Origin of the sequence: Nonomuraea sp. NPDC049152 (assembly GCF_040648355.1) — a bacterium.
GTDB lineage: Bacteria > Actinomycetota > Actinomycetes > Streptosporangiales > Streptosporangiaceae > Nonomuraea.
In genome coordinates this window covers 1-113,295 of record NZ_JBEZDO010000023.1, presented here as the reverse complement: position 1 = coordinate 113,295, position 113,295 = coordinate 1, and the positions used below count along the sequence as shown (strand labels likewise).

Below are 113,295 nucleotides of genomic sequence, written 5' to 3'. Positions count from 1 at the left end.
GCCTTCGCGGGCCGCCCACCCGAGCAGGTCGTCCAGCGCCTCGGGCAGCGGAGTGCCCGCGACGTGGACCACCGGCTCGGCTCCGGCGGCGCGCAGCACGGCGCGGGCGTTGTCGAGCTCCTGCGACAGCTCACGTTGCCGGTAGCCGGTGACGGCCTCGCGCACCTCGACCAGCGCCTGCCTGGCCACCTTCTCGATGTCGGCGACCTCCTCCTGCACCTTTCCCGAGGCCAGGCGCCCGGCCAGCTCGCTCTTGAGCACGATCAGGGAGAGGCTGTGGCCGAGCAGGTCGTGCAGGTCGCGGGCGATGCGCAGCCGCTCGTCCGCGGCGGCGAGCCTGGCCACCTCGCCCTGCGCCGCGCGCAGGCGCAGGGCCAGCAGCCTGGTCTGGCGCACGCCTATGAACAGCACGCCGAGCGTGACGACCTGCAGGCAGAGGAGGACGATGGCGCCGGTGTCGCTGCCCGACAGCAGGCCGCAGCCGACGACGACGGCCAGCATGCACGCGATGCCGGCCATGGCGCCCTTCGGCGGGAGGATGAAGGAGAAGAGCACGGTGGTGTAGACGGGCAGGCTCAGCCACCCGTCGCCGAAGGCGATCGAACCGGTGATCGCGATCGCGGTGGTGAGCGCGAGCAGCGGATAGGTCCAGGCGTTTCGCTCCTCGAAGGAGCGGGGAGCCAGGGTGGTGGCGAGGTAGGAGGCGACGAAGGCGACGATGGTCACGCCGCCCCACACCGCCGTGGCGCCCGTCACCTCGCCGCTCGCGATCTCCGACACGGGGAAGAACAGATAGATCAGCCCGATCGACATCCCCGCCAGCCGCCTGCGGCGGGAGGGGACGTCGTCGGCCCCGAAGGTCGTCATCGACTGGCCCCAGGTCATCCCCGTACGGTAGCCCGCCGGTAGGACCATGTCGCCACCACGCCCATGGCCACCGCCCAGCCCAGCACGATGAGAACGTCGGACAGTGGCAGGCCCAGGCCCTGGGTGATGCTCCAGCCCATGTCGGCGTAGTGGTAGGCGGGCATGAGGTGGGCGATGGTCCGCATCGTGCCGCCCATGACGTCGGCGGGGAACCACAGGCCGCCGAGGATCGCGAACGCGAACATGCCGATCATGGAGACGGGCTGGGCCACCTCGGCGGGCAGCAGCGATCCGATGGTCAGGCCGAGCGCCACGAACGGGATCGCGCCGAGCCACAGCGACAGGCCCTCCGCTCCCGAAGATGTCCCCAGCCCCAAAGTAGGAATTGATCTTGGCTCCTCCGCTCCCCCAGCCGCCAGGTAACTGCTCTGCATGCTTCGCTCTTGATCCGGCAGTCTCGGCGTGAGCCGCCCCAGGGCGGCACGCCCTCGGTACTGGTGGACCGGATTTTGGCGCCACGCCCATAAGGGGGCTTGCACTCGGTACCTAGGTACAGGTTTACCGTCGAGGTATGACACAAGACATCGCCCTTGACCTGGGATGGGCGCCCTCCGCCTGCACTCTGCCCACTGCCGAGCAGCCGCTACGCGTGGCCGAGTTCGATGCCTTGTTCGCCGACGCGGTGCAGGGCGTGGCGCGGCTGGAGCGTACCCGGCTGCGGCTGGACCTCGTCTTCAGCTCGGACAACGCCGCCCAGGCCGCCGAGCTGGCCGCGAGGGAGAACGGCTGCTGCTCCTTTTTCACCTTCGCCCTCACCATCGCCGATGGCAGCCTGGCGTTGGAGGTGGCGGTCCCGGCCGAGCACGTCGAGGTGCTGGACGCGCTGCAGGCCCGCACGGGCACCGCGACCGTGCTCTGAGCCGGGGAGACGATGGTGATGGACCACATCAGCCGCGAGGACCTACTCGCTCTGCTCGAGACCGGGATCGTGCAACTGGTGGAGGCGCTGCCGGCCGACGCCTTCGCCGCCGAGCACCTGCCCGGTGCCCGCATCGTGCCCGGCCAGGTGTCGGCCGAGCTGGCCGAGCAGGTGGCCCCGATCGGACGGCCACGGTGGTGGTCTACTGCTCAGGCCCGTACTGCAACCGCTCCAAGATCGCCGCCGCCGCGTTCGTGCGGCTCGGCTACGCCGACGTGCGGGTCTACGCCGGAGGCAAGCAGGACTGGGCCGAGGCCGGGCTGGCCTTCGAGGGCGGCCACGCGAGCGCTGGGGTGGGGCGGCCGGCGTGAGACAGGACATCGTGCTGCAGGGGTCGAGTGGGCCGTACCTGCGCAGCGGGCAGGTGGCCGAGCAGGCCGGGGTCAACCTGCAGACCCAGCGCCACAACGAACGCCGCGGGCTGATCGCCGACCCGGCGCGCAGCCCCGGCGGGCACCGCGCCTACCCGCCCGAGACCATCACCCTGCTGACCGTGATCAAAGTCGCGCAGCGGCTCGCGGCTTCACCCTGGATGAGGTCGCCGAGCTGATCGACACCGGCCGGCGCGGGCACCCCACCTCGGACCTGCGCGCCCGCGCCCAGGCCAAGATCGCCGAAGTGGAGGCGAAGATCGCGGACCTGACCACCATCCGCTCCGCGCTGACCGCTGTGGTCTCGGCGGGCTGCGACAGCCTGACCCACTGCACCTGCCCCGACTGCCCGCTGCCGTTTGCCGACCTGGCCACGAGCCGTACCCCGAGGAGAACTGACCGCCGTGAGCGCCCACCATGACCATCGTGCCCCCGCAGGGCCCGTCTCTGTGACCCTGTCGGCTTCCGGCCGGAGGCTGGGAGAGCCGGGCGAGTCCGGTATCGACGGCGGCGGACCACCGCTGCGCAGCAAGGTGGCCTCCGGGGAGGATCGGACCGGATTTTGGGCGCTAGAGAGTCGATCTTGACGACGATTCGGTGACGACGGCTGTTTGCCCTGGTCGAGCGCCCTAGCGTTCCTGCTCATGCCTGTGGATTTCCTCTGATGAGCAAGTAGCCCGCCGCCCCGACCGGCCGGTACCGGCCGGTCGGGGCGGTTGTGCATCTGCTGGCCGATCGTTATCGAGGAGGGCCGGGGCTTGTCCTCGATGAGCGGCGTGCTGGCCGGCGCCGCCTACCGCCTGCTGCTGGCCTGGCGGCGGGCCCTGGCCTGCGGCTAGCGCAGATGCCGGGCGAAGAACCCGGCCGCATCCTCCCCTGCGAACTGCGGGACACCGGTGTGCCCGCCCATGTTGGCGTGCAGCGTTTTCTCCTTGGAGCCGAAGGCGTCGAACAGGTCCAGGGCCGCCTGCCTGTCGTTCCCTTCGTCATCCCACTGCAGCAGGACATGCAGCGGAATGGTGACCTGTCGGGCTTCCTCGAACATGGTGCGAGGCACGAAACTCCCGGCGAAGAAGCCGGCGGCCACGATGCGCGGCTCGACCACCGCAAGCCGGATGCCGATGGAGATCACTCCCCCCGAGTACCCGACCGGGCCGCCGATCTCGGGCAGCGACAGGAGGGCGTCCAAGGTGGCCTGCCATTCCGGGACCGCCTTGTCGACCAGCGGGAGGATGAGGGCGTCGATGATCTCGTCGCCGACCGGCTCGCCGGCCTCCATAGCCCGGCGCAGGTCGGCGCCTGCCTGCTCGGCGCCGGCCAAACGGGGCCGGTCACCGCTCCCGGGGAGCTCGATGGTGGCGGCGGCGAAGCCATCCGCCGCGGCGCGCCGGGCCCGCGCCACCAGCCGGGGGTACATCTTGCGCAGTCCGAGCGGGGGGTGGCCGAGCAGGATCAGCGGGACCGGTGCGGACGCGGATGAGGGCGTCCACAGGATGCCGGGGATCTCACCGAGGGTGAATTCGCGTTCGACGACGCCGTCGTCGAGGCGCTGTTCAGAAGTGAATCGCAAGGTCGTGCCTTTCGGGAGTGCGCTTGAACGGCGCTCCCGGACGACCTATCGCCCGACCGTGACCCCAGAGGGGAGCACCCATGTCGATACTGCGTTCACGGGTACCACCTCCTCGTTCTCTCGCACGGCCTCCAGAAAGGTAGCAGTGGTCGCCATGGTCCGCCAACGGGTTTTCGCGAAGGCTCCGTGGCCGGATACCACGGAGCCACTCGCCTAAGGCAAGGCCGTGTTGCAGTAAAGGGCTTCGCTGTGACGTGATCGCAGCCTGACGAAATCGGAACACTGCGCAGAGCTACTTAGGAGGAGCCGACGAGGCCCCGAGCTGGAATGAGAGCCAGCGGCCTTCAGGGCACTGATCAGTTCGCCGGGAGGAGGGTGATCCAGGCGCCGCGGTCCAGGTACAGACTAAAGGTTGCCACCAGCCCTTCGCCTACGGTCTCGGTCAGCCACTGGTCGTCACCGACTTCGCCGCACCGCTGTAGGTTCCGGATAGACCTGTCGGTGTCCGAGTGTGTTGTCGTGCATAAGGCGATCAGAACACCATCGTGAGCAGGTCGGCGAACAGCTCCTGTTCGTCGATCTCGAGCCCGCGGTTCGTGAACCAGGTGGCCATGTTGTGGCAGTCGCGCATCAGGAAGTCCATGCCCTTCGGGTTGCCGACGATGTCGACGACCTGGGGCAGGTCGATCATCACGATCCGCTCGTCCTGCGCGAGGACGTTGTACGGCGACAGGTCGCCGTGCGCGAGCCCCGCGCGGGCCAGTTCACGCATGCCGTTGCGGAGCTGCTCGAAATACACACCGAGCAGCTCCTTCGACGGCCGGACCTGGGCGAGCCGGGGCGCGGCACCGCCCTCGCCGTCGTCGATGAACTCCATCAGCAGCTCGGTGCCGTCCACCTGCACGGGATACGGCACCGGGACGCCGGCCTTCCACAATCGGTTGAGGGCGTCCCATTCGGCGTAGGCCCACTGACCGGCCGCGACACTGCGGCCGTGCGAGGTCTTCTTCGCCATCGCCCGGCTGTCGCGGCTGTTGCGGGTATGGCGGCCTTCGACGTACGACGTGCTGCGGTGGAAGGACCGGTGTTCCTCGGTGCGGTACCGTTTCGCGGCCAGCAGCGAGGACTTCGCCGGGTTGTCGCCGATGGCTTCGACGGCCCGTTCGAGCAGGAAGACGTCGGCTTCCTTGCCGGTTTTGAGGACGCCGAGCTCGGTGTCGATCGCAGCCTGTTCCGTCACAACCCACGAGGGGCGGGGTTCCGGGCCGCGAGAACCGCGCTCGACCTCCAGCCAGGTGGACCACCGCTGATCTGGGCCCAGCTCCTCGTCGACCGAATGGAACTCGAAGACGAAGGCTGCGGCCGGATCTGGCTGGGACTCGTCACGGGTGAATTCGGACCGGGGGGAGTGGAGGCCGGAGTAGCTATCAGAGGGTTCGTACTCGGAAGACAACGGGTGTGCTCCTGAACAAAGAGGTGGGACTGATGCGGACATGCCGCAGCGCAGTGATGGCCATCCGTCAGCCCTCCTTAGTCCAGGCAGCGCTCTCCGCCGCTCGATCGACCCAGCATGCCCCGCCCGTTTTGGATCCCGCAACGTATTTAGCGGCGCTGGGACCGTGCTCCTGCCATGATCCCGATGCCTACGGTGGGGTGTTCGTCGCCGGATCGCTGGCGTGGGGCATGGTCATCGACGGATTCCGGCCCGATCGCTGGGATGTCATCGGCGCGCTGGTCTGCCTGGCCGGCGTCCTGGTGATCATGTACGCGCCGCGGGGCTGAGCCGCCGGCCGTGACTCACTCGAACCGGAAGGGTGTCGGGATTAGAAGGTTTCCCGACAGGCCGCTCGACCGGCTCCCGACGCCCCGGAAAACAGGACACTACGGGATGAAACCTCGCTCCGGGTGGCTGATTTCGAGCGCTGATTGACGACAGGATTTCCCGACAGGTAGAAGGGGGTTCCGTCCCTTCCCCCGAGGAGTACCGGTGCGGATCGTCTACTCCCGCGCGTCCACCGCGACCCAGTCTCTGCTGCGGCAGCGACACATCCTCACCGAGGCCGGCCTCCTGATCCGCAGCGGGGGCGTCGCCGAGGGGTTTCACCCGGCCGAGGGCGTGCTGCTGTTCGAGGACCTGGCGACCACCTCCAAGATTCCCGCGCTGGAGCGGCCTGCGTTCGCCAAGGTCGCCGCCGCCGCCCACCCCGGTGACACCCTGACGGTGTCGGAGCTGTTTCGACTCTGCCGCGATCTGGTCGACATCCACGCCGTCCGCAGCTGGTGCCAGGCCCGGGGCGTGGTGCTTCGGGTCCTGTCCGGGCCGTTGTCGAACTTCCACGACCTGGCCGCCAACGACGCCACCACTGACCTGATCATCAACGTGATCACCGCTGTGGGACAGTTCCAGCGCGATCTGCAGAACGAGCTGACCGCCGAGGGCGTCTGTGCGGCCGAGGCGCAGGGACGCTACCGCGGTCGGCCGCCAGCGCTGGACGGCGACCGGCGCGAGGTCGTGCGGGCAGCCTTCCAGGATGAGGGCACTTCGATCGCGGCCCTGGCGCGGGCTCATGGGGTGAGCCGGGCGGCCGTGCGAACCGCTCTGGCCGACCTGCTGCCCGGCCGGAGCGTCCTGCCTCGCTCGTCGGCGTGATCGCGGGGTGAGTCAGGCGACGAGGTCGAGGTCGAGGCGGCGGTCCATGTCGATGTCGATCCGGCCGTAGAGGTTGGCGTTGGACCAGAACAGGGGCGAGAGGCCTCGTTTGTCGGCGTCGGTCATCTTCCGCTGCCAGGCGGGATCTTTCAGGACGGACTGAACCAGCAGGGTGTTGATGAACACCAGCGCGGACTGCAGCAAGTGCAGGCTGAGCATGGAGACCTCCTGGTGTTCCTTGTCGCTGCCGGGCAGGGTGCCGGCGCTGCCGTAGAACAAGTCGGTGTTGGCGGAGTTCCAGTTCTCCACGACCTGCAGACCCTCGTGGATCTCCCGGCGCAGCTCCGGGGCGGCGACGTACTCGGCGACGAAGATGCTCTTGACCGCCTTGCCGAGCTCCTCGATGGCCTTGTAGGTGGGGTGCTTGGGGCCGCCGCGCGTGAAGCGTCGCAGCACCTGCTCGGCCTCGGCCGTCCCGAGCCGCAGAGCGGTGGCGTACTTGACCATCTGGTCGTACTGCTGGGCGATGATCTTCCAGTCGATCGGCTTGTCTGCCACCATGCCGGTCAGACTGGACGGGACCTGGTCGTCGGCGTCGGCCTTGACCAGCTTCTGGTGGGCGATCCGCTTCATCCGCGGCAGCAGCTTGAATCCCAGCAGGTAGGAGAACGCGAACCCGACCAGGGACTGGCCATGACTATCGGTGTACTGGCGGTCGATGGTGGCGTCGGTGCAGTGCCGCAGCACGCCCTCCATCATCGCGGCGACCTCGGAGGCGTTACACGTCCGAAGCTGGGAGTAGACGCACACCGATTTCCGGTCCACGTGCCAGTAGATCATGACGCCGGGCCCACCGTAGCGGGCGTGGTACTCGGTCATCAGGTTCGACGACCATGACCCGAACTTCTTCGAGTCCGACGCGCACGCGGTGCCGTTGCCCCACCACAGCGGGTCCCGCATCCTCAGGGTGGCGTTGACCAGGGTGGCGATCGCCTTGCGCAGGTTGTCGCGGTTGACGAACAGGTGGCGGGTCGCGCGCAGGGCCGCCTCGCTCTCGCCGTGCCGGCCGCCGTCGGCGACCCGTTTGATCCCCACGTTCGTGCCCAGTGCGTACAAGACCAGCAGCAGGCGCTTACGGATCACCTCGCGCGGGGTCGCCTCCCTCGTGGCGACCGTGGTGAACGCATCGGTGAAGTCGGTGACGAAGTCCGACTCCTTCAAGAAGTCCAGCAGGTCGATGATCCCCCAGCGGGCGGCGACCTCGGTGTGCAGCGCCCGCAGGGTTTCCGGCACCGCCAGTTTGCCCAGGTCCGGGATGTGCCAGCGCGGCTCGCCGCGGTGCGTCTTCACCTTCGCGCCGCCGGATCTGTTCCTGCTGATCGCCTCCCCGCACGCCGCCATCGAGGAGCGCATCGCCTCCTTCAGCGTCTCGATGAACACGGTGGCATCCAGAGGCTGCCGCAGGTTCTCGTAGTGGACGTCCCGGTTGTCCTCGAAGTCGGTCGGCAGGTCCTCTTCGGGGTTGCGCCAGCGGCGGGCGCCGGCGACGTAGATCTCGCGGCGGCGCAGCGCGTCCTTCAACGACACGATCACGCACAGCTCGTAGGAGGCCCGCTCGATGATCCCGTTCTCGTCGACGACCGCTTCCAGCCAGCCGTCCGGCACCACGCCCTGGATCGGGACGTTTTCCGAGGCGTCGTAGTGGCGGGTCGTGTTCGGGATGTCGGCGTAGCGCTGCAGCAGGTCCAGGGCGTCCATCACCGGCCGGTAGGCGGTGTTGTTGCACTTGAACTCGATCGCGGCCAGCAGTTTGGGCAGCATCCGCCGGTAGTAGGAGGTGTAGGAGCTGGTCAGCACGGTGCGCACCTGGGCCTTGAACGTCTTGGCGTCCGCTTTCGCCTCGGCCACCAGCGCCTGCAGCGTCGCCTCCCCGCCCGGCACCGCGGGGAACACCACCTGCCGGACGGTGCCCTCCGGCCGGCGTAGTGACGCCTCGGCGATCGAGAACAGCTTCTCGGTCTTGCGGTGCACCTTCTTGGCCTCGGCCTCGATCGCCCGCTCGACCTTCCGCTCCGCCCGAGTGTTGATCTTCGACACCAGGCCGATGAACAGATCGACCAGCGCGTCCGTGATCTCCGTCGTCCGCGACCAGACCAGGGCCGCCATCAACGTCAACCGAATCGCCGGCGGATTGGCCGTGAAGTCCGACGGATGCGAGGCCATCGCCCGGGCCCGCCAGGAGGCCACCAGCCGATCCGAATAGCCGCCGAACAGATCCGCCGCAAGCCCGAGCGCCTTGGCCCGCTGCAGCTTCCGGATCTCCTCCAGCAACGTCTCCAGGCCCAGCCTTCCGGGGTCGGACTTCAGCTCCTGCAGGAACCCGTCCTCGCCGGTGGCCAGCTCCCACAGCGACCGCGCCGAGTCTGCCGACAACCCGTTCAGCACGTGCAGGCAGAACTCCCGTTCGAACCGCGCCCTGCCCGCGCCCACGATCCGGTCCGGCCTGCCCGGCGGTTCGATCTTCAAGGTCCGGCAGCGGGACAGCAGAGCCGCCCGCAGCCCCTCGTCGGTGAACACCATCGGGCAGATCTTGTCCGCCAGCCACCCGGCCAGCACGTCCTCATCCGCCCGGGTCGATTCCCGGAACCCCAGGGCCTCCCGCACCTGCGCCCGGTGGTACTCGATCGTCGACCCCGACCACCGATACTCCGCGAACAGCGCCGGATCGACCTTCACCTGCCCCGCCACGTAGTCGACGGCAGCCTTGGGCACCTCGCCCGCGTGCCGAGGGAACCGGCCCTCCTGCTCGAAGAACTTCAGCAACACACCGAAGCCCAGACGCGTCGCGCCCGTCTTGTTCCCGACCAGGTCCCAGTCGCCATCCAGCAGCGTCCAGGCCGCGATCAGCTCCTCCGGCTCCCATTCTCGACGCATCTCCGCCGCTCCATTCGCCCGACCGACCCCCGAGAACAGGGCAACACGATCGAACGGGGAACACCCCCTACGCCCCGGTACGCGGGATTCGTGACGACCACGAATCGCAACCGTGATCTAACTCATCGCTACTTTGGGGCTGGGGCCACCTTCGGGAGCGGAGGGCCTTGATCTGGGCGGCGGTCCCGTCGGCCACCACCCTGCCCCTGGCGATGACGATCACCCGGTCGGCGTTCTCGTCGGCCTCTTCCATGTAGTGGGTGGCGAACAACACGGTACGGCCGCCGGCCGCGTAGTCTCGCATCCCGGCCCAGAACCGCAGCCGCGACTCCACGTCCATGGCGGCGGTGGGCTCGTCGAGCAGCAGGATCCTGGGCGCTCCCGCGATGGCGAGGGCGAACCGCACGCGCTGCGTCTGCCCGCCCGACAGCTTGTCCGCCCGCCGCTTCACCAGGTCGGTGAGGTCGGCCAGCTGAAGGATCTCGTCGAGGCCCATGGGGTCGGGGTAGAGCCGCCGGACGAGGTCGACCAGTTCCCTGACGGTCAGGTCGGGGATGAGCGTGCCGTCCTGGAGCATCGCGCCGAGGTCGCCCGCGGCCACGGCCGCGTCGGGGGTGCGGCCGAAGACACCGATCGTGCCCGAGGTGGGGCGCAGCAGGCCGAGCAGCATGTTGATGGAGGTGGACTTGCCGGCGCCGTTGGGGCCGAGCAGGGCGACCGTCGAGCCCTGCGCGATGGTGAGGGACAGGTCGTCGACGGCGAGGACGTCCCCGTAGCCCTTGCTGACCTGGTCGAACTCGATGGCGTTCATGTGCTCAACGCTAGAAGCGCGGCAGGGAGGGGGGCAGTGCCGTCCTTCCGGTGATCGCCGTGACATTTGTCAGGCGAACGGCGGACCTCGCGCGCCCGCCACGCGTGGCGGGCGCGCCCGGCGGTGTGCGCGGGCGGCTAGATCCTGCAGGCGTAGATGTCGGTGACCAGGATGGCGCGCGCGCCGATCTCCCAGAGCTGGTCCATCACCTGCTGGTGGCCCTTGCGGGGCACCATCGTGCGGACGGCGACCCAGCCCTCGCGGTGCAGCGGCGAGATGGTGGGACCCTCCATGCCAGGAGTGATCGCGCTGGCCTGCTCGATCTGCTCGGCGCGGATGTCGTAGTCCATCATCACGTAGTCGCGGGCGTGGATGACGCCCTGCAGGCGGCGCACGAGCTGCTGCATCCCCTGCGTCTCCGCGGAGCCCTCGTGCCTGATCAGCACGGCCTCCGAGCGCATGATCGGCTCGCCGAACACCTCGAGGCCGACGTTGCGCAGCGTGGTGCCGGTCTCGACCACGTCGGCCACGGCGTCGGCGACGCCCAGGCGGATGGCGGTCTCGACCGCGCCGTCGAGCTTGATGACGCGGGCGTCGACCCCGCTCTCGGACAGGTACTTCTCCAGCAGCCCCGCGTAGGAGGTGGCGATGCGCAGACCGTTGAGGTCCTGCACGGTGGACATGGTGCCCGACTTGGTGGCCAGGCGGAAGGTGGAGCCGCCGAAGCCGAGCGGCAGCACCTCCTCCACCGGCGCGCCCGAGTCGTACAGCATGTCGCGGCCGGTGATCCCGGCGTCGAGCGTGCCCTCGCCGACGTAGACGGCGATGTCGCGCGGACGCAGGAAGAACAGCTCGCAGGAGTTGTCGGCGTCGACGACGACGAGCTCCTTGCTGTCCTTCCTGGTGCGGTATCCGGCTTCCTTCAGCATGGTGGCGGCGGCCTCGTTGAGGGCGCCCTTGTTGGGTACGGCCAGCCGTAGCATCGTGGACGAACCTTTCAGAGGTACTTGTAGACCTGGTCAAGCCCGATGCCGCGGGCGATCATGAGGCACTGCACGTGGTAGAGCAGCTGCGAGATCTCCTCGGCGGCGCGGTCGTCGGATTCGTGCTCGGCGGCCATCCAGCTCTCGGCTGCCTCCTCGACGACCTTCTTGCCGATGGCATGGACGCCGGCGTCCAGCGCGGCCACGGTGCCCGAGCCCGCGGGCCGGGTGCGCGCCTTCTCGGACAGCTCGGCGAACAGCTCATCGAAGGTCTTCATGATCTCTCTCGTCGCTCGGTTGACATGCAGCTACCAGCCTATCGGCCCTCAGACCTCGGCAGCGGGAACGTCCGCCACCCGAGATGGCTGCGCCCAGTAGACGATGCCGGGGCCGCGCACCTCGAAGGCGCCCTGCGAGCCCGGCACGAACGCCGACTCGCCCGCCCGCAGCACCTGCCCGTCGACGGCGACCTCGCCCTCGACGCAGACGAACACGCGCGGCACGCCGCCTTCCAGCCTGTCGTCGGGCGCCTGCGCGCGGCCGAGCGCGAACTCGGGGACGGGCACGGTGTAGAGCCCGTCCGCAAGCTCGACCCGCAGCGGCTGGGCGGCGAAGTCGGTGATCCGCAGCAGCTCGTCCACGTCGATCGGCTTGGGGGTCAGCCCCGCGCGCAGGACGTTGTCGGAGCCGCCCATGATCTCCACGCCGAAGCCGCTCAGGTAGCAGTGGAGCACCCCCGCGCCGAGGAACAGCGCCTCTCCCGGCATCAGGTCGTGCCTGTTCATCAGCAGCGGCGCCAGGACGGCCGGGTCGTCGGGGTACTGCTCGGCCAGGCGGAGCACGAGGTCGTGGCCGAGCCGCCCGGCCGCCGCCACGACGGCCTCGACCAGCGCCTTGCGCTCCGGCCACTCCAGCAGCAGCCGCAGCGCGCCCGCGGGCTCGCCCGCGTCCAGCAGGTCGACGACCGGCCGCAGCTCCGACACCTCGAGCGCCTCCAGCAGCCGCGCCGCCTCGCCGGGCGCGCGGAAGCCCGCCAGGCCGCTGAACGGCGTCAGCGCGCAGACCAGCTCGGGCTTGGGGTAGGCGTCGACGTAGGCGCCGCGCGCGTGACCCGCCTCGGCCTGCTCGGCCGAGGGGTGCACCTGCAGCGACAGCACCCTGTCGACCGCGATCAGCTTCAGCAGGTACGGCAGCCGCGCGCCGAACCTGGCCACCGTCTCGCCGCCCAGCTCGCCCTCGGGGTCGGCGGCGATCGCCCGGTCGAGGGTGACGCCTCGCCCGGCGAGCAGGGAGGGGCCCGAGGGGTGGGCGCCGAGCCACATCTCCGCCTCGGGCTCCGGCGAGGGCGAGGGACGCCCCGTCAGCGTGGCGATGGCGGTGCGGGAACCCCAGTCGTAGTGCTTGACGGGGTTGGAAAGCAGCTCAGTCACGAGATCTCCGATTGCGCCAGTATGCGGCCTCGACGAGACTATCGCGCCGGTGTGAACACGAGCCGAACCTCCGGAAACGGCGCTGCCCGCCGTACCTCGCCGGAAGGCGGGGCAGGGCGGGCAGCGACGAGGATGGGTCAGCGGCCGAAGCGACGGCCCGAGTTGCCACGGTCGGAGCGGTAGCCGCCGTTGCCGCGGTCGTCGGAGCGGAAGCCGCCGCGCGGCCCCCTGTCGTCGCGGTTGGCCGAGAACGGGCGACCCCTGGAGTCGCCGCGGTCGTCGGAGCGGTAGCCGGCCGCGGGGCGGGCGCCGCGGTCGCTGGAGAAGGGGCCGCGGTCGCTGGAGAAGGGACGGCCGCGGTCGTCGGAGCGGTAGCCGCCGCCCTGACGGGGAGCCCGGTCGTCACGGTAGCCGCCGGAGCGGGGCGCGCGGTCGTCGGAGCCGAAGCCACCCGAGCGGGGCGCACGGTCGTCGGACCTGAAGCCGCCGCGCTCGTCCGAGCGCTGGCCGCCCTGACCCCTGTCTCGGTAGGACGGCCTGCCCTCGCCGAACGTGCGCGGCTCGGCCGAGCCGCCGTCGTTCTGGCGCGGACGGCGGTCGCCGTCGAAGGAGCGGTGCGGGCGGCGCTCGCCACCGAAGTCGCCTCGGGGGCCGCGCTCGCCGTCGGCGTCGCGCTGCGGACGCCGGTCCTCGCCGTCGTGACGGCGGGGACGACGGTCGTCGCCGAAGTCACGACGACGGCCACGGCGCTCACCGCCGTGACCCGCGCCCTCGCGGCGCGGACGCAGCGGCTTGCGAACGTCGGGCTCCCACACGGGGATGGACTCGCCGCTGGGGGCGCGGGCGCCCGTCACCTCGGCGATGCGGTCGTTGCCCGGCACGGCCTTCAGCCTGAACGGGTGGATGCCGGCGCGGCGGGTCAGCGCGTCGGTGGAGCGGCGCTCGTTCGGCAGGACGAGGGTCACCACGGTGCCCTTCTCGCCGGCGCGCGCGGTGCGGCCGCCCCTGTGCAGGTAGCTCTTGTGGTCCTGCGGCGGGTCGACGTGGAGCACCAGGCTGATGCCGTCGACGTGGATGCCGCGGGCCGCGACGTCGGTGCAGACCAGGACGTCGACCTGGCCCTCCTTGAACTCCGCCAGGATGCGCGTGCGCTGGTTCTGGCGCTTGCCGCCGTGCAGGCCGCCGGCCTTGACGCCGACGCGGGCCAGCTGCTTGCACAGCCGGTCGACTCCGTGCTGGGTGCGGACGAAGATGATCGTGCGACCCTCACGGTTGGCGATCTCGGCGGTGACGTCGAACTTGTCGTCGCGCGTCACCTGGATCACGTGGTGCTCCATGGTGTCGACCGGGGAGGTCGCGGGAGCGATGGAGTGCGTGATCGGGTCCTTGAGGAAGCGCCGCACCAGCTTGTCGACGTCGCCGTCGAGCGTGGCCGAGAACAGCAGCCGCTGGCCGTCGGCGGGCGTCTGCGCGAGCAGCTCCGACACGACGGGGAAGAAGCCGAGGTCGCACATGTGGTCGGCCTCGTCGAGGACGCTGACCTCGATGGAGTCGAGCGAGCACTCGCCCTGGCGCATCAGGTCGCCCAGGCGGCCAGGCGTCGCGATGATGACGTCGACGCCCCTGCGCAGGGCCTCGACCTGCTTGCCCATGGACATGCCGCCGACGACGACCTTCATGCGCAGGCCGAGGCCGCGGCCGAGGGGCTCGAGGGCGTCGTGCACCTGCAGCGCGAGCTCGCGGGTGGGGACGAGGATCATCGCGCGGGGGCGCTTGGGGGTGGGCTTGACGCCCGCGATGCGCGCCATCGTGGGCAGGCCGAAGGCGAGGGTCTTGCCGGAGCCCGTCTGGCCCCGGCCGAGAACGTCATGGCCGGCCAGCACGTCGGGGATCGTGGCGGTCTGGATGGGGAACGGGCTGTCGATGCCCTGCCTTGACAGACCGGTGATGAGCGGCTTGGGCAGGCCAAGCAGCTCGAACTCCGGAACGCCCTGCTCCTCGATGGAGGTTTCGGGCATGGCAGCGTCGAGCATGGTCACGAAGTCGTGCCTTTCAGTCAGAGTGGGCGCGTCACTTCTGCGAAAGGACGAGCCGTGTACAGGGCGTCTCTTACGCCCTCGGGGTGGGGACTGGGCCACTAGCTTCGGCCCGTCTACGCGCACCCAATGAGCCGGCCGCAGGCGGCGTTCACGCACAATGGTGCGTCAGGTGCACGTGTTGCCAACACGCGGGAGAATGGGGATATTCCCGCGCGGGGCCCGGACCTTCCGGAACCCTGGCATGCTGAAACGGCTGGCGCTGCAAATCGCCAGCCGTGCAGCGAAAAGTTCAGACGTTGAATCCTAGCATACGCAGCTGGTCACGTCCGTCATCGGTGATCTTGTCGGGGCCCCACGGCGGCAGCCACACCCAGTTGATCTTCACATCGGAGACCATGCCCTCGAGAGCCGAGTGGGCCTGGTCCTCGATGACGTCGGTCAGCGGGCAGGCCGCGCTGGTCAGCGTCATGTCGATGGTGGCCACGGGCTGGCCACCGTCGACGGGGTCGAGGTTGAGGCCGTAGACGAGCCCCAGGTCGACGACGTTGATCCCGAGTTCGGGGTCGACGACGTCCCTGAGCGCCTCCATGACCTCCTCGACGGTCGCCTCACCGTCGAACGCCGTCGTAGGCGTCTCCACGGGCTTGCTCATCTATGCGCTCCTCACAACAGCGTCCTTGTAGGCCATCCAGGACAGCAGCGCGCACTTGACGCGCGCGGGGAACTTGGCCACGCCCGCGAAGGCGACCGCGTCGCCGAGGACGTCCTCGTCGGCCTCCACCTGGCCCCTGCCCTGCATCAGCCTGGTGAACTCGTCCACGACCGAGAGCGAGGCCTCGACCGTCGAGCCGGTGGCCAGCTCGTGCAGCACGGAGGCCGCGGCCTGGCTGATGGAGCAGCCCTGCCCGTCGTAGGAGACGTCCTCGATCTTGCCGCCGTCGCCGACCCTGACCCTGAGCGTGATCTCGTCGCCGCACGTCGGGTTCACGTGGTGGACCTCGGCGTCGTACGGCTCACGCAGCCCCCGCCCCTGCGGGTGCTTGTAGTGCTCCAGGATCAGCTCCTGGTACATCGACTCGGCGATCATCTCAGGCGAACACCTTCTGCACGTGGTGGAGACCCCTGACCAGGGCGTCTATCTCGCTCGTGGTGTTGTACAGGTAGAACGACGCCCGCGTGGTCGCGGGTATTCCGAACCTCAGATGGAGCGGCCGCGCGCAGTGGTGTCCGACCCGTACGGCGACACCGAACCGGTCATCGAGGATCTGCCCAACATCGTGCGGGTGTATGCCCTCCAGCGTGAAGGACACCGTCGCGCCCCTGCCATCGGTCGAGGTAGGGCCGATGACCCGCAGTGTGGGCACCTCGGCGAGCGCCTCCAGCGCGTAGGCCGTCAGCTCGCGCTCGTGCGCCTCGATGGCCGCCATGCCGACGCCTTCGAGGTAGTCGACCGCCGCGCCGAGCCCGATGGCCTCGACGATCGGCGGCGTGCCCGCCTCGAACTTGTGCGGGATGGGCGCGTAGGTCGAGTGGTCCATCCAGACCGCCTCGATCATCTCGCCCCCGCCGAGGAACGGCGGCATGGCCTCGAGCAGCTCCGCGCGCCCCCACAGGACGCCGATGCCGGAAGGACCGAGCATCTTGTGGCCGGTGAAGGCCACGAAGTCGACGTCGAGCCCGGCCACGTCGACCGGGTGGTGCGGCACCGACTGGGAGGAGTCGAGCATCACCAGCGCGCCCACCTCGTGGGCGCGGCGCGCGATCTCGGCGACCGGGTTGACGGTGCCGAGCACGTTCGACTGGTGGGCGACGGAAACGATCTTCGTGCGCTCGGTGATGACGCCGTCGGCCAGGTCGATCCTGCCGTCGTCGGTCACGCCGAACCACTTGAGCGTCGCGCCCGTGCGCTGCACCAGCATCTGCCAAGGCACGATGTTGGAGTGGTGCTCCATCTCGGAGATGACGATCTCGTCACCGGGGCCGAGGGCGAAGCGGGGGTCGGTGTTGGTGCGGTTGCCGAAGGAGTAGGCCACCAGGTTGAGCGCCTCGGAGGCGTTCTTGGTGAACACGATCTCGTCACGGCTGGGCGCCTTCACGAATGCGGCGACCTTGTCGCGCGCCGCCTCGTACGCCTCGGTCGACTCGGTGCCGAGCGCGTGGTGGGCCCGCCCCACGTTGCTGTAGTGCATCGCGAAGTGGTCGCGCATGGTCTCGATGACCTGCGTCGGCTTCTGCGAGGAGTTGCCCGAGTCGAGGTAGACGAGCGGGCGCCCGCCGGACAGCTCGCGGGAGAGGACAGGGAAATCCTTCCTGACCCTCTCCACGTCGAACACTCCGTTCATTGGTCGCTCACCACTCCTCATTCGCTTCGCGGACCCGCTCGTTCCTCGCGGCTCCACTCCGCTCACTGCGTCGGGTTCGCTCCGGGTTCATTACGCCGACACCTTCGTGTACTGCTCGTAGCCCTCGGCTTCGAGCTTCTCGGCGAGCTCGGGCCCACCCTCCTCGACGATCTTGCCGGCGGCGAAGACGTGCACGAAGTCAGGCTTCACGTAGCGCAGGATGCGGGTGTAGTGGGTGATGAGCAGCACGCCGGTCTCGCCGGAGGCGCGGAAGCGGTTGATGCCCTCGGACACCACGCGCAGGGCGTCGACGTCGAGGCCGGAGTCGGTCTCGTCGAGGACGGCGATCTTCGGCTTGAGCAGCTCCAGCTGGAGGATCTCGTGGCGCTTCTTCTCACCGCCGGAGAAGCCCTCGTTGACGTTGCGGGTGGCGAAGGCGGGGTCGATGGCCAGGGAGTCCATGCCGGACTTCAGGTCCTTGCTGAACTCACGCAGCTTCGGCGCCTCGCCGCGCACGGCGGTGACGGCCGAACGGAGGAAGTTGGACACGCTGACGCCTGGCACCTCGACCGGGTACTGCATGGCGAGGAACAGGCCGGCGCGGGCGCGCTCGTCGACCGACAGCTCCAGCAGGTCGACGCCGTCGAGCAGGACCTGACCGCCGGTGATCGTGTACTTGGGGTGACCGGCGATCGCGTAGGCGAGGGTGGACTTGCCCGAGCCGTTCGGACCCATGATGGCGTGGGTCTCGCCCGCCTTCACGGTCAGGTTGACCCCGCGCAGGATCTCCTTGTCGGCGACGGAGACCTGCAGATCACGAATCTCAAGGGTGGACACTGTTATGACTCCTTCGAGAGCGAGACGAGGACGTCGTCGCCGTCGATCTTCACTCGGTAAACGTTCACGGGCTTGGTGGCGGGCGGGCCTGTGGGCTTGCCCGAGCGCACATCGAAGCACGAGCCGTGCAGCCAGCACTCGAGGGTCCCGTCGTAGACCTCACCCTCGCTGAGCTTCACCTCGGCGTGCGAACACACGTCGTGCAGGGCGAAGACCTCCTCGCCCTTGCGGACCAGCGCCACGGGGGTGTCGTCCACCTCGACGCCGACGACACCTCCGTCAGGGATGTCGCTGATCCTGCAGACCTTCTTGAATGTCACTTCTCGAGCTCCGCCTCGACCTTGGCCAGTACGCGCTCGCGCAGCTCGGGAAGGGCGATCTTCTCCACCAGCTGGCCCAGGAAGCCCCTGATGACCAGCCTGCGGGCCTGGTCGTAGGGGATGCCGCGAGCCTGGAGGTAGAAGATGTGCTCGTCGTCCAGGCGGCCGGAGGCGGAGGCGTGACCCGCGCCCGCGACCTCGCCGGTGAGGATCTCGAGGTTGGGCACCGAGTCGGCGCGGGCGCCGTCGGTCAGGATCAGGTTGCGGTTGAGCTCGTAGGTGTCGGTGCCCTCGGCCTCGACCCTGATGATCACGTCGCCGATCCAGACGGCGTGCGCGTCCTCGCCCTGCAGCGCGCCGCGGTAGTCGACGTTGCTCTTGCAGTTGGGCTGCGAGTGGTCGACCAGCAGGCGGTGCTCCAGGTGCTGACCGGTGTCGACGAAGTAGATGCCGGACAGGTCGGCGTCGCCGCCCGGCCCTGTGTAGGCGACGCTGGGCGACAGCCGTACGAGGTCGCCGCCCAGGGTGACCACGAAGCCGCGGAAGGTGGCGTCCTTGGCGAGCTGGGCGTGGTGGTGGGAGACGTGGACGGCGTCGTCGGCCCAGTCCTGCAGGCTGATGACCTTGAGGGTGGCGCCGTCGCCCACGACGAACTCGACGTTGTCGGCGTAGACCGCGCTGCCCTGATGGTCGATGACGACGACGGCCTCGGCCATCGGCTCGACCCTGACCACGATGTGGCCGTAGGCGGCGCCTTCGACGCCGCCGCCGCGCACCTCGATCTGGATCGGCTCGGCCGGGACGGCCTCCTTCGGCACGGTGACGACCAGAGCCTTCTCGAAGGAGCTGTAGGCCTGCGCGCTCACCCTGTCGACGGGGGCGTAGGCCTTGCCGACCCTCGCGTCGTCGCGGCCGACCCACTCGGCGGTCACGCCCGCTGGCGTGAACGCCTGGGTGACGACCTGCCCGGTCACCTCCGCGGTGCCGTTGTGCAGGCCCTTCAGGCGCGAGAGGGGCGTGAAGCGCCACTGCTCCTCGCGCCCGGTCGGCACCGCGAAGTCGGCCAGGTCGTAGGACGACTTCTCGTGCAGGGTCGACAGGGGCTTCTCGTTCAGGCCCATCAGCCGACGGCTCCTTCCATCTGCAGCTCGATCAGGCGGTTCAGCTCGAGGGCGTACTCCATGGGGAGCTCGCGCGCGATCGGCTCGACGAAGCCGCGCACGATCATCGCCATCGCCTCGTCCTCGTCGAGCCCGCGGCTCATGAGGTAGAACAGCTGGTCCTCGCTGACCTTGGAGACCGTGGCCTCGTGACCCATCGAGACGTCGTCCTCGCGGACGTCGACGTAGGGGTAGGTGTCGGAGCGGCTGATCTGGTCGACGAGGAGCGCGTCGCACTTGACGGTCGAGGCGGAGCCGTGGGCGCCCTCCTCGATCTGGACGAGCCCGCGGTAGGAGGTGCGGCCGCCGCCGCGCGCCACCGACTTGGAGATCACGGTCGAGGAGGTGTTGGGCGCCAGGTGGACCATCTTGGAGCCCGCGTCCTGATGCTGGCCCTCGCCGGCGAAGGCGACGCTCAGCGTCTCACCCTTGGCGTGCTCGCCCATCAGGTAGACGGCCGGGTACTTCATCGTGACCTTGGAGCCGATGTTGCCGTCGATCCACTCCATGGTCGCGCCCTCGTACGCCACGGCGCGCTTGGTGACCAGGTTGTAGACGTTGTTCGACCAGTTCTGGATGGTCGTGTAACGGCAGCGGGCGTTCTTCTTCACGATGATCTCGACGACCGCGGAGTGCAGCGAGTCGCTGGAGTAGATCGGCGCGGTGCAGCCCTCGACGTAGTGGACGTAGCTGTTCTCGTCCACGATGATCAGGGTCCGCTCGAACTGGCCCATGTTCTCGGTGTTGATCCGGAAGTAGGCCTGCAGCGGGATCTCGACCTCGACGTTCGGCGGCACGTAGATGAACGAGCCACCCGACCACACGGAGGTGTTGAGCGCGGCGAACTTGTTGTCGCCCACGGGGATGACCGAGCCGAAGTACTCCTTGAAGAGCTCCTCGTGCTCCTTCAGGCCCGTGTCGGTGTCGACGAAGATGACGCCCTTCTCCTCGAGGTCCTCACGGATCTTGTGGTAGACGACCTCGGACTCGTACTGGGCGGCGACACCGGCGATGAGGCGCTGCTTCTCCGCCTCGGGGATGCCGAGCTTGTCGTAGGTGTTCTTGATGTCGGCGGGCAGCTCGTCCCAGGAAGCGGCCTGCTTCTCGGTGGAGCGCACGAAGTACTTGATGTTGTCGAAGTCGATGCCGGTGAGGTCGGAGCCCCAGGTGGGCAGCGGCTTCTTCCCGAACAGCCGGAGGCCCTTCAGGCGAAGGTCGAGCATCCACTCCGGCTCGTTCTTGAGCGCGGAGATGTTGCGGACGACCTCTTCGGACAGGCCGCGCTTGGCCACGGCGCCCGCGGCGTCAGAGTCGGACCAGCCGAACTTGTAATTCCCGAGGCCTTCCAGCTCCGGGCGGTCGGTGACAGTCACCTTCCGGTCTCCTTGCTCTCTCTTATGCGAACGGGACTGACGTGTGTGGTGCAGACCCCGTCACCGTGTGCGATGGTGGCCAGGCGTTGCACGGGGGTGCCGAGCAGCTGCGCGAACGCCTCTGTCTCGGCCTCACACAGCTGCGGGAACTCCGCTGCCGCGTGCGCCACCGGGCAGTGATGCTGGCAGAGCTGGTCGCCGCCCGACTTGGCCTTGGTGGCCGAGGCGGCGTAACCGTCCGCCGACAGCGCCTGGGCCAGCACCTCGACGCGCTGGTCTACCGGCACTGTCCGCATGACCGGCTCAAGCCGCTGTAGCAGGCCCTTGACCTGCGAGCGGGCGAACTCGGTCACCGCTTCCTCACCCATGCGCTCGGCCAGGAAGCGTAGCGCGCTCCCCGCGAGATCGTCATAGGCGTGCTCGAAAGCACTGCGCCCCGCATCGGTGATGGCGAACAGCTTGGCCGGTCGCCCGCGTCCGCGCTGTCCGCGCGGCCGTGTCGTGCGGGGCTCGATCATCCCGTCGGCGAGCAGCGCGTCAAGGTGGCGGCGGACGGCTGCGGGGGTGAGCCCGAGCCGCTCTCCGAGCGCCGCGGCCGCGACGGGACCGTGCTCCAGGATAAGCCTCGCCACACGGGCGCGGGTGCTGCGCTCGTGTCCTGGCTCAATCGAAGGGTGCACGTTTTTCACAACATCAGTGTGCCGTAATTCCTTCCCTCATCTCAAACGAATGAGAATGCAATTTCTCACGCAGGCAAGGCTTACCTAAGCGAAGACACGTCCTCGTCCCAGAATCGCGAACACCAGGAAGGACGCGACGATGAGCGCCAGCATGACGACGGCCATCGGCACCGCCGTGCCGGATCCGGCCAGGCCCACGAGCGGCGCGGCGACGGCGCCGAACGCGAACTGCAGGACGCCGAGCAGCGCGGAGGCGCTTCCCGCCACCTGCTGCGGCTGGCCCGCCAGCGCCAGAGCGCCGGTGCCCGGCAGGACCAGTCCCGCGCCGCACATGATGACGAACAGCGCGGCCACCACGCCGGTCAGGCCGAGGTCCATGGTCGCGGCGACGACCAGCAGCACGCCGCCCGCGAGGCTGAGGAACAGGCCGCCCAGCACCAGGCGGGCGGGCGAGACGCGGCCCGAGAGCCTGCCGCCGACCTGGGCCATGACCGTCAGGCCGAGGGCGTTGAGCGCGAAGACGAGCGAGAACTGCTGCGGCGAGGCGCCGTAGACCTCCTGCAGCACGAAGGGGGAGCCGGAGATGTAGGCGAACATGCCGGCGAAGGCCAGCCCCGCGGCCAGCGAGCAGGCCATGAACGAGCGGTCGCCGAGCAGCCGCCAGAAGGTGGCGGCGGTGTTCCTGAGGCCGCCGCCCTCCCGCTTGTCCGCCGGGAGCGTCTCCCTGACCCCGGGAAGGACGGCCAGCAGCAGCACCACGCCTGCCAGGCTGAGCGCGACGAAGATGCCGCGCCAGGAGGTGAAGGACAGCAGCTGGGCGCCCGCGATGGGCGCGAGGATCGGCGCGAGGCCGCTGACCAGCATGAGGGTGGCGAAGATGCGGGCGATGGCGGCGCCTTCGTAGAGGTCGCGGACCACCGCGCGGACGATGACCAGCGCGGCGCCGCCCATGACGCCCTGCACCAGGCGCAGCACGACGAGCGCGGCCACGGAGGGCGCGAAGGCGCACAGCAGCGACGCCAGCATGTAGCCGGCGACGCCGGCGATGAGGGGGATCCTGCGCCCTCTGACGTCGCTCAGCGGGCCGGCGAGGACCTGGCCGAGGCTGACGCCGATGAGACAGGCGGTCAGCGTGAGCTGGACCTGCGCGGGCGCCGAGGACATCTCGGAGGTGATGGCGGGCAGCGCGGGCAGGTACATGTCGATCGAGAGCGGGCCGATCGCCGACAGCGCTCCCAGGATCAGCAGCAAGAGTCCGCGGCGGTTCCCCCTGGCGACGACAGGTGTGGCTTCTGCCACGGACATGCGTGAACCCCTCTCCCTCGTAGGCCGTGGCCCACGAGGGCCGAGGGATCAAACCAGTATCCGGTCCGCCGAATTCCCAGATTTTTGTCTAAATTTCACGCGTTCTCGTTGAGCTGGATGAGCGAGAGCACGGCGCCCTGCGGGTCCATGATCATCCCGAACCGGCCGGGAGGGGCGTCCATGGAGTCGACGAGCACCGTGGCGCCCAGCGACCTGGCCTTGGCGATGGTGGCGTCGAGGTCGGACACGGCGAAGTAGGTCGTCCAGTGGGAGGGGGTGCCCTCCGGGTAGTTGGGCGACATCTCGATCATGCCCGCGATGCTCTTGTCGCCGGCCAGCCACTCGGTGTAGGTCATGCCGTCCATCTGCTGGGCCCTGGGGGTCCAGGGGAAGACGGTGCCGTAGAAGCTCGTGGCTGTCTGAGGGTCCTTGGTGACCAGCTCGTTCCAGCAGAACGCGCCCGGCTCGTTGACCAGCTCGGCGCCGGTGTGGTTGCCGGCCTGCCAGACCGAGACGAAGGAGCCGTCCGAGGCCTGGAAGACGGCCATCGTGCCCTCGTCGAAGACCTGCATGGGCTCGACGACGACGGTGCCGCCCGCGTTCTTGGCGCGGTCGGCCACGGTGGCGGCGTCGTCCGTCGCGACGTAGACGTTCCAGACGGGAGGCATCCCCTCCCCCATGATCGGGCCGACGCCGGCGACCTTCTTGCCGTTGTAGACGAACTGCCCATAGCCTCCCGCCGCCGGGTCGTCGACCATCTCGGCCGTCCAGCCGAGGATCTCACCGTAGAAGCGGACCGCCGCCTGGACGTCGGGCGTCGAAAGGTCGACCCAGCACGGGACGCCCGGCTCGTAACCACTGCGAACCGACATTGCACTACCTCCTGTCGGTTCACACCCAACCACGTGACGAAGGTCACAGCCCTTCAGTTGGCTGGCTTTTTAGTTATTTGTCGCCTGTGAGTGTCGTCGGCGCCGCCTGCCGCGCTGACCGCGCGTAGGGGTCCCTACACTCGTGGCCATGAGCTCCCCTGCCGTCGAGGTCATCGATCTGGTCAAACGCTACGGCGGCACCACCGCCGTCGACGGGCTGACCCTTGCCGCCGAGCGCGGCGCGGTCACCGCGATCCTGGGACCCAACGGCGCGGGCAAGACCTCCACCATCGAGATCTGCGAGGGTTTCCGCGACGCCGACGGCGGCACCGTGCGGGTGCTGGGCCGCGCGCCGTCCGACCCCTCACTGCGGGCCAGGGTGGGCGTGATGCCGCAGGCGGGGGGCGTGCCGCCGGCGATGCGGTGCGGCGAGTGGCTGAGGCTGATGTCCCGCTTCCACGCCTGTCCGCTCGACCCCCAGGCCCTCCTGGTACGGCTGGGCCTGGCCGAGCACGCGCGCACGCCGTACAGGAGGATGTCGGGAGGCCAGCAGCAGCGGCTCTCGCTGGCCGGGGCCGTGATCGGCAGGCCCGAGCTGGTCTTCCTCGACGAGCCGACCGCGGGCCTCGACCCCCAGGCCAGGCGGGCCTGCTGGGAGCTGGTCGCGGACCTTCGGGCGGCGGGGGTGGCGGTCGTGCTGACCACCCACTACATGGACGAGGCCGAGCGGCTGGCCGACCGGGTGGTGATCATCGACAGGGGCAGGGTCGTGGCGGAGGGGACGCCCGCCTCGCTCACCGGCGCCGAGCGGCAGCTGCGCTTCCGCGCCAGACCGGGGCTGACGCTCGAGGAGCTGCTGAGCGCGCTGCCGGCGGGTTCGGCGGCCAAGGAGTCGCCGTCCGGCCACTACATCATCGAGGGGCACGTCGGGCCCGAGCTGCTGGCCACGGTGACATCGTGGTGCGCGGCCGAGGGCGTCATGGCCGACGACCTGTCCATCGAGCGCAGGACGCTGGAGGACGTCTTCCTCGAGCTGACAGGCAGGGAGCTGCGATGACCGCCCTCGACTTCACCCCCGCACCGGGGGCCGCGGCCTTCCACAGGATGGTGCTCGCGCAGGCGGGCGCCGAGGCCAGGGCGATCCTGCGCAACGGCGAGCAGCTGCTGCTCACACTGATCATTCCGGTGCTGCTGCTGGTCGGCTTCTCGCTGGCGCCGCTGGTCGACATCGGCGGGGGCTCGCGCGTCGGCTTCCTGGCTCCCGGCGTGCTCGCGCTCGCGGTCATGTCGACGGCCTTCACCGGGCAGGCGATCGCGACGGGCTTCGAGCGCCGCTACGGCGTGCTGAAGCGGCTCGGCGCCACCCCGCTGTCGCGGGCGGGGTTGCTGCTGGCCAAGACCGCGGCCGTCGTCGCGGTGGAGCTGCTGCAGGCCGTGGTCATCGTGGTGGTGGCGCTGCTGCTCGGCTGGCGGCCGCACGGCTCGCTCGCCGCGGGCGTGCTGCTGGTGCTGCTCGGCACGGCCGCCTTCAGCGGGCTGGGGCTGCTGATGGCCGGCCTGCTGCGTGCCGAGGCGACGCTGGCCGGGGCCAACCTGGTCTACCTCGTGCTGCTTGGCTGCGGCGGCGTGGTGTTCCCGCTGAGCGCCTTCCCCGACGCGGTGGAGCCCGTGCTGGGGCTGCTGCCCATCTCGGCGCTGACCGGCGGCCTGCGGTCGGTGCTGACCGACGGCGCGGCGCTGCCGTTGGGCGCGGTGGCGGTGCTGGTGGTGTGGGCGGCGCTCACGCTGGGGCTGGCGTCGAGGACGTTCCGCTGGGAGTAGGCCTCCCGCCTCCAGGAGTTGTCGTAGCCGCCGAGTAGGCTCGTGGCCTGCTGTTCGCCTTCTCCCCGAGGAGTCCTGTTGACCGCCTTCGCCCTCGACGGGCCCGCCGGCCGTCTCAAGTCGGCCCTGCCGCGCACCGGCGGCCTGCTGCGCACGGCCGCCGACTCGATGCCGCCCTCAGGGCTGGTCATGCTGGGGATCGTCTCGGTGCAACTGGGCGCGGGCTTCGCCAAGGAGCTGTTCGCGGCGTTGCCGCCGTCGGCGGTGGTGTTCCTGCGCATCGTGACGGGCGCGCTGATCCTGGGCGCGGTCTCGCGGCCCAGGCTCAAGGGGCTGTCATGGCGCGACTGGGCGGTGGGCCTCGGCTTCGGCGTCACGCTCGCGGTGATGAACCTGTCGTTCTACGAGGCGCTGGCCAGGCTGCCGATCGGCATCGCGGTCGCGATCGAGTTCCTCGGGCCGCTCGGAGTGGCGATCGCGGCCTCGCGCCGCCGCCTCGACCTGCTGTGGGCGGTGCTGGCGGCGGCGGGCATCGCGCTCATCGCGCCGTGGAACGAGTCGGCCTCGGTCAGCTGGCTCGGCATCGGCTTCGCGCTGGTGGCGGGGGCCTGCTGGGCGGCCTACATCCTGCTGTCGGCCGCCGCGGGCAGCCGCTTCCCCGGCACCACCGGGCTGTCGTTCGCGATGATCGTCTCGGCCGTGGTCGTCGCGCCCGTGGGCGTGACGACGGGCGGGGCCGACCTCCTGCAGCCCTCGCTGATCCTCATCGGGCTCGGCGTGGGCCTGCTGTCGTCGGTGATCCCCTACTCGCTCGAGCTGCAGGCGCTGCGGCGGATGCCCACGCACGTCTTTGGCATCCTGATGAGCCTGGAGCCCGCCGTGGCGGCGATCATCGGGGTCGTGCTGCTGGGCGAGATCCTGCACGTGCAGCAGTGGGCGGCCATCATCTGCATCGTCGCCGCCAGCCTGGGCGCCACCCGGGCCGGCGGCAAGGCCTGACGGCGGCGCGGCGCGGTGACCCACCGCGCCGCCGCGCCCACTGAGCGGTCCTGCCGGGCTATTCCGCCCAGATGTCGCGGACGTGGTGGATGTGCTCGCCCATGATGCGCTCGGCGGCCTCCCTGTCGCCCGCCTTGAGCGCGTCGAGCAGGGCCAGGTGCTCGCGCGCGGAGTCGGGCAGCATGCCGCGCTCCGACAGCCGTGACAGGCCGTACAGTCTGGCTCTGTTGCGCAGGTCGCGCACCACCTCCACCAGGTGCGCGTTGCCCGACAACGCCAGCAGCTCGACGTGGAAGCGCAGGTCGGCGTCGATGTAGGCGAGCAGGTCCGCGCGCTCCGCGGCGTCGACGATCCGCTGGGCGACGGGCCTGAGCCGCTCGAACTCCTCGGCCCTGGAGGCGTCGGCCAGTCGTGCGATCGTGGGCACCTCGATCAGCTGGCGGATCTCGGTCAGCTCGTCGAGGTCGCGGTCGGACAGCTCGGTCACCCTGAAGCCCTTGTTGCGCACCGCCTCGACCAGGCCCTCCTTGGCCAGGTCGAGCATGGCCTCGCGGACCGGCGTGGCCGAGACCCCGAACTGGGCGGCGAGCACGGGCGCGGAGTAGACCACGCCCGGACGCATCTCACCGGTGACGAGCGCGGCGCGCAGCGCGTGCGCGACCTGTTCGCGCAGGCTCTGCCGCTCGCCCACCACCGGAAGGTCGAGCCTCTCCTCCGCAGCCATCCCGGCTTCCCTACTTTCGTCCGTTCACTGGGCCCACGCCTCGTACGCGGCCGCCGCGACCACCAGGTCCTCCCACGCCATGCCGACGCTCTTGAAGACCCGCGGACCCTCGCCCACGGTGACGCGACCGGTGACCAGGTCGGCCAGGTTGCCGGCGAGATGACCACTGGTGATCGTACCGCCGCGCAAGGGAAGGACCACATCTCCAGCCTCGGACAACGCCGCCGTCCTCGCCTCGACGACCAGGGTGGCGCGGGCGACGAGATCGTCGTCGATCTCTCTGGCGTCGGGCTCGTGTGAACCCACGGCGGCCACGGTGACGTTGTTGCCGGTGAGCTTACCGGGGAACAGGGGCTTCCTGGAGGTCGTACAGCAGGCGATCAGGTCGGCCTCCTCGATCGGGACCAGCGCGCCCGGCGGCGGCGCACCCACGGCGGCCGAGGCGGCGAGCCCGAGTTCGGCGCAGCGGAGGGCGAGAGCGGCGGCCCTGTCGTGGTCGCGGCCGACGACCGTGACCTTCTCCACGGGGCGCACCTCGCGCAGCGCCAGCACGTGGCCCCACGCCTGCGGCCCCGTCCCGTACACCAGCAGGCTGGAAGCCTCTGGCGGGGCGAGGTGCTTGACCGCGAGGGCGGAGACGGCGGGCGTGCGCAGGGCGGTGAGGGCAAGGCCGTCCATGGCCGCGAGCGGCGCCATGGTGTCGCCGTCGAACAGCAGGTAGGTGCCCTGGATACGGGGCAGCCCGCGCCCCGGGTTGCCCGGCGCGACGGTCACCACCTTGACGCCCGCGTACCGCCCGGCCGCGGCGGGCATGAGCAGGAACTCTCCGCCGCCCGCGGGGACAGCCGCGCGGGCGGGCGCGGTCTCGGGGTCGAACCCCGCTACCAGCGCCTCCTCCAGAACGGCGACGGCGCGCGTCATCGGCACCAGCCGCTCCAGCTCCTCGATGTACGGCAGGCCGCTCACCGGTCGGCTCCGCCCGTACCGGGGCCGATCGGGACCGGAGGCGCGGACCCGGTCCCGACCGACATGATCGCCAGGCGGCTCATCGCAGCGTGAACCCCGTTCCGATCGGGTCGCGCGGATCGAGTTCGAAGCTGTGCCGCCCGGTACGGTAGGCGATGCCCTCGATCTCCGGAATCACGCCTTCCTGAGTGGATTCGGCGACCCAGGCGCGGAACGACGAGCCCACGATGCTGTCGTGCGTGAGCGTGAACCCTGCGGGCAGTTCCTCGGCCAGCAGCGCCAGCCTGGCCGCGGTGCCCGAGCCGCACGGCGACCTGTCCACCTCTCCGTCGGCGAAGACGGTGACGTTGCGCTGGTGGGCGGGCCCGAGATCGTCGTAGAAGATCACGCCGTAGATGCCCGACAGCCGCTCGTCCGACGGGTGTCTCGCCGCTGGGTGGTCCGCGAGCGCGGCCTTGATCCGCCGCCCGTGGGCGATCAGCTCCGTCAGGTGCTCGGGCGCCACCGAGAGGCCCAGCGAGGAGGCGGGCAGCGAGGCGTAGATGGCTCCGCCGTACGACACGTCGACGTCGGCGCCTTCCACCTGGACCCCGCGCGCGATCACGTAGGACGGGACGTTCCTGAAGGTGACCGAGGTGATCTCGCCGCCCTTCATGGCCACCCTGGCCGTCACCCTGCCGGAGGGCACGTCGATGACGACGTCCGTGGTGCCGTCGGGGTCGGCCTCGACCAGCCCCTCCTGGACGGCGTGCACGCCCAGGGCGATCGTCCCGTGCCCGCAGGCGGTGGAGTAGCCGTCCTTGTGCCAGAACAGCACGCCCAGGTCGGCGCCAGGCGAGTCGGGCGGCACCAGGAAGCAGCCGTACATGTCGGCGTGCCCGCGAGGCTCGTGGCACAGCAGCCGCCGCACCCTGTCGATCTCCTCGCTCTGGAAGGCGGCGGCGCGACGTTCAAGGACGGTCGATCCCTTGATCTCCCCGATCCCGCCGACGACGATCCTGAACGGCTCGCCGCCGGTGTGGTAGTCGATCGTCTGGATCATGCCCCTCCCAGGTAGGCCTCGACCACGCGGGGGTCGGAGCGCAGCGAGTCGGCGGTGCCCGACAGGGTCCCCTGGCCGCTCTCCAGCACGTAACCCCGGTGGGCGATCTTCAGCGCGGCGGAGGCGTTCTGCTCCACCAGCAGCACGGCGGTGCCCGACGCGTTGATGTCGGCGATCAGTTCCATCACCTGGGCGACGACCAGTGGCGCCAGGCCCATCGACGGCTCGTCGAGCAGCAGCAGGCGAGGGCCCGTCACCAGCGCGCGGCCGATGGCGAGCATCTGCTGCTCGCCGCCGGACAGCGTGCCGCCCTGCTGGGCGCGGCGCTCGGCCAGGCGGGGCAGCAGGTCGTACACGCGGTCGATGCGCTTCCTGACCTCGGCCTGGTCGCGCACGAGGTAGCCGCCGAGCAGCAGGTTGTCGTGCACGCTCAGCGTGCTGAAGATCCTGCGGCCCTCGGGGCAGTGGACGAGCCCGCGGCTGGTGATCTTGTGCGCGGCCAGGCCGGTGATGTCCTTGTCCTCGAAGACGACCTTGCCGCCGCTGGGCCGTACCAGGCCCGAGATCGCCGACAGCGTCGTCGTCTTGCCCGCGCCGTTGTTGCCGAGCAGGGCGACGATCTCGCCGGCGCCGAGGGTCAGCGACAGGCCGCGCAGCGCGTGCACGCCGTCGTAGTGGACGTCGAGGTCGCTGATCTCAAGCATGGGCGTCGCTCCCCAGGTAGGCCTCGATGACGGCGGGGTCGCGGCGCACCTCTTCGGGGCGGCCGTCGGCGATCTCCTTGCCGAAGTTGAGTACCACGATGCGTTCGGAGACCTGCATGACCAGCCCCATGTCGTGCTCGATCAGCACGATCGCGATGCCGAGGTCGCGGATGCGCCTGATCAGGTCGAGCATCTCGGCCTTCTCGGCGTGGTTGAGTCCCGCGGCGGGCTCGTCGAGCAGCAGCAGGCGCGGCTTGCGGGCCAGCGCGCGGGCGATCTCCACGCGGCGCTGCTCGCCGTACGGCAGGTTGCGGGCCTCCGAGTAGCGGTCGCCGCGCAGGCCGACGAAGTCGAGCCAGTGGTTGGCCTCGTCGGTGCACTCGCGCTCGGTGCGACGGTAGCGCGGGGTGTGCAGAAGCGCGTCGAAGACGCTCTGCTTCAGCCACAGGTGGCTGCCCGCGCGGACGTTGTCGAGCACCGACAGCTCGCCGAACAGCCGCAGGTTCTGGAAGGTACGGCTGATGCCGGCCCCCGCCACGGCCGAGGGCCGCTTGCCGAGCAGCGACTGACCGTCGAACGTGATCGCGCCGGCCGTGGGCCGGTAGAAGCCGGTCACGCAGTTGAAGGCGGAGGTCTTGCCCGCGCCGTTCGGGCCGATGACCGAGACGATCTCGGCCTCGTTCACCGAGAAGCTGAGCCCGTCGATGGCCACCAGGCCGCCGAAGGTCAGGCGCAGCTCGCTCACCTGGAGGAGTGTCACTTGAGGGCCTCCTTCGAGCGGGCGGGCCACAGGCCCTGCGGCCTGACGAGCATCACGATGATCAGCAGCACGCCGAAGACGAAGTACCGGTAGTCGGCCACGCCGCGCAGCAGCTCGGGCAGCAGGCTGATGACGATCGCGCCGAGGACGACGCCGGGCACCGAGCCCATGCCGCCGAGCACCACGGCCATCAGGACGAGCGCCGACTGCAGGAAGGTGAAGCTGTTGGGCGAGATCGCCGACAGGTGGCCGGCGAACAGCACGCCCGCCAGGCCGCCCCAGACCGCGCCCGCGATGTAGGCGGCCAGCTTGACCCGGTAGGTGTGCACGCCTGTCGCCTCGGCGGCGTCCTCGTCCTCGCGCACGAAGCGCATCGCCCTGCCCAGTCGCGACCTGCCCAGGCGCGAGGCGCCGATCACGGCGATCGCGACGATCACCACGGTGACGTAGTAGAAGGTCACCGGGCTGTCGGTCAGGCTCGGGATGCCGTAGATGCCCGAGGGGCCGCCCGTGACGGGCAGGTTGTTGGCGGTGATGCGGATGATCTCGCCGAAGCCCAGCGTGACGATGGCCAGGTAGTCGCTGCGCAGCCGCAGCGTCGGCGCGCCGATGATGATCCCGGCGATGACCGTGACCACGATGACGGCGGGCACGGTGACCAGCAGCGGCAGGTCGAAGCGGGTCGACAGGACGCCGCTGGTGTAGGCGCCGACGGCGAAGAAGGCCGCGTATCCCAGGTCGAGCAGGCCGGTGTAGCCGACGACGATGTTCAGGCCCGAGGCGAGCATCGCGAAGATCGCCGCGCTGGTCATGATGGACAGCGCGTAGTTGCTGGCGTTGACGAACGGCGCGAGCAGCGCGATCAGCAGGCCCGCCAGGCCGACCCAGCGGTTGTCGAACAGCTTGGACAGCCTGGTCTGCGGGCGCTTGGCGCCGAGCTTGCGAGGGGCTTCGGGGGCTTTGGTCTCGTTCACACCCGCTCCGTCACGCGTTCGCCGAGCAGACCCGTCGGTCTCACGGTCAGGAACAGGATCAGCACGCCGAAGGCGAACACGTCCCGCCACTCGCCGCCGAGCCAGTAGGTGCCGAACGACTCCAGGAGGCCGAGCACGAGGCCGCCGAGCATGGTGCCGGGGATGTTGCCGATGCCGCCGATGACCGCCGCGGTGAAGGCCTTCAGCCCGATGAGGAAGCCCATCAGGAAGTCGATCTTCCCGTAGTAGGCGCCGGCCATCACGCCCGCGGCGCCCGCCAGCGCGGAGCCGAGGAAGAAGGTCCTGGAGATGACGGCGTTGACGTCGATGCCCATCAGCGAGCTGGTGCGCGGGTCGAGGGCGATCGCCCGCATGGCCCTGCCCTCGCGGGTCTTGGTGACCAGGAGGTTGAGGCCGACCATGAGGACGACGGCGACGCCGATGAGCACGAGCTGCTGCAGGGTGAGCCGGGCGCCGAACACCTCGAGTGCGGTGCCGCTGAGCCGTACGGGGTAGACCTTGGGATCTGGGCCGGCGACGATGCGCATGCCGTACTCGATGGCGAAGGACGCGCCGACGGCCGTGATGAGCAGCGACAGGCGGGGCGCGCCGCGCAGCGGGCGGTAGGCCACCCGCTCCAGGACCACGCCCGCCAGGCCGGTGCTCACCATGGTCAGCAGCAGCACGGCCAGCAGCACGGGCAGCGTCATCGCGGTGGAGACCCCGCCCAGCGCGGACAGGACGGCGAAGCCGCTGAACGCGCCGAGCATGTACAGGTCGCCGTGAGCGAAGTTGAGCAGCTTGATGATGCCGTAGACCATGCTGTAGCCCAGCGCCACCAGAGCGTAGAACGAGCCGACGAACAGGCCGTTCCAGACGAGCTGGGTCATGAGACCTCCTTCGTCGGTCTCATGACCCGAAGGGTGCTGTGTTTCCTGGTTCCCTCGCTGCGCTCGATCACGACAGGGCGTCCTGTAGGGCGAACTTGTCACCCTTCCACACCAGGATCTGGAAACCGCCGGTGGAAAGCGTGTGCTCGGGGGTGAACTTCAGCGGGCCGGAGAACATCGTGAAGCCGTTGATCCCCTCCAGGGCCGAGATGACCTTGGCGCCGTCGGTGGAGCCCGCCTTGGTGATCGCCTCGGCGGCCAGCCGCACGGCGTCATAGGCCTGGTTGGAGTACGGGCCGGGAGCCGAGCCGAACTTCTTGGTGTAGGAGTCGATCCAGCCCTTGGCGTTGGGCAGCGTGTCGGGGATCGGGGTCATGGTGGCGAAGACGCCGTCGGCCTCGGGACCCGCGATCTCGCCGAGCTTGGCGGAGACCGAGCCGTCGGCGACCATGATCGAGCCCTTGTACCCCGCCTGGCGCAGCTGCCTGATGATCAGGCCGCCCTCCTGGAAGTAGCCCGTCCAGTAGACGAAGTCGGGCTTCTTCTCCAGGACGTTGTGGATGTTGGCGCTGTAGTCGCTCTCCTTGGGCGTGACGGCCTCGGTGATGACCGCCTTGTCGCCCAGCATCGGCTGGGTGCGGACCGCGATGTCCTTGGAGTAGCTGGTGTTGTCGTGCATGAGCGCGACCTTGGTGGCGCCCTGCTTGGCGATCCACTTGCTGGCCGACTCGGCCTGCTGGGTGCCGGTGCCGTTGATCAGGAAGACGTGCTTGAGCTTCTGGTCGACCAGTTCCTGCGAGTTGGCCGCAGGGATGATCATCGGTATGTTCGCCTTGCCGAACACCGGCAGGGTGGGCAGCGTGGCGCCGGAGCAGTATCCGCCGATGGACACCTCGACGCCTTCGGTGACCACCTTGTTGGCGGCGGCGACGGCCGTCTGGGCGTCGCAGGCGTCGTCGGCGGCCTTGAGCTGGAGCTGCCTGCCGAGGACGCCGCCCTTGGCGTTGATCTCGTCGATGGCCAGCTGGGCCGCGTTGGTCATATAGGGGCCGATCGCGGCCTCGCTGCCCGACTGCGGGACGAGCATGCCCAGGCGGATGGGGCTCTTGGCGTCCTGCTGGGAGCCGCCCCCATCGCCAAGGAGGCCCTGTCCACAACCCGCCAGCATCATGGCGGCCGCGGCCAGGGAGACGACGTGCGTCTTGCGCATGAGACTCTCCTCACGTGAGTGATGTGTGACATCACACCGACGTGCTCAGGGACAGGTCAAGCGCCGAGACCAGACCGTTAGCGTCCTAACACGCAGGTGGAACGTCAAGATAGGCCGGGACGGGCGTCCCGGAGTTCTGTCTGATTTGCGAAGTTTCTAAGCCGGTCAAGACACCCCCATCGCCGTACGGCTGCCCGCCGTATCTGAAGGCGGCGGACGGGCTCGTCCGCCCACCGCGTTCGGAGGTGGCGGGCGGACTCTACCGCCCGCCGGGCCATGCGGTCGCACCCGGGTCCGCCCGCTCCCCCGGCGGGGAGCGGCGCGGCCTCCGGCGCGTCAGAGGATGAAGCCCTCGGGGAACGGGTCACGAGGGTCGAGAAAGTACTGCGCGGTCCCCGTGACCCACGCCCTGCCCGTGATGGTCGGCACCACGGCAGGCGACCCGCCGACGCTCGTCTCCTCCACCAGCCGCCCCACGAAGCGCGTGCCGATGAACGACTCGTTGACGAAGTCGGTGTCCATGGCCAGTTCGCCCCTGGCGTGCAGCTGGGCCATCCTGGCGCTGGTGCCGGTCCCGCACGGCGACCTGTCGAACCAGCCGGGATAGATCGCCATCGCGTGCCTGGAGTGCTCGGCCGTCGAGCCGGGCGCCGCGAAGTAGACGTGATGGCAGCCCCTGATCCGGTCGTCCTCGCGGTGCACGGGCTCGTCGGCCTCGTTGATGGCCGCCATCGTGGCCAGCCCCGCCGCCAGGATCTCGTTCTTCGCGGCCCTGTCGAAGGGCAGCTTGTAGGAGTCGAGGTCCACGATGGCGTAGAAGTTGCCGCCGTAGGCCAGGTCGTAGCGGACCTCGCCGAAGCCCGGCACCTCCACCACCGCGTCCAGCCTGTCGCTGTAGGCGGGCACGTTGCGCAGCGTCACCGACTCGGCGGCGCCGTCCTTCACGGCCACGTCCACGACGACCAGGCCGGCGGGCACCTCGAGGCGGACGGTGGTCACCGGCTCGACGACCTCCACCATCCCCGTCTCCACCAGCACGGTGGCCACGCCGATCGTGCCGTGGCCGCACATCGGCAGGTAGCCGGAGACCTCGATGAACAGCACGCCCCAGTCCGCGTCGGGCCTGGTGGGCGGCTGCAGGATGGCCCCGCTCATCGCCGAGTGGCCGCGCGGCTCGTTCATGAGCAGCTGCTTGATGTGGTCGAAGTGCTCGCGGAAGTACAGGCGGCGCTCGGCCATGCTGTTGCCGGGGATGACGCCGACGCCGCCGACGACGACCCTGGTCGGCATACCCTCGGTGTGGGAGTCGACGGCGTGGAAGACGCGCTTGGATCTCATGGTCGTCCACCCTTCCTCATCGCGTGGTCCCTCTCATCGCAGGCCTTCGGCGAGCGCCTTCTCGGTCGCGGCCCTGACGACCGCCGCCTGCTCATCGCTCAACGGCAGCCTGGGCGCCCTGCAGGGGCCGCCGTGCCGGCCCGCCACGTCCATGGACAACTTGATGGCCTGCACGAACTCGGTCTTGGAGTCCCAGCGGAGCAGCGGGTGCAGCTGGCGGTAGAGCGGCAGCGCGGTCTCCAGGTCGTGGGCCATGGCGGCGCGGTAGAGGGCGACGCTGGCGGCGGGCAGCGCGTTGGGGTATCCGGCGACCCATCCCTTCGCCCCCGCGAGCGCCAGCTCCACCACCACGTCGTCGGAGCCGATGAGCACGTCGAGCCCGGGAGCGAGCTCGGCGATCTCGTAGGCGCGCCGCACGTCGCCGGTGAACTCCTTCACACCGACGATCAGGCCCTCGCCGAACAGCCTCGCCAGCACCGCGGGCGTGAGGTCGACCTTGGTGTCGTAGGGGTTGTTGTAGGCGACGATCGGCAGGCCCGCCTTGGCGACCTCGGTGTAGTGGTCGATGACGATCCGCTCGTCGGCCCGGTAGGCGTTGGGCGGCAGCAGCATGACGCTCTCACAGCCGGCGTCGCGTGCCTGCTCGGCCCAGCGGCGCGACTCGGCGGCGCCGTACGCGGCGATGCCCGGCATCACGTTGCGGCCGCCGATGGCCGCCACGGCGGTCTCGACGGCCTTGGCACGTTCCTCTGCCGAGAGCGTCTGGTACTCGCCGAGCGAGCCGTTGACGGCCACGCCGTCACAGCCCTCCTCGACCAGCCATCGGCAGTGCTCGGCGAATCCGTCGAAGTCCACCGACAGGTCCTCGCGCAGCGGGAGGGCCGTCGCGACCATGATCCCGTGCCACGGCTCAACGCGGTTGCTCATCTTCAATCCTCTCAAGACAGCCGAGGGTGATCGGCTGGGCAATGGGACGGCGGGGGGCTGGGGTGGTCGGCTCGCCCGACAGGCAGGAGACGGCGTAGCCGCAGATCCGGCCCTGGCACCAGCCCATTCCCGGGCGGGCGAGCAGCTTGACCGACCGCGCGTCGGTCGCGCCCAGCGCCAGGGCCTCGCGGACCCTGGCCATGGGCACCTCCTCGCAGCGGCAGATGAGGGTGTCGTCGGCCAGCCAGTCCTGCCAGCCGGGTTTGACGGGATAGGCCTGCTGGAGCGCGTCGGCGAAGGCCCGCAGGCGTTCGGCGCGTCTCAGCAGCACCCCTGGCGCGTGGTCGGTGGAGCCGCCGGGGAAGGCGAGGTCGTGGGCGATGGTGAGGCCGGCGACGCGGCCCTCCAGCTCCGACAGGGCGGCGCCGCCGACCCCTGTCGGCTCGCCGGCCGCGTAGACGCGGGCGACGGTGGTGCGCTGGGCCGCGTCGACCGCCACGACCGCGCTGCCGTCGGGCGAGTGACCCGTGGCGCAGCCCAGTTGGACGGCCAGCTCGATCTGCGGGACGAAGCCGTAGCCCGCCGCGACCGCGTCGCACTCCACGGTGCGCGTCGACAGGATCTTCCACGCGGGGTCCAGGCGGGCCACGGTCACGTGCGTGACCGCGGTGGTGCCGTGCGCGGCGACCACCGCGTGACGGGTCCTGTACGGCACGCGCCGCCTGGCCAGCGCGGCCCCGTACCCCACGGCCTCGCCCGTCTTGCCTGCGGCGAGGAGCGGATGCCTGGCCAGCCCGAACAGGCCGTTGGCCTCGTAGACGCCCGCGACCGAGGCGCCCGCTCCCGCCAGCCCGGCGGCGACGGGCAACAGGAAGGGCCCGGTGCCGGAGACGACCACGCGCCGTCCCGCCAGCACGCCGTTGCCCTTGAGCAGGGCCTGCGCGCCGCCGGCCGTGAAGACGCCCGGCAGATCCCAGCCGGGGAACGGCAGCGGCCTGTCGTGCGCTCCCGTGGCGATGAGCAGGGCGCGGCCGGTGATGGCGACGGGCCGCTCGTCCCGCCCCTCCACGCAGTGGACGGTGAAGGACCCGTCGTCGTCCTGCTCGACGGCCCACACCTTGTGGCCGAGCAGCACGTCGGCCCTGGACTCCATGGCGCGGCACTGCCGTACGAACCGGTCGGCGCCCTGGCCGGACGGCTGCCCGCCGGCCTGGTGGCGGAAGTACTGGCCGCCCAGGCGCGAGCCCGCGTCGACCAGTGCCACGCGCGCGCCGGTCTGGGCCGCGCTCAGCGCGCCCGCGACGCCCGCGGGGCCGCCGCCGATCACCACGACGTCGTAGTCCGTCTCGGGGGTCATGAGGTCGTCACCTCGTCTCCTGGCATGGCCTCGACCAGGCAGGCCCGCTGGGAGTCGCGCCCGTTGACGGTGACGAGGCAGTCGAAGCACACCCCGATCCCGCAGAACAGGCCGCGCGGACGGCCGCCGTGCCTGGTGGTGCGCCACGAGGTGATTCCCGCCGCGTGCAGGGCGGCGCCGACGGACTGCCCGGGGGTGACCGTCACCCGCCTGCCGTCCACGGTGATCTCGAAGCTCACGCGAACCTCCCTGGGCTGAACGGGGCGAGGTCGAGGTCGGTGCGGTCCCCCGCCAGCACCTGGGCGAGCAGGTGTCCTGTGGCGGGCGCCAGGCCGATGCCCGCGCCCTCGTGCCCGCAGGCGTGCAGCAGGCCGGGCACGCGCGGGTCCTCGCCGATGACGGGCAGGTGGTCGGGGCAGTACGGCCTGAAGCCGCAGTAGGACCTGATCACCCGCTTGTCCCTCAGCACGGGGAAGAGCGCGGTCGCCTGGGCGGCAAGCCTGCGCAGCACGGGGATCGAGGTGGTGCGGTCGAAGCCGACGCGCTCCCTGCTGGCCCCGATGAGCACGCTGCCGGCGGGCGTGCCCTCGACCACGGCGGAGGTCTCCAGGTCGGCAGAGTCGCTCGCGACGTTCGTCACGTAGGCGGCGGTGTAGACCTTGTGCCTGATCAGCGGCTCGGCGAGCGGTTCGGTGACGAGGATGAAGCCACGCCTGGGCAGGACGGGCAGCTCGACGCCCGCCATGGCGGCGATCTCCCCGCCCCACGTGCCCGCCGCGTTGACCACCGCGCCGCCGATGATGTCACCGTGGTCGGTGCGCACGCCCGTGACCCTGTCGCCTTCGCGGAGGAAGCCGGTGACGCTGACGCCCGTCCGCAGGCGCAGCGTCCCGCGGCCGAAGCTCTCCGCGCCGTGCCTGATGAGCTGGGCGGCGGCCAGCATGGGCTGCACTTGGGCGTCCTGCGGGTAGAAGACGCCCCCCGCGAGGTCCGCGGCCAGGTGCGGCTCGTAGTCGCGCAGCGCGCCGCCGGGGACCACGGCGTGCTCCACGCCCTGCTTGCCGGCCAGCGCGACCAGCTGCCGCTGGATCTCCTCGGTCTCGGCGACGACGAGGCCGCCCTTGGGCTCGAACTCGAACCCGCCGTCCCCGGCCAGCTCCCGCCACAGGCGGTTGGACAGCAGGGCCAGGTCGAGTTCGGGTCCCGGCTCCTTGTCGGAGACCAGGACGTTGCCTTCGCCCGCACCCGTGGTGCCGCCCGCTACGGGGCCGCGGTCGAGGACGGTAACGTCCATGCCCGCGGCGGCCGCGTAGTAGGCGCACGCGGCGCCGACGACGCCGGCGCCGATGACGATCACGTCGGACATCGTCCGCTCTCACCTCCGAACAGTAATATGTCACATATTCAGCTGTTTGTGAACCTCGACCGACTGGCCTCGCACGGTGATGCTCACCCCGTCGGCGGTGAAGCGCCCGCCATCGGGGTAGGCCGCGTCGTCCAGCGCGTGACAGCCCGCGCTCGGTACGCCCGGCCTGGCGTCCATCACGCGCACCGGGCCCTCTCCCGTCGCCGTCGACGAGTCGACCTTGTAGATCACTACCCCGCCCGAGCAGGAGCTCCCCTTGCGGTACTCGACGGCGTAGGCGGTGGTCTCGCCGGTCCTGACCACGACGAGCTTGCGCCCGCCGCGCTCCTCGACCGGCGTGAGGCGGTGGACGCCGCGGGTCGCGCAGCTCACCTGCGCGTCGGAGATCCAGCCGAGCTTCCACGCGTGCCAGGCGAAAGGCTCGGGCGAAGGACCGCCGATCAGGCCCATGACGTCCCAGCCGCCGACGAAGCGGTGATAGTCGGGCCCCGAGAAGGCGTAGAGGTCCGGCAGGCCGAAGGCGTGCCCTGTCTCGTGCGCGAGCACCTTGTAGCCCCACCTCCACATGTCCTGCCCGAACGTCACACCCCACCGCACCGGCGCCCCGTCGGCCACCACTCCAGGGTCGGCCGGATCCCATAGGTAGGTCGGCGAGAAGGTGATCGCCGACGCCTGCCTGTTCGGGACGATGTAGACGATGTCGTAGCGCGAGAAGTCGACCTCGGCGTCGGCGGCGGCGACCGCCTGCCCGACGTAGCGCTGGTGCTGCTCGTAGGTGATGCCCCTGTCGAATCCGTAGGTGGTGCTGTCCTGCGGCATCCGCAGCCAGCGGCGCACGGGCGTCACCGTGAGGCGCGCCCTGCCGTTGGAGACCTTCGACAGGTACGGCCCGGCGGGCGCCAGCGCGTCGTAGTACTCCTGCGTCGACTCCGAAGCGGGAGCGTCGGGGAAGTCGACGAACAGCATCACGGCTCTGATCCTGCCGGTCGCGCGCAGGAACTGGACGGGGTCGGTGTCATGCCCCTCGTCTGTCCACCCCGTGCGCCCCGGCAGCGCGCACCCGGCGGGACCGTCGGCATGGGCGGGCGTGGGGACGGCCACCAGGGCGAGCATGACGACCATCAGGGCCAGCAGGCGGTTCATCGGTGACTCCCGAATAGACCCCCGGGCTTCAGCCCTAGGGAGGCGTCGGGAGCGCGGGAGGGCCGTCAAGGCCCGAGCGGTGCGGCGACCTTTCCTGTTCCGCATCACAGCGACCCCTCTCTTGGTATGGTTCAGGTGTTCGGACGGGCTGGTGATAACCAAGCTGGCCTGTCCGGGCCTACCGCCGGGCTGGCGGGATGTGAAGCCTGTGGAGGCCACGTAGGACCGGTCGCCCACCTTCGGGTGTGTGTGAGCAGTCGCCTGTGAAGCAGGAAGATCCAATCCGTGAGGCTTGGAATCCCCCGGATTCATCCGTGGGGAGGATGTCAAGAGCGGTCCTTTCCTTTCACAGGGCGAGGTTCATCAGGCGGTCGAGCACACGCTCTCCCGAGGCGGTCAGACCGTCGTGCTGCCATTCGTTGGTCACCCAGACCCGCACGTTGCCCACGGTCTCGGCGGTCTCCAGGGACAGCCCCGCGTCGACGTACATGTCGTCGTGGTAGACCACCGCGGCGACGGGGACGCGGTTGGCCGCCAGCCGTTCGGCGTCGTAGAGCGGGGGCCAGTCGTCGATCGCGGCCAGTTCGTGGGCGGCGCGGGCGTAGGGGCGCAGCGAGCGGATCTCGTCGAACATCCAGGGGTAGATCATCTCGCCGGTGAACAGCAGCGAGTCGGCGGCGGGCGCGAAGCTGGGGTGGTCGGCCAGGGCGCGCTCGGCGGCCCAGGCGGTGGGCTTGCCGCCCTGGCCGTAGATGCTCTCCTGCATGAGCGCGAAGAGCGGGTTGGCGGTGAACGAGGTGGCCCGCATCACCTGGTCGAGGAAGTCGTCGGACAGGCGCTCGCCGTCCTCGATGAGCCAGTGCAGCCGCTCGAACCCCGCCCCCATGCCGAGCCCGAGGCCGAGGGTTCTGAAGCGGTGCGGGGTGAGCCTGTCACCGTCGGGCAGCAGCACCTCCCGCGCGCTCAGGCGGTCGAGGATGGCGCGGACCCGCTCGGCGTCGGCGGGATGGCGGCGGTAGAACTGCCTCGTCCTGGACAGGACGCGGGGGTAGGTGCGGGCGTAGACGTCGTCCGCCGTCGCGCTCACGCTCGGCAGCCCGCCCGCCACGTAACAGGCCTTCAGCGCCTCCGGCGCCATGGACAGGTAGGTCAGCGTGACGAATCCGCCGTAGCTCTGGCCCAGCGTCTCCCATCGCTCCACACCCATGGCACGTCTGATGTGCTCGCAGTCCCGCACGATCGCGTCGGCCCTCAGCCTGGAGAAGTAGCGGGCGTCGCGACTCGCGAGGTCGGCCGGCGCGCTCCTGCCCGTACCCCGCTGGTCGAGCAGCAGCACCCGGTGGGTCTTGAGCGCGCGGGCCAGCCAGCCGTCGGCGGCGAGCGGACGCGGCGACCTGCCGCCCGGGCCACCCTGCAGGTAGACCAGCCATGGCAGGCCCTCGCCGCCCGGCGCGCGGGCCTCCCTCGCGAACACCTCGATCCGCTCGCCGCCGGGATCGTCGTGGTCGAGGGGCACGTCGAAGAGGTGGTCGATGAGGATCAAGCGGTTCCCTCCAGCGGGTAGTGGCAGGCGACGCGGCCGTCGAGCACCGGCTTCTCCGCCGCGCAGCGCTCGCGGGCGCGAGGGCAGCGCGTGCGGAACGGGCAGCCGCCCGGTGGGTCGGCGGGGCTGGGCAGGTCCCCCTTGAGCAGCACGCGGGGCCTGGCGCGTTCGACACGAGGATCGGGAATCGGCACCGCAGACAGCAGGGCCGCGGTGTAGGGGTGGGCGGGGCCCGCGAACAGCTCGTCCCGCTCGGCGATCTCGACGATCGTGCCGAGGTACATCACCGCGATCCTGGTGCACACCTGGCGGACGGCGCCGAGGTCGTGCGCGATGAAGACGTAGCTGAGCCGGTAGTCCTCCTGCAGGTCGCGTAGCAGGTTGAGGATCTGCGCCTGCACCGAGACGTCCAGCGCGGAGACGGGCTCGTCGCAGACCACCAGCTTGGGCCGCAGGGCCAGGGCCCTGGCGATGCCGACGCGCTGGGCCTGTCCACCGGAGAACTGGTGCGGCAGCCGCTCGGCGTGCTCGGCGCGCAGGCCGACGCGTTCCAGCAGCTCGGCGATCTCCCCGTCGGCGGGGCGCAGCCCCTGGTAGCGGAAGGCCGCCTCGATGATCTGACCCGCGGTCTTGCGCGGGTTCAGCGAGGAGAACGGATCCTGGAAGATCATCTGAAGGTCGCGGCGGATCGGGCGCAGCCCCTCCTCGTCGAGCGCGGTCAGGTCGTGACCGTCGAACGACACGCGCCCCTGCGTGGGGGTGGACAGGCGGGTGACCAGGCGAGCGGTCGTCGACTTGCCACAGCCCGACTCCCCCACCAGGCCGAGCGTCTCGCCCTGCCGTACGTGGAAGGACACCCCGTCGACGGCGGTCAGGTGGCCGGTGACGCGGCGGGTCAGCGCATGGCGTAGGGGGAAGCGCTTGACCAGGCCTGCGACCTCGAGCAGCGTCATGAGTCCTCCACGGGAAGGCGGTCGGGGACGGGCCGGTCGACGCGCGGAACGGCGGCCAGCAGCCGCCTGGTGTACGGCTCGCGCGGCCGGTCGAACAGCTCCATGACCTCGCCGCGCTCGACCTCGCGCCCCTCGCGCATGACGAGCACCTCGTCGGCCATCCCCGCCACCACCCCGAGGTCATGGGTGATGAGCAGCACGGCGGTGCCGTACTCCGTGCGCAGCTCGTCGAGCAGCGCGAGGATCTGTGCCTGCACGGTCACGTCGAGCGCGGTGGTCGGCTCGTCGGCGATGATCAGCTCGGGTTCCAGGCAGAGCGCCATGGCGATCATCACCCGCTGCCGCATCCCACCGGAGAACTGGTGGGGGTAGTCGCGGGCGCGCCGCTCCGCCTCGGGGATCCCGACGCGTTCCAGCATGCGCACCACGACCGCCCGGGCGGCCGCGCGGCCCGCTCGGCGGTGCGCCTTGTAGGCCTCGGCGATCTGGAACCCGACCGGGTAGTAGGGGTTCAGCGACGACAGCGGGTCCTGGAAGATCATGGCGAGCCTGTCGCCCCTGAGCCTGCGCACCGCCTTCGGCCGGCCGGCCAGCAGGTCCTGGCCGTCGAACCTGATCCCGCCCTCGGTCTCCGCGTCGCGCAGCAGGCCCATGACGGCCAGGCTGGTCACCGACTTTCCGCAACCCGACTCGCCGACCAGGCCGAGCACGCGTCCCTTGTCGAGGTCGAACGACAGGCCGTCCACGGCGGTGACGCCGGGGAAGCGCACGGTCAGGGCCTCCACTTCGAGCAGGCTCATGCCGCCCCCAGCCTGATCCTGGGGTCGAGCACCGCGTAGAGGAGATCGACCACGACGTTGGCCACGACGATGAACCCCGCGGCGAACAGCGTCACGCCGATGATCACCGGCTGGTCGGAGCTGTTGATCGCGTCGGCGGCGAGCTTGCCGACGCCCGGCAGGCCGAACACCGACTCGGTGATGAGCGCGCCGCCGAGCAGGGCGCCGAGATCCATGCCGAACACCGTCACGATCGGCGTGAGCGCCGGGCGCAGGGCGTGCCTGCGGACCACCGTCGCCTCGGGCAGTCCCTTGGCGCGTGCCGTACGGACGAAGTTCTGGCCGAGCGCGCCGATCACCTCGGTCCTCGACAGACGGGCGTACATGCCCGCGTACAGCGCGGCCAGCGCCACCCATGGCATGAGCATCGACTGCAGCCAGACGACCGGGTCTTCCAGCAGGCCGACCGCGCGCGGGTAGGGCAGCACGCCGAGCACCACGACCAGCACGTACTGCAGGACGAGCGCGGTCAGGTAGATGGGCACCGAGATGCCGCCGAGCGCGGCGGCCATCGCCGCCCTGTCCCACCACGAGCCCTTCGTGAGCGCGGCGAGCACGCCCGCGGACACGCCTGTCAGCAGCCACAGGGCCGCGGCGCCGACCGCGATCGAGGCGCTCACCGGCAGGCGGCTGACCAGCAGTTCCTGGACCGGCACGTTGGTCTGGAAGCTGAAGCCCAGGCAGGGGAAGGGACACTGGACGCCGCCGTAGCTGCGCCCTGCGACGATGCCCTCCAGGTAGCGAGCGAACTGCTCGGGGACGGGCCGGTCGAGTCCGAGCTGGCCGCGGATCTCCTCGATCCGCTCGGGCGTGCACGCCTTGCCGCAGGCCTTCTGGGCCGGATCGTCGGGCGCCAGGTAGAAGATCGCGAAGGTCAGCGCGCAGACGACCAGCAGGATCGCGGCCGCCGCGGCCAGCCGCTTGACCAGGTAGACGATCACAGGGCATCCCCCACGAGGTTGAACGCCAGCACGGCCGCCAGCAGGAACAGGCCGGGGACCAGGAAGTAGACCGGGTCGGCGGCGTACCAGGGCACGGCCGAGGCGATCATCTGCCCCCACGAGGGCGTCGGCGGGCGGACCCCGACCCCGAGGAAGGACAGGCCCGCCTCCGTGGCGATGTAACCGGGGATCGACAGGGTGGCCACCACCATGACGGGCGCCCTGAGGTTGGGCAGGATCTCGCGGAAGAGGATCTGCCTCCTGGAGGCGCCGAGGACCCTGGCCGCCTCGACGAACTCCCTGCCTGCCAGCGCCATCGCCTGCCCCCGCACGATCCTGCCGACGTACGGCCAGCCGAACAGGCCGAGCACGGCGACCAGCATCAGCTCGCGGTTGCCGTCGGGAGCGACGGACATGAGGGCGATCATGAAGATGAGGCTGGGGAAGGACATGAGCAGGTCCATGAGGCGGCCGATCGCCATGTCGGTCCAGCCGCCGGTGAATCCCGCGACGAGGCCGAGCACGGTGCCGATGGCCGTGGACAGCAGCGTGGCCAGCAGGGAGATGAGCAGGGAGACGCGCGCGCCCCAGACGACGCGGGCGAGGACGTCGCGCCCGCTGCCGGGCTCCACGCCCAGCGGATGCTCGGCGCTGATGCCACCCCAGCCGCCCCTCGGCAGGCCGCCCATGGCCGGGTCGACGGCCTCGGGGTGGAAGGCGTAGGGCGACTGCCCGGTGAGCGCGGTGACCAGCGGCGCGGCCAGCGCCATGGTCACCAGCACGGCGATCACCACGGCTCCCGCCAGCGCGGGTCTGTTTCCCGCGAACCGCCCGGCGAACGCCCGCGCTCGCGCGCTTCGGCCGCGCGCGCCCCGATCCGCCGCGTCCTTCCCTTCGGGGACCACCGCGCGGGCCGGCTCGGGGACGGGCACCGTCTCTGGATCCGCCGTCTCTGGAGGGGGCGTCGCGCGTGGGGCGGGCCTCATCGGGCGGCCTTCAGTCCGATGGTGGCCAGGTCGACTCTGCCCACGTACCCGACGTGCCCGTAGGCCCCGACGACGTTGGGCCCGACGAGGACCGCCGCCTTGTCCCAGAGGAACGGCACGACCGGCGCGTCCGCCATGATCCGCGTCGCCAGCTCGCCGTAGGCCGTGGCCGCCAGCGCGGGGTCGGGCATCGCGGCGATCTCGTCGAAGCGGGCGTTGACCTCCTTGAGGTCGTACCGCGCCCTGTTCTGGTTGCCCTGTTTGACGATCATCCGGCCGTCGAGGATGTTCGGCAGGAAGGTGGAGGCGCCCGTCCAGTCGGGCGTCCAGCCGTCGATCACCACGTCGTGCTGCTGCGACAGGGTGCCGACCGTGCTCCAGTACGCCGACCCGCTGATCTCGTTGATCTTCACCCTGAAGCCCGCTCTGCCGAGCGAGGCCTGGATGGCCTCGGCCTGCGCCTTGCCGCCTGGCGTGGCCGGCGCGTCGAGCGTGAGGTCCACTCCGCCCGCGTAGCCGGCCGACGCCAGGAGCGTCTTGGCCTTGGCGAGGTCGGCGGGGTAGGGGTCCTCGTCGCGGTGGCCGGGGACGGAGGGCCCGAGGATGGTGGTGGCCACGTCGCCCGCGATCGGGCCGCCCCTGGTCGTGCGCAGCGCCTCCTTGTCCAGTGCGTGCGCGAGCGCCTGCCGTACGCGGACGTCCGACAGCGGCTTCCTGCCGGTGTTGAGCGACAGGAAGCGGGTGTTGGTCGACTCGCCGATGACCAGGCGCCCCTTCAGCGCGGGGTCGCCGAGCACCCGCGCCACCGAGGCGGCGCTGATTGGCTCGAACTGCACCGCGTCGGCGTCGGCGCCCTGGGCCGCGATCATCCGCTGGTCGACGACGGCTGGATCGAGGTTGAGATCGATCACGATCCGGTCGGGCGCGCCCGTTCGCACCGTGTCGGTGGCGGCGTCCCAGTGGGTGTTGCGGACCAACTCGACGCGCTTCTTCGGCTCGAAGGCCGCGATCTTGTAGGGGCCCGAGGAGAAGGGCCTGTTGTCGTAGGCGACCCCCGCCTCCTTGTCCTTGGGCACAGGGGCGAACATCGGCAGTGACACCGCCGAGCCGAAGTCGGCGACCGGCCTGTTGAGCCTGAAGACGATCGTCCGGTCGTCGGGGGTCTGGATGGAGTCGAGCTCCTCGCCCTTCAGCGGGCCCTTGTAGTCCTCGCCGCCCTCCAGCCAGATCCGCCCGTAGGGCGGCCCTTCGGGGAGCTCGGGGGCGAAGGTCCGCTCGACGCCGTACTTGATGTCCTTGCTGGTGATGGGACGGCCGTCCTCGAACTTCACTCCTGGCTTGAGGGTGAAGGTCCACGTCTTGGCGCCGTCCGATGACCGGCCGAGATCGGTGGCCAGGTCGGGCACGATCACCGCGCCCTTCGCGCCCGGCGCGCCCGTGTAGGTGGTGAGCGTGCGATAGATCAGCCGCCCGACATCCTGCGCGGAGGTGACGTAGTTGCGGGCGGGGTCGAGATGCTCCAGGTCGATGCTGGACAGCACGTGAAGGGTGCGGCCGCCGGTCGGCCCGGCGCCTGGGGCGCCCGGCCCGCCGCAGGCGGTCACGCCCACGACCAGCAGCGCCACGGTGAGCAGCTTCCTGTCCACTTCGCTCCTCACTGCCATGTGAAATGGCATATCTGGTTATGGATCCCCGAGGTGGCTCGATGGTGGTGCAGGCCATCTTCTGAAGGCAGCTCCCACTTGCCCATAACATCGCGTTATGGATTTGGAGATCCGGCACCTCCGCGTGATCTGCGCCATCGCCGAGACCGGCAGCCTGACCAGCACCGCGAGGAACCTTCGCCTGTCCCAGCCGGGACTGACCGCGCAGCTGCGCAGGATCGAGACCATGCTGGGCGGCAGCCTTTTCACCCGCACCTCGCACGGCGTGCGGCCGACCGCGTTCGGCGAGCTGGTGCTGGCCCGAGCCCGCGCGATCCTGCCCGCCATCGATGACCTGGTGATCGGCCTGCGCGTCCCTGGCGCTCCCGCGAAGCTCAGGATCGGCTCGGTGAACGCGCCGCTGCTGGCGGGACTCGTCGCCGATCTGCGCAAGAGCCTTCCCGACGTCCAGGTCACGACCGTGACCAGGGGCGCGTCGACGCGGCTCGTCGAGCTCGTGGCGGCGGGCCAGCTGGAGCTCGCCGTGGTGGGCGACTGTCCAGGGTTCGAGCTGGCGGCGCCTCCCGGCGTGGTGCTGCATCCGGTGGCCGTCGAGCCGGTGTTCGCCATGATGGCCGACGGCCATCCGCTGGCCGCCAGGACGCGGGTCACGCTGGCCGAGCTGGCGGCGGAGGACTGGATCGCGCCGCCGCCCGACGACGACAGGGTGCGGGAGTACTGGGCGACCGTCTTCCACGCCGAGGGACTGCATCCCCGGGTGCCGCACGAGGTCGAGGGGCCGCTCCTGCTCGACCTCGTCCTGGAGGGCCAGGGCGTCAGCCTGTGCCAGGCGACCTTCCGCGACCAGCCGGGCCTGGCGATCAGGCCGATCGACGGCGACCCGCTGTGGTACCGCCACCTCCTGGCCTGGCAGCGGGAAGGGCCGGTCACCGCGGAGGTCGTCGAGCAGGCCCGCAGGGCGCACGCGGCGGCCACCACGCGCAACGAGGTCTATCCGGCCTGGCTCGATGGCGGGACCGCCCACCCCGCCCCATACCATCGATGACGTGAAATCCTTCTGGCCGCCGACCGCTCGTTCGATGACCCTGTGGGCCCTGCTCGGCGTGATCGCCAACGCGGGCATCACCGTCACGGGCGTGGCCGTGAGGGTCACCGGGTCCGGTCTCGGCTGCCCGACCTGGCCCAGGTGCACCCCGGACAGCTTCATCCCTGTCGCGCACCCCGAGCACAGCTGGTTCAACATGTCGGTGGAGTTCGGCAACCGCCTGTTCACCTTCGCCGTCCTGGCGGTGGGGGCGATGTGCTTGCTGACCGCGTGGCGGTTGCGGCCGCGCCGTACCGGCCTGGTGCGCCTGGCGTGGCTGCAGCCCGCGGGCGTCCTGGCCCAGGCGTTGTGGGGCGGCCTGGTGGTGCGCTCGATGCTCAATCCGGTGACGGTCAGCGTCCACTTCCTGATCTCCATCGGGCTGATCGCGGGCTGCTGGGCGCTCTACGCCCGCTCCCGCGAGGGCGACGCCCCCGCGAAGCGCGTCGTCCACCGCGACATCCGCAGGCTGGGCTACGCGCTGGTGGCCGCCGTGGCCGTGCTCCTGGTCGCCGGCGTCGTGGTCACGGGCACGGGCCCCCACTCGGGCGACGCGCTGGCCAGCCGCTTCGACTTCGACATCGAGACCGTGGCCAGGCTGCACGCCGACATCGTCTACGTCGTCGTCGGCCTCACCTTCGCCCTGCTGTTCGCGCTCCATGTCAGCGACGCGCCGAAGCAGGCCCGCAGGGCGGCGCTGACGCTGCTGCTGATCGAGCTCGCCCAGGGCGCGATCGGCTACATCCAGTACTTCCTCGCCGTCCCCGCCTTCCTCGTCGGCCTGCACGTGCTCGGCTCGACACTGGTGTGGATCGGCGCGCTGCGCGTGGCGACCAGCCTCAGGGTCCGCGAGGAGCTGCCCGCCGCCGCCCCCGCGGCGCCGGTCCCCCTCCCCCACTGATCGCCCGCCCCCGCCGTGGGGCTTATGGCACGATTGGTCCGCCACTCCCCCACCGGCGGAAGGTGCGCTTTCATGCCGTTTGCCCGTTCCTTCCGGGTGTCCCGTACCGCGATGCGCCGCGCCTACCAGGCGGCCGTGGCGCTGAGCGTCGCGGCGATCGCCCCGCTGACCTGGGCATGGCTGGGCAGCGACGACCGCAGGGTGGTGGCGGACACGCCAGGCTGGCTGGAGGAGGTCCCCTCCTCCGGCACCGCGCTCGTCCTCGGCGCCGGGCTGTTCTCCGGACAGCCGAGCCCGATGCTGGCCAGGCGGCTCGACATCGCCGCCGAGCTCTACCGGGCCGGCAAGGTCAGGGCGCTGCTGCTGTCGGGCGACAACAGCCGCAAGGACTACGACGAGCCCTCGGCCATGCGCGACTACCTGCTGGCCAGGGGCGTGCCCGACGCCGTCATCGTGCGCGACTACGCGGGCTTCGACACCTGGGACTCGTGCGTGCGAGCCCGTCAGGTCTTTGGCGCGCGGGACGTCACCGTGGTCACGCAGGTCTTCCACCTGCCGCGCGCGGTCACGCTGTGCCGTACGGCCGGCATCGAGACGTTCGGCGTGGGCGACGACTCCACCAAGCAGTGGGCGGCGACCACCTACGCCTCGGCCGCCCGTGAGTTCTTCGCCGCGGCCAAGGCGCTGGGCGACGTCGTGTTCGGCGCCCAGCCGGTCTTCCCCGGCCCGAAGGAGACCTCACTCAGCGAGGCGCAGAGCTTCGCTCAGCGGGACCCTCGCAACGGCCCCCAGAGCGGCCCTCAGAGCGGCCACTGACCGTCGGTGGACTGGGAGGCGGGCGCACCGGGCGCGTAGCCGGGTGGCGGGGTGCCCTGGGCGGCGGCTCTGGCGTGGCTCCGCGGTACGGGAAAGCCCGACCTGGCCGCGCTCATGCACTCCAGCAGCGCCCGCTGCTCCTCATGGAAGGTCTGGTCGTCGACGATGTGGCGGGCCGCCCGCTCATGCAGCAGCCCCAGCTCGGTGGCGGCCAGCTGGTAGTCGCTCATCGCCCGCAGCCCCGCCTTGCCGCCGTGGGCCTTGGCCCACTGCCTGGCCTGCCTGCGCCGTGACAGCGCCGACAGCATGTAGATGTCGGCCGCGTCGACCAGCCTGGTCGGCTCGTAGGGCGGCAGGTAGCGCTGCAGCAGGGCGACGATGCGCCGCCGATCGCGGATGACCACGCCGATCAGGACGAACAGCACCGTCAGCAGCACCAGGTAGGCGACCACCAGACCCATGAAACCGCCGTAGGAGGCCAGGCCGTTCCACATGCCGTGCAGGAGCATCGCGGCGACCCAGCCCGCGAGGATGATCAGGGCCCGGTCGGAGCCCGTGCGCCTGGCGGCGTAGGCGACGGCCACGCCGGTCATGGAGGTGAACAGCGGGTGCGCGAGCGGCGACAGGATGCCGCGCAGCACGACCGTCACGGCCAGCCCCTGCACGCCGAGCTGGTCCTGGGCGGCGATGTAGTAGCTGACGTTCTCCGTCATGGCGAAGCCGAGCCCGACCATGCTGGCGTAGATGACGCCGTCGGTGGGCCCGTCGAGCTCGGCGCGCCTGAACCTGAGCAGGCCGAGCAGCACCAGGCCCTTCATCGTCTCCTCGACCACGGGCGCGCCGAAGGTCGCGGCGATGTTGCGCGCGCTGGCCGCCGACAGGCCGACGGTGTCGGTGATGTAGTGCAGGTTGAGCGAGTTGACCACGCCGGCCACCAGCACGGCGATGCCCGCGCCCCAGGCGTAGGCGAAGATCAGGTTGCTGCGCGGCTCGGGCTCCATGCGGTCGAGCGCCAGCACGGCGGCCAGCAGCAGCGGCACCGGCGCCATCGCCAGGACGAGCGCCACGAGGAACTGCACGGGCGCCCCGTTGAGCACGTCGAAGGAGAACGACACCAGGGCGCAGATGCCCGCCAGCACCAGACCCGCGATCAACCCGAACGACGGGCGGTCCTTGAACACCCAGCGTGGATCACGGGTCTTCATACGGTGACTGTAACGGATCGCCATGACGCTGTCCTTCCCACTTCGAGAGCGGGTCAGGCCAGCAGCGGATCGATCGCCACGGCGAGGAACAGCAGCGCCAGATAGGCGTTGGACCAGTGGAAGAAGCGCATCGGCCGCAGGTCGACGCCGCTCTTGCCGGCGTTGAGCCTGCCGAGCAGCCGATAGATCTCCACCAGGCAGAAGGCGCCGAGCACGACGGCGACGATCGGGTAGAGCAGCGTGGTGCCCGCCACCGGCCACAGCAGCAGCGAGCAGGCCACCGTCGCCCACGTGTAGGCGATGGACTCCAGCACGACCCTGCGCTCGGTGGCCACGACGGGCAGCATCGGGATCGAGGCCGCCGCGTAGTCCTCCTTGTAGCGCATCGCCAGCGTCCAGGTGTGCGGCGGTGTCCAGAAGAACACCACGCCGAACAGGACCAGCGGCGTCCACTCCAGGCCGCCGGTGATGCCGGCCCAGCCGATGACGACGGGCATGCAGCCCGCCAGGCCGCCCCACACGATGTTCTGCGAGGTGCGGCGCTTGAGGATCATCGAGTAGACGAAGACGTAGAAGAGGATCGCCGACAGGTTGAGCGCCGCCGCCAGCAGGTTGGTGGTGATCCACATGCCCGCGACGGACAGGACTCCGAGGACGATGCCGAAGACGAGCGCCGCGCGTGGGGTGACCTGGTGCCTGGCCAGCGGCCGCTTGCGCGTGCGCCGCATCTTCACGTCGATGTCGCGGTCGATGTAACAGTTGAGCGCGTTGGCGCTGCCCGCCGACAGGGTGCCGAACACCATGACCGACAGGGCCTTCCACAGCGGTGGCAGGCCTCCCGCGGCCAGGAACATGACCGGCAGCGTCGTGATCAGGAGCAGCTCGATGACCCGCGGCTTGGTCAGCGCGACGTACGCCTTGACGACCCCGGCGAAGGAGCGCGGCGCGGCCGCCGCCTCGGGGGACGCGGCTTCGGCCGGCGATTGCCTGTTCGTGAGCACCGTCAAGGCGCTTCCAGCGAGTGCGGAGTCAACGCGTAACCTCTGAAGAGAGCGGAACCGTGGACGCCGAGCACCAGACGTCCTGCGAACAAACAAACTGTAGTCGCAGGGTGAGCCGGTCCGGCCAGTGGGGGCATCGGGGGCCGGGTTGGTCCTCTCCAGCAAGGTCCACTCAGTTAGGGTCAGTGTGGGCGGGAAAAGCCACCAGCACCACCATGACAACTAGATTCCGGAGATCGAGCAGTTGAGCACCTTTGAATGGACCGACCTCGACAAGAAGGCGGTCGACGTCGTCCGAGCCCTGGCGATGGACGCGGTCGAGAAGGCGGGCTCCGGGCACCCGGGCACCGCGATGAGCCTGGCGCCCGCGGCATACCTGCTCTTCCAGAGGACCATGCGCCACGACCCCACAGACCCCACGTGGGTGGGTCGTGACCGTTTCGTGCTGTCGTGCGGCCACTCCAGCCTGACTCTCTACATCCAGCTTTACCTGTCGGGTTACGGCCTGACCCTCGAGGACATCGAGCGCCTGCGCAGCTGGGGCAGCCGCACGCCCGGCCACCCCGAGCACGGGCACACCGTCGGCGTCGAGACCACCACGGGCCCGCTGGGCCAGGGCATCGGCAACGCGGTCGGCATGGCGATGGCCGCCCGCCGCGAGCGCGGTCTGTTCGACCCGGACGCCGAGCTCGGCACCAGCCCCTTCGACCACCACATCTGGTGCATCGCCTCCGAGGGCGACATCGAGGAGGGCATCAGCCACGAGGTCAGCGCCCTGGCCGGCCACCAGAAGCTCGGCAACCTCACCGTGGTGTTCGACTCCAACCACATCTCCATCGAGGACGACACCGCGATCGCCCTGTCGGAGGACGTGGCCAAGCGCTACGAGGCCTACGGCTGGCACGTCCAGACCGTCGACTGGACGGCGACCGGCGAGTACGTCGAGGACGTCCAGGCCCTGCACGAGGCGCTCGAGGCCGCCCGCGCGGAGACCGAGAGGCCGTCCTTCATCAGGCTGCGCACGATCATCGGCTGGCCCGCGCCGCACAAGCAGAACACCGGCAAGGCCCACGGCTCCGCGCTGGGCGCCGAGGAGGTCGCCGCCACCAAGGAGATCATGGGCATGGACCCCGCCAGGTCCTTCAACGTGCCCGCCGAGGTGCTGGAGCACGCCCGCCAGATCGCCGATCGCGGCCGCGCGGCCCACGCGGAGTGGGAGAAGTCCTACGCCGACTGGCGCCTGGCCAACGAGGAGCGCGCCGCCGAGTTCGACCGCATCTCCCAGCGCGAGCTGCCCAACGGCTGGTACAAGGCGCTGCCGAGCTTCGAGATCGGCTCGTCGATCTCCACTCGCAAGGCCTCGGGCGAGGTGCTCAGCTCGCTGGCCGGCGTGCTGCCCGAGCTGTGGGGCGGCTCGGCGGACCTGGCCGAGTCGAACAACACCACGATGAAGGGCGAGCCTTCCTTCATCCCCGAGGAGTACCAGACCAGGGAGTTCCCCGGTAACCGTTACGGCCGCACGCTGCACTTCGGCATCCGCGAGCACGGCATGGGCGCCATCCTCAACGGCATCGCCCTGCACAACGGCACCCGTCCCTACGGCGGCACCTTCCTGGTGTTCTCCGACTACATGCGGCCCGCCGTACGGCTGGCGGCGCTGATGAAGCTGCCCGTCACCTACGTGTGGACGCACGACTCCATCGGCCTGGGCGAGGACGGTCCCACGCACCAGCCGGTCGAGCACCTGTGGGCGCTCCGCGCCATTCCCGGCCTCGACGTGGTGCGTCCCGCCGACGCCAACGAGACCGCGGCCGCGTGGAAGGCCGTGCTGAAGCACAATGACCGTCCCGCCGCGCTCGCCCTGACCCGGCAGAACCTGCCGGTGTTCGAGGGCACCAGCGCCGAGGGCGTCGCCAGGGGCGGCTACGTGCTGCGCGAGGCCTCCACCCGGCAGCCGCAGGCGGTGCTGATCGCCACCGGCAGCGAGGTCGAGATCGCCGTCGCGGCGCGCGACTTGCTGGAGTCCGAGGGAATTCCGACGCGGGTCGTCTCGATGCCGTGTGTCGAGTGGTTCAACGGGCAGGATTGCGCTTACCGGGAGACGGTGCTGCCGCCGACGGTCAAGGCACGCGTCGCCGTCGAAGCGGGAATCGCGCTGGGCTGGCGCGAGTTCGTTGGAGAGGCGGGCGAAGTGGTCAGCCTTGAGCACTTCGGCGCATCGGCGCCGTACAGGACGCTGTATCAGCAGTTCGGCCTCACCGCCGAGCGAGTCGTGGCCGCGGCCAAGGCCAGCCTCGCCAAGCTGGGGTACGACAAGGGCGAGACGACGGGAAACTAGGAAATGTCGGAAAACCTGAAGAAGCTCACCAGCCAGGGTGTCTCCATCTGGCTCGATGACATCAGCCGTGAGCGCCTGCGCAGCGGCAACCTGGAGCAGCTGATCCGCGAGAAGAACGTCGTGGGTGTCACCTCCAACCCGACGATCTTCGCCAACGCGCTCAGCAAGGGCGACGCCTACGACGCCCAGCTGCACGACCTCGCCGTGCGCGGGGTCGACGTGGGTGAGGCCGTGCGCGCCATCACCACCTACGACATCCGCTGGGGCGCCGACGTGCTGCGCCCGGTCTACGACGCCTCGGGCGGAGTGGACGGCAGGGTCTCGCTCGAGGTCGACCCGCGCCTGGCGCGCGAGACCGAGAAGACGATCGCCGAGGCCCGCTTCCTGTGGTGGGCGGTCGACCGGCCCAACCTGCTCATCAAGATCCCCGCGACGGTCGAGGGCCTGCCCGCGATCACCCAGGCGATCTCCGAGGGCATCAGCGTCAACGTCACGCTGATCTTCTCCCTCGAGCGCTACCGCCAGGTCATGGACGCCTGGCTGGCCGGCCTCGAGGCGGCCCAGGCCAAGGGCCTCAACCTGGCGACCATCGAGTCGGTGGCCTCCTTCTTCGTCAGCCGCGTCGACACCGAGATCGACAAGCGCCTCGACAAGGTGGGCAAGCCCGAGCTGAAGGGCAAGGCGGGCATCGCGAACGCGCGCCTGGCCTACGCCGCGTTCGAGGAGGTCATGAACTCCGAGCGCTGGCAGCGCCTGCGCGCCGCGGGCGCCCGCCCGCAGCGTCCGCTGTGGGCCTCCACCGGCGTCAAGGACCCCAACTACGTCGACACGATGTACGTCGACGAGCTGGTGGCCCCCGGCACGGTCAACACCATGCCGGAGAAGACGCTCGACGCCGTCGCCGACCACGGCCGCATCAACGGCGACACCATCCGTCCCTTCTACGAGCAGGCGTGGAACACCATGGCCGCGCTCAAGGAGGCGGGAATCGACTACGACGACGTCGTGAAGGTGCTCGAGGACGAGGGCGTCGACAAGTTCGAGGCCTCGTGGAACGACCTGCTCGACAGCATCACCAAGAAGCTGGCCGTCTGACGATGGACGTGACCTACCGCGAGGAGGGGGTGGCCGAGGCCGCCGCCTCCGTCGCGGCGCGGCTGGCCGACGCCCCCGCCCGCCTCGCGGCGGGCGACGCCACCCTGTGGGGGGCGGCGGCCGAGCCCGAGGCGGCCGTCCGCCTCGGCTGGCTCACCCTGCCGCGCACCTCACGCGAGCTGCTCCCCGAGATCGACAAGCTCGTGGAGCGGGCCCGCGCCGAAGGCCTCGACCACGTGGTCCTGGCGGGCATGGGCGGGTCCTCGCTCGCGCCCGAGGTCATCTGCAACACCGCCGACGTGCCGCTGACCGTGCTCGACACCACCGACCCCGCGCAGGTACGGCGGGCGCTCGACGACCGGCTCGACCGCACGATCGTGGTGGTGGCGAGCAAGAGCGGCTCTACCGTCGAGACCGACAGCCACCGCAGGATCTACGAGGAGGCCTTCAGGTCGGCGGGCATCGACCCCTCCGACCGGATCGTGGTCGTCACCGACCCGGGCTCGCCCCTGGAGCAGGAGGCGATCGAGGCCGGCTACACGATCTTCCTCGCCGACCCCGACGTCGGCGGGCGCTATTCTGCGCTGTCGGCGTTCGGCCTGGTGCCGAGCGCGCTGGCCGGAGCCGAGGTCGCGGACCTGCTCGACGAGGCCGAGGAGATGCTCCCCTTGTTGCGGCTGACCGAGGGCAACCCGGGGCTCGCGCTCGGCGCGGCGCTCGGCGGGGCCGCCCTGGCCGGACGCGACAAGCTGATCCTGGAGGACCAGCTCAGCGAGATCAACGGCCTGCCCGATTGGATCGAGCAGCTGGTGGCCGAGTCCACGGGCAAGCACGGCAAGGGCATCCTGCCCGTCGTCGCCGCCGAGCCGACGGGCGCCCGCGACGAGCTGGTGGTCGCCATCGAGTCCGACGACGGCGACGTCAGGGTCGACGGATCGCTGGGCGCGCAGTTCCTGGTGTGGGAGTACGCCACGGCCCTGACGGGGCTCGTGCTCGGCGTCAACCCCTTCGACCAGCCCGACGTGGCCGAGGCGAAGGACAACACCGCCCGCGTGCTGGAGGAGGGGCCGGCCGCCGCCGGGCCCGTGCTGGTGGACGGGCCCGTCGAGGTGTACGGCGAGACCCACGCCAAGGACCTGTCCGGCGTGCTCACCGAGCTGCTCCACGCCGTTCCCGCGGACGGCTACCTGGCCGTCATGGCCTACCTCGACCGGCTGGCCGCCTTCGACGCGCCCATGCCCAAGGACGCCGACTTCGAGCAGATGACCGAGGCGTGGATGGCGGCCGACGCCCAGACGCTGCGGGCGCTGCTGGCCCTGCGGACCGAGCGGCCCGTGACCTTCGGCTGGGGGCCGCGCTTCCTGCACTCGACGGGGCAGTACCACAAGGGCGGGCCGTCCAACGGGGTGTTCCTGCAGATCACCGGTGCCGTGACGGCCGATGTCCACATTCCTGGAAAGCCCTACACGCTGGGCGAGCTGCAGCTCGCGCAGGCGCTGGGCGATCAGCGGGCGCTCGCCGAGAGAGGGCGGCCCGCCATACGACTGCATTTGACCGACCGCGTAGCGGGGATCGCGCACCTGCTCGCAGCCGCACAGGAGGTCTGAGATGACGGATCCGGCAGCGCCCGTGGAGGAGGCCGTCACCGCTGCGGCCGCCGCCGCGAGCACGGCCACCACGCTTGAGGTAGCCGCCGCCAACCCGCTGCGTGACCCGCGGGACAAGCGGCTGCCCAGGGTGGCGGGCCCATGCGTGCTGGTACTTTTCGGCGTGACGGGGGACCTGGCCAAGCGCAAGCTGCTCCCGGCGATCTACGACCTGGGCAACAGGGGGCTGCTGCCGCCCGGTTTCTCCCTTGTCGGGTTCGCCCGCCGCGACTGGGCCGACCAGGACTTCGCGAAGCTCACGCATGACGCGGTGAAGGAGCACGCGCGCACGCCCTTCCGCGAGGAGGTCTGGAAGCAGCTGGCCGAGGGCATCCACTTCGTGCCTGGCGAGTTCTCGGACGACGGCGCGTTCGACGCGCTGGCGATGGCGTTGAAGGAGATCGACCAGACCAGGGGGACGGGCGGCAACTACGCGTTCTACCTGTCGGTGCCGCCGAAGTTCTTCCCCACCGTGGTCAAGCAGCTCAAGCGCACGGGCCTGGCCGACGCGCCCGAGGGCTCGTGGCGCCGCGTGGTGATCGAGAAGCCGTTCGGGCACGACCTGAAGAGCGCGCACGAGCTGAACGAGATCACCACCGAGGCCTTCCCCGAGAGCTCGATCTTCCGGATCGACCACTACCTGGGCAAGGAGACGGTCCAGAACATCATGGCGCTGAGGTTCGCCAACAACCTCTACGAGCCGATCTGGAACCGCAGCTACGTCGACCACGTGCAGATCACCATGGCCGAGGACATCGGCCTGGCGGGGCGCGCGGGCTACTACGACGGCATCGGCGCGGCCCGCGACGTGATCCAGAACCACCTGCTCCAGCTGCTGGCGCTGGTGGGGATGGAGGACCCCACCTCCTTCGAGGCCGACTCGCTCCGCAGGGAGAAGGAGAAGGTGCTCAAGGCGGTGCGACTGCCCTCCGACCTGTCGCACTCCACCGCCCGCGGCCAGTACGCGGCCGGCTGGCAGGGTGGCGAGAAGGTCGTCGGGTACCTGGCGGAGGACGGCATTCCCCCCGACTCCAACACCGAGACCTACGCGGCCATCAAGCTGGAGATCGCCAACAGGCGCTGGGCGGGCGTGCCGTTCTACTTGCGCACGGGCAAGCGGCTCGGCCGCCGCGTCACCGAGGTGGCGGTGGTCTTCCAGAAGGCCCCGCACCTGCCCTTCAGCAAGGACGACACCGAGATCCTCGGCCACAACGCCCTGGTCATCAGGGTGCAGCCGGACGAGGGCATCACGGTGCGCTTCGGCTCGAAGGTCCCGGGCACCGCGATGGAGGTGCGGGACGTGTCCATGGACTTCGCCTACGGCGAGTCGTTCATGGAGTCGTCGCCCGAGGCGTACGAGCGGCTGCTGCTGGACGTGATGATCGGCGACCCGCCGCTGTTCCCGCACCAGCGCGAGGTCGAGCTGTCGTGGAAGATCCTCGACCCGATCGAGGAGTTCTGGGCCACCCAGGGCCAGCCCGACCAGTACCCCGCGGGCACGTGGGGCCCGCCGTCGGCTGACGAGATGATGGCCCGCGACGGCCGGGTGTGGAGGCGACTGTGAACGAGCGCAGCGAGAGAACCATCGAACACAGCACTTCGGAGGTCATGGGACCGACGAAGGAGGGCTCATGACCTCCTTCATGTTGACGGACACGACCGCTGGGAAGATCTCGAACCAGCTCACCCGTCTGCGCCACCAGATGGGCGCCCCCGCGGTCGGCATGGTGCTGACGCTGGTGGTGGTCTGCGACGAGCGTGACCAGTACGACTCGGTCCGCGCCGCCACCGAGGCCGCCCGCGAGCACCCCTCGCGGATCCTCGTGGTGATCAACCGGGAGAGCGACGAGGCCAACAGGCTCGACGCCGAGCTGCGCGTCGGCGAGGCCGCGCCCGGCGAGGTCGTCGTGCTGCGCCTGTACGGCGAGCTGACCCACCACGCCGACTCGGTGGTCAGCCCGCTGCTGCTGCCCGACACCCCCGTGGTGGCGTGGTGGCCGGGCGACGCGCCCGCCGTACCCGCGCAGGACGCGGTCGGGATGCTGGCCCAGCGCAGGATCACCGACGCCAAGTCCGCCCACGAGAGCATCAAGGCGCTGGCGGGCAGGGCCAAGGGCTACGCTCCGGGCGACACCGACCTGGCGTGGGCCAGGCTGACGCCGTGGCGCAGCCTGCTGGCCGCCGCCTTCGACCAGCCGGTGGGCAAGGTCAAGAAGGGCTTCGTCGACGCGGCGACGGGCAACGCCAGCGCGCCGCTGCTGGCGGCGTGGCTGTCGGAGCGGCTGGGCGCGCCGGTGAAGGTGGCCGACTCCGCCGGTCCCGGCCTGACCTCGGTACGGCTGTCGCTCGACGGCGGGGAGGTCGCCGTCACCCGCAGCGACGCCCGTCTGGCCACGCTGTCGCGTCCCGGGCAGCCTGACAGGCATGTGGCGCTGGCCAGGCGGAGCACCTCGGAGCTGCTGGCCGAGGAGCTGCGCAGGCTCGACTCCGACGAGATCTACGAGGCGGCGCTGAAGCGGCTGGCTCGTTCGCACAGGTCCTGAGCTTCCGTCCGAAGGTCCCGGGTTCCATCGGACCCGGGACCTTCGGCGTCTCGGCCGCGCGCGCCCGAGCGGCGAGCGCGAGCCGGCCCGCCACTCCTCGATAGGGTGTGATCGTGAGCGTTCCCAACGTAGTCGTGCACCGCGACGCCGACGTGCTGGCCAAGGCCGTCGCCGCGCGGATCATCACCCGCCTGGTCGACGTGCAGTCGGCGAGGGGTTCGGCGTCGCTGGTGCTGACCGGCGGCACGGTCGGCATCGCCACCCTGGCCGCGATCGCCGCGACGCCCGCGCGCCACGCGGTCGACTGGCGCAAGCTGGACATCTGGTGGGGTGACGAGCGCTTCCTGCCCACCGGCGACAAGGAGCGCAACGAGACCGGCGCCCGCGAGGCGCTGCTCGACCACGTCGACCTCGACCCCGAGCGCGTCCACGTCATGCGGGGGCCCGACTCCGGCATGACGGCCGAGGAGTCGGCCGACGCCTACGCCGAGGAGCTGCGCAAGGCGGCCCGTCCCGAGGATCACGGGCCCGTCCCCTCGTTCGACGTGATGCTGCTCGGCATGGGCCCCGACGCCCATGTGGCCTCGCTGTTCCCCGGCAACCCCGCGGTCTACGACACCCGCCCGGTGGTGGCCGTGCACGGCTCGCCGAAGCCGCCGCCGGTGCGGATCTCGCTGACCTTCTCCACCATCCAGGCCTCGCGCGAGGTGTGGGTGGTGGCCGCGGGCGAGGAGAAGGCGGGAGCCGTACGGCTGGCGCTGGCGGAGGACTCGGGCCGGATGCAGGTGCCCGCGGCGGGCGCCAGGGGCCGGCAGCGCACGCTCTTCCTGCTCGACAGGGCCGCGGCGGCGAAGATTCCGCCGGGACTGGGCAGGATCGCCTCGCCGTGAAGCGGGCCGTCGGCGCCACATCCACGGACCATCAGCGGATTTGACCCTAAATTTTAGGTCTTGTCAGCTTCCTTTGTGTTTTTTACCTTCGTGGTCATCGACCTACGAAGGGAACACCCCCCATGGTCTTACGCCACGCCGCCTTACGTCGCTGGGCCGCGGTCATCGCCGCGGCCGCCGCCGTCCTGGCGAGCTCCGCTCCCGCCCTGGCCGACCCCGAGCCGTCGGGCAAGCTGGTCACCCCCAGCGCCGAACCCGAGAACCTCGTCCCCGGAACCTACATCGTGGTCCTGAAGGACCGGCCCGAGGTGTCCAGGGCCGCCGGCGACCTGACCGCCAAGCACGGCGGCACGACGTTCAGGGAGTACCGGCACGCGCTGCACGGCTTCGCCGTCCACGCCAGCGAACGGCAGGCCAAGCGACTGGCCGCCGACCCCTCGGTCGAGTACGTGCAGCAGGTGGTGGTGCACCGCGCCTCCGACACCCAGCCGAACCCGCCCTCGTGGGGCCTGGACCGCATCGACCAGCGCAACCTCCCGCTGAACAGCTCCTACACCTACGGACCCACCGGTGCGGGCGTGCGGGCCTACATCATCGACACCGGCATCAGGCCCACCCACAACGACTTCGGCGGGCGCGCCTCGATCGGGTACGACGCGATAGGCGACGGCCAGAACGGCAACGACTGCCACGGCCACGGCACGCACGTCGCGGGGACGACCGGTGGATCCTCGTACGGCGTGGCCAAGGGCGTGACGCTGGTCGGCGTCAGGGTGCTCAACTGCCAGGGTTCCGGCACCACCGACCAGGTCGTGGCCGGCATCGACTGGGTCACCGCGAACGCCGTCAAGCCCGCCGTCGCCAACATGAGCCTCGGCGGCAGCGCCGACACCGTGCTCGACACGGCGGTCAAGAACTCCATCGCCTCGGGCGTCTCCTACGCCATCGCGGCGGGCAACGGTCTGTTCGGGCTGTTCGCGCTGGACGCCTGCACCCAGTCGCCCGCCCGCGTCCCTGAGGCGATCACCGTCTCGATCACCAACAACACCGACACCAAGCCGTCGTGGGGCAACCGCGGCACCTGCGTGGACCTGTTCGCGCCCGGCTACAACATCACTTCGGCGTGGAAGGATTCCGACACGGCGTCGAGCACGATCAGCGGCACCTCGATGTCCACCCCGCACGTCACCGGCGCCGCCGCCCTCTACCTGCAGGGCCACACCGGCGCCACCCCCCAGCAGGTACGCGACGCGATCGTGAACAACGCCACGACCGGCGTCGTCAAGAGCCCCGGCAGCGGCTCGCCCAACCGCCTACTCTACATCACGGGACTGTAGCCCCGCGATTCCGGCCCCGCGGACGCGCCCTGTCCGCGGGGCACCCCGGTGTCAGACCAGGGCGTCGATCTCCGCCAGCAGCGCCCGCTTGCCGTCCTGCCCCAGGTAGGAAGCTTGTACGGCATTGCGCGCCAGCTGCGCGAGCTCCGCCTGCCCCATCCCGAACACGTGCGCGGCGACGCGGTACTCCGCGGCGAGCGTCGTGGCGAACATCGGCGGGTCGTCGCTGTTCAGCGTGACGAACAGGCCCTCCTCCAGCATGCGGGGCAGCGGGTGGTCCTCGATCCGCTTCACCTGTCCCGTGCAGACGTTCGAGGTCGGGCAGACGTCCAGCGGCAGTTGCGTCTCCCTCAGGTAGGCCACCAGGCGGGGGTCCTGGAGGGAGTTGATGCCGTGCCCGATCCGCTCGGCGCCGTAGCCCTCGATGACCTCCCACACCGTCTCGGGCCCTGACATCTCGCCGCCGTGCGGGACGCTGTGCAGCCCTGCCGCGCGGGCGGCGGTGAACGCGTCACGATAGGCGTCGCGGTAGGCGGGCCGGTCCTGCTCGATCCCGCCGATGCCGAAACCTGTCAACGCGGCGGGAGGTTCGTTCAGCGCGTGGTCCAGCGTGACGCGGGCCGCCTCCGTGCCGTACTCGCCGGGGATGTCGAAGATGTAGGCCATCTCGACGCCGTGCTCGTCGCGCGACTGCCGCGCGGCCAGGTCGAGCGCCTCGGTGACCGCGCGCATCGGCAGCCCGCGCACCCAGTGCGCGTACGGCGTGACCTGCAGTTCGACATAGCGGCAGTTCTGCGGGGCGAGGTCGCGGGCCAGCCCGACCACCAGCGAGGCGACGTCCTCTGGCTCGCGCACCAGGCCGTTGACCGCCTTGTAGACCTGGGCGAAGTGGGGGAAGTCGCGGAAGGCGTAGAAGGCCCGCAGCTCCTCCTCGCTGGTCGGCACGCCGCTGCCGGGGTGGCGGCGCGACAGTTCGAGCACGGTCGGCACCGAGGCGGAGCCGACCAGGTGCACATGGAGTTCGACCTTGGGCAGGCGGTCGATGAAGTCGTCGATCGTCATGTCGACGACCCTAGGCACGCACTCCCCCGGTCAGAAAGGCTTTGGTCGCGAATCTGACATCAACTCGTCAGCTTCAGGCGGACCAGGCCCGGAGTCGTCAGCTTCGGGCCGCCCAGGCGTGGGTGAGGGGAAGCAGTACGCCGTCGACCGACTCCGCGGCGAAGGCGTCGTCGAGCGGCGGCCCGATGAAGATCAGGCGGTGCCAGACGAGCGCCTCCACGATCTCGAACAGCCGCCCCGCCTCGACGGCCCCGGGCAGCTCGCCCCGCGCCACCGCCCGCTCGATCAGCAGCGACGTGCCGGCCAGGTCGCGCACGGGCATGTGCTCGCGCAGCGTCCTGGCCAGCTCCTGATGGGAGACGAGTGTGGACGACAGTCCCATGATGAGCCCGTGCTTGCGTTCGGCCGCCGCCGCCAGGCCCCTGACGACCTCGACGAGGTCGCCGCGCAGCGACCCGGTGTCGGGGACAGGAGGCACGTCCATGTCGAAGCGGCGGCAGATGACGTCGACGACGAGCTCGGGCTTGCCGGCCCAGCGCCGGTAGATGGTCGCCTTGCTGGCCTTGGCGCGCTTGGCGATCTGGTCGACGGACATCCGGTCGTAGCCCATCTCCGACAGCAGGTCGAAGGTGGCGTCGAGGATGGCCTTCTCCCTGCCTGGGTCCAGTGATGGCACGCGCACGTCCTTAGTTGTAGGCGAACTCCTGGAATCGTACGCCGGTCAGCTCGGCCGAGACCTCCCACAACCGCGCGGCCAGCGCCTCGTCGAGAGCGTCCTTGCTGGGCGTCAGCGGCTTGGACTTGGGCCCGAGGTACTCCCCTCCCCTGATGAGCGGCGAGGTGGCCGCGTAGAGGGAGGGCACCGCGCCGTCCTCGGCGCTGTGGAGGAAGAGCTTCAGCAGCGGCTGGAAGGGACCCAGGCTGAAGAAATTCGTGGCGGTGGCGCCCGGGTGGGTGGCCACCGACAGCAGCGCCGAGCCCGCCCGTTTCGCCCTGCGCTGCAGCTCGAAGGTGAACAGCAGGTTGGCCAGCTTGGAGCGGCCGTAGGAGCTCATCTTGCCGTAGCCGCGCTCGAGGCCCAGATCGTCGAAATCGAGCCTGCCGATCTTGTGGGCGTCGCTGGACACGTTCACCACCCTGGGGGCGGGCGCGGCCAGCAGGAGCGGCAGCAGCAGCCCGGTGAGCGCGAAGTGGCCCAGGTGGTTGGTGCCGAACTGCAGCTCGAAGCCGTCCTTGGTCTGCCCGCGCGGGATCATGCCGATGCCCGCGTTGTTGATCAGCAGGTCGACCCGCTCCACGCCTGCGGCGAACTCCCTCACCGAGGACAGGTCGGCCAGGTCGAGCCTGCGGAAGCCGACGTCGGCGCCGGGGACGTCGCGCAGGATGGCCGCCACGGCGGCTCTGCCGCGTTCCGGATCGCGGGAGGCGACGGTGACGCGCGCGCCGCGCCTGGCCAGTTCACGCGCCGTGGGCAGGCCGATACCGCTGTTGGCGCCCGTGACGATCGCTGCGAGCTCGGACATGGAACCTCCAGGTGTACGAAACGGTTTCGTACACCACTCTAACGGCTGAGCCGCGCCCGCGCGTGCGCCTCCTCCCGCCTGGCCACCTCCGCCCGCTGGTCGGCCTCGGCGAGCTTCTTGCGGGCCTTCGCCAGCTTCTTCTCCAGGTCGGCGACCTTCGCGGCCCGCTGGTCCCGCTCCTTCACGGCCTGCGCCAGCGTGGCGCGCCATTCCTCGTGGGCCGCGGTCGCCTCGGCTCGTTCCTTGGCCCTGCGGTCCTCGGCGGCCTGCTTCTCCTCCTCCGACGGCTTGCGAGCCGGGCGCGAGCGGGGGATCGGGGCGGGGGCGAAGCCGCTGTAGCTGAGCGGCTTGGCCAGGCGGCCCCGCCGTACCTCCTCGGCGGCGCCGGCGTCCACGGTGGCGGCGTCGAGCGTCCGCTCCACCTCGGTCCCCGCCGAGGGGACCAGCCGCATCAGCCGCTGGGAGAGCCTGGAGCGCCGCGTGGTCAGCTCGCCCAGCGCGTCGGCGTCCTGCGCCGCCCACGCGGCGCGCAGCTGCTCCCCCAGGTCCAGAAGTTCGGCCAGCTCGGCGGGGTGGGCGCGGGAGAGCTGGTTGACCGCCCACGCGGCGACCGTGGGCTTGCGCAGCGCGGCCACCTGACGGGCGAGCTCGGGCTGTCCCGCCTGCTTGGCGGCGCGGGCCTCGGCCTCGCGCGCGGCGATGAAGTCGCCCACGGGAAGCGCGTAGAGGCGATCGGCGATCTCGTCAAGATCCACACTTGACAAGTACCCCACATCGCCGGATTTGTAGCGCATAGTGGAAGCAGCCAACTCGAGCGGAGGCCCCGTGTTCGAGCGCTTCACCGACCGCGCCCGCAGGGTGGTCGTCCTGGCCCAGGAAGAGGCCAGGACGCTCAACCACGACTACATCGGCACCGAGCATCTGCTCCTGGGCCTGCTCCACGAGGACGACAGCATCGCGGCGATGGTCCTCCAGGACTGCGGCGCCGACCTCGGCGAGCTGCGCGACGCGATCGAGGAGATCATCGGACAGGGCTCCTCGCCGCCGGGAGGTCACATCCCCTTCACGCCGCGCGCCAAGAAGGTGCTCGAGCTCTCGCTGCGCGAAGCCCTTCAGCTCGGCCACCACTACATCGGCACCGAGCACGTCCTGCTCGGGCTCATCCACGAGGGCCAGGGCGTCGCCGCCCAGGTGCTCGTCGCCAGGGGGCTCGACCTGAACAGGCTCAGGCAGCGGGTGGTCCAGAAACTCGGCTCCGCGTCCCCGAGGGACCGGCTGCAGCTCGACCACAGGCTCCAGCAGATCCAGGAGAGCCTCGACAGGATCGAGCGCCGCCTGGACGCCATGGGCGCGCCGCCCGACACCAAGGACAGCGGCGACTCCAAGGACGCGGGCGAAGCCGACGCGGCCGGCGAGGCCTAGACCAGCGCGCCCACCGCCAGCCGGGCCTCCACGACGCCTGGGTCCTCGGTGTAACTCAGCGTGGCGCCCAGCGAGATCATCAGCCGGCGCATGCGCGTGTTGTCCGACAGCAGGGTGGCCCGGACCTCGGCGAAGCCGAGGTCACGCGCCTCCTGCACCAGCATCCTGGCCAGCGCCGCGCCCAGACCGCGCCCCTGCCGGCGGTCCTCGACGAGCACGGCCATCTCGGCGATGCCCGGGTCAGGTGTGAACATCAAGCTGGCGAGCGCGACGACCTGTCCGTCGTGACCGGCCACGATGGAGTGCCCGCGGGTACGGTCGCACAGCCGCTCGAACACCCGGGGCGGCAGCGCGGGCATCGAGGTGAAGTAGCGGAACCTGCGGCTCTCCGGCGAGCACCTGTCGTGCAGGTCCTTGACGGCCTCGCGGTAGATCGCGGTGAGCGGCCTGACCTCGACCTCCGTGCCGTCGGCCAGCCTGACGCGCCGCTCGGTCCCGACCGGGTCGGCGGCCGGCTGGGCCAGCCGTACGAACGAGGCGGCGCGGGCGGCCTCGGTCAGCGTGAAGGGCAGCTCGCTCCTGCGCACCTTGATGGCGCGCTTGGCGGCCACGGGGACGATCAGGAGGGTCGGGTCGGGAAGATCGCGCACGGCGTCACCATAGACCCAGCGGGCGTCGTCCGCGCGCAGAAGCTCGGCCAGCAACTCGGGCAGCCGCCACGGCGCTGCGCGCAGGCGCGAGGCCAGCAGCAGCGCCCTGGTGGGCTCGTCGGTCAGCTCGTGCGCCGTGGCCGCGACGACCTGGACGCGGCGGCCGCCCGCCGACTCCAGCGCCGCCCTGACCGCCTCGGGGCTGGCGGGAATGTCCGCGACGAACTCGTCGACCGTGCCATCGGTGTCGGGCTGGACGCTCAGCCCCAGGATGTTGCCGCCCCGCTCGGCGAGCGCCGTGGCCAGCGAGGCCAGCCTTCCGGGCCGTTCGTCGACCGTGGTACGGATGCGCAGAAATCCCATGACGTCAGGATGTGCGACGTTTGTTACAGCTACCGACTGAAAGTGTTTCATCACGAATTTCGTAGCGGGATGCACGAAGATATGCGGATATAGCAGGATGTTGCCTCATGAGTACGCGAGTTCCTTCGTTCACCGACGACTTCGTCAACGGAGACGTCTCCTTCTGGCATCGCTCCCTTGGTGATCCCTCCTCCGGTCCGGCCCTCGACGGCGACCGCAGGGCCGACGTGGTGATCGTGGGCGCGGGCTACACGGGGCTCTGGACGGCGTACTACCTCAAGCGGGCCAGGCCCTCCCTCGACGTGGTGGTGCTGGAGAAGGAGTTCGCCGGGTTCGGCGCCTCCGGGCGCAACGGCGGCTGGCTGACCGGCGACCTGGCCGGCACGCACGAGCGCTACGCCAAGACGCACGGCGTGGAGGCGACCAGGCTGCTGCAGCGCGAGATGTACTCCTCCATCGACGAGGTGATCGAGGTCTGCGCCAAGGAGGGCATCGACGCCGACATCGTCAAGGGCGGGGTGCTCAACGTCGCCAGAGGCAGCGCGCAGGCGAGCAGGCTGCGCGCCTCGGTCGCCGCGGGCGCGCAGTGGGGCGTCGAGGCGGAGCTGCTGTCCCCCGAGGAGCGTGACGCCAGGCTGCGCGTGGCCGGCGCGGTCCAGGCCTCGTGGAGCCCGCACTGTGCCAGGATCCACCCCGGCAAGCTGGTGCGGGGCCTCGCCAGGACCGTCAGGGAGTCGGGAGTGGAGATCTTCGAGCGCACGCCGGTCGACGAGATCGCGCCGCACCGGGCCGTCACACCGTACGGCACGGTCACCGCCGACTACGTGATCAGGGCCACCGAGGGCTTCACCGCCACGATCAAGGGCCTGCGGCGCCAGTGGCTGCCCATGAACAGCTCCATGATCGTCACGGAGCCGCTGCCGGACGGCTTCTGGGAGCAGGTCGGATGGGAGGGCGCCGAGCTGCTCGGCGACCTGGCCCACTACTACATGTACGCCCAGCGCACCGCCGACGGCCGCATCGCCTTCGGCGGCAGGGGCAAGCCCTACCTGTACGGCTCGCGCGTGGACGCCAGAGGCCACACCCACGACTGGACCATCGAGGCCCTGTGGTCGCTGCTGGTCGACTTCTTCCCCGCCGCGGCCCCCGCCAAGATCGCCCACGCCTGGTCGGGCGTGCTCGGCGTGCCGCGCGACTGGTGCTCCACCGTCCACGTGGACCACGCCACGGGCCTCGGCTGGGCGGGCGGCTACACCGGCCACGGCGTCACCACGACGAACCTGGCCGGCCGTACCCTCCGCGACCTGATCCTGGACGAGCCGAGCAGGCTCACGGGTCTGCCGTGGGTGGGCCGCGAGGTGCGCGCGTGGGAGCCGGAGCCGCTGCGCTGGCTCGGCGTCCACTCCATGTACCGCCTCTACCGCGCGGCCGACGCGCGCGAGCGCTCGATGCGCCGCACATCCTCCCTTGCCCGCTTCGCCGATCTCATCACCGGTCACTGAAGGAGTCCCTGTTGCACACCCTCTTCCGCGGCGGCCGCGTCTTCACCGCCACCGGATCCTCCACCACCGACGACGCCGTGCTCGTGCGCGACGGCGTGATCGTGGCCGTCGGCGCCGAGGCCGACCTGGTACGGCAGGCGCCCGCGCACGAGACGGTCGACCTCGACGGCGGCCTGCTCATGCCCGGCGTCACGGACGCGCACGTCCACCCCGTGCAGGCGGGCCTCGAACACGCCAAATGCGACCTGTCGGAGATCTACGGGCTCGACGCCTACGTGGCGGCGATCGCGGCCTACGCGGACCGCTGCGACAAGGAGTGGATCGACGGCGGCGGCTGGGACATGTCCGCCTTCCCCGGCGGCCTGCCGCACCGCTCCCAGCTCGACTTCCTCGACCGGCCCGCCTACCTGATCCAGCGCGACCACCATGCCGCCTGGGTCAACACGCGCGCGCTGGAGCTGGCAGGCATCACCCGTGAGACGCCCGACCCCGCCGACGGCAGGATCGAGCGCGACGCCGACGGCACCCCGAGCGGCGTGCTGCACGAAGGCGCGATGGACCTGGTGGGTCTGCTCACCCCCCGCCCGACCTCCGACGACATGGACGCCGCGCTCGTGACGGCGCAGCGGCATCTGTTCTCGCTCGGCATCACCGGCTGGCAGGACGCGATCGTCGGCTCCTACGCGGGCTCCGACGACCAGCTGCCCACCTACCTGTCGGCGGCCAAGGCTGGACGGCTGAAGGCGCGCGTCGTCGGCGCGCTGTGGTGGGACCGCGCCCAGGGCGCCGAGCAGATCGACTCGCTGATCGAGCGCAGGGCCATGGCCGAGGGCCTGGACAGGTTCAGCGCGGGCGCGGTGAAGATCATGCAGGACGGTATCACCGAGAACTTCACCGCCGCGGTGATCGAGCCGTACTGCAGGTGCGGCGGCACCGGCCTGTCCTACGTCGACCCTGCCAAGCTGCGCGGGTATGTCGCCGAGCTCGACAGGCACGGCTTCCAGGTGCACTTCCACGCCATCGGCGAGCGGGCCGTACGGGAGGCGCTGGACAGCTTCGAAGGCACCTCACCCGCCAACCGGCACCACATCGCGCACCTGCAGATCATCGAGCCCTCCGACGTGCCGCGCTTCGCCGCGCTCGGCGTGACCGCGAACCTGCAGCCGCTGTGGGCCACCCACCACGCGCAGATGGACGAGCTGACGCTGCCCTTCCTCGGAGAGGAGCGTTCGGGCTGGCAGTACCCGTTCGCGTCGCTGCTGTCGCACGGGACGCGGTTGTGCGCGGGCAGCGACTGGCCGGTCTCGAACGCCGACCCGATCCAGGGGATGCACGTGGCGGTCAACCGTACCGAGCCAGGGGGCTCCGTCCACGCCGGCTACCCGACCGCGCAGACGCCGTTCCTGCCGGGCGAGCGGATCGATCTGGCGGCCGCGATGACCGCCTACACGGCGGGCTCGGCGTGGATCAACCGCTCGCCCGCGGGAACGATCGAGCCGGGCCGTCCCGCCGACCTGGTCGTCCTCGACCGCGACCCGTTCGCGCTGCCGTCCTCCGAGATCTGGACGGCCCGGGTGCGGCTGACCTTCGTCGACGGCGAACCGGTCTACCAGCGCTAGCCTCCACGCCCCCGCAGGACGCCCTGCGGGGGCCTCCCACTGCGCCCAGTGGCTCCCCTCCGGACAGTGGTTCCCTCCCGACAGTGGCTCCCCTCCGGACGAACCGCGCACCGGGCGATGACGGGAGGCCGCCGTCGAAGGTCCCGGACACCCGGCAGGACAACGCGAAGACCCCGGCCTGTATGGACCGGGGTCTTCGGGGTTCGGAAGTCCTACCAGGGGGACTTGTTGGCGCGCAGGCGCTCGAGGGCCTCCTCGAGGATCGCCTTGCCGTCCTTGTCGCTCCTGCGCTCCTTCACGTAGGCCAGGTGCGTCTTGTACGGCTCGTTCCTCGGGGGAGCCGGCGGCGCCGCCTCATCCTGGCCGGCCGGAAGGCCGCAGCGGGGGCAGTCCCAGGTCTCGGGGACCGCCGCGTCGCTGGCGAAGCTGGGGCGCGTCTCATGCATGTTGGCGCACCAGAACGAGACCCGCACTCTCGGAGCTGCCTCGCCGCGCTCGGCCTCCCCCATAGGGCCGGCGCCGACTCGGCTGCCACGGATCGCGTTGCCACTACCCACGGATGAACTCCTCGCTCGATCGCCCCGCGTGCGGCGGGGGGAGAATCACTGTCACGCGTTGACGTGCTGTCAGGGCTTGAGCAGCAGGCCAAGGGCGATGATGCAGACGAACCACACGATGCCGGTGATGATGGTCAGCCGGTCGAGGTTACGCTCCACCACCGAGGAACCGCCGAAGTTCGACGAGAAGCCGCCGCCGAACATGTCGGACAGACCTCCGCCCTTACCCTTGTGGAGCAGCACCAGCAGGATCATGAGGCAGCTCGCCAGGATGAGGGCGATGGAGATTCCGATAGTCACCGTAGACCCGTTCTTTCAATGCTCTGTTCGCGCGACGATTCAAACTTGCTTCTAGAGGGTACGACCTGCTGTCAAGTCGCACCCTCCGAACGCTGCAGTCAGCCAGACATTTCGCCGAAACGGCAGATCTTGACGTACTCCCCTGCATCGAGGCTTGCACCGCCCACGAGGGCGCCGTCGATGTCGGGTTGAGCCATGATCCCGGCGATGTTGTCAGACTTGACCGAGCCTCCGTAAAGGATACGGATGCCAGCGGCCACTTCGGGCGTGTAGAGCGCGGCGAGTCGTGCTCGAAGCGCGCTGCACACCTCCTGTGCGTCTTGCGGAGTGGCCACCTCGCCGGTGCCGATCGCCCAGACCGGTTCGTAGGCCACCACTATCGATTTTGCCTGCTCTTCGCTGATTCCGCGCATAGCGGCCTCAAGTTGTGCCTCGCAGTGGCCCGTCTGGTTCTGCGCCTGGCGTATCTCGAGGGTCTCCCCGACACACAGGATCGGCGTCAGGGAGTGGCGGTAGGCGGCCAGGACCTTGGCGTTGACGAGATCGTCGTCCTCATGGTGGTACTGCCGCCGCTCGGAGTGGCCGATGGTCACGAAGGTGCAACCGAGTTTGGCCAGCATCGCGCCCGATATCTCACCGGTGTACGCGCCGGCGTCGTGCCGGGACAGGTCCTGCGAGCCGTAGACGATCCGCAGCTTGTCGCCGTCGACCAGCGTCTGCACGCTGCGCAGGTCGGTGAACGGCGGCAGCACCGCCACGTCGACCTTGTCGAAGTCCTTGTCGTTGAGTGCGAAAGCCAGCTTCTGGACCAGCGCGATGGCCTCGAGGTGGTTGAGGTTCATCTTCCAGTTGCCGGCGATGAGCGGCTTGCGGGTGCTCAACGCTCGCTCACCGCGCATCCACGCTCGCTGCGTCGGATTCGCTGCACGTCAGTCCTCCAGGACGGCCAGGCCGGGCAGGGTCTTGCCTTCGAGATACTCGAGGCTAGCCCCACCACCGGTGGAAATGTGGGAGAAGCCGTCCTCGGGCAAGCCGAGCTTGCGCACGGCGGCCGCCGAGTCACCGCCGCCGACCACGGTGAAGGCATCCGAAGCGACCAACGCCTCGGCCACCGCGCGGGTCCCGCCGGCGAACGCGTCGAACTCGAACACGCCCATCGGGCCGTTCCAGAAGACGGTGCGCGCGTCGGCCAGCTTGCTCGCGAACAGCTCGCGGCTCTTGGGGCCGATGTCGAGCCCCTCGCGGTCGGCCGGGATGGCGGTGGCCTCGACCACCTCGTAGTCCGCGTCCTCGGCGAAGTGCGTGGCGGCCAGCACGTCGACGGGCAGCACGAGCTCGACGCCGCGCTTGGCGGCCTCGTTGAGGAAGCCGCGCACCTGGTCGAGCTGGTCCTCCTGCAGCAGCGACCCGCCGACCTCGTAGCCCTGGGCCTTGAGGAAGGTGTAGGCCATGCCGCCGCCGATGAGCAGCCTGTCGACCTTGGTCAGCAGGTTGGCGATGACGCCGAGCTTGTCGGAGACCTTCGCGCCGCCGAGCACGACCACGTAGGGCCGTTCGAGGTCGTCGGTGAGCTTCCTGAGCACCTCGACCTCGGCCACGATGAGCTTGCCCGCCGCGTGCGGCAGCAGCTGCGGCACGTCGTAGACGCTGGCGTGCTTACGGTGCACGGCGCCGAAGCCGTCGCCGACGTACAGCTCGGCGAGGCCGGCCAGCCGCTCGGCGAAGGCGCGCCTGACGGCGTCGTCCTTGGACTCCTCGCCTGGCTCGAAGCGCAGGTTCTCCAGCAGGGCCACCTGGCCGTCCTGGAGGCCTTCGACCGTCTCGGTGCCGATGACCTCGGGTGAGAAGGCGACCTCCTGTCCCAGCAGCTCGCTCAGGCGCTTGGCGACGGGCCTGAGGGAGTACTTGGGGTTCGGCTCGCCCTTGGGACGGCCCAGGTGGGCGCAGACGATCACCTTCGCGCCGCGCTCCACCAGAGTGCTGATCGTCGGCACCGACGCGCGGATGCGGCCGTCGTCGGTGATCGTCTCCCCGTCGAGGGGGACGTTGAGGTCGGCGCGCACGAGGACGCGCCGTCCCTTCACGTCGAGATCGTCGAGCGTGCGCATCAGAGGTCAGCGCCCACCAGCTGGATGAGGTCGGCGAGGCGGTTGGAGTAGCCCCACTCGTTGTCGTACCAGCCGACGACCTTCACCTGGTTGCCGATGACCTTGGTCAGGCCGGCGTCGAAAATGCAGGAGGCCGGGTCGGTGACGATGTCGCTGGAGACGATCTCGTCCTCGGTGTAGGTGAGGATGCCCTTGAGGGGACCCTCGGCGGCGGCCTTGACGGCGGCGTTGACCTCCTCGACGGTGACCTCGCGGGCCAGGTCGACGGTCAGGTCGGTGGCCGAGCCCGTGGGGATCGGCACGCGCATCGCGAAGCCGTCGAGCTTGCCCTTCAGCTCGGGCAGCACCAGGCCGATGGCCTTGGCGGCGCCGGTGGAGGTCGGGACCACGTTGAGGGCGGCGGCGCGGGCGCGGCGCAGGTCCTTGTGCGGGCCGTCCTGCAGGTTCTGGTCCTGCGTGTAGGCGTGGATGGTGGTCATCAGCCCCTTCTCGATGGTGAAGGAGTCGTGGAGGACCTTGGCCATCGGGGCCAGGCAGTTGGTGGTGCACGATGCGTTGGAGATGATCGTGTGCGCGGCGGGGTCGTACTTGTCCTGGTTGACGCCCATCACGATGGTGATGTCCTCGCCCTTGGCGGGCGCAGAGATGATCACCTTCTTGGCGCCGTTGTCGGCGTGCACCTTGGCCTTGGCGGCGTCGGTGAACAGACCGGTCGACTCCACCACGACGTCGACGCCCAGGTCACCCCACGGCAGCTTGGCGGGGTCACGCTCTTCGAAAACCTTGATGGCCTTGCCGTCAACGGTGATCTCGTCGCTCGAAGCCTTCACCTCGTACGGCAGGCGGCCCAGGATGCTGTCGTACTTCAGCAAGTGGGCGAGCGTCGCGTTGTCGGTCAGGTCGTTGACCGCGACGATCTCGATGTCCTTGCCGCTGGCGGCGACCGCTCGCCAGAAATTGCGGCCGATGCGACCGAAGCCGTTGACGCCTACGCGGATGCTCACGGAACCGTCTCCTCGTACGTGAATGGCGGGCAGAAACCTCAATCGCAAACACTATCGGACGTAAATTGGTTTAGACCACGTGAGGTCCCACCCTGTTTTTCGTCGATCACCACACGTCATTTGCCCTAGTCGAGTAAAGTGCCCGACTCGTTACTGTCAACATGTCTCTATTCCTAGGACCTCACAATGACCCAGCAGAAGTCAGGACTGGTCCCCGGCATCCTCATGGGCCTGGTGGCCATGCTCGTCGGCGCGGGCGTCCACGGGGCCGTCATCGGCGTCACGGAGTACAACCTCGGCATCGTCGCCGTGCTGGTGGGCGTGCTCGTCGGCCTCGGCATGACGGCCGTCAAACCGTCCAGCGCCGTCCTGCCGTCGCTGGCCGCGCTCTTCGGCCTCGTCGGAGCCGCCCTCGGCACCACGATCGGAGTGATAGCGCTCACCGTGAAGGCCGACCCCGGCACCGGCTACGTGACCGCGGCCCGCACGGTCGTCACGCAGTTCGACAGGGTGATCCAGGCCGACCTGGTGGTCGTGCTGTTCTGGGTGATCAGCGCGGTCGCGGCGTTCGCGTTCGTGAACAAGCGCGTCAAGGCCGTCAGAGCGGCCCAGGCCGCCGCCGCGGAGCCACCCGCCGCTCCCCCTCAGGAGCCGGTCGACCTGTTCACCCCCAGGAACCGCTGACCTCCCCCGGGAGCCACCCCCACTCCGAGGAACGGCGCCGCCCCACCCACGCCGGCCCCGGCCGCCCCGGAAGCCCCCAGAACCCCCGGAAGCCCCCCAGAACGGCCCGCGCCGCCAGACCCACCCGGCAGAACCCACGCTGAACAGCCCTCCGGTAGAACCCGCGCCCACCCGAGCAGACCTCACGAGCACTCCAGCGCATCCCACCCGGCAGACCCCACCCACCCGAACAGAACTCGTGGGCGCTCCGCCAGCTCCCGCTCAGCCGGAAGATCCGTCGGCCGCCCCTGGCGAGTCCGGTAGACATCGTGGGCGGTTCGGGGGCAGTTCGGCCCATCAGGTGGGGTAGACCCGCCAGCGCCCGCCCCGTTCATCCCGAACCGCCGATGAGCGGTCCGCGGGCACCGTGGGGGGACGGTGCCCGCACGGCTCATGGAGCGAGCATCTCCACGGTCAGGTTGGCCTCGGTGTTGGGGATGCCCAGGTCGGAGGCGCGCTTGTCGGCCATCGCCAGCAGCCTCCTGATGCGGCCCGCGATCGCGTCCTTGGTCAGCGGAGGGTCGGCGATCTGCCCCAGCTCCTCCAGCGAGGCCTGCTTGTGCTCCACCCGCAGCCGGCCAGCGATGACCAGGTGGTCGGGCGCGTCGTCGCCAAGGATCTCCAGGGCCCGCTGCACCCGCGCGCCCGCGGCCACGGCCGCGCGCGCCGAACGCCGCAGGTTGGCGTCGTCGAAGTTGGCAAGCCTGTTGGCGGTCGCGCGCACCTCGCGTCGCATCCGCCGCTCCTCCCACGCCAGCACGCTGTCGTGGGCGCCGAGTCTGGTCAGCAGCGCGCTGATCGCGTCGCCGTCCCGCACGACCACCCTGTCGACCCCGCGCACCTCGCGCGCCTTGGCGTGGATCTTGAGCCGCCGTGCCGATCCCACCAGCGCGAGCGCCGCCTCGGGCCCGGGGCAGGTCACCTCCAGCGACATCGAACGGCCCGGCTCGGTCAGCGACCCGTGGGCGAGGAAGGCCCCCCGCCAGGCCGCCTCCGCGTCACAGGAGGCCCCCGCCACCACCTGGCGGGGCAGACCCCTGACCGGGCGGCCGTGGTTGTCGATCAGGCCGGTCTGCCTGGCCAGCGCCTCGCCGTCGCGGTAGACGCGCACGACGTAGCGCGAGCCCTTGCGCAGCCCCGCGGGAGCGAGCACGAGCACCTCGGCCTTGTGGCCGAAGACCTCGCCGATGTCCTTGATCAGCCGGCGGGCGGTGGCGTTGGTGTCGAGCTCGGCCTCGATCACGATGCGGCCGCCCACGAGGTGCAGCCCGCTCGCGAAGCGCAGCAGCGTGGACACCTCGGCCTTGCGGCAGCAAGGCTTGAGCACCGGCAGTCGGCTCAGCTCGTCCTTCACCACACCTGTCATTGCCATAAGCGTTAGTCCTCCCCCATACAGACCGGCTCCCAAGAAGTCTCTCGCACCTTCGCGCGGCGCCGACCAGGATCAACGCTTCTGGAGGAAAATCTCGTCCAGGACGGAGGCAAGACGTCGTGGGTCATGCCTCGGCGAGCCGTCCTCGGCCGCCACGACGGCCGTGACCACCCGGCCGCCCAACGCGGCGGCGGCCTTCTCCAGCGCGTCGAGATCGTCGACCACCCCGGTGTCGGCCAGGATCACGTCCACCGTGAGGTCGGGCGCGTGCTGCCTGAGCACCTCCAGGTGTTGTTGGGGTGAGAAGTCGTCGGTCTCGCCCGCCTGAGGGGCGAGGTTGAGCGTCACCAGCCGCCGTGCCCTCGTGACATGGAGCGCCTCGGCCAGCTCCGGCACCTTCAGGTGCGGCAGCACGCTGGTGAACCACGATCCGGGGCCGAAGACGACCCAGTCGGCGTCGAGGATCGCCTGGACGGCCTCAGGACGCGCGGGCGGATTCTCCGGCACCAGCGAGATGGCCTGGACCCTGCCCGGGGTGAGCGCGCACGCCACCTGGCCGCGCACGGTCGAGATCACGCCGTCGAGCTCGACCTCGGCGACGATGTCGAGCGGCACCGAGGCCATCGGCAGCACCCTGCCGTGGGCGCCGAGCAGCCGCCCCACCCAGTCGAGCCCCGCGACCGGGTCGCCCAGCAGCTCCCACAGCGCCACGATCAGCAGGTTGCCCACGGCGTGCCCGTGGAGGTCGCCCTCGCTCCTGAACCGGTGCTGGACCACCTCGCTCCAGGTGCTGCCCCATTCGTCGTCGCCGCACAGCGCGGCCAGCGCCATCCGCAGGTCTCCCGGTGGCAGCACGCCGAGCTCGCGCCTGAGCCTGCCGCTGGAGCCGCCGTCGTCGGCCACGGTCACGACGGCGGTCAGCTCGTCCGTCACGGTCCGCAGCGCCGTCAGCGAGGCGTAGAGCCCGTGCCCGCCGCCCAGCGCGACCACCTTCGGCCGACGGCCCACTCGCCCGCCATCCGAAGCCCGCACGTCTTCCCGAACTCCGTCGACCGGGCCCTCTGCCATTGCCGGGATCTCGGGACCCGAACCCTGTGCGTCCAGCTGGACCTCATCCTCCGGACGCCGCGCATCCGGCCGGACCACCCGGTCCGGGCCGTGCGCATCCTGTCTGGCTACGATTCGCTGCTCATCCGTCACTCCCGGCCCACATCCCGGTGACTCACCTGGACCTCCATCCCGCGGTCGCGCAACCGGTCACCGAGTTGCTCGGCCATGGCCACGCTGCGGTGCTTGCCGCCGGTGCAGCCCACCGCCAGCGTCGCGTAGCTCTTGCCCTCGCGCGAGTATCCGGACGCGACGATCTTGAACGCCTCCTCGTAGGCGTCGAGGAACTCCTTGGCCCCCGCCTGTCCGAGGACGTAGTCGCGCACGGGGGCGTCGAGGCCGTTCATCGGCCGCAGCTCGGGCACCCAGTGCGGGTTGGGCAGGAAGCGGCAGTCGACGACGAGGTCGGCGTCGACGGGCAGGCCGTACTTGAAGCCGAAGGAGACCACGTTGACGCGCAGTCCAGGCCTGTTGTCGCCGCCGAAGTAGGCGACGATCTTGTTGCGCAGTTCGTGGACGTTGTGCGACGAGGTGTCTATCACCAGGTCGGCGTTGGCGCGCACCTCCCGCAGAATGCCGCGCTCGCGTGCGATGCCGTCGACCAGCCTGCCCTCGCCCTGCAGCGGGTGCGGCCTGCGGACGTTCTCGAACCTGCGCACCAGCTCCTCGTCGCTGGCCTCGAGGAACACCACGCGGACGCGCACGCCGCGCCCCTCCAGCTCCTCGATCGCCGCGTTGAGGTCGGTGGTGAACGCCAGGCTCCGCACGTCGACCACGGCCGCCACCTTGTCGGCGGCCAGCTTGACCCTGCCCGCCTCCTCGGCCATGGCGAACAGCAACCCCGGCGGCAGGTTGTCGATGACGAACCAGCCCAAGTCCTCAAGCGCCTTGGCCGCGGTGCTGCGCCCGGCGCCTGACATGCCGGTCACGATGACGAACGCGGTCTCGGCGCGTCCTTGATGCTCTGGGCTGCTCATAACCCTCACTACTCCTGGGCAAGCCTCGACACGATCACCTCTGCGGTCGCACGGCCGACGCCGGGAACCTCGCAGATCTCGGCCACTGTGGCCTCACGCAGCCGCTTCACGGAGCCGAAATGCTTGAGCAACGCCTGCCTACGGGCCGGGCCGAGGCCAGGCACGCCGTCGAGCGCGCTCTCCTTCACCGTCTTGGACCGCTTGGATCGATGGTAGGTGATGGCGAAGCGATGTGCCTCGTCGCGGACTCGTTGCAGCAGGTAGAGGCCCTCGCTGGCGCGCGGCAGGATGACCGGCTGGTCGTCTCCCGGCAGCCAGACCTCCTCCAGGCGCTTGGCGAGCCCGCACACCGCCACGTCGTCGACGCCGAGCTCGTCGAGCGCCCGCTGTGCCGCCGCCGCTTGCGGCCCCGCGCCGTCGACCACCACCAGATTGGGCGGATAGGCGAACTTGCGCGGCTTGCCGGTCTCCGGGTCGATCGGCCCGTGCCCGTGCTCGTCCTCGGCCGTCAGCTCGCCGGTGGCCGAGCGCTCCTCCAGGTAGCGCTTGAACCTGCGAGTGATCACCTCGTGGATGGAGGCGACATCGCCTTCCTTCGTCCGTACGGCGAAGCGGCGGTACTCGCTCTTGCGCGCGAGCCCGTCCTCGAACACCACCATCGACGCCACGACGTTCTCCCCCTGCAGGTGGGACACGTCGTAGCACTCGATGCGCAGCGGCGCCTGGTCCAGATCGAGCGAGTCGGCGATCTCCTGCAGCGCCTTGCTCCGCGTCGTCAGATCGCTGGCCCTGCGGATCTTGTGCTGGGCCAGGGACTCCTTGGCGTTGCGCTCGACGGTCTCCATCAGCGACTTCTTGTCGCCCCGCTGCGGCACCCTCACCTCCACCCTGGCGCCGCGCTGCTCGGTCAGCAGCTCGGTGACGGCGTCGGCGTCCGGCGGCAGCGCGGGAACCAGCACCTCCTTGGGGATCTCGCCCTCGGCGTAGATCTGCAGCAGGAAGTGCTCGACCAACTCACCGGGCGTGGTCTCCTCGACCTTGTCGACCACCCAGCCCCGCTGGCCCCTGATGCGCCCGCCGCGCACGTAGAACACCTGGACGGCCGCCTCCAGCGGATCCTCCGCCAGGGCGATCACGTCGGCGTCGGTGGCGTCGCCGAGCACGACCGCCTGCTTCTCCAGCGCGCGCTGCAGTGCCTGGATGTCGTCGCGGATCCGCGCGGCCCGCTCGTACTCCTGCTCGGTGGCCGCAGCGCGCATGTCCTGTTCGAGACGCTTGATGAAGCGGCCCGTGTTGCCCGCCATGAAGTCGCAGAAGTCCTCGGCCAGGTCGCGGTGCTCCTGCGGGGTCACCCTGGCGACGCAGGGGGCCGAGCACTTGTCGATGTAGCCGAGCAGGCACGGCCTGCCGATCTGTCCTGCCCGCTTGAAGACGCCGGCCGAGCAGGTGCGCACAGGGAAGACCCGCAGCAGCAGGTCGACCGTCTCACGGATGGCCCATGCGTGAGAATAGGGCCCGAAGTAGCGGGTGCCCTTCTTCTTCGCCCCGCGCATCACCTGCACGCGCGGGAACTCCTCGCCCATGGTGACCGCGAGGTAGGGGTAGGACTTGTCGTCGCGGTACTTGACGTTGAAACGCGGGTCGAACTCCTTGATCCAGGAGTATTCGAGCTGGAGCGCCTCGACCTCGGTGCCGACGACCGTCCAGTCAACGCTCGCCGCTGTGGTGAGCATGGTCTGGGTGCGCGGGTGCAGCCCCGCGAAGTCGGCGAAGTAGGAATTGAGCCGCTGACGCAGGCTCTTCGCCTTGCCCACGTAGATCACCCGGGAGTTGGCGTCCCGGAACCGGTAGACCCCTGGGGAATCGGGGATCGACCCCGGCTTCGGCCGGAAACTCAAGGTGCTCGCCACGTTCAAAAGCCTATAGGCCGCCACCGACAACCAAGAGCGATCCAGCGTCCGCCCATCGGACCTTCAATCCGGCTGACCGCGTTCCCCGTCTCCCGCAGCGAAGCGGGCGCCCCCACCCGTCTCCATCGGGCCACCACCCCAGAGCGGGGTTCCTACCGCCTTCGAATCGTCACCCCCGGCCCGATGGGAGCGCCCCGCCGTACCCGAAGGCCCTCGGGTACGGCGGGGCGACACCTCACGCCAGCGTGATCGAGTCTCCGTCGACCTTGATCGGCACCTCGGCCAGCGGCGCGGTCGCGGGGCCGCCCTTGACCGACCCGTCCTCGATGCTGAACTTGCTCCCGTGACACGGGCAGTCGATCGTCCCGTCGCCGACCGACGCCACAGGACAGCCCTTGTGGGTGCAGATCGCGCTGAAGCACTTGAACTGCCCGGCCGCCGGCTGGGTCACGACGACCTTCTGCTCCTTGAAGATCGTCCCGCCTCCGACGGGGACGTCGGCCGCGGTCGTGAGGGCGCCGCCGCCCGAGCCGGTCGAGGCGGATGCCGAGGCCGACGCGGACGGTGCCGCCGAGCTTTCCTGCGCCTGGGGCGCCGCACTGGTCGCGCCGCCATCGCCACCGCACGCGGCGAGCACCATGGTGAGGCCACCCGCTCCCACGCCGGCGATGACGGTCCTGCGGCTCTGAAGATCTTCTGCCATGCGGTCAAACCAACCGCAGACTGCTGAGAAAAATGTGAAAGAACGAGCTCTATGCCAACGAAATCGAGTCGCCCTCGACGGTGATCTCCTTCTCGGCCAGCGGCTTGGCCGCGGGACCGTTGGCGACGGAACCGTCGGCGATGTTGAACTTGCTGCCGTGGCACGGGCAGTTGATCGTGCCGTTCGAGACGCTGGCGACCGTGCATCCCTGGTGGGTGCACACAGCCGTGAAGCACTTGAACTCACCCGCCGTGGGCTGCGTCACCACGACCTTCTTGTTCGCGAAGACCTTGCCGCCGCCCTCGGGGATGTCGGCCGTGCTCGCCAGTTCGCCACCACCGGCCTTCTTGGACTTCGGCTGCGCCGACTCCGACTCGGCGGGCTTCGCCTCGCCGGAGCCGCTCGCCGCGGGCTCGGCCGCCGTGTCCCCGGCGGGCTGGCCGTAGCTCGCGCACGCGGTGAGCAACGCCCCCAGGCCCGCACCCCCGGCCCCCAGCATCACCGCGCGACGTGTCGTCTCTGCCATGGTCACCCTCCCAGGATCGCTGTCTCTCTCAGTTACGGCCGGCGCAGCCGCACCGGTTCAGCCTCTCCCGTGGCGGCCTCGGGGGTCCATGCACATTTACCGTTTCACCTTACAAAATGATGATGCCGTCGCCCTCGACCTTGAGAGGGAACTCCGCCAGCGAGCCCTGCGCGGGGCCCTTCAGGCACTTTCCCGAGTCGGCGGCGAACTCGCTGCCATGGCACGGGCAGGTCATGACCCCGTCCTGGGGGCGTCCCACGGCGCAGCCGCGGTGCGGGCACTTGGCGGTGAACGCCTTGAACACTCCCGACGTGGGCTGGGTGATCACGATCTTCCACTCCTGGATGACCTTGCCGCCGCCCACGGGCACATCGGCCTTCTGCGCGATGACCTTGCCCTTGATGCCCGGCGGCACCGCCGCCTTCGCGGACCCCTCCGACCCGCCGCACCCCGCCAGCGCGACCCCGCACACGGCCACGCCCGTCGCGCCCAGCATCTCGCGCCGCCCGATCCCGGGCATGCCGCGGCCCCGCTCCTCGCCTGCCATGTCGCCCCTCCACCGTCCCCCGACGCCCATGTCAGGCCGGGCCTTTACCTGCTCTTCAGCTTATTGAGACCACCCGTCGGTCCCGCATCCGGCCCCATGCGGCGGCCGACGGTCAGCGGACGGTGCTCCGGCGGTCAGCGGGGGCGCGGATGGTGAGGGGCATGACGACCACAACCGCTCCTCCCGTCCGTAGAGAGCGTGCCTCCCGCCCGCGCTGGTGGCGGCGGCCGTGGGTGGCTCCGCTCGCCGTCGTGGCCATCGCGTTCGTCGCGTTCTCGCTGCCGCCGTACGTCTCGCTCGATCCGGCGCAGTCGCGGGTGCCCCCGCCGTACCCGTGGTACTACGCCGTGCTGTCCGTGCACGTGGTGCTGGGCTCGATCGCGATGCTGGCCTGCTGCCTGCAGGTATGGCCCTGGTTCAGGCAGCGTCACCGGCGGGCGCACCGCGTCGTCGGCCGCGTGTACGTGCTCATCCAGTTGCCCGCGGGCGTGCTCGCGCTGGTACTGGCGTGGGTCACGCCGTTCGGGCCCGTGGCGATGGCCAGTTCCCTGCTCATGGCGCCGCTGTGGATGGCCTGCACGATCACCGGATGGCGGATGGCCAGGCAGCGCAGGTTCGCCGAGCACCGCCGCTGGATGGTCCGCAGCTTCGCCCTGACCATGTCGATCATCACGAACCGGATCTGGGGCGTGGTCGCGATGGTGCTGCTGGCCCCTTCGACCCCCGCGGGCGGCGAGCAGCAGCTCATGCAGACGGTCGCGGGCCTGAGCACGTGGCTGGGGTGGACGATCCCGCTGCTGGTCGCCGAGTGGTGGCTGCAGCGCGGCGACGTGGCCAGGGATCGGGCCCGGGTTCGCGCACGTTGAAGTCGGTAGGGGCGGCGCGCAACGCGCCGCCTCCACCGGTGACCGTTCAGACCGAGAGGATCTTCCGCAGGAAGCGGCCCGTGTGACTCTCGTCCACGAGGGCCACCTCCTCGGGGGTGCCCGCCGCGACCAGCGTGCCGCCACGGGAGCCGCCCTCGGGACCCATGTCGATGACCCAGTCGGCGGTCTTGATCACGTCGAGGTTGTGCTCGATCACGATCACCGTGTTGCCGCCGTCGACCAGCCGCCCGAGCACGCCGAGCAGCCGCCTGATGTCCTCGAAGTGCAGACCGGTGGTCGGCTCGTCGAGCACGTAGATCGTGCGGCCCGTCTGGCGTCGCTGCAGTTCGGAGGCGAGTTTGACGCGCTGCGCCTCGCCGCCCGACAGCGTGGTGGCCGGCTGCCCGAGCCTGACGTAGCCGAGACCGACGTCGTTGAGCGTCTGCAGGTGCCGCCTGATCGCGGGGATCGCCTCGAAGAAGGACAGCGCCTCCTCGATCGGCATGTCGAGGACTTCGGAGATGGTCTTGCCCTTGTAGTGGACCTCCAGCGTCTCCCTGTTGTAGCGGGCGCCGTGGCAGACCTCGCAGGGGACATAGACGTCCGGCAGGAAGTTCATCTCGATCTTGATGGTGCCGTCGCCCGCGCACGCCTCGCAGCGGCCGCCCTTGACGTTGAAGCTGAAGCGGCCGGGCTGGTAGCCGCGCACCTTGGCCTCGGTGGTCGCCGCGAACAGCTTGCGGACGTGGTCGAAGACGCCGGTGTAGGTCGCGGGGTTGGAGCGCGGGGTGCGGCCGATCGGCGACTGGTCGACGTGGACGACCTTGTCGACCTGGTCCATGCCGTTGACCCTGGAGTGGCGCCCCGGCACCGTGCGGGCGCCGTTGAGCTCCTTGGCCAGGGCGTTGTAGAGGATGTCGTTGACCAGGGTCGACTTGCCCGAACCCGACACTCCGGTGACGGCGGTGAACACGCTGAGGGGGAAGTCGATGTCGACGCCCTTCAGGTTGTGCTCGCGCGCGCCCTTCACCGTGAGCTGCCGCTTCTTGTCGCGCTTGCGGCGCTTGGCGGGAACGGCGATCGCCCTGCGGCCCGACAGGTAGGCGCCCGTCATCGACTCCTCGCTGTCGAGGAGGTCCTGTACGGTGCCCGAGACGACGACCTGGCCGCCGTGCTCGCCCGCGCCAGGACCGATGTCGACCACCCAGTCGGCGGCGGCGATGGTGTCCTCGTCGTGCTCGACGACGATCAGCGTGTTGCCCATGTCGCGCAGCCTGATGAGGGTGTCGAGCAGCCTCATGTTGTCGCGCTGGTGCAGGCCGATGGACGGCTCGTCGAGGACGTAGAGCACGCCGACCAGACCCGAGCCGATCTGCGTGGCCAGGCGGATGCGCTGCGCCTCGCCACCCGCGAGCGTGCCGGCGGCGCGGTCCATGGTGAGGTAGTCGAGACCGACGTCGAGCAGGAAGCCCATGCGGGCGTTGATCTCCTTGACCACCCGCTCGGCGATCTGCATGTCGCGCTCGGACAGCTTCAGCGCGGCGAGGAACTTGGCGCACTCGCCGATCGACATGCCCGACACCTCGGCGATGGACTTGTCGGCGACCGTGACGGCCAGCGATACCGGCTTGAGCCTGGCGCCCGCGCAGGTCGGGCACGGGATCTCGCGCATGTAGCCCTCGAAGCGCTCGCGCGAGGAGTCGCTCTCGGCCTCGGCGTGCCTGCGCTGCACCCAGGGGATGACGCCCTCGTAGGTGGTGTAGTAGGCGCGCTGCCTGCCGTACCTGTTGCTGTAGCGGACGTGGACCTGCTCGTCGTGGCCGTAGAGCAGCGACTTCTGCGCCTTCTTCGGCAGCCGCTCCCACGGGGTGTCGAGGTTGAAGCCCATGGCCAGGCCGAGCGCCTCGATGAGGCGGATGAAGTATTCGCTGGTGTGGCCGCCCGCCCACGGGTTGAGCGCGCCGTCGCCGAGGGTCTTCTCCGGGTCGGGCACGACGAGGTCGGGGTCGACCTCCATCTTCGTGCCGAGGCCCGTGCACTCGGGGCAGGCGCCGAAGGGCGAGTTGAAGGAGAACGAACGCGGCTCGAGCTCCTCGAACGACAGGTCGTCGTAGGGGCAGTAGAGGTGCTCGGAGTAGAAGCGCTCGCGGCCGGGGTCGCTCTCGGGCAGATCGACGAACTCCAGCGTGATCGTGCCGCCGGACAGCTGCAGCGCGGTCTCCACCGAGTCGGTCAGCCGCCTGCGCGAGGACTCCTTCACCGACAGCCGGTCGACGATGACCTCGATGTCGTGCTTCTCGTACTTCTTCAGCGTCGGCGGCTCCTCCAGGCGGATCACCGTGCCGTCGACCCTCGCCCTGGCGTAGCCCTTGGTCTGCAGCTCGCGGAACAGCTCGGCGTACTCGCCCTTGCGGCCCCTGATGACCGGGGCGAGCACCTGGAAGCGGGTGCCCTCCTCCAGCTCCATCACCCTGTCGACGATCTGCTGCGGCGTCTGCCTGGCGATGGGGCGGGCGCAGGCGGGGCAGTGGGGCTTGCCGATGCGCGCCCACAGCAGTCGCAGGTAGTCGTAGACCTCGGTGATCGTGCCGACCGTCGAGCGGGGGTTGCGGCTGGTCGACTTCTGGTCGATGGAGACCGCGGGAGAAAGGCCCTCGATGAAGTCGACGTCGGGCTTGTCCATCTGGCCGAGGAACTGGCGGGCGTAGGACGACAGGGACTCGACGTAGCGGCGCTGACCCTCGGCGAAGATCGTGTCGAAGGCCAGGCTCGACTTGCCCGAACCGGAGAGCCCGGTGAAGACGATCAGGGAGTCTCGCGGAAGGTCGAGCGAGACGTCCTTGAGGTTGTGTTCTCGTGCGCCACGCACGATCAAACGGTCTGCCACGGTGATCCCGACGTCGAAGGTGTTGATAGGTCCACGGGGGATGGTAGAGGGAGGGTACGACAATTTCGGGGGTCCGCTGGCGCCCCGTCGGAAACTTCCCTCACCAGGGTACGGCTTTCTCCCGAGCCGGTACCGGTCCTTGGAAGTTCAACCACGTGAACTGCGGCATTATGCCCGCATGACGGTTCTCACCACGCTGCGCGCCGAGATCGCCGCCGCCACCGACCGCTTCATCGCCACGGTGGCCGGGCTCGGCGACGCCGACGTCGCCGCGCCATCCCTGCTGCCCGGCTGGAGCAGAGGCCATGTCATCACCCACGTCGCCCGTAACGCCGACAGCCTCGGCAACCTGCTGAGCTGGGCCAGGACGGGCATCGAGACGCCCCAGTATCCCGACCCCGGCAGTCGGGCGGCCGGCATCGAGGCGGGAGCCGCGCGCTCAGCCGCCGAGCAGCGCGCGGACCTGGCCGACAGCGCCGCGCGGCTGGCCGCCGCCGTCGAGGGGCTGCCCGAGCGGGCCTGGTCGGCGCCGGTGTCCGCGCTCAGGCCACCACCGCACCCCGCTTGGTATGTCCTGGTACGGCGCGTGCGGGAGCTGGAGCTCCACCATGTGGACCTGGGCGCGGGATACACCCCCGCCGACTGGCCCGGCGCGTTCGTGCGCAGGGAGCTGCACGACTGCCTGGCCTGCTGGCCGTACGGCAAGAGCACGGTCGGCGGCATCGTTTTCACCGACCCCGTGGATGAGTGGAGCGGGCTGGGGAAGGGACCGGTGGTGCGAGGTGAGGCCCGTGGGGTGCTTGCCTGGCTGACCGGGCGGTCGGCTGGCCAGGGGATTAGGGTGGTGCGAGAGGAGCCGGGCGCCGCATCCGAGGAGGTACCTCCACCGCCACCGTGGCTGAGCATGCCCGCTCCGGCGGACCTCCCCTCGGCGCCTCCTGACACCTATCCAGAGGAGAGCCCATGACCTACACCGGCGATGTCCAGGTCGGCGGCCCCGCCGACGTCCGGGAGCTGCCCAAGCTGACCATCACCAAGCTCGCCGTGGGCCCGTTCGACAACAACGCCTACCTGCTGCGCTGCGCCGAGACCGGCGAGGGGCTGCTCATCGACGCGGCGGCCGACGCCGACAGGATCCTGGCGCTGACGTCGGACCAGCCGATCGCCACGGTCGTCACCACGCACCAGCACGGCGACCACTGGCAGGCGTTGGAGCAGGTGGTCAAGGCGACCGGCGCGACGACGGTCGCCCACCCGCTCGACGCGGACGCGCTGCCGGTCCCCGTCGACCGGCTGGTGGAGCACGGCGACAGCGTCACCGTGGGCGTGGTCACGCTGGAAGTGATCCATCTGCGGGGCCACACGCCCGGCTCGATCGCGCTGCTGTACGACGGCGGCGACGGCGAGCAGCACCTGTTCACCGGCGACTCGCTGTTCCCTGGCGGCGTGGGCAACACGTGGAAGGACCCCGAGCGGTTCGAGCAGCTCTACTCCGACGTCGTGGAGCGTGTCTTCGACCGGCTGCCCGACGAGACGTGGGTGTACCCGGGCCACGGCAAGGACACCACGCTCGGCGCCGAGCGTCCCTCGCTGCCGGAGTGGAAGGCCCGCGGCTGGTGAGACTCCCCCGGTACGGCGGGCGGCCCGCCTGCCGTACCCGTGCTCACCGCAGGTCGGCACGGAGCCTGCAGGTGGACAGGACGCGGACCGGTCACGGACCCTCGGAGGCCGACAGGATGCGGGCCACCTTCTCGGCAGCCGCCGCGGGGTCGGCCGTGCTGGCCAGCACCTCGCCCCACGACCACCGGTAGAACCAGCCGTCCGCCAGCGCGACGCAGTCGACGGTCTCCGTCAGCAGGCCCGAGCCCTGCTCGCCGCCCACCCGGAGTGAAGGCGGTTCGGAGCGCAGGCTCGTCGCCAGACCTCGAAGCTCCAGCTCCCTGGCCAGCTGGCCGAGAAAATAGGTGCGGGTGTGCTCGCGCATGGTTCCATTGAAACCCCGGCGAGCCCACCCGCAGGAGGGGAAAGCCTTGATCAGTCGCCCACGCGGGTGGATTCCTTGCGCTCCTTGCGCTGCTCGCGCTTGAAGAACAGCACCCGCAGCGGGATCGCGGCGACCAGCGTGATCTGCATGGTGGCGCCGACCTGGATGAGCGTGTCGCCACCCTGCGGCCATGCGGCCCACGCGGTGAGGCAGGCCACGTTGATCAGGATCCAGGCGAGCACCACGGCGGCCAGCTGGCCCTTGGGCTTGGGGTACTCGATGCGGCTGACCATCAGCCAGGCGACGCCGAGCACCGCGGCCAGCGAGAACCAGTTGGGCTGGAACAGCAGCACGATCGAGACGACCGTCATCGCGCCCATCGGGATGGGCAGGCCCATGAAGTCGCCGCTCTTGGTCTTGACGCAGGCGAAGCGGGCCAGCCGTACGCATCCGGCGATGAGCACGGACGCCGCCGCCACGATCACGGCCGTGAGCGGGAGCTTGCCGGTGAAGCCGCCCCAGATCACCACCATGAAGGCGGGCGCGAAGCCGAAGCTGATCACGTCGGCGAGGTTGTCGAGCTCGGCGCCCATCGCGGAGGCGCGGAAGCGCCGCGCGACCAGGCCGTCGAACAGGTCGCAGGTGGCGCCGATCAGCAGCAGCACCACGGCGGTGGCGAAGTAGCGCGGGTCGGGCACGAAGCCGGCGCCCGCCTTCAGTGCCTGGATCGCCGACGAGGCGAGCACGCAGACGGCCAGGAAGCCGCACAGCGCGTTGCCCAGGGACAGGGAGTCGGCCGCCGACAGCCTGAAGGCCTTGCCAACGGGACCGCGCGGCTCCTCCTCCTCGGCTTGCCAGCCGCCAGCCTCAGCCGCGGTCAATTCGAGTCACCCCCGCCACCGTCTTCTCGCCCACGCTCACCGCGGGCGAGATCCCTTCGGGAAGGTAGATGTCCACTCGCGAACCGAACCTGATGAGCCCGATGCGCTCGGTCTGCGAGACTTTGACGCCGGAGGTCATGTACGGCACGATCCTGCGCGCCACCGCGCCCGCGATCTGCACCATCTCGATGTCGCCGAGCGCGGTCTCGAAATGCCACACCACGCGCTCGTTCTGGTCGCTGTCCTTGTTGAAAGCCGGCAGGAACCCACCCGCCACATGCTGCACGGAGGTGACTGTTCCCGCAAGGGGTGCCCGGTTGACGTGCACGTTCAGGGGGCTCATGAAGATCGCCACCCGGGTGCGGCCGTCCGGCCACGGGTCGATGCTCTGCACGACGCCGTCGGCCGGCGAGAGGATCGCGCCCTCCCCCGGCTCGCGGTCCGGGTCGCGGAAGAACCAGAGCATGGCGCCGGTGAGCGCGGTCAGCGGCACGGCCGCGAGGCCCCAGCGCCGGTCACGGCGGCTGAGGAACGTCGTGGCCGCCGCGGCGGCCACGGTCGGGAAGAGCCAAGGAGAGACGCCACGGGCCAGCCGTACGCGGCGGCTCTGCTGGCGACTTGCGGAATCGTCTGACACTGACAACCTTTGATGGTGACTACGGACGGGCGCTTTGTCGAGATGTTACAGAATTCGCAACTGTTGTACGAAGCAAAGCGCCTGGACCACCGTCGCGCTAGCCCTCGTTCGCGCTCGCGGAGGTGGGAATTTCCTTCCCCTTCCGAGCGTCGCTGCGGGACTTCAGCAGACTGGCCACGGTGGTGACGACCATCGTGATGCCGATCACGGTCAGGGACACCCAGATGGGCACTTCTGGCGCCCACGAGACCTCGCTGGCATGCAGGGCCTCAAGAATCAGCTTAACCCCGATGAAGCCAAGGATGAACGCCAAACCGTAGCTGATGTAGATCAATCGCTGCAGCAGGCCGCCGAGGAGGAAGTACAGCTGACGCAGGCCCATCAGGGCGAACGCGTTGGCGGTGAAGACGATGAAGGCATCCTGCGTGAGCCCGAAGATGGCGGGGATCGAGTCGAGCGCGAACAGCAGGTCGGTGGTGCCGATGGCCACCATGACGATCAGCATCGGCGTGACCATGCGCTTGCCGTCGATCTTGACGGTCACCTTGTGGCCGACGAAGTCGGGCGTGGTCGGGAAGGCCCTGCGCACCCAGCGCAGCAGCGCGTTCTCGCTGAAATCGTCGTCGTCGTGACCGTGCTGGCGGATCAGGTTGATCGCCGTGTAGATGAGGAAGGCGCCGAAGACGTAGAACAGCCAGCTGAACCGCTGCAGCGCCGCGGCGCCGAGCGCGATGAAGATGCCGCGCATCACCAGCGCCATCAGGATGCCGACGAGGAGCACCCTGTGCTGGTAGATCTTGGGAACGGCGAAGCGGCCCATGATGATGAAGAAGATGAACAGGTTGTCGACACTCAGGCTGTACTCGGTGATGTAGCCGGCGAGGAACTGCCCCGCCGAATCACCGCCTCTGGTGAGCCAGAGAATGACTCCGAAGATGATCGCCAGGACGACGTAGAAGGAGACCCAGAAGCCGGCCTGCTTCATGGTGAACTCCCGCGCCTCGCCCCTGTCGACGATCCACAGGTCTACGGCGATGACGAGGAGCAACCCGCCGATGACGGCGATCCAAGCCCACACAGGTACAGCCACAGTGGTACCAACCCTCCGGTGCGCATGACAGACGACCGGAGGTCTCTCCCGCCCACTCAAAGAGCCGGACCGGCAGCCCCGGGAGCCCCGTGGAGCGGGGCGAACCGTGATGACGAGGCTGTCGCGAAGGGATACTCCCCTCCCTAACCCAAGCAGTATAGGAGAACGAGTTAGCGCCGCCTAATCATCCCTTCGCCGGGCGTGCTCGTCGCTGGTAGGCGGCCAGTGCCGCCTCGACGGCGTCGGCGGCGCCGGGAAGCCGTGCTCCCCTTTCCCTGGCGGCGTCAGCCAGCCGCCGCCGCGCACCGGAGTCGTCGATCAGCTCGCGCACCGCCGCCCCGATCGCCTCCAGGTCCCCGTACGGCACCAGCACCCCCGCCCCGCCCATCAGGTCGGGGATCCCGCCCACCTCGGTGGCGACGACGGGCTTTCCCGCCATGAGGGCTTCGCTCAGGCTGAGCGGCTGGCCCTCCCAGCGGCTCGGCCACAGCACGAGAGTGGCGGCGGCGAGCAGATTGGGGATGTCGTCCCTGTTGCCGAGCAGGAGGACGGGCAGCTTCTCCACCTCGATCCTGGCCTGCAACGCCTGCCGGAGCGGTCCTTCCCCCGCGACGACGAACAACGGCGGCTCCGCGTCACCACCACCGGACCCGGCCCGCGCGCGATCACGCGCCGCGGTGACCTCGGACGCACCCGTGACCGATGACGCGGCGCCCGCTCGGGAAACGCCGGAGCTCGGTGACGAGGGGCCCGCCTCGGAAACGCCGGTGGCCGGTGACACGAGGTCCGCCTCAGGAACGTCGGAGCTCGGCGAGGTCGGAGGTGCTCCTGGGGTGAAGGTGGCGGCGAGGTCGAGGAGCGTTTCCAGGCCCTTCTGCTGGGCCAGCCGGGCGATGGTCAGCACCAGCGGCCGGTCACCCGCCCCCAGTTCCTCCCGCACCGCCGCCTCGGACCTGGCCGCCGCACGCACCGGCGGCGCGGGCACCACGGCGGCCGCCACCTCCCGCGCCCCCAGCGCCCGCATCCTGTCACCGAGGTCGGGCGAGACGACCAGCACCCTGTCGGCCCTTCTGGCCACGATCCGTTCGAGTGTCCCGTAGACCGCGCCGACCAGCCCGCCCGCGGTGAGCGCGTTGTGGAGCGTCACCACCAGCGGAGCCCTCACCCCCGCCAGCGCCGTCAGCGCCCCCGCCCGCAGCCCGTGGGCGTGCGTGACGTCCGCCCCTCGCAGGTGGCGCCTGATCCGCAGCGCCGCCTTGGCGTCGTTGAGCGGATGCGGCCGATCGGAGATCGGCACGGCCGCGAAGGCCGCCCCCATCGCGCGAAAGCCGAACTGCTCCTCGACGCTTGCCGGGCCGACGACCAGGACCTGGTGTCCACGCCGCAGCAGCCCTTCGGCGAGCATCCCGACGTGCCTGCCCGTGCCGCCGGAGGTCGTGCCGAGCACGAAGGCCACCCGCATCACTCACCACCCATCCGCGTACCGGCGCGACGGCGCCGCGTCACCATGGCCGCCAGCGCCGCCGCGTCAGGCCTGTCGAGCACGGCCGCTCCGAGCACGCCGACGCCCAGCGCGACGCCCCCGGCCAGGACGGCCACCGCCGCCTGGGCGGGCAGACCGGTCGCCGGCAGCAGCGTCACGACCCCCGAACCCGCCATGAATCCGATCCCGCCCCCGACGACGGCGGCGAGCAACGCGCGCGCGACCCCGTCGTCGGGCCCGGCCGCCCGAGCCCGACCCTCTCCAGGGGCCGTCGCTCGCTGGGCCGGTCCTCGCGTCACCGCGACCAGCAGCCACGCGCCGCCCGCCGTCATGCCGACCGTCATGCCGAGCGCGATGCCGCCGACCTTCCAGCCTTCGGGCAGCGCGAGCACGAACACCGTCTGCGCGGCGATCGCGACCAGCCAGCCCGCGACTGTGCCCGTCGCCGCCGCCCTGCCCCGGCCCTCCGCGTAGAGGACCCTGCTCAGCTGCGCGATCATCCCGTAGCCGATCAGGCCTGGCGCGAAGAGCGCCACCGTGCGTGCCATCTCGATCGGCGGCACGTCGGTCTCCGAGCCGAGGAAGACGATCGACCCGGGCCCCGCCGCCGCGGCGAGCGCTCCCGCGGCCAGCCCCGAGATCAGGATCACCACCCGCGTCGTGCGCGCGGCGAGGCCCGCGAAGTCCTCCCACGACCCGTCGGCCGCGTGCGCGGACAGCCCGGGGAAGGCGCTCGTCGCGACGGGTACGGCGAGCACCGCGTAGGGCACCAGGTAGATCGCCCACGCGTAGTTGTAGATCAGGAGCGCGGGCTCGCCGATCCAGTTGTTCGACAGCAGCATCACCACGATCATCGTGGCCTGCTGGGCGATCAGCGCCGCCACTCCCGCCATCGCGAGCCTGCGCACCTTGACCGCGACGCCGTCGGGGAAACGCAGCGTCGGCCTGAGCCGCAGCCCAAGACCGAGGGCCGGCCCGATCACGGTGAGGACGAGCGAAAGCACGCCGAGGGTGGTGCCGACCGACAGCGCGAGCTCAGCGGCGGAGGGGATCTCGTCGAGGGCGGTACGGCCGGCGCTGAGCGGGACGAACAGCAGGTAGGCCACGATGACCACGATGCTGGACACCAGCGGGGCGACCGCGGGACCCGCGAAACGTTGGTGGGACTGCAGGACGCCGTAGAGGACGACGGCCAGGCCGTACAGGGGGATCTGCGGAGCGAAGACCACCAGCATGCGGGTGGCGATCGCGCCGAACGCCTGCCCGCACGAGTGGACGGGGAACAGCCCGATGATCGGCCCGGCGAGCAGGGCGGTCAGCACGCCCAGCGGGACGAGGACGACCAGCACCCAGGTGAGCAGCGCCGAGGTGATTTTGCCGACGTCGAGGCGGCCCGCAGCGCCGGCGACGACGGGGACGACCATTCCCGCGAGCGCGCCGCCCACCACGATCTCGAAGACGATGTTGGGGATCTGGTTGGCGGTCATGTAGGCAGTGCCCAGGCAGGTGTTGGTGTCACCGACCGTCTGGGCGAACACGTACTGCTTGGCGAAGCCGGTGATCCTGGCGAGGATCGTGATCGCGCCGATGAGCAGGGCCGCGCGCGCCACGCCCCGGGCCACCGCCTACCCCCTCCCCTTCGGTCTCAAGGGGCCCATCATGGCAGAGCGCACCGACAACGCTATGCCGGGCGGCGGCCGAGCATATCGATCTTGTTGAGCACCGGGTTGCCCGCGATGACCTTGGTGAAGCTGACCTTCTCCGAGGCGGCGGTCAGCGCGGCGACGGTGCCGAGCAGCGTGAGCCGTCCTCGCCTGCCGAGCGTGGTCACCGCGGCGAGGCCGAGCAGGGCGCCGAGCGCGTTGGCGCCCGCGTCGCCGAGCATCGCCTCCTCGCCGAGGTCCTCGGGCAGCAGGGCGGCGCCCGCGCCGAGGGGCACGGCCACCAGCGCGGCGGTCACCGGGTCGCGCTTGAGCACCGAGAGCGCGAGGAGTGGCCCGCCCGCCACGAGGCCCACCTTGATGGCGCGGCCAGGCCGCAGGTCGAACAGGTTGGCCAGGTTGGCGCTGCCCGCGATCGTCGCGCCGTTGACGAGCGTGTCGATCGCGCCGCGCGAGACCAGGGTGGCGGCGGCGAGGCCGGTGCCGCCGATGCCGAGGATCTTGATGGCGCCGCTGGTCACCTGGCCCTTGGCCAGGGCCGACAGGTGACCTTTGAAACCCTTGGACGAGGTCGCGCCGAACAGGTCGTCGTAGGCGCCGAGCGCGCCGCTGCCCGCTCCGGCCAGCACGGCGGCCAGCCGTACCTTGAGGGGGAGACCTGGGGTGAGCGCGAGCGCGCCACTCGCTCCCGCCACGAACGCGGGCCCCTCCAGGAGGGTGAGCGTCTCGCCCCTGTGGTTGGTGCGCTCCCACTCCTTGGACGTGGCCTTGGCGGTGAGGGCGGCGTAGGCGGCCCTGGCGGCGACGACGCCGAGAGCGACGCCCGCGAGGGCACCGAGCAGAGCACGAGCCATGTCAGCTCCCTGAGGTGGAAGGGGCAGGAGTGGCGGCGGACGAGGCCGGTTGGAACTCGGCGGCGTCGGCGCCGAGACCGTACTGGCCCGAGCGCCCGCCGAGCTGCTCGCGCAGCGCGAAGACGACGACGGCGCGGCCGGCGGGCATGTCGAGGGTGTCGACGGAGGAGACCTTGGCCGCGGCGTCGCTGGTGCCGCGCAGGGCGGCGATGAGGCCGCCGGGCTGGGTCGAGGTCATGGTGCCGGCGAGCACGGCGCCCTGGGCCCCGGCGTCGAGCCCTGCGGCCAGCGTGACGAGCGCGCTCGTCTGCTCCTGCGCCTTCTCACCGGTGAAGAGCCCATCGGGAGCGACGACGAGCGCGAGCGTGGCCCGTTTGGCGGGCGTGCCGTCGATCGTCAGCAGGTTCGCCTCCACGAAGCCCTCGAGCACGCCCCGCGTGGCGGTGTTCTCGGTGCCCGCCTGCGTGTCGTCGGTCGTGAGGAGCGTGGCGGCCAGCAGCGCCGCCGCGTTCTTGTGCGGGTCGGTGCCGGGCAGCGTGACGCCGGTGGCGAGGCTGATGCTCAGCTGGTCGACGAAGTTGGCCTGGGCAGGTTCCACGTACTTCTCGGTCAGCGTGACCTGGCCGCTGATGGTGGCGCCGGCCTCGACCAGCACCTGCTCGGCCTGCTCGCGCAGCGTTCCGGAACTGCCCGGCGCGGCCACCAGCAGCACCCTCTCGCCGGTGAGCTGGCCGCGGATGATCGCGGGCATCTCGGCGGAGACGAAGGCGTCGTTGCGCTCCTCCCTCGCCTGCAACGCTCCCAGCTGTTCGCGGTAGTCGTTGTTCGACTTCCGCAGGTCCTGCGCGTTCTGCAGCGCCGACTCGATCGCCGGGCTGGACAGCAGGGTGGTGCCCATCACGATGCCGACGGCCAGCGCCAGGAAGATCGCGACGATGGAGACGAGGTGATAGCGGAAATCGATCACGAGAAGAGTCCGACCAACCAGAAGATGAAGGAGTTCCAGGCGTCTTGCACGCTGATCAGCCAGGTCTGGCCGATGGGCGACATGAAGATCGCCACACCCATGGTGATCATGGCTGTGATCACGAGCAGGATCAGCTGCGGAGTGGAGATACGGCTGCGGTACAGGCGGCTGACGCCCTTGGCGTCGATCAGCTTGCTGCCGACCCTGAGCCTGGTCAGGAAGGTGCTGGCCATGCCCGAGCGCCCCTTGTCGAGGAACTCGACCAGCGTCGCGTGGGTGCCGACCGCCACGATCAGCTCGGCGCCCTTGTCGTCGGCCAGCAGCATCGCGATGTCCTCGCTGGTGCCGGTGGCAGGGAAGATCACCGCGTCGCGGCCCAGCTGGTGGACCCGTTCGAGACCCGGCGCGCGGCCGTCGCGGTAGGCGTGGACGACCAGCTCGGCACCGCAGGTCAGCGCCTTGGCGGAGACCGAGTCGAAGTCGCCGACGATCAGGTCGGGCAGGTAGCCCGCCTCCAGCAGCGCGTCCGCCCCGCCGTCGACGCCGACCAGCACCGGGCGGTATTCCCTGATGTACGGCCTGAGCGTGGCGATGTCGTCTTTGTAGTGGTAGCCGCGCACCACGATGAGGACGTGCCGATCCTCCATGACGGTGCGGATGTCCGGCACGCCGACGCCGTCGATGAGGAGTCTGCCCTCACCCCTGACGTACTCCATGGTGTTGACGGCGAAGGCCTCGATCTGCACCGAAAGGCCCGCTCTCGCCTCGGCCATGGCGGCATCGATCGTCTCGGTGTTCTGCACGTCGCCCTTGCCGACCACCTCGTCGTCGAGGTAGACGACCCCGTCGTGGATCCTGACGACGTCGCCGTCCCTGACCCGCTCGAACAGCTCGGGTGTGGCGTTGTCCACGAAGGGAACGCCGGACTCGACGATGATCTGCGGGCCCAGGTTGGGATAGCGGCCGCTGATGCCCGCGGCCACGTCGACCACAGCCGCCGCGCCACACGCGACCAGCGCCTCCGCGCTAACCCGGTCAACATCGACGTGATCGATAATCGCGATTTCACCGGACTCGAGACGCTTTGTCAGTCTCTTCGTCCTGCGGTCGATTCTCGCCACTGCCGTGACACCAGGAAGGTCGTTGACCTTCTTACCGCGGAGGCCCGGAATCTTGTTCGCCGGAACCTTCATCAAGACCATCCTGCCAGAGCGAACGGGCGGGGTGGTCGTGGACAGCACGGCGTGTCAGATTTGTCACGGAGGATCACCGATCAGCCGCAGCCATTCCCAAGAGTTCTTCGGCGTGTGCTCTGCCCAGTTCGGAATCTTCCAATCCGGCCAGCATCCGCGACAACTCGCGGACCCTGCCGTCGTGGTCGAGCGTGACCACACCGCTGCGTACCACGCTGCCGTCGCTCGCCTTCTCCACCACCAGATGCTGGTCGGCGAAGGCGGCCACCTGCGGCAGATGGGTGACGACTATCACCTGAGCCGTGCGGGCCAGCCGGGCGAGGCGGCGGCCGATCTCGACCGCGGCCTTGCCGCCGACACCCGCGTCGACCTCGTCGAACACGAACGTCGGAACAGGGTCGGCGCCGGCGAAGACCACCTCGATGGCCAGCATGACGCGGCTCAGCTCACCGCCGGAGGCGCCCTTGTTCAGCGGCAGCGGCGGCGCGGCGGGGTGCGCGGCCATGCGCAGCTCGACCTCGTCGACGCCCTCGGGGCCGAACTCCTCGCTCTGGGTGAGCTGCACCACGACCCTGGCGTGGGGCATCGCCAGCGCGGTCAGCTCCTCGGTGACCGCCGCGCCGAACCGCTCGGCGGCGGCGGTCCTGACCCTGGTGAGCTCGGCGGCCAGCTCGGTCAGGCGCTTGGTCAGCTCCTCGTGCTCCCTGGTGAGCTCCTCGATGCGGTCGTCGTCGCCTTCGAGCTCGGTCAGGCGCGCGGCCGAGTCCTGCGCCCATGCCAGCACACCCGCACTGTCCACGGCGTACTTCCTGATCAGCGCGCCCAGCGCGGCGCGGCGCTCCTGCACCACGGCCAGCCTGGCGGGGTCGGCCTCGATCGACTCGGCGTAGGCGGCCAGGTCGGTGGCCACATCGGAGATCAGATAGCCCGCCTCGGCCAGCCGTTCGGCCACGCTGGCCAGCTGCGGGTCGAAGTCGCGTACGGCCTCGACGGCCGAGCGCGCCTCCCCCAGGAGCGAGACGACGTCGCGGGCGCCGCCCGAAGGGTCCATCGGGTCGCCGAGCAGCGCGGTGTGCGCGGTGGTCGCGGCGCCGCGCAGCGCGTCCGCGTGGGACAGCCGCTCCTCCTCCGCGCGCAACTCGACGTCCTCACCCTGCTTGGGATCGACCTTCTCGATCTCCTCCAGGCCGAAGCGCAGCAGATCGGCCTCCTGAGCGCGCTCCCTCGCCTTGGTGGTCAGCTCCTCCAGCAGCGCGCCGACCTGCTTGTGACGCTTGTAGGACTGGGAGTAGGCGCGCAGCGGCTTGACCAGGTCGTCGCCCGCGTAGCGGTCGAGGGCGGCGCGCTGCCTGCCGGGCTGGAGCAGCCGCTGCTGGTCCATCTGGCCGTGGACGGCCACCAGGTCGTCGGCCAGGTAGGTGAGCGTGCCGACGGGGACCGTTCGACCGCCGAGCCACGCCCTGGACCGCCCCTCGGCGGAGACGGTGCGGGAGATGATCAGCTCGCCGTCCTCGACCTCACCGCCGACGTCCTCGACCTGCTGGGCGACCCTGCCGCCCGCCTCGACGACCAGGGTGCCCTCCACAGTGGCCTTGTCGGCGCCAGGACGCACCCTCGACGGGTCGGCCCTGCCGCCGAACAGCAGGCCGAGCCCGGTCACGACCATCGTCTTGCCGGCGCCGGTCTCGCCCGTGACGACGTTGAAGCCCGGCGAGAGCTCGAGGACGGCCTCGTCGATGACGCCGAGCCCCTGGATGCGGACCTCCTCGACCCTTGGTCGCACTGGTCACTCCCGTTCCATCGACATAGCCGAACACCTGTGCGCATGCGATCCTACGCGCTCCCGCCCCCATTGACTCAGGGACGCACCCTTCCGCGCCAGCCCTGTACAGGCAACTCGAACTTGGCGACCAGCCTGTCGGTGAACGGCGCGCCGGTCTCTTCGAGGCCGTGCAGGCGGACCAGCCGTACCGGATGGGTGGATCTGCGAGCCTCGATCCTCGTGCCCGAGGGAAGATCGAAGCGGCGGCGGCCGTCACACCACAACACGCCGCCCGGCGTGTTGGGCAGGATCTCCACGGCGAGCGTGGACCGCGGCGAGACCACCAGCGGCTTGGCGAACAGGGCGTGCGCGCTGATCGGCACCAGCAGCAGCGCTTCGACCTCGGGCCAGACCACCGGGCCTCCCGCGGAGAACGCGTAGGCGGTCGAACCGGTCGGAGTCGCGCAGATCACCCCGTCGCAGCCCCATCGCGACAGCGGACGGCCGTCGACCTCGGTGACGACCTCCAGCATGCGGTCGCGCTTTTCGACGGTGGCCTCGTTGAGCGCCCAGGTGTCGGCGATGATCTGCCCGTTCTGCCGGGCGGTGACCTCGAGCGTCATGCGCTCCTCGACGTCGTAGCGGCCCTGCACCACCGAGTCGACGGCGGCTGCCAGGTCGTCGACCTCGGCCTCGGCCAGGAAGCCGACGTGGCCGAGGTTGACGCCGAACAGCGGCGTGGCCGCGGGCCTGGCGATCTCCGCCGAGCGCAGCAGCGAGCCGTCACCGCCGAGCACGATCATCATCTCGGCGTCCTTGGCGGCGATGGGATCGGACGGCATCACCTCGACGCCGCTGCAGCCGAGGTCCTCGGCCTCCGCTTCGAGCACCCTGACCGACAGGCCCGCGTCGAGCAACCTGTTGATCACCAAGTGGGCGCTGTCGATCGCGGCCTCGCGCCCTGTGTGGGCGGTGACCAGCACCGTGCGCTTCATTGCGGCCCCTCCGACACTGCCCGTTCGATCGCGGCCTCGAGATCCTCGACCGCGGGCTCACCCTCTCCCTTGCCCAGCCATAGCAGGTACTCGACATTGCCCGAGGGCCCAGGCAACGGGCTCGCGGTGACTCCGCGCACGGTCAGCCCCAGCTCCAGCGCCTTGGCCGCGGCATCGCGCACGGCTCCGGCCCGCAACGCCGGGTCGCGCACCACACCGCCGGCGCCGACGCGCTCCTTGCCCACCTCGAACTGCGGCTTGACCAGCATCACGAAGTCGGACTCGCGCGCCGCCACGTTCGCCAGGGCGGGCAGCACGAGGCGCAGCGAGATGAACGACAGGTCGCCCACGATCAGCGAAGGCGCCTCGCCGACCATCTCGGGCGTCAGGTCGCGGACGTTGACGCGCTCCATCACCGTGACGCGCTCGTCGGTGCGCAGCGACCAGGCGAGCTGGCCATAGCCGACGTCGACGGCCAGCACGTGACCCACGTCATGGCGTAGCAGGACGTCGGTGAACCCGCCCGTCGAGGCGCCCGCGTCGAGCGCCCTGCGGCCCGCCACGTGGAGCCGGGGGAAGGCTTCGAGCGCGCCGAGCAGCTTGTGGGCGCCGCGCGAGACGTAGTCGGGACCGTCGGAGGACTCGGCCACGACGATCGCCGAGGCGGTGTCGACCTGCGTCGCGGGCTTGCCCGCCACCTGGCCGCCCACGCTGACCCTGCCGTCGGTGATGAGCTGGGCCGCCTGCTCGCGCGATCGGGCCAGGCCGCGCCGTACGAGCTCGCTGTCGAGCCTGACGCGACGGCTCACTGGTCGTCCACGGAGGCCAGCGCCTCCTCCAGAGCCGAGAAAGCCTCCTCGAACACCGCCACATGATCACGCACAGGCAACGCGCCCGTCGCGGCCAGGCCTCCCACGACCGCGTCGACCCGCTCGTCACCGGTCTCCACCGGCAGCTCACTCATGTTCTCGACGGTATCGGAAGCCGCCGACACTATGCGGACCCCCTGGCGCGTTAGGGAGTGTGGGAGCGGGTTTTCCGGCGCGCCTGACTTCATAGGCTCCTTATGTGGAACGCTACCGTCCGTAGAAACGGGCGAGAACGGGGAGGACGACCAGCATGGCTACCCTCGAGGAGTGCAGGGCGGCGCTTGGCAAGCTCGTCGAGCAGTTCGACGAGATCGACGACGAGTCCAGGGCCAAGCACGTGGTCGAACGGACACTGAGCTGCCGCATCTCGGACCTCGACGTCCTGTTCTACGGCCGGATCCATCACGACGGCCTCGACCCGTTCCATGATGAACCGCCCGCCGACGGCAGACCCGCCGACGTCAAGCTGACCATCATGAGCGACGACCTCATCGCGCTGGTGGACGGGGAGCTCGACCTGGCGCGCGCACTGCTGGGCGGCCGCGTCAAGATCGACGCGAGCTTCGGCGACCTGCTGCGCCTGCGCCGCCTGCTCTGATCCCTCGCCTGCACGTCTGCTGGGCTGTACGTCTGCCGCCTGCACGTCTGCTGCCTGCATGTCTCCTCTGTGCATGTCTCCCGTGTGTGCGCGTCTCCGCCTGCGCGTCTGCCGCCTGCACGTCTCCCGTCCGTACGGCAAGGCGGGTCGAGGCCACCGCGGTCACTCGGTGGCCGCCCGTCCATCACGCGTGCTCCGGCAGGACTCCGGTGCTCTGCGAGACGTGCCCGCTGGAGAGACGTGCCGGGGTCAGACGCGCAGGGTGTCGAGGGCGGGCTTGAGCGCGTCCACGTCCAGCCGACCTTGGCCCGCCGCCGCCCACGCCGCCTCGCAGGCCGTCCTGAGCCCCTCGATCCACTCGCCGTCGCCCTCGAGGTGCAACCTGCCGTCCGCCCACCAGGCCCGCCAGCCCTGCCGTACGGACGGATAGGGCAGGTGGAGCGCCGACAGGTCCTCCGCCACATACGTCGGCCGGTGCTCGGGAGCGGCGGTCAGCACCTCCCGCGGCGTGGCGACGCCGGTCAGCACGAGCAGGCTGTCGACGCCCGCGTTCGTCGCGCCCTCGATGTCGGTGTCGAGCCTGTCCCCCACCACCAGCGGGCGCCGGGCGCCGGTACGGATCATCGACTCGCGGTGCAGCGGCGGCGCGGGCTTGCCCGCGTAGACGGGCTCGACGCCGGTCGCGGCAGCGATCACCCGCACCATGGCGCCGTTGCCCGGCATTTCGCCGCGTGCCGTGGGCATCGTGGCGTCGCCGTTGGCGGCCACGAACCACGCGCCCCGCCGTACGGCCAGCGCGCCCTCCGACAGCAGGGCATAGGACAGATCAGGCGCGATGCCCTGCACCACCGCCACCGGATCGTCGGCGGCCACGGTCACGGGGCGAAGCCCGCGGTCCCTGACCGCCATCCGCAGCCCCATGCCGCCCACGACCAGCACGGACGCGCCAGGCTTCACCCGCTCGGCGATCAGTCTGGCGGCAGCCTGCGCCGAGGTGACCACGTCGTCCGCCGTGGCGGGGACGCCGAGGTGGGTGAGATGGTCGGCGATCGCGGCAGGAGTCCTCGATGCGTTGTTCGTCACGTACGCCAGCCTCGCCCGCTCCGCCGCCTTCGCCAGGGCCTGCGGGGCGTCGGGAACGGCCTGCCTGCCCAAGTAGACGACGCCGTCGAGGTCCAGCAGCAACGTGTCGTATCCGTCGATCAGCACCGCGCCTCTTCTCCCGGTTCTCCCGGTTTGACTCTCACGCCGCGTGAGACTTTAGCGTCTCGGCTGCACCTACCCACGAGTGAAGGATGTGAGCTCCCATGGCGCTGACGCCACAGGAGAAGACCGAGCTGTTCGGCGACTTCGACGTCGACGCACACGCCGACGAGGCCGCCTCGCGCTGGAGCGGCTCCACCGCGTGGACGGAGTCGCAGCGCAGAACGTCCACGTACGGCAAGGACGAATGGCGGCGGTGCTTCGCCGAGTCGGGCGAGATCTCCGGCAGGCTGGCGGCGCTGATGTCCTCGGGGGTCGCGGCCTCCGACACGGAGGCCATGGACCTGGCCGAGGAGCACCGCCGGCACATCACCCGCTGGTTCTACGACTGCACCAGCGAGATCCACCAGGGGCTCGGTGAGTTGTACGTCACCGACGCCCGGTTCACCGCCTCCATCGACCGGGCGGCGCCGGGGCTCGCGCGCTACCTCCGCGACGCCATCAACGCCAACGCCGCCCGCTGACGCCCTGGATGGGCGCTGGACTGACTCGTCACGCGCTCGGCTGCGTCGTCACACGCTTGGCGGATTCGCCAGGCTGCATTACCAGCCCGCTTGACCGTTTCGCTGCCAGGCACTCGCGTGCACCGCGCTTGGCCGAAACGGTCAGGCGCTCGGCTGCACCGCGCTTGACTGCTTCGTCAGACCTCGGCTGTTTCGTCGGGACTCTCGCCGGGCCTCTTGTCAAGCCTCTCGTCTGGCCTCTCGTCTGGCGCGCAGAGTGGCGCGCACGCTCTTCAACGCCGACACGTAATGACGCTCATCGGGCCGCATGGCCACCGCGATGGCCAGCGGCTCCTGGGCCGCTTCCATGTCCCCCGTCCGCCACAACGCCAACCCCAGCCCGAAATACGCGTAGTCCTCGGCCGGATTGGCGTCCACGATCCATCTGAAGGTGTCCGCCGCCTCGGCGTACTGCCTTGAATTGAACTGCGCTCTCGCCAGCGCCTCTCGGATGCTGCGCGACTCGGGCTCCGCCTCGGCCGCCCGCTCGAGCAACGCCGCCGCGGCCGCGGGACTGCCGTCCTTCAACAGGCCGACTCCGCGCTGGTACCAGTCGTACACATCCCCTACGGGAGTCCGCTGACCAGGGGATGGGGAATCTTCGGGGTCGTTTTTCCCTTGGGTCATGTGTGAGGCCTCCTCAATCGACAGACGACAGATCCGACCGATTCCCTGATGAACCGGGCACCGCTGCGCCGTTGGAGCAGTCCCTTGGTGATTCAGGCCTTTATGGGAGCATGCCCGGTATGGCGAGTCCTGAACTGCCGGTGCCTGATGGGCTGGTGCTGCGCCCCTTCCATGGCGTCCGTTTCGCTGTCGATGATCCCGCGAAGGTGACGTCTCCGCCTTATGACCTGATCTCCGACGGCGACGTGCAGTCGCTGCTGGACCTCCACCCCAACAACGTCGTCCGCCTCATCCTTCCCCGCACCCCCACCCACCCGAAGGACCCCGCCGTCTCCCCTCAGCCGATCGCGGTCCCTCACGCCGCCGACCAGCCGATCGACGGCGTAGCACCCCCTGCCCGATATGGACAGGCCAGAGACACGTTGCGCACCTGGCTCGACACCGGCGTCCTCACCCGCGACCCCGCTCCCGCGATCTACGTCTACGAGCAGACCGGCCCAGGTGTCATGCAGCGCGGGCTCATCGGCGACGTCGGCCTCGCCGCCCCCGAGCAGCGCATCATCCTGCCGCACGAGAACGTCATGCCAGGCCCCGTCGCCGACCGCCTCGCCCTCATGAGCACCACCCAGGCCAACCTGGAGCCCATCTTCCTGCTCTACGACGGAGGCGGTCCCGCGACCCATCTCGTCGACACCGTCGCCTCCACTCGCCCCGCTCTCGTCGAGGCGAACACCGACGACGGCGTACGGCACCGCCTGTGGGCCGTCACCGCTCCCGAGGAGATCGAGCTCATCAACGCCGACCTGCGCGACAGGCAGGCGCTGATCGCCGACGGGCACCACCGCTACGCCACCTATCGCGTTCTGCAAAGCCAGGAACACGCCGAGCGCCGCACGAACGGCCCATGGGACTTCGGCTTGGCCTTGCTGGTCGACGCGACCGCCTATCCGCCCGACCTGAAGGCGATTCACCGCGTCATCCCCGCCCTGCCCCTCGACGAGGCCATCAACAGGGCCAGGGGCTCATGGCGGATCCGCGACTTCACCAGCTTCGAGGCCGGCCTCGAAGCCCTCGGCTCCACCACCGAGCCCGCCTTCCTGCTCGCCGGTGACAGCGGGACCAGCCACCTGCTCACCGACCCCGACCCGCTGCAGCTCGCCCACGCCATGCCCACCGACCGCTCCGACCGCTGGAACTCCCTCAACACCTCCGTTCTGACCGAGTTCGTCCTTCCGAAGGTGTGGGGGATGCAGGACGACGAGCAGGCCGTCCGCATCGTCCACCACGACGCCCATGCCGCGGTACGGCAGGCCGCCCTGTCCGGCGGCACCGCCGTCATCCTCATGCCATTGGCCGTCGACGCGGTCCTCGCGGTGGCCGCCGAGGGCGAACGCGTCCCCCGCAAGTCCACCTCCTTCGGCCCCAAACCCCGCACGGGCCTGGTCCTCCGCACATTCGTCTAACCCGCCCCGCCCTCGTGTGCACCCTGAGCACCCCAGTCACGAGGGCGCAAAGACCACCCCAGCCCTGGCACGCGCCCCAGCAACACTCACGAGGCTCAGACACCACTCCCAACGCCATCGACCCTCGCAGGTGACCCCCAACAACACCTCAGGGCACAGACACCACTCCGGACGCACCCGGCCCTCGCAGGCACCCCCAGCAACACCTCACGAGGGCTGCGGCACCGCTCCTCAGACGTGGCATCACGGATAACTTCCGGACGCGCCTTCACAAACGAATATCACCTGACACTGGCCCTCCTCGGACGCGCGTGAAGAGGCCTAGATCGCTCCGGCTGCGGCTCGCGACTGACGACACTCGCAGCTGACGGTTGGCGGGGCTCACGGCGGACGACTTGCGCCGGACAGCCGTCGGAAGCTCCCGGCGGACGGCGGACGACTGCGGGCGCGGGACGGCGGCTCCCGGACGACGGCGGACGACTCCCGGGCTCGCGGCTGGCGGTGGACAGGAGGCTCGCGGCGGCCGGCGGACAACTGGTAGGGGGACGCTCATGGCGATAGCGAGTGCGGCTGCACTCGTCAGGAAGCAGGGCACTCCCTGACCCGCACCCGACCGACCACGGGCGACATCTCCCTCTCAGTCTCCGGCCAGCTCCTCCGCAGCGGCGCGACCCGCATTGGCCGTGCGGTGCAGGAAGTCAGCCACCACCTCGAGCTCCGCCTCCCCGTACCCCGAGCAGATCTCCTCCAACGACGCGTTCATCCCCGCATAGAGCCCCACCAGCTCGGCATTCCGCTCCCGCAACGCCCGTACCAGCACCGCACGGCGATCAGACTGGTCGCGGTCACGGGCGATCCAGCCGCCGCGTTCGAGCCGGTCAAGGATGCCGGTGAGCGTCGCGGGGTGCAGGCCGGCCTGGCGCGCGAGGGCGCTCGGGCTGAGCGGGCCGTACCTGTTGACCAGGTCGAGGCAGTCGATGTCGACGTCCTTGAGCGCGAGCTGAGCGCCGACCTGGTGGTTGAGCAGCGACAAGTGGATGCTCAGCTCACGCAGAGACTCCCTGATCGCGGTGTTGAGCCGACGCCGCTGCCGGGCATCGCCACCCCCGACCTCGGATCGTATGGAATTCATATGATATGATCCTCGTATTGTATGGCCTGCAGAGAACAGGCTACCCGCGAGGTACATCCACGCAGGAGACGAGGACCAGTCATGATCTTGGTAACGGGAGCGACGGGACATGTAGGACGTCACGCGGTCGGACTGCTGCTGGACAACGGCAGCGAAGTCGCGGCCGTCACCCGCAATCCACCGACCGCCAACCTTCCGGCCGAAGCGCACCTGGTGGTCGCAGACCCGTCCAACCCCCAGACGCTGGCAACGGCGCTGAACGGTGTCGACGCCATCCTCCTCAGCCCGCGCGCCGTGGGAAACGCCGGCACCGAACTGCTGTCGCTGGCGGCCGAGCACGGCGTGAGGCGGGTGGTGGTGCTGTCGGCGACGACCGTCGAACGCCCCGCAGGACACGAACGGTTCGCCGCGCACTTCAAGGCGGTGGAGGACGCCGCCAAGGCTTCCGGCCTGCAATGGACCTTCCTTCGTTGCGCCGACTTCGCCGCCAACGCCCTGGGCTGGGCGCCACAGATCCGCTCGACGGGCATCGTGCGCGGCGCGTACGGCGACGCCGCCACCTCACCCATCCACGAGCGCGACATTGCGGCCGTGGCCGTCAAGGCCCTCACCGACGACGACCACGCGGGCCGCTCCTACCTGCTCACCGGCCCTCAGCCTCTCACCCAGCGCGACAAGGTGCGCCTCATCGGGCAGGCGATCGGCAGAGAGCTGTCCTTCCAGGAGCTTTCTCCCGAGCAGGTACGCCAGGGCATGCTCGCGCAGGGCATGCCTGAGGACGTCCCCGAGCGGCTGCTCGGATCGTTGGCCGACTACGCGAAGCAGGCCGGGCCGTCCACGGACACGGTGGAAAGGCTCCTGAGCAGGCCCGCCCTCACCTTCGCCGAGTGGGCCTCCGAACACGCCGACGCCTTCCGCCCCTCCACGCAGTCCTGATCAACGCCAAACCGGTAGGCGTCCCGATCACCGGTGATCCGACCGTTAAGGGCACGCGCAGCCATGTAGATCGGACAAGCGCAGCGGACCTGAGCACAGCGCCATTCGATCTGCGGAGATGAACCGCGGCCGCACAGGCCAGACAGGCACGACATCCGCACACGCCCGAGCAAGCCGCCGTCCAATCGGTTGAAGCGGCCCGCGGCCGCCTCTCGGAGTCGGCAGCCCTGAGTCGTGCGAATCGGACGACTGAGTTGGCCCAGCCGTACCGACCGATCAAGCACGGGGCTTACGTGGACCTGGGCCACGCAGGCAGACAGGATGCGACGCAATCACCCGGTGGCGGCGAGGTACGCCACCGGGCGCGGCGGCACGCTCGCGAGGTCGGACGCCGGCAACACCTCAGGAGCCTCCAGCACACGCAACTCCTCCGGAGTGGCGGGGGGATCCGAAGGCTGCTCGGCAGGCACCAGGACGACGGAGTGCACCTCCACCTCGTACCGCCAGTTCTTGGCGACCGGCGGCCCGTAGATCCGGCAACGCAACGAACCCCGCACCTCCATCCCCTCACGTGGCGCCATCCTCGCCACCAGACTCGCCACCTCCGGATCGAAGGTCACGCACTGGATGGTGTCGACCAGGCCACCCCGCCGTGCCCGAGGACGGCGGCGGACGATGATCCGCCACTTGGTCATGGTGTCGCCACTCGGCATCGGACGCTCTTCCGGCTTGGCGGACAGCCGCCCCACCAGCGTCACCTCGTTGCGGTCCACGTGATCCTTCTCCTCACTCGGGCACGGCCGCACCGGGCCTGCGCTTGTCGGGATGACCACTCTTTACGATGTGGGGAAGCCCGGCGCGGACAGAATGCCGTTCTGGGGACAGCGGTTCAGCTCGGGAGGGTGCCTGTGGACAACATCACCGCGCTCGGCGGCGACGTCTATGAGATAGATACGCGGATGGCGGGCTACGCCGGGATCACGGCGGGCTACCTCATCCTCGGCGATCGGCCATGCCTGGTGGAGACAGGCACGTCAACCTCGGCCCCGATCGTGCGCGACGCCCTGGCGTCGCTCGGCGTCGGCCCGAACGACCTGGCCACCGTCGTCGTCACGCACATCCACCTCGACCATGCGGGCGGCGTGGGCGACATGGCCGCATACTTCCCGCAGGCGCAGATCGTCGTGCACGAGAAGGGCGCGCGGCATCTGGCCGATCCGTCCAGGCTCATGAAGAGCGCCCGGATGGTGTGGGGTGACCAGCTGGACACCCTGTTCGGCGAGTTGTCCCCCACCGACGCGGAGCGCATCGTCGCCCTCGGCGACACCGGCGCCATCGATCTGGGCAACGGCCGTACCCTCTCCAGCCACTACTCCCCCGGCCACGCCAAGCACCATGTCGGTCTGATCGACTCCGGCACCGGCGACCTGTACGTCGGAGACGCCGCCGGCGTCTACCTCCCCGAGACCGGCGACCTGCGCCCCGCCACCCCGCCGCCGGACTTCGACCTCCAGACCGCGCTCGACTCGATCGCACTGTTCCAGGCGCTCGGCCCGCAGCGGCTTCTGTTCAGCCACTACGGTCCGGTCGGCGCCGTCCAGGAGACCCTCGAACGGTCGGCCGAGGAGCTCCGCATCTGGGTGGACCTCACCAAGCAGGCCCACGAGCAGGGCATGGACCTCGACCACGCGGTCGCCATGGTCCGTGACCGCACCCGCGAGCGCTACACGGCGCTGAAGTCGGACGACGACGAGACGGCCGAGCACTTCGAACTGCTCAGCGGCGCTCCGTCCAACGTCGCGGGCATCCTCCACTGGCTCAACAAGGTCACCCCCTAGCCGGTACGGCCCTGGTCCGCGTTGGTCGCGCGTCCGCGACGGTATCGATCGATCGCGAAGGGCCCAAGGAGTGGCTTCCGGACATGCCAAAGGCCCCGCGATGGCGTCGCAGGGCCTCCGGTCGCGCTGATCTCACCGTGGCCGTGCCGTACCAGAAGAGAGTTTCTTCCGGTACGGCACGGCGGCGGCGGTTCACTTCTTGGCGTCGGGCTCTTCCGGATCGTCGAGGATGTCGCCGAAGTCGGGCTCGATGAACGCCGGGCCGATGGCGGGCTTGGCGGGCTCGGTGTCGGCTGTCGTGGCGGCCTCGGCCGAGGACTTGGCGAGCTCGGCGTCGACGTCTTCTTCCACGTCATCGGCCTCGTCGGCAGACTCCGCGTCCTCTGGAGCGTCGTCAGCCTCCAGAGCGTCCCCAGAGTCCGACTCGTCCCCAGAGTCCAGGTCGTGCTCAGAGTCCACGTCGTCGTCGGAGTCGAGGTCGTCCACAGAGTCGAGGGCAGCGGGCTGCGTGACCTCGGGTGCACCGTCGGCGTCGTCGACGACGTAGGACGGCTCGCCGGCCTCAGCGGACTCGTCGGCGAGATCCTCGTCGTCGTCGAGAACGTCCCCGCGGCCCTCGTCGCGAGCGTCCTCGGCCTCGTCGTCGGCTTCATCGCTTAGAGCGGGCGAGCCCTCACGGGCCTCCTCGTCGACAGCCAGGACGTCGCCTGCCTCGCCGGTCTCGTCCTCGTCCTCATCGTCGAACTCGCCGTCGAGAGCGAGCTCCTCCTCGAGGGCATCCTCTTGGTCAGCCAGGATGTCGCCGACCTCATGGACCTCGCCGGACTCGTCGTCCTCGTAGTCCTCTTCGATGTCCTCGATCACCGCGCCGGTGAGCTCGGCGTAGCGCTCGGCGGCGTCGGTCTCGCCGTCCTCGTCGAAGGCCAGTGCCCGCGCGAACCAGTCGGTCGCCGCCTCCTGGTGCCCGGCATCGGCCAGCGCGTCGGCGTAGGCGAACGCCAGGCGGGCCGACCACGGGCGCGGGTTCGGGTCGCGCAGCTCAGGCAGCCGCTGCAACGTGATGACGGCCGCGTCGTTCTGGCCGAGGTCACGGCGCGCGCCGGACTCGACGATGGCCAGCTCGATACGTCCTGCCCGGTCGAGACGCTCAGCCTCGGGCGAACGAACCAGGTCGAGGGCGCGCTCGGGGCGACCCATCCCGCGCTCGCAGTCAGCCATGATCGGCAGATAGGCGTCGGAGCCGGTCATCCGCCGCGCGGCACGCAGGTCGGACAACGCCTCCGAGTAGTTCCCCGCGCGGTAGGCGACGATGCCTGCGGCCTCGCGGACGACGCCGATACGAGCGGCGAACCTTCGAGCGACCTTGGTGTGCTCGTGCGCCCGGTCAGCGTCGTCCTCGACCAGCGCGCGCTCAGCGGCGACCAGGTGGCCGCCGACCAGTTCGGCGAGGTCGAGGGGGAGCGAGCGCAGCTCGTCCCTCACGTCCTTGTCGAGCTCGTCCATGGTGATGTCCGGCGGGACGTCGGGCAGCTTCTCGCGGCGGGGAGCCTCCTCGTCGCGGTCCTGCCTGCCGAACCGGGCCCTGGCGGGCGCGCCGGAGCGGTCCGCGTGACCGCGATCGTCGCGCGAGAACGGCCGGTCCTCGCGCCCGCGGAACCCACCGCCCTGCGGACGATCGTCACGGTCCCGGAACCCACCGCCCTGCGGACGATCGTCACGGTCCCGGAACCCACCGCCCTGCGGACGGTCACCCCGGTCTCGGTATCCGCCACCCTGGGGCCTATCGCCGCGGTCACGGAAGCCGCCACCCTGCGGACGGTCACCCCGGTCACGAAAGCCGCCGCGGTCCTCGCCCCGGTCGAAGTCACGGCGCGGCCCGCGGTCGTCTCGGTCTCGGAAGCCACCACCCTGCGGCCTGTCACCGCGGTCACGGAAACCGCCACCCTGCGGCCTATCACCGCGGTCACGGAAACCGCCACCCTGCGGCCTATCACCGCGGTCACGGAAACCGCCACCCTGCGGCCTATCGCCGCGGTCACGGAAACCGCCACCCTGCGGCCTGTCACCGCGGTCACGGAAACCGCCACCCTGCGGACGGTCGCCGCGGTCGCGGAAGCCACCGCCCTGCGGCCTATCGCCGCGGTCGCGGAAACCGCCACCCTGCGGACGGTCGCCGCGGTCCCGGTATCCGCCACCCTGCGGCCTATCGTCACGGTCGCGGAAGCCACCGCCCTGCGGCCTATCACCGCGGTCACGGAAACCGCCACCCTGCGGCCTGTCACCGCGGTCACGGAAACCACCACCCTGCGGACGGTCACCGCGGTCCCGGTATCCGCCACCCTGCGGACGGTCACCGCGATCGCGGAAACCGCCACCCTGCGGACGGTCACCGCGATCGCGGTACCCACCGCCCTGCGGACGGTCACCCCGGTCACGGAAGCCACCGCCCTGCGGCCTGTCACCGCGATCGCGGTACCCACCGCCCTGCGGACGGTCACCCCGGTCACGGAAGCCACCGCCCTGCGGCCTATCACCGCGATCGCGGAAACCGCCACCCTGCGGACGGTCACCGCGATCGCGGAAACCGCCACCCTGAGGCCTGTCACCCCGGTCACGGAAACCGCCACCCTGCGGACGGTCACCCCGGTCACGGAAGCCACGGTCGTCTCGGTCTCGGAAACCGCCACCCTGCGGCCTTTCGCCGCGATCACGGAAACCGCCACCCTGGGGCCTGTCACCCCGGTCACTGGAACCGCCGCGATCGTCGCGCCGGTCAAAATCACGACGCGGTCCGCGGTCATCACGATCGCGGAACCCACCACCCTGCGGACGGTCACCCCGGTCACGGAAACCGCCACCCTGAGGCCTGTCACCCCGGTCGCGGTACCCACCGCCCTGCGGGCGGTCACCGCGCTCCCCGGGCCCCCTGGGCCTGTCGTCTCGGGAGGCGTACCCACGCTCATCCCTGTTCTGGAACGGACGCGACGACCGCGGCCGCTCATCCCGATCGCGGGAGCCGCCTCGGTCGTCACGGCCCTGGTACCCGTCGCGCGACCGCTCTCCGGACCTGAACGGACGGTCGCCGCGCGACTGCCCGCGCTCGCCGTACGAACGCCTCTCCCCGTAGCGAGGCCCGTCCCCGCCCTGTCCGCTGGGCTCGCGGCGGCCCTCGTCGTCCGATCCGTTATCTCTGTTCACTTCTGGTCCATTTCGTTGGCTCACTCAGCGGACACGTGCTCCAACGCGACGGTCCACCGTGGCTGATCGCCGCCCGCCCTCGGGTCTTACGCGAAGAAGGCCACCCGTGGTTGAGGGTGGCCAGGCCTCTCCAGCCTAGCAAGCCCCCAGGTGTCCCCGAGCCTCAAGCCCCGCCAGAAAAGCGTTCGCCCATCATCACCTCGGCGTTCCACCATGACCGCCATGTCGCTTCGATTCCACGAGATCGCCGAATCCCGGCATCGCATCCTGAACCCGATCACCGACGACAAGCTCGACCTGCTCGGCGAGATCTGCCGCATCCAGGACGGACAACGCCAGCTCGACCTCGCCTGCGGCAAGGCGGAGATGCTCAGCCGCTGGTCAGCCCGCTACGGCCTGACCGGCGTTGGCGTGGACATCAGTGAGGTGTTCCTCACCGCCGCCCGGGCCCGCGCCGCCGCGCTGGACGTGGCCGACCGCTTGACATTCGTGCAGGGCGACGCAGGGGCATACCGCACCGAGGAGACCTTCGACCTCGTCTCCTGCATCGGCGCGACGTGGATCGGCGGCGGACTGACAGGCACTCTCGATCTGATGCGCCCCGCTTTGCGCCCGGACGGCCTCGCCCTGGTCGGGGAGTGCTACTGGATCGGCGACCCACCCGCCGAGGCTCTCAAGGCATACGAAGGTTTCACCACCTTGGCCGGGACCGACGACAGGTTCGAGGCGGCGGGGTTCGAGCTGATCGAGATGGTCGTGGCGAACCCGGACAGCTGGGACCGCTACGTCGCCAGCCAGTGGCTGACGCTGAGCGACTGGCTGCGCGACAACCCTGACGACCCCGAGGTGGCGGAGATCCGCGAGTTCCTGCGGGTCGCGCGCCGCTCTCATCTCGAGTACGGCAGGCAGCACCTGGGCTGGGGCGTCTTCGTCCTCCGCCCAAGGAGCTAGAAGGCCATCACCCTCACCGAGAGCGGCACTGGCTAAACGAGCACGGCCTGCATGCCGGGGATCGTGCGGCTGCGTCACCTCACGAACCCGACGTGGCCGATGTGCGGCCAAGTTGGCCGATATCCCGGACACTCCCGAGGTGAGCTCACGTCGGATGCTCTTCCACCCTAGGGCCGATATCGCAGGCTTCGAGATGCCACCCGACGTTGTGACGGTGTCACGAACAACCCCTGCGTAGAAACCCATGAGGCACTCCCTCAGAGGGCGCCCTCTGTGGGTGCGGTGACATCCGACGTGGGGTCGGCGTTACGAGCCCGCCCAGCGTGGGCCCGTGGGCCATCGTCCGGGACGGGCAGCTCATGGAGCACATGCGACCTGGCCTGGCACCGCGACCACGCCCGGCTGCCCGATGGGCTATTCCGAGAGGGGCCTCGTGTGGGTCGACACGACGTCCGACGTGGGGGCGGCATCATGAGCATGCCCAAACGGGGGCATCGCCCGAGCGGAAAACTCAGAGGGCGCAGGGAGCGGCGTCAAGACCCCACTGTAGGCGGGACGTTTTGCCAGGCGGAGGGCTCATTGAACGCTTACGAGATAGGGCCGGCGGCACTCCCCGCAAGGGATGGTGACCGCACGACACTTGAAGACTGCACAGGGTGAGGGTCGGGCGCCGGTTGAGAGACGGCCGTGCGATCCGCCGAGCCGGCCAGTGCCCACGTGCCCGATGGACGGCTCGTCGGTGGAGCGGGAGTAATGCCGGGAAACGCAAAAAGGGCCACCCCGTTCGGGGTGGCCCTTTTTGAAAGATTGTCCGGCGGCGACCTACTCTCCCACACCCTCCCGAGTGCAGTACCATCGGCGCTGAAGAGCTTAACTTCCGGGTTCGGAATGTAACCGGGTGTTTCCTCCACGCTATAACCGCCGTAACGCTATGAAACTGTCAAACACACAGTGTTTGCTGTTTCAGAATTGCATAGTGGACGCGGGCAAGAAGACCTTGGTTTCGCGCTGCTCCGGACCCGGCGAAGAGTAACAGAGCTGCTGCAGAAACCAAGCTTATACTTTGTGGTCAAGTCCTCGGCCTATTAGTACCGGTCAGCTCCACACGTTACCGTGCTTCCACCTCCGGCCTATCAACCCGGTCGTCTACCGGGAG

The 113,295-nt window shown here is 70.2% G+C and carries 111 protein-coding genes, 1 rRNA gene and 2 pseudogenes (1 of these 114 only partly in view); 35 read left to right on the top strand and 79 right to left on the bottom strand.

Annotated elements, in window-relative coordinates; all coding sequences use genetic code 11:
- Together AB0B45_RS34560 and AB0B45_RS34555 are read right to left on the bottom strand one after the other, a co-directional pair.
- A protein-coding gene (locus AB0B45_RS34560) for a sensor histidine kinase (RefSeq protein WP_358139185.1) crosses the window boundary here: on the bottom strand, positions 1-885 show its 5' portion. The gene continues 231 nt to the left of window position 1, outside the view; 885 of the gene's 1,116 nt are visible here — the first part of the coding sequence; it begins with the start codon at positions 883-885; its stop codon lies beyond the left edge, outside the window.
- On the bottom strand, positions 882-1,301 hold the full coding sequence (locus tag AB0B45_RS34555; protein WP_358139182.1) for a hypothetical protein: 420 nt from the start codon (positions 1,299-1,301) through the stop codon (positions 882-884). The genes AB0B45_RS34560 and AB0B45_RS34555 overlap by 4 nt, the downstream gene beginning before the upstream one ends.
- 137 nt (positions 1,302-1,438) lie before the next feature.
- Here AB0B45_RS34555 and AB0B45_RS34550 point away from each other — a divergent pair, with 137 nt between their 5' ends.
- The 6 genes and pseudogenes from AB0B45_RS34550 (at position 1,439) to AB0B45_RS34525 (ending at position 3,056) form a co-directional block, all read left to right on the top strand.
- A complete protein-coding gene (locus tag AB0B45_RS34550) occupies positions 1,439-1,786 on the top strand; it encodes a hypothetical protein (protein WP_358139179.1) in 348 nt (115 codons plus the stop codon).
- On the top strand, positions 1,783-2,157 hold the full coding sequence (locus AB0B45_RS34545; RefSeq protein ID WP_358139339.1) for a rhodanese-like domain-containing protein: 375 nt from the start codon (positions 1,783-1,785) through the stop codon (positions 2,155-2,157). Before AB0B45_RS34550 ends, AB0B45_RS34545 begins: the two co-directional genes overlap by 4 nt.
- The gene (locus tag AB0B45_RS34540) at positions 2,154-2,396 is read left to right on the top strand and encodes a MerR family transcriptional regulator (RefSeq protein ID WP_358139177.1); all 243 of its coding nucleotides are present in this window, start codon (positions 2,154-2,156) and stop codon (positions 2,394-2,396) included. Before AB0B45_RS34545 ends, AB0B45_RS34540 begins: the two co-directional genes overlap by 4 nt.
- Positions 2,375-2,455 (top strand): annotated as a pseudogene (locus AB0B45_RS34535) (MerR family transcriptional regulator); the annotation flags it as partial. The gene AB0B45_RS34540 and the pseudogene AB0B45_RS34535, both read left to right, overlap by 22 nt.
- A gap of 9 nt (positions 2,456-2,464) precedes the next feature.
- Complete coding sequence (locus AB0B45_RS34530) at positions 2,465-2,638, top strand: hypothetical protein (RefSeq protein WP_358139348.1); 174 nt, start codon at positions 2,465-2,467, stop codon at positions 2,636-2,638.
- 295 nt (positions 2,639-2,933) lie between these two features.
- Positions 2,934-3,056, top strand: coding sequence for a hypothetical protein (locus tag AB0B45_RS34525; RefSeq protein WP_358139174.1), 123 nt, complete (start codon positions 2,934-2,936; stop codon positions 3,054-3,056).
- Here AB0B45_RS34525 and AB0B45_RS34520 read toward each other — a convergent pair.
- Entirely contained in the window at positions 3,053-3,787 is a 735-nt protein-coding gene (locus tag AB0B45_RS34520; protein WP_358139171.1) for an alpha/beta hydrolase, read from the bottom strand. The genes AB0B45_RS34525 and AB0B45_RS34520 overlap by 4 nt on opposite strands.
- Positions 3,788-4,319: 532 nt before the next feature.
- Positions 4,320-5,027: an RIO1 family regulatory kinase/ATPase gene (locus tag AB0B45_RS34515; RefSeq protein WP_358139170.1), complete on the bottom strand. Its 708-nt coding sequence runs from the start codon at positions 5,025-5,027 to the stop codon at positions 4,320-4,322.
- Positions 5,028-5,245: 218 nt separating this feature from the next.
- On the opposite strand from AB0B45_RS34515, the gene AB0B45_RS34510 reads away from it, so the two are divergent.
- A complete protein-coding gene (locus tag AB0B45_RS34510; RefSeq protein ID WP_358139167.1) occupies positions 5,246-5,569 on the top strand; it encodes a YnfA family protein in 324 nt (107 codons plus the stop codon).
- A 205-nt stretch (positions 5,570-5,774) separates the two neighbouring features.
- Complete coding sequence (locus AB0B45_RS34505) at positions 5,775-6,437, top strand: recombinase family protein (protein ID WP_358139165.1); 663 nt, start codon at positions 5,775-5,777, stop codon at positions 6,435-6,437.
- Positions 6,438-6,449: 12 nt separating this feature from the next.
- Here AB0B45_RS34505 and AB0B45_RS34500 read toward each other — a convergent pair whose 3' ends face one another.
- From AB0B45_RS34500 to AB0B45_RS34425, 16 genes are all read right to left on the bottom strand, one after another.
- Complete coding sequence (locus tag AB0B45_RS34500) at positions 6,450-9,371, bottom strand: Tn3 family transposase (protein ID WP_358139162.1); 2,922 nt, start codon at positions 9,369-9,371, stop codon at positions 6,450-6,452.
- A gap of 67 nt (positions 9,372-9,438) precedes the next feature.
- Entirely contained in the window at positions 9,439-10,182 is a 744-nt protein-coding gene (locus tag AB0B45_RS34495) for an ABC transporter ATP-binding protein (RefSeq protein WP_358139159.1), read from the bottom strand.
- Between the two features lie 137 nt (positions 10,183-10,319).
- Complete coding sequence (gene hisG, locus AB0B45_RS34490; protein ID WP_358139156.1) at positions 10,320-11,165, bottom strand: ATP phosphoribosyltransferase; 846 nt, start codon at positions 11,163-11,165, stop codon at positions 10,320-10,322.
- A 14-nt stretch (positions 11,166-11,179) separates the two neighbouring features.
- Entirely contained in the window at positions 11,180-11,443 is a 264-nt protein-coding gene (locus AB0B45_RS34485) for a phosphoribosyl-ATP diphosphatase (protein WP_358139153.1), read from the bottom strand.
- Between the two features lie 48 nt (positions 11,444-11,491).
- Positions 11,492-12,595, bottom strand: a complete 1,104-nt coding sequence (gene manA / locus AB0B45_RS34480) for a mannose-6-phosphate isomerase, class I (RefSeq protein WP_358139150.1) — start codon at positions 12,593-12,595, stop codon at positions 11,492-11,494.
- A 137-nt stretch (positions 12,596-12,732) separates the two neighbouring features.
- Positions 12,733-14,613, bottom strand: a complete 1,881-nt coding sequence (locus AB0B45_RS34475; protein ID WP_358139147.1) for a DEAD/DEAH box helicase — start codon at positions 14,611-14,613, stop codon at positions 12,733-12,735.
- Between the two features lie 310 nt (positions 14,614-14,923).
- Positions 14,924-15,286, bottom strand: coding sequence for a metal-sulfur cluster assembly factor (locus AB0B45_RS34470; protein WP_358139145.1), 363 nt, complete (start codon positions 15,284-15,286; stop codon positions 14,924-14,926).
- Positions 15,287-15,721, bottom strand: a complete 435-nt coding sequence (gene sufU, locus AB0B45_RS34465; RefSeq protein ID WP_358139143.1) for a Fe-S cluster assembly sulfur transfer protein SufU — start codon at positions 15,719-15,721, stop codon at positions 15,287-15,289.
- A gap of 1 nt (position 15,722) precedes the next feature.
- Complete coding sequence (locus AB0B45_RS34460) at positions 15,723-16,976, bottom strand: cysteine desulfurase (protein WP_358139140.1); 1,254 nt, start codon at positions 16,974-16,976, stop codon at positions 15,723-15,725.
- A gap of 90 nt (positions 16,977-17,066) precedes the next feature.
- On the bottom strand, positions 17,067-17,813 hold the full coding sequence (sufC, locus tag AB0B45_RS34455; protein WP_358139138.1) for a Fe-S cluster assembly ATPase SufC: 747 nt from the start codon (positions 17,811-17,813) through the stop codon (positions 17,067-17,069).
- Between the two features lie 2 nt (positions 17,814-17,815).
- Positions 17,816-18,133, bottom strand: coding sequence for a non-heme iron oxygenase ferredoxin subunit (locus AB0B45_RS34450; protein WP_358139135.1), 318 nt, complete (start codon positions 18,131-18,133; stop codon positions 17,816-17,818).
- Positions 18,130-19,254, bottom strand: a complete 1,125-nt coding sequence (sufD, locus tag AB0B45_RS34445; RefSeq protein ID WP_358139132.1) for a Fe-S cluster assembly protein SufD — start codon at positions 19,252-19,254, stop codon at positions 18,130-18,132. Before sufD ends, AB0B45_RS34450 begins: the two co-directional genes overlap by 4 nt.
- Positions 19,254-20,666 carry a Fe-S cluster assembly protein SufB gene (gene sufB, locus AB0B45_RS34440; RefSeq protein WP_358139129.1) on the bottom strand — a complete coding sequence of 471 codons (1,413 nt, stop codon included), beginning with the start codon at positions 20,664-20,666 and terminating at the stop codon, positions 19,254-19,256. The genes sufD and sufB overlap by 1 nt, the downstream gene beginning before the upstream one ends.
- Positions 20,663-21,355: a metalloregulator ArsR/SmtB family transcription factor gene (locus AB0B45_RS34435; protein WP_358139126.1), complete on the bottom strand. Its 693-nt coding sequence runs from the start codon at positions 21,353-21,355 to the stop codon at positions 20,663-20,665. The genes sufB and AB0B45_RS34435 overlap by 4 nt, the downstream gene beginning before the upstream one ends.
- Before the next feature lie 75 nt (positions 21,356-21,430).
- Positions 21,431-22,651 (bottom strand): multidrug effflux MFS transporter, encoded by a 1,221-nt coding sequence (locus AB0B45_RS34430; protein WP_358139123.1) that lies wholly within the window; start codon positions 22,649-22,651, stop codon positions 21,431-21,433.
- Between the two features lie 95 nt (positions 22,652-22,746).
- On the bottom strand, positions 22,747-23,523 hold the full coding sequence (locus tag AB0B45_RS34425) for a VOC family protein (RefSeq protein ID WP_358139121.1): 777 nt from the start codon (positions 23,521-23,523) through the stop codon (positions 22,747-22,749).
- A gap of 148 nt (positions 23,524-23,671) precedes the next feature.
- Here AB0B45_RS34425 and AB0B45_RS34420 point away from each other — a divergent pair, with 148 nt between their 5' ends.
- The 3 genes from AB0B45_RS34420 to AB0B45_RS34410 all read left to right on the top strand — a co-directional run bounded on the left by AB0B45_RS34420 (position 23,672) and on the right by AB0B45_RS34410 (position 26,343).
- Positions 23,672-24,580, top strand: coding sequence for an ABC transporter ATP-binding protein (locus tag AB0B45_RS34420; protein ID WP_358139118.1), 909 nt, complete (start codon positions 23,672-23,674; stop codon positions 24,578-24,580).
- On the top strand, positions 24,577-25,344 hold the full coding sequence (locus AB0B45_RS34415; RefSeq protein ID WP_358139115.1) for an ABC transporter permease: 768 nt from the start codon (positions 24,577-24,579) through the stop codon (positions 25,342-25,344). Before AB0B45_RS34420 ends, AB0B45_RS34415 begins: the two co-directional genes overlap by 4 nt.
- A gap of 78 nt (positions 25,345-25,422) precedes the next feature.
- Entirely contained in the window at positions 25,423-26,343 is a 921-nt protein-coding gene (locus tag AB0B45_RS34410; RefSeq protein ID WP_358139112.1) for an EamA family transporter, read from the top strand.
- 58 nt (positions 26,344-26,401) lie between these two features.
- Here AB0B45_RS34410 and AB0B45_RS34405 read toward each other — a convergent pair whose 3' ends face one another.
- From AB0B45_RS34405 to AB0B45_RS34310, 20 genes are all read right to left on the bottom strand, one after another.
- On the bottom strand, positions 26,402-27,067 hold the full coding sequence (locus tag AB0B45_RS34405) for a GntR family transcriptional regulator (protein ID WP_358139110.1): 666 nt from the start codon (positions 27,065-27,067) through the stop codon (positions 26,402-26,404).
- 24 nt (positions 27,068-27,091) lie between these two features.
- Complete coding sequence (locus AB0B45_RS34400) at positions 27,092-28,033, bottom strand: ornithine cyclodeaminase family protein (RefSeq protein WP_358139107.1); 942 nt, start codon at positions 28,031-28,033, stop codon at positions 27,092-27,094.
- A gap of 79 nt (positions 28,034-28,112) precedes the next feature.
- Positions 28,113-29,075, bottom strand: coding sequence for a proline racemase family protein (locus tag AB0B45_RS34395; protein WP_358139104.1), 963 nt, complete (start codon positions 29,073-29,075; stop codon positions 28,113-28,115).
- Positions 29,072-29,779, bottom strand: coding sequence for an ABC transporter ATP-binding protein (locus tag AB0B45_RS34390; protein ID WP_358139102.1), 708 nt, complete (start codon positions 29,777-29,779; stop codon positions 29,072-29,074). Before AB0B45_RS34390 ends, AB0B45_RS34395 begins: the two co-directional genes overlap by 4 nt.
- The gene (locus tag AB0B45_RS34385; protein ID WP_358139099.1) at positions 29,772-30,539 is read right to left on the bottom strand and encodes an ABC transporter ATP-binding protein; all 768 of its coding nucleotides are present in this window, start codon (positions 30,537-30,539) and stop codon (positions 29,772-29,774) included. The genes AB0B45_RS34390 and AB0B45_RS34385 overlap by 8 nt, the downstream gene beginning before the upstream one ends.
- Entirely contained in the window at positions 30,536-31,513 is a 978-nt protein-coding gene (locus AB0B45_RS34380; RefSeq protein WP_358139097.1) for a branched-chain amino acid ABC transporter permease, read from the bottom strand. The genes AB0B45_RS34385 and AB0B45_RS34380 overlap by 4 nt, the downstream gene beginning before the upstream one ends.
- Positions 31,510-32,403: a branched-chain amino acid ABC transporter permease gene (locus tag AB0B45_RS34375; RefSeq protein WP_358139094.1), complete on the bottom strand. Its 894-nt coding sequence runs from the start codon at positions 32,401-32,403 to the stop codon at positions 31,510-31,512. The genes AB0B45_RS34380 and AB0B45_RS34375 overlap by 4 nt, the downstream gene beginning before the upstream one ends.
- 67 nt (positions 32,404-32,470) lie before the next feature.
- Positions 32,471-33,613 (bottom strand): branched-chain amino acid ABC transporter substrate-binding protein, encoded by a 1,143-nt coding sequence (locus AB0B45_RS34370; protein WP_358139091.1) that lies wholly within the window; start codon positions 33,611-33,613, stop codon positions 32,471-32,473.
- 336 nt (positions 33,614-33,949) lie between these two features.
- Entirely contained in the window at positions 33,950-34,951 is a 1,002-nt protein-coding gene (locus AB0B45_RS34365) for a proline racemase family protein (RefSeq protein ID WP_358139089.1), read from the bottom strand.
- A 33-nt stretch (positions 34,952-34,984) separates the two neighbouring features.
- The gene (locus AB0B45_RS34360) at positions 34,985-35,878 is read right to left on the bottom strand and encodes a dihydrodipicolinate synthase family protein (protein ID WP_358139087.1); all 894 of its coding nucleotides are present in this window, start codon (positions 35,876-35,878) and stop codon (positions 34,985-34,987) included.
- Complete coding sequence (locus AB0B45_RS34355) at positions 35,862-37,235, bottom strand: NAD(P)/FAD-dependent oxidoreductase (protein WP_358139085.1); 1,374 nt, start codon at positions 37,233-37,235, stop codon at positions 35,862-35,864. Before AB0B45_RS34355 ends, AB0B45_RS34360 begins: the two co-directional genes overlap by 17 nt.
- Positions 37,232-37,474: a (2Fe-2S)-binding protein gene (locus AB0B45_RS34350; RefSeq protein WP_358139082.1), complete on the bottom strand. Its 243-nt coding sequence runs from the start codon at positions 37,472-37,474 to the stop codon at positions 37,232-37,234. The genes AB0B45_RS34355 and AB0B45_RS34350 overlap by 4 nt, the downstream gene beginning before the upstream one ends.
- Positions 37,471-38,601 (bottom strand): FAD-binding oxidoreductase, encoded by a 1,131-nt coding sequence (locus tag AB0B45_RS34345; protein WP_358139079.1) that lies wholly within the window; start codon positions 38,599-38,601, stop codon positions 37,471-37,473. The genes AB0B45_RS34350 and AB0B45_RS34345 overlap by 4 nt, the downstream gene beginning before the upstream one ends.
- A 30-nt stretch (positions 38,602-38,631) precedes the next feature.
- On the bottom strand, positions 38,632-39,744 hold the full coding sequence (locus AB0B45_RS34340) for a M6 family metalloprotease domain-containing protein (RefSeq protein ID WP_358139077.1): 1,113 nt from the start codon (positions 39,742-39,744) through the stop codon (positions 38,632-38,634).
- A gap of 346 nt (positions 39,745-40,090) precedes the next feature.
- Positions 40,091-41,287: an alpha/beta fold hydrolase gene (locus AB0B45_RS34335; protein ID WP_358139075.1), complete on the bottom strand. Its 1,197-nt coding sequence runs from the start codon at positions 41,285-41,287 to the stop codon at positions 40,091-40,093.
- On the bottom strand, positions 41,284-42,240 hold the full coding sequence (locus AB0B45_RS34330) for an ABC transporter ATP-binding protein (RefSeq protein WP_358139072.1): 957 nt from the start codon (positions 42,238-42,240) through the stop codon (positions 41,284-41,286). Before AB0B45_RS34330 ends, AB0B45_RS34335 begins: the two co-directional genes overlap by 4 nt.
- Positions 42,237-43,040: an ABC transporter ATP-binding protein gene (locus AB0B45_RS34325; protein WP_358139069.1), complete on the bottom strand. Its 804-nt coding sequence runs from the start codon at positions 43,038-43,040 to the stop codon at positions 42,237-42,239. Before AB0B45_RS34325 ends, AB0B45_RS34330 begins: the two co-directional genes overlap by 4 nt.
- Positions 43,037-44,020, bottom strand: coding sequence for an ABC transporter permease (locus tag AB0B45_RS34320; protein WP_358139067.1), 984 nt, complete (start codon positions 44,018-44,020; stop codon positions 43,037-43,039). Before AB0B45_RS34320 ends, AB0B45_RS34325 begins: the two co-directional genes overlap by 4 nt.
- Complete coding sequence (locus AB0B45_RS34315) at positions 44,017-44,952, bottom strand: ABC transporter permease (protein WP_358139064.1); 936 nt, start codon at positions 44,950-44,952, stop codon at positions 44,017-44,019. Before AB0B45_RS34315 ends, AB0B45_RS34320 begins: the two co-directional genes overlap by 4 nt.
- A gap of 50 nt (positions 44,953-45,002) precedes the next feature.
- Positions 45,003-46,670, bottom strand: coding sequence for an ABC transporter substrate-binding protein (locus tag AB0B45_RS34310; protein ID WP_358139061.1), 1,668 nt, complete (start codon positions 46,668-46,670; stop codon positions 45,003-45,005).
- 97 nt (positions 46,671-46,767) lie between these two features.
- On the opposite strand from AB0B45_RS34310, the gene AB0B45_RS34305 reads away from it, so the two are divergent.
- The 3 genes from AB0B45_RS34305 to AB0B45_RS34295 all read left to right on the top strand — a co-directional run bounded on the left by AB0B45_RS34305 (position 46,768) and on the right by AB0B45_RS34295 (position 49,471).
- Entirely contained in the window at positions 46,768-47,715 is a 948-nt protein-coding gene (locus tag AB0B45_RS34305) for a LysR family transcriptional regulator (RefSeq protein WP_358139058.1), read from the top strand.
- A gap of 1 nt (position 47,716) precedes the next feature.
- Positions 47,717-48,655: a COX15/CtaA family protein gene (locus tag AB0B45_RS34300; protein ID WP_358139055.1), complete on the top strand. Its 939-nt coding sequence runs from the start codon at positions 47,717-47,719 to the stop codon at positions 48,653-48,655.
- Positions 48,656-48,727: 72 nt separating this feature from the next.
- Entirely contained in the window at positions 48,728-49,471 is a 744-nt protein-coding gene (locus AB0B45_RS34295; RefSeq protein WP_358139052.1) for an ElyC/SanA/YdcF family protein, read from the top strand.
- Here AB0B45_RS34295 and AB0B45_RS34290 read toward each other — a convergent pair.
- On the bottom strand, positions 49,456-50,676 hold the full coding sequence (locus tag AB0B45_RS34290; RefSeq protein WP_358139049.1) for a PrsW family intramembrane metalloprotease: 1,221 nt from the start codon (positions 50,674-50,676) through the stop codon (positions 49,456-49,458). The two genes, AB0B45_RS34295 and AB0B45_RS34290, sit on opposite strands and share 16 nt — an antisense overlap.
- Before the next feature lie 53 nt (positions 50,677-50,729).
- Entirely contained in the window at positions 50,730-51,683 is a 954-nt protein-coding gene (locus AB0B45_RS34285) for a heme o synthase (RefSeq protein ID WP_358139047.1), read from the bottom strand.
- Positions 51,684-51,921: 238 nt separating this feature from the next.
- Between AB0B45_RS34285 and tkt the strand changes: the two genes are divergently transcribed.
- From tkt to AB0B45_RS34250, 7 genes are all read left to right on the top strand, one after another.
- On the top strand, positions 51,922-54,015 hold the full coding sequence (gene tkt / locus AB0B45_RS34280; RefSeq protein WP_358139044.1) for a transketolase: 2,094 nt from the start codon (positions 51,922-51,924) through the stop codon (positions 54,013-54,015).
- A gap of 3 nt (positions 54,016-54,018) precedes the next feature.
- Positions 54,019-55,110, top strand: coding sequence for a transaldolase (gene tal, locus AB0B45_RS34275; RefSeq protein WP_358139041.1), 1,092 nt, complete (start codon positions 54,019-54,021; stop codon positions 55,108-55,110).
- Between the two features lie 2 nt (positions 55,111-55,112).
- On the top strand, positions 55,113-56,717 hold the full coding sequence (locus AB0B45_RS34270) for a glucose-6-phosphate isomerase (protein ID WP_358139038.1): 1,605 nt from the start codon (positions 55,113-55,115) through the stop codon (positions 56,715-56,717).
- A 1-nt stretch (position 56,718) separates the two neighbouring features.
- Positions 56,719-58,320, top strand: a complete 1,602-nt coding sequence (zwf, locus tag AB0B45_RS34265) for a glucose-6-phosphate dehydrogenase (RefSeq protein WP_358139035.1) — start codon at positions 56,719-56,721, stop codon at positions 58,318-58,320.
- Between the two features lie 67 nt (positions 58,321-58,387).
- Positions 58,388-59,299, top strand: coding sequence for a glucose-6-phosphate dehydrogenase assembly protein OpcA (locus AB0B45_RS34260; protein ID WP_358139032.1), 912 nt, complete (start codon positions 58,388-58,390; stop codon positions 59,297-59,299).
- Positions 59,300-59,412: 113 nt separating this feature from the next.
- Positions 59,413-60,189, top strand: a complete 777-nt coding sequence (gene pgl, locus AB0B45_RS34255) for a 6-phosphogluconolactonase (RefSeq protein WP_358139029.1) — start codon at positions 59,413-59,415, stop codon at positions 60,187-60,189.
- Between the two features lie 122 nt (positions 60,190-60,311).
- Positions 60,312-61,526, top strand: coding sequence for a S8 family peptidase (locus AB0B45_RS34250; protein WP_358139027.1), 1,215 nt, complete (start codon positions 60,312-60,314; stop codon positions 61,524-61,526).
- 51 nt (positions 61,527-61,577) lie between these two features.
- Here the strand turns inward: AB0B45_RS34250 and add are convergent, their stop codons facing one another.
- The 4 genes from add to AB0B45_RS34230 form a co-directional block, all read right to left on the bottom strand.
- The gene (gene add / locus AB0B45_RS34245; RefSeq protein WP_358139024.1) at positions 61,578-62,588 is read right to left on the bottom strand and encodes an adenosine deaminase; all 1,011 of its coding nucleotides are present in this window, start codon (positions 62,586-62,588) and stop codon (positions 61,578-61,580) included.
- 97 nt (positions 62,589-62,685) lie between these two features.
- Positions 62,686-63,264 (bottom strand): TetR/AcrR family transcriptional regulator, encoded by a 579-nt coding sequence (locus AB0B45_RS34240; RefSeq protein WP_358139021.1) that lies wholly within the window; start codon positions 63,262-63,264, stop codon positions 62,686-62,688.
- A gap of 10 nt (positions 63,265-63,274) precedes the next feature.
- Positions 63,275-64,111 carry an oxidoreductase gene (locus tag AB0B45_RS34235; RefSeq protein WP_358139019.1) on the bottom strand — a complete coding sequence of 279 codons (837 nt, stop codon included), beginning with the start codon at positions 64,109-64,111 and terminating at the stop codon, positions 63,275-63,277.
- Between the two features lie 38 nt (positions 64,112-64,149).
- Positions 64,150-64,866 carry a hypothetical protein gene (locus AB0B45_RS34230; protein WP_358139016.1) on the bottom strand — a complete coding sequence of 239 codons (717 nt, stop codon included), beginning with the start codon at positions 64,864-64,866 and terminating at the stop codon, positions 64,150-64,152.
- A 70-nt stretch (positions 64,867-64,936) separates the two neighbouring features.
- Between AB0B45_RS34230 and AB0B45_RS34225 the strand changes: the two are divergent.
- Positions 64,937-65,356: pseudogene (locus AB0B45_RS34225) on the top strand (Clp protease N-terminal domain-containing protein); the annotation flags it as partial.
- 173 nt (positions 65,357-65,529) lie between these two features.
- On the opposite strand, the gene AB0B45_RS34220 reads toward AB0B45_RS34225, so the two are convergent.
- Positions 65,530-66,546 carry a GNAT family N-acetyltransferase gene (locus tag AB0B45_RS34220; RefSeq protein WP_358139014.1) on the bottom strand — a complete coding sequence of 339 codons (1,017 nt, stop codon included), beginning with the start codon at positions 66,544-66,546 and terminating at the stop codon, positions 65,530-65,532.
- A 107-nt stretch (positions 66,547-66,653) separates the two neighbouring features.
- Here AB0B45_RS34220 and AB0B45_RS34215 point away from each other — a divergent pair, with 107 nt between their 5' ends.
- Positions 66,654-68,048, top strand: a complete 1,395-nt coding sequence (locus tag AB0B45_RS34215; protein ID WP_358139012.1) for an FAD-dependent oxidoreductase — start codon at positions 66,654-66,656, stop codon at positions 68,046-68,048.
- 11 nt (positions 68,049-68,059) lie between these two features.
- A complete protein-coding gene (locus tag AB0B45_RS34210; RefSeq protein ID WP_358139009.1) occupies positions 68,060-69,667 on the top strand; it encodes an amidohydrolase in 1,608 nt (535 codons plus the stop codon).
- A 212-nt stretch (positions 69,668-69,879) separates the two neighbouring features.
- Here AB0B45_RS34210 and AB0B45_RS34205 read toward each other — a convergent pair whose 3' ends face one another.
- The 5 genes from AB0B45_RS34205 to gap form a co-directional block, all read right to left on the bottom strand.
- Complete coding sequence (locus tag AB0B45_RS34205) at positions 69,880-70,224, bottom strand: RNA polymerase-binding protein RbpA (protein WP_183661989.1); 345 nt, start codon at positions 70,222-70,224, stop codon at positions 69,880-69,882.
- A gap of 69 nt (positions 70,225-70,293) precedes the next feature.
- On the bottom strand, positions 70,294-70,524 hold the full coding sequence (gene secG / locus AB0B45_RS34200) for a preprotein translocase subunit SecG (RefSeq protein WP_358139007.1): 231 nt from the start codon (positions 70,522-70,524) through the stop codon (positions 70,294-70,296).
- 98 nt (positions 70,525-70,622) lie between these two features.
- Positions 70,623-71,405 (bottom strand): triose-phosphate isomerase, encoded by a 783-nt coding sequence (gene tpiA / locus AB0B45_RS34195; RefSeq protein ID WP_358139005.1) that lies wholly within the window; start codon positions 71,403-71,405, stop codon positions 70,623-70,625.
- Positions 71,406-71,453: 48 nt separating this feature from the next.
- On the bottom strand, positions 71,454-72,632 hold the full coding sequence (locus AB0B45_RS34190) for a phosphoglycerate kinase (protein ID WP_358139003.1): 1,179 nt from the start codon (positions 72,630-72,632) through the stop codon (positions 71,454-71,456).
- The gene (gap, locus tag AB0B45_RS34185; protein ID WP_358139001.1) at positions 72,632-73,636 is read right to left on the bottom strand and encodes a type I glyceraldehyde-3-phosphate dehydrogenase; all 1,005 of its coding nucleotides are present in this window, start codon (positions 73,634-73,636) and stop codon (positions 72,632-72,634) included. The genes AB0B45_RS34190 and gap overlap by 1 nt, the downstream gene beginning before the upstream one ends.
- A 186-nt stretch (positions 73,637-73,822) precedes the next feature.
- Between gap and AB0B45_RS34180 the strand changes: the two genes are divergently transcribed.
- Positions 73,823-74,320, top strand: a complete 498-nt coding sequence (locus AB0B45_RS34180) for a hypothetical protein (protein WP_358138999.1) — start codon at positions 73,823-73,825, stop codon at positions 74,318-74,320.
- 430 nt (positions 74,321-74,750) lie between these two features.
- Here AB0B45_RS34180 and whiA read toward each other — a convergent pair whose 3' ends face one another.
- The 7 genes from whiA to AB0B45_RS34145 all read right to left on the bottom strand — a co-directional run bounded on the left by whiA (position 74,751) and on the right by AB0B45_RS34145 (position 81,501).
- Positions 74,751-75,731, bottom strand: coding sequence for a DNA-binding protein WhiA (gene whiA, locus AB0B45_RS34175; protein ID WP_358138997.1), 981 nt, complete (start codon positions 75,729-75,731; stop codon positions 74,751-74,753).
- A gap of 72 nt (positions 75,732-75,803) precedes the next feature.
- Positions 75,804-76,721: a uridine diphosphate-N-acetylglucosamine-binding protein YvcK gene (gene yvcK / locus AB0B45_RS34170; RefSeq protein ID WP_358139336.1), complete on the bottom strand. Its 918-nt coding sequence runs from the start codon at positions 76,719-76,721 to the stop codon at positions 75,804-75,806.
- 206 nt (positions 76,722-76,927) lie between these two features.
- A complete protein-coding gene (gene rapZ / locus AB0B45_RS34165) occupies positions 76,928-77,815 on the bottom strand; it encodes an RNase adapter RapZ (protein WP_358138995.1) in 888 nt (295 codons plus the stop codon).
- Between the two features lie 8 nt (positions 77,816-77,823).
- Positions 77,824-79,731, bottom strand: a complete 1,908-nt coding sequence (uvrC, locus tag AB0B45_RS34160; protein WP_358138993.1) for an excinuclease ABC subunit UvrC — start codon at positions 79,729-79,731, stop codon at positions 77,824-77,826.
- Positions 79,732-79,960: 229 nt separating this feature from the next.
- Positions 79,961-80,428, bottom strand: a complete 468-nt coding sequence (locus tag AB0B45_RS34155; RefSeq protein WP_358138991.1) for a Rieske (2Fe-2S) protein — start codon at positions 80,426-80,428, stop codon at positions 79,961-79,963.
- 49 nt (positions 80,429-80,477) lie between these two features.
- Positions 80,478-80,954: a Rieske (2Fe-2S) protein gene (locus AB0B45_RS34150; RefSeq protein WP_358138989.1), complete on the bottom strand. Its 477-nt coding sequence runs from the start codon at positions 80,952-80,954 to the stop codon at positions 80,478-80,480.
- A gap of 109 nt (positions 80,955-81,063) precedes the next feature.
- A complete protein-coding gene (locus AB0B45_RS34145) occupies positions 81,064-81,501 on the bottom strand; it encodes a Rieske (2Fe-2S) protein (RefSeq protein WP_358138987.1) in 438 nt (145 codons plus the stop codon).
- Positions 81,502-81,662: 161 nt separating this feature from the next.
- On the opposite strand from AB0B45_RS34145, the gene AB0B45_RS34140 reads away from it, so the two are divergent.
- A complete protein-coding gene (locus AB0B45_RS34140; protein WP_358138985.1) occupies positions 81,663-82,367 on the top strand; it encodes a DUF2306 domain-containing protein in 705 nt (234 codons plus the stop codon).
- 46 nt (positions 82,368-82,413) lie between these two features.
- Here the strand turns inward: AB0B45_RS34140 and uvrA are convergent, their stop codons facing one another.
- Entirely contained in the window at positions 82,414-85,254 is a 2,841-nt protein-coding gene (gene uvrA, locus AB0B45_RS34135; RefSeq protein ID WP_358138983.1) for an excinuclease ABC subunit UvrA, read from the bottom strand.
- 178 nt (positions 85,255-85,432) lie between these two features.
- On the opposite strand from uvrA, the gene AB0B45_RS34130 reads away from it, so the two are divergent.
- Complete coding sequence (locus AB0B45_RS34130; protein WP_358138981.1) at positions 85,433-86,221, top strand: maleylpyruvate isomerase family mycothiol-dependent enzyme; 789 nt, start codon at positions 85,433-85,435, stop codon at positions 86,219-86,221.
- Positions 86,218-86,874 (top strand): MBL fold metallo-hydrolase, encoded by a 657-nt coding sequence (locus tag AB0B45_RS34125; protein ID WP_358138979.1) that lies wholly within the window; start codon positions 86,218-86,220, stop codon positions 86,872-86,874. Before AB0B45_RS34130 ends, AB0B45_RS34125 begins: the two co-directional genes overlap by 4 nt.
- A 91-nt stretch (positions 86,875-86,965) precedes the next feature.
- On the opposite strand, the gene AB0B45_RS34120 is transcribed toward AB0B45_RS34125, so the two are convergent.
- From AB0B45_RS34120 to AB0B45_RS34060, 13 genes are all read right to left on the bottom strand, one after another.
- Positions 86,966-87,238, bottom strand: coding sequence for a hypothetical protein (locus tag AB0B45_RS34120; RefSeq protein ID WP_358138977.1), 273 nt, complete (start codon positions 87,236-87,238; stop codon positions 86,966-86,968).
- A 50-nt stretch (positions 87,239-87,288) separates the two neighbouring features.
- The gene (gene pssA / locus AB0B45_RS34115) at positions 87,289-88,119 is read right to left on the bottom strand and encodes a CDP-diacylglycerol--serine O-phosphatidyltransferase (RefSeq protein ID WP_358138975.1); all 831 of its coding nucleotides are present in this window, start codon (positions 88,117-88,119) and stop codon (positions 87,289-87,291) included.
- Positions 88,106-88,756: a phosphatidylserine decarboxylase gene (locus tag AB0B45_RS34110; protein ID WP_358138973.1), complete on the bottom strand. Its 651-nt coding sequence runs from the start codon at positions 88,754-88,756 to the stop codon at positions 88,106-88,108. Before AB0B45_RS34110 ends, pssA begins: the two co-directional genes overlap by 14 nt.
- Before the next feature lie 97 nt (positions 88,757-88,853).
- The gene (locus AB0B45_RS34105) at positions 88,854-89,846 is read right to left on the bottom strand and encodes a TerC family protein (RefSeq protein ID WP_358138971.1); all 993 of its coding nucleotides are present in this window, start codon (positions 89,844-89,846) and stop codon (positions 88,854-88,856) included.
- Between the two features lie 184 nt (positions 89,847-90,030).
- Positions 90,031-91,308, bottom strand: coding sequence for a glycosyltransferase family 4 protein (locus AB0B45_RS34100; RefSeq protein ID WP_358138969.1), 1,278 nt, complete (start codon positions 91,306-91,308; stop codon positions 90,031-90,033).
- A complete protein-coding gene (locus AB0B45_RS34095) occupies positions 91,308-92,951 on the bottom strand; it encodes a lipid II flippase MurJ (protein WP_358138967.1) in 1,644 nt (547 codons plus the stop codon). Before AB0B45_RS34095 ends, AB0B45_RS34100 begins: the two co-directional genes overlap by 1 nt.
- Positions 92,952-93,010: 59 nt before the next feature.
- Positions 93,011-93,844 carry a hypothetical protein gene (locus AB0B45_RS34090; RefSeq protein WP_358138965.1) on the bottom strand — a complete coding sequence of 278 codons (834 nt, stop codon included), beginning with the start codon at positions 93,842-93,844 and terminating at the stop codon, positions 93,011-93,013.
- Between the two features lies 1 nt (position 93,845).
- Positions 93,846-94,811, bottom strand: a complete 966-nt coding sequence (locus AB0B45_RS34085; protein ID WP_358138963.1) for a copper transporter — start codon at positions 94,809-94,811, stop codon at positions 93,846-93,848.
- Positions 94,808-96,004: a putative cytokinetic ring protein SteA gene (steA, locus tag AB0B45_RS34080; RefSeq protein WP_358138961.1), complete on the bottom strand. Its 1,197-nt coding sequence runs from the start codon at positions 96,002-96,004 to the stop codon at positions 94,808-94,810. The genes AB0B45_RS34085 and steA overlap by 4 nt, the downstream gene beginning before the upstream one ends.
- A 73-nt stretch (positions 96,005-96,077) precedes the next feature.
- Positions 96,078-97,787 (bottom strand): DNA repair protein RecN, encoded by a 1,710-nt coding sequence (recN, locus tag AB0B45_RS34075; RefSeq protein WP_358138960.1) that lies wholly within the window; start codon positions 97,785-97,787, stop codon positions 96,078-96,080.
- A 74-nt stretch (positions 97,788-97,861) separates the two neighbouring features.
- Entirely contained in the window at positions 97,862-98,761 is a 900-nt protein-coding gene (locus AB0B45_RS34070; RefSeq protein WP_358138959.1) for an NAD kinase, read from the bottom strand.
- The gene (locus tag AB0B45_RS34065; protein WP_358138957.1) at positions 98,758-99,570 is read right to left on the bottom strand and encodes a TlyA family RNA methyltransferase; all 813 of its coding nucleotides are present in this window, start codon (positions 99,568-99,570) and stop codon (positions 98,758-98,760) included. The genes AB0B45_RS34070 and AB0B45_RS34065 overlap by 4 nt, the downstream gene beginning before the upstream one ends.
- On the bottom strand, positions 99,567-99,725 hold the full coding sequence (locus AB0B45_RS34060; RefSeq protein WP_358138955.1) for a hypothetical protein: 159 nt from the start codon (positions 99,723-99,725) through the stop codon (positions 99,567-99,569). Before AB0B45_RS34060 ends, AB0B45_RS34065 begins: the two co-directional genes overlap by 4 nt.
- A gap of 155 nt (positions 99,726-99,880) precedes the next feature.
- On the opposite strand from AB0B45_RS34060, the gene AB0B45_RS34055 reads away from it, so the two are divergent.
- Entirely contained in the window at positions 99,881-100,228 is a 348-nt protein-coding gene (locus tag AB0B45_RS34055; protein ID WP_358138953.1) for an SCP2 sterol-binding domain-containing protein, read from the top strand.
- 249 nt (positions 100,229-100,477) lie between these two features.
- Here AB0B45_RS34055 and AB0B45_RS34050 read toward each other — a convergent pair whose 3' ends face one another.
- A complete protein-coding gene (locus AB0B45_RS34050) occupies positions 100,478-101,437 on the bottom strand; it encodes an HAD-IIA family hydrolase (protein ID WP_358138951.1) in 960 nt (319 codons plus the stop codon).
- A gap of 98 nt (positions 101,438-101,535) precedes the next feature.
- On the opposite strand from AB0B45_RS34050, the gene AB0B45_RS34045 reads away from it, so the two are divergent.
- Positions 101,536-101,955 carry a TipAS antibiotic-recognition domain-containing protein gene (locus AB0B45_RS34045; protein WP_358138949.1) on the top strand — a complete coding sequence of 140 codons (420 nt, stop codon included), beginning with the start codon at positions 101,536-101,538 and terminating at the stop codon, positions 101,953-101,955.
- A gap of 219 nt (positions 101,956-102,174) precedes the next feature.
- Here the strand turns inward: AB0B45_RS34045 and AB0B45_RS34040 are convergent, their stop codons facing one another.
- Positions 102,175-102,621: a tetratricopeptide repeat protein gene (locus AB0B45_RS34040; protein WP_358138947.1), complete on the bottom strand. Its 447-nt coding sequence runs from the start codon at positions 102,619-102,621 to the stop codon at positions 102,175-102,177.
- A 119-nt stretch (positions 102,622-102,740) separates the two neighbouring features.
- Between AB0B45_RS34040 and AB0B45_RS34035 the strand changes: the two genes are divergently transcribed.
- Positions 102,741-104,084 (top strand): DUF1015 domain-containing protein, encoded by a 1,344-nt coding sequence (locus AB0B45_RS34035; protein ID WP_358138945.1) that lies wholly within the window; start codon positions 102,741-102,743, stop codon positions 104,082-104,084.
- Positions 104,085-104,721: 637 nt separating this feature from the next.
- On the opposite strand, the gene AB0B45_RS34030 is transcribed toward AB0B45_RS34035, so the two are convergent.
- Positions 104,722-105,216 carry a MarR family transcriptional regulator gene (locus tag AB0B45_RS34030; RefSeq protein WP_358138943.1) on the bottom strand — a complete coding sequence of 165 codons (495 nt, stop codon included), beginning with the start codon at positions 105,214-105,216 and terminating at the stop codon, positions 104,722-104,724.
- 81 nt (positions 105,217-105,297) lie between these two features.
- On the opposite strand from AB0B45_RS34030, the gene AB0B45_RS34025 reads away from it, so the two are divergent.
- Complete coding sequence (locus AB0B45_RS34025) at positions 105,298-106,152, top strand: NAD(P)H-binding protein (RefSeq protein WP_358138941.1); 855 nt, start codon at positions 105,298-105,300, stop codon at positions 106,150-106,152.
- A 332-nt stretch (positions 106,153-106,484) separates the two neighbouring features.
- On the opposite strand, the gene AB0B45_RS34020 is transcribed toward AB0B45_RS34025, so the two are convergent.
- Positions 106,485-106,925, bottom strand: a complete 441-nt coding sequence (locus AB0B45_RS34020; RefSeq protein WP_358138939.1) for a single-stranded DNA-binding protein — start codon at positions 106,923-106,925, stop codon at positions 106,485-106,487.
- Between the two features lie 135 nt (positions 106,926-107,060).
- On the opposite strand from AB0B45_RS34020, the gene AB0B45_RS34015 reads away from it, so the two are divergent.
- On the top strand, positions 107,061-107,990 hold the full coding sequence (locus AB0B45_RS34015; RefSeq protein ID WP_358138937.1) for an MBL fold metallo-hydrolase: 930 nt from the start codon (positions 107,061-107,063) through the stop codon (positions 107,988-107,990).
- A gap of 192 nt (positions 107,991-108,182) precedes the next feature.
- Here AB0B45_RS34015 and AB0B45_RS34010 read toward each other — a convergent pair whose 3' ends face one another.
- A complete protein-coding gene (locus AB0B45_RS34010; protein ID WP_358138935.1) occupies positions 108,183-109,493 on the bottom strand; it encodes a hypothetical protein in 1,311 nt (436 codons plus the stop codon).
- A 105-nt stretch (positions 109,494-109,598) separates the two neighbouring features.
- Here AB0B45_RS34010 and AB0B45_RS34005 point away from each other — a divergent pair, with 105 nt between their 5' ends.
- A complete protein-coding gene (locus AB0B45_RS34005) occupies positions 109,599-111,254 on the top strand; it encodes a hypothetical protein (RefSeq protein ID WP_358138933.1) in 1,656 nt (551 codons plus the stop codon).
- 156 nt (positions 111,255-111,410) lie between these two features.
- The gene (locus AB0B45_RS34000) at positions 111,411-112,139 is read left to right on the top strand and encodes a methyltransferase domain-containing protein (protein WP_358138931.1); all 729 of its coding nucleotides are present in this window, start codon (positions 111,411-111,413) and stop codon (positions 112,137-112,139) included.
- Between the two features lie 809 nt (positions 112,140-112,948).
- On the opposite strand, the gene rrf is transcribed toward AB0B45_RS34000, so the two are convergent.
- A 5S ribosomal RNA gene (gene rrf / locus AB0B45_RS33995) occupies positions 112,949-113,065 on the bottom strand.
- Positions 113,066-113,295: the final 230 nt, after the last annotated feature.

Bases quoted from the DNA above. Each gene is read 5' to 3' on its own strand.
- AB0B45_RS34555 (WP_358139182.1), bottom strand. From the start codon at position 1,301: ATGCAGAGCAGTTACCTGGCGGCTGGGGGAGCGGAGGAGCCAAGATCA.
- AB0B45_RS34550 (WP_358139179.1), top strand. From the start codon at position 1,439: ATGACACAAGACATCGCCCTTGACCTGGGATGGGCGCCCTCCGCCTGC.
- AB0B45_RS34500 (WP_358139162.1), bottom strand. From the start codon at position 9,371: ATGCGTCGAGAATGGGAGCCGGAGGAGCTGATCGCGGCCTGGACGCTG.
- AB0B45_RS34495 (WP_358139159.1), bottom strand. From the start codon at position 10,182: ATGAACGCCATCGAGTTCGACCAGGTCAGCAAGGGCTACGGGGACGTC.
- hisG (WP_358139156.1), bottom strand. From the start codon at position 11,165: ATGCTACGGCTGGCCGTACCCAACAAGGGCGCCCTCAACGAGGCCGCC.
- AB0B45_RS34485 (WP_358139153.1), bottom strand. From the start codon at position 11,443: ATGAAGACCTTCGATGAGCTGTTCGCCGAGCTGTCCGAGAAGGCGCGC.
- AB0B45_RS34475 (WP_358139147.1), bottom strand. From the start codon at position 14,613: ATGCCCGAAACCTCCATCGAGGAGCAGGGCGTTCCGGAGTTCGAGCTG.
- AB0B45_RS34470 (WP_358139145.1), bottom strand. From the start codon at position 15,286: ATGAGCAAGCCCGTGGAGACGCCTACGACGGCGTTCGACGGTGAGGCG.
- sufU (WP_358139143.1), bottom strand. From the start codon at position 15,721: ATGATCGCCGAGTCGATGTACCAGGAGCTGATCCTGGAGCACTACAAG.
- AB0B45_RS34460 (WP_358139140.1), bottom strand. From the start codon at position 16,976: ATGAACGGAGTGTTCGACGTGGAGAGGGTCAGGAAGGATTTCCCTGTC.
- sufD (WP_358139132.1), bottom strand. From the start codon at position 19,254: ATGGGCCTGAACGAGAAGCCCCTGTCGACCCTGCACGAGAAGTCGTCC.
- AB0B45_RS34430 (WP_358139123.1), bottom strand. From the start codon at position 22,651: ATGTCCGTGGCAGAAGCCACACCTGTCGTCGCCAGGGGGAACCGCCGC.
- AB0B45_RS34425 (WP_358139121.1), bottom strand. From the start codon at position 23,523: ATGTCGGTTCGCAGTGGTTACGAGCCGGGCGTCCCGTGCTGGGTCGAC.
- AB0B45_RS34420 (WP_358139118.1), top strand. From the start codon at position 23,672: ATGAGCTCCCCTGCCGTCGAGGTCATCGATCTGGTCAAACGCTACGGC.
- AB0B45_RS34415 (WP_358139115.1), top strand. From the start codon at position 24,577: ATGACCGCCCTCGACTTCACCCCCGCACCGGGGGCCGCGGCCTTCCAC.
- AB0B45_RS34405 (WP_358139110.1), bottom strand. From the start codon at position 27,067: ATGGCTGCGGAGGAGAGGCTCGACCTTCCGGTGGTGGGCGAGCGGCAG.
- AB0B45_RS34395 (WP_358139104.1), bottom strand. From the start codon at position 29,075: ATGATCCAGACGATCGACTACCACACCGGCGGCGAGCCGTTCAGGATC.
- AB0B45_RS34390 (WP_358139102.1), bottom strand. From the start codon at position 29,779: ATGCTTGAGATCAGCGACCTCGACGTCCACTACGACGGCGTGCACGCG.
- AB0B45_RS34375 (WP_358139094.1), bottom strand. From the start codon at position 32,403: ATGACCCAGCTCGTCTGGAACGGCCTGTTCGTCGGCTCGTTCTACGCT.
- AB0B45_RS34370 (WP_358139091.1), bottom strand. From the start codon at position 33,613: ATGCGCAAGACGCACGTCGTCTCCCTGGCCGCGGCCGCCATGATGCTG.
- AB0B45_RS34365 (WP_358139089.1), bottom strand. From the start codon at position 34,951: ATGAGATCCAAGCGCGTCTTCCACGCCGTCGACTCCCACACCGAGGGT.
- AB0B45_RS34360 (WP_358139087.1), bottom strand. From the start codon at position 35,878: ATGAGCAACCGCGTTGAGCCGTGGCACGGGATCATGGTCGCGACGGCC.
- AB0B45_RS34355 (WP_358139085.1), bottom strand. From the start codon at position 37,235: ATGACCCCCGAGACGGACTACGACGTCGTGGTGATCGGCGGCGGCCCC.
- AB0B45_RS34345 (WP_358139079.1), bottom strand. From the start codon at position 38,601: ATGTCCGACGTGATCGTCATCGGCGCCGGCGTCGTCGGCGCCGCGTGC.
- AB0B45_RS34340 (WP_358139077.1), bottom strand. From the start codon at position 39,744: ATGAACCGCCTGCTGGCCCTGATGGTCGTCATGCTCGCCCTGGTGGCC.
- AB0B45_RS34330 (WP_358139072.1), bottom strand. From the start codon at position 42,240: ATGACGCTGCTCGAGGTCGCAGGCCTGGTCAAGCGCTTCCCCCTACGC.
- AB0B45_RS34325 (WP_358139069.1), bottom strand. From the start codon at position 43,040: ATGAGCCTGCTCGAAGTGGAGGCCCTGACCGTGCGCTTCCCCGGCGTC.
- AB0B45_RS34310 (WP_358139061.1), bottom strand. From the start codon at position 46,670: ATGGCAGTGAGGAGCGAAGTGGACAGGAAGCTGCTCACCGTGGCGCTG.
- AB0B45_RS34305 (WP_358139058.1), top strand. From the start codon at position 46,768: ATGGATTTGGAGATCCGGCACCTCCGCGTGATCTGCGCCATCGCCGAG.
- AB0B45_RS34295 (WP_358139052.1), top strand. From the start codon at position 48,728: ATGCCGTTTGCCCGTTCCTTCCGGGTGTCCCGTACCGCGATGCGCCGC.
- AB0B45_RS34290 (WP_358139049.1), bottom strand. From the start codon at position 50,676: ATGAAGACCCGTGATCCACGCTGGGTGTTCAAGGACCGCCCGTCGTTC.
- tal (WP_358139041.1), top strand. From the start codon at position 54,019: ATGTCGGAAAACCTGAAGAAGCTCACCAGCCAGGGTGTCTCCATCTGG.
- AB0B45_RS34270 (WP_358139038.1), top strand. From the start codon at position 55,113: ATGGACGTGACCTACCGCGAGGAGGGGGTGGCCGAGGCCGCCGCCTCC.
- zwf (WP_358139035.1), top strand. From the start codon at position 56,719: ATGACGGATCCGGCAGCGCCCGTGGAGGAGGCCGTCACCGCTGCGGCC.
- AB0B45_RS34260 (WP_358139032.1), top strand. From the start codon at position 58,388: ATGACCTCCTTCATGTTGACGGACACGACCGCTGGGAAGATCTCGAAC.
- AB0B45_RS34250 (WP_358139027.1), top strand. From the start codon at position 60,312: ATGGTCTTACGCCACGCCGCCTTACGTCGCTGGGCCGCGGTCATCGCC.
- add (WP_358139024.1), bottom strand. From the start codon at position 62,588: ATGACGATCGACGACTTCATCGACCGCCTGCCCAAGGTCGAACTCCAT.
- AB0B45_RS34235 (WP_358139019.1), bottom strand. From the start codon at position 64,111: ATGTCCGAGCTCGCAGCGATCGTCACGGGCGCCAACAGCGGTATCGGC.
- AB0B45_RS34220 (WP_358139014.1), bottom strand. From the start codon at position 66,546: ATGGGATTTCTGCGCATCCGTACCACGGTCGACGAACGGCCCGGAAGG.
- AB0B45_RS34215 (WP_358139012.1), top strand. From the start codon at position 66,654: ATGAGTACGCGAGTTCCTTCGTTCACCGACGACTTCGTCAACGGAGAC.
- AB0B45_RS34190 (WP_358139003.1), bottom strand. From the start codon at position 72,632: ATGCGCACGCTCGACGATCTCGACGTGAAGGGACGGCGCGTCCTCGTG.
- AB0B45_RS34180 (WP_358138999.1), top strand. From the start codon at position 73,823: ATGACCCAGCAGAAGTCAGGACTGGTCCCCGGCATCCTCATGGGCCTG.
- whiA (WP_358138997.1), bottom strand. From the start codon at position 75,731: ATGGCAATGACAGGTGTGGTGAAGGACGAGCTGAGCCGACTGCCGGTG.
- rapZ (WP_358138995.1), bottom strand. From the start codon at position 77,815: ATGAGCAGCCCAGAGCATCAAGGACGCGCCGAGACCGCGTTCGTCATC.
- AB0B45_RS34155 (WP_358138991.1), bottom strand. From the start codon at position 80,428: ATGGCAGAAGATCTTCAGAGCCGCAGGACCGTCATCGCCGGCGTGGGA.
- AB0B45_RS34150 (WP_358138989.1), bottom strand. From the start codon at position 80,954: ATGGCAGAGACGACACGTCGCGCGGTGATGCTGGGGGCCGGGGGTGCG.
- AB0B45_RS34145 (WP_358138987.1), bottom strand. From the start codon at position 81,501: ATGGCAGGCGAGGAGCGGGGCCGCGGCATGCCCGGGATCGGGCGGCGC.
- AB0B45_RS34140 (WP_358138985.1), top strand. From the start codon at position 81,663: ATGACGACCACAACCGCTCCTCCCGTCCGTAGAGAGCGTGCCTCCCGC.
- AB0B45_RS34130 (WP_358138981.1), top strand. From the start codon at position 85,433: ATGACGGTTCTCACCACGCTGCGCGCCGAGATCGCCGCCGCCACCGAC.
- AB0B45_RS34125 (WP_358138979.1), top strand. From the start codon at position 86,218: ATGACCTACACCGGCGATGTCCAGGTCGGCGGCCCCGCCGACGTCCGG.
- AB0B45_RS34120 (WP_358138977.1), bottom strand. From the start codon at position 87,238: ATGCGCGAGCACACCCGCACCTATTTTCTCGGCCAGCTGGCCAGGGAG.
- AB0B45_RS34100 (WP_358138969.1), bottom strand. From the start codon at position 91,308: ATGCGGGTGGCCTTCGTGCTCGGCACGACCTCCGGCGGCACGGGCAGG.
- AB0B45_RS34090 (WP_358138965.1), bottom strand. From the start codon at position 93,844: ATGGCTCGTGCTCTGCTCGGTGCCCTCGCGGGCGTCGCTCTCGGCGTC.
- steA (WP_358138961.1), bottom strand. From the start codon at position 96,004: ATGAAGGTTCCGGCGAACAAGATTCCGGGCCTCCGCGGTAAGAAGGTC.
- AB0B45_RS34070 (WP_358138959.1), bottom strand. From the start codon at position 98,761: ATGAAGCGCACGGTGCTGGTCACCGCCCACACAGGGCGCGAGGCCGCG.
- AB0B45_RS34060 (WP_358138955.1), bottom strand. From the start codon at position 99,725: ATGAGTGAGCTGCCGGTGGAGACCGGTGACGAGCGGGTCGACGCGGTC.
- AB0B45_RS34055 (WP_358138953.1), top strand. From the start codon at position 99,881: ATGGCTACCCTCGAGGAGTGCAGGGCGGCGCTTGGCAAGCTCGTCGAG.
- AB0B45_RS34045 (WP_358138949.1), top strand. From the start codon at position 101,536: ATGGCGCTGACGCCACAGGAGAAGACCGAGCTGTTCGGCGACTTCGAC.
- AB0B45_RS34040 (WP_358138947.1), bottom strand. From the start codon at position 102,621: ATGACCCAAGGGAAAAACGACCCCGAAGATTCCCCATCCCCTGGTCAG.
- AB0B45_RS34035 (WP_358138945.1), top strand. From the start codon at position 102,741: ATGGCGAGTCCTGAACTGCCGGTGCCTGATGGGCTGGTGCTGCGCCCC.
- AB0B45_RS34030 (WP_358138943.1), bottom strand. From the start codon at position 105,216: ATGAATTCCATACGATCCGAGGTCGGGGGTGGCGATGCCCGGCAGCGG.
- AB0B45_RS34025 (WP_358138941.1), top strand. From the start codon at position 105,298: ATGATCTTGGTAACGGGAGCGACGGGACATGTAGGACGTCACGCGGTC.
- AB0B45_RS34010 (WP_358138935.1), bottom strand. From the start codon at position 109,493: ATGGACGAGCTCGACAAGGACGTGAGGGACGAGCTGCGCTCGCTCCCC.
- AB0B45_RS34000 (WP_358138931.1), top strand. From the start codon at position 111,411: ATGTCGCTTCGATTCCACGAGATCGCCGAATCCCGGCATCGCATCCTG.